96 protein-coding genes (1 of these 96 running past the window's edge) are annotated in these 115,343 nt (G+C 59.9%); 52 read left to right on the top strand and 44 right to left on the bottom strand.

From position 1 onward, the window contains the following. Positions 1-1,202, bottom strand: the 5' portion of a protein-coding gene (locus tag G5182_RS04855) for an NAD(P)/FAD-dependent oxidoreductase (RefSeq protein ID WP_421254230.1). 187 nt of this gene lie to the left of the window's left edge; the window shows 1,202 of its 1,389 coding nt (coding positions 1-1,202); it begins with the start codon at positions 1,200-1,202; the stop codon falls past the left edge of the window. Positions 1,203-1,230: 28 nt separating this feature from the next. Further along, complete coding sequence (locus G5182_RS04850; protein WP_421254229.1) at positions 1,231-2,154, bottom strand: ABC transporter six-transmembrane domain-containing protein; 924 nt, start codon at positions 2,152-2,154, stop codon at positions 1,231-1,233. A 107-nt stretch (positions 2,155-2,261) separates the two neighbouring features. Here G5182_RS04850 and G5182_RS04845 point away from each other — a divergent pair, with 107 nt between their 5' ends. The 3 genes from G5182_RS04845 (at position 2,262) to G5182_RS04835 (ending at position 5,030) form a co-directional block, all read left to right on the top strand. Then, positions 2,262-2,855 carry a TetR/AcrR family transcriptional regulator gene (locus tag G5182_RS04845; protein WP_421254228.1) on the top strand — a complete coding sequence of 198 codons (594 nt, stop codon included), beginning with the start codon at positions 2,262-2,264 and terminating at the stop codon, positions 2,853-2,855. Positions 2,856-2,962: 107 nt separating this feature from the next. After that, entirely contained in the window at positions 2,963-4,189 is a 1,227-nt protein-coding gene (locus G5182_RS04840) for a winged helix-turn-helix domain-containing protein (RefSeq protein WP_421254227.1), read from the top strand. Positions 4,190-4,280: 91 nt separating this feature from the next. Beyond that, the gene (locus tag G5182_RS04835; protein ID WP_227343007.1) at positions 4,281-5,030 is read left to right on the top strand and encodes a substrate-binding periplasmic protein; all 750 of its coding nucleotides are present in this window, start codon (positions 4,281-4,283) and stop codon (positions 5,028-5,030) included. A gap of 122 nt (positions 5,031-5,152) precedes the next feature. On the opposite strand, the gene frdD is transcribed toward G5182_RS04835, so the two are convergent. From frdD to mscM, 7 genes are all read right to left on the bottom strand, one after another. Continuing rightward, the gene (frdD, locus tag G5182_RS04830) at positions 5,153-5,509 is read right to left on the bottom strand and encodes a fumarate reductase subunit FrdD (protein WP_227342095.1); all 357 of its coding nucleotides are present in this window, start codon (positions 5,507-5,509) and stop codon (positions 5,153-5,155) included. Between the two features lie 10 nt (positions 5,510-5,519). Next, on the bottom strand, positions 5,520-5,918 hold the full coding sequence (locus tag G5182_RS04825; RefSeq protein WP_005335058.1) for a hypothetical protein: 399 nt from the start codon (positions 5,916-5,918) through the stop codon (positions 5,520-5,522). 16 nt (positions 5,919-5,934) lie between these two features. After that, positions 5,935-6,669: a succinate dehydrogenase/fumarate reductase iron-sulfur subunit gene (locus G5182_RS04820; protein WP_005335057.1), complete on the bottom strand. Its 735-nt coding sequence runs from the start codon at positions 6,667-6,669 to the stop codon at positions 5,935-5,937. After that, on the bottom strand, positions 6,662-8,446 hold the full coding sequence (gene frdA / locus G5182_RS04815) for a fumarate reductase (quinol) flavoprotein subunit (protein ID WP_005335056.1): 1,785 nt from the start codon (positions 8,444-8,446) through the stop codon (positions 6,662-6,664). The genes G5182_RS04820 and frdA overlap by 8 nt, the downstream gene beginning before the upstream one ends. 509 nt (positions 8,447-8,955) lie before the next feature. Continuing rightward, on the bottom strand, positions 8,956-10,833 hold the full coding sequence (locus G5182_RS04810; protein WP_266134319.1) for a methyl-accepting chemotaxis protein: 1,878 nt from the start codon (positions 10,831-10,833) through the stop codon (positions 8,956-8,958). Positions 10,834-10,991: 158 nt separating this feature from the next. Then, the gene (locus G5182_RS04805) at positions 10,992-11,669 is read right to left on the bottom strand and encodes a glycerophosphodiester phosphodiesterase (protein ID WP_421230607.1); all 678 of its coding nucleotides are present in this window, start codon (positions 11,667-11,669) and stop codon (positions 10,992-10,994) included. A 24-nt stretch (positions 11,670-11,693) separates the two neighbouring features. Beyond that, positions 11,694-14,975, bottom strand: a complete 3,282-nt coding sequence (gene mscM, locus G5182_RS04800; protein WP_421230606.1) for a miniconductance mechanosensitive channel MscM — start codon at positions 14,973-14,975, stop codon at positions 11,694-11,696. A 155-nt stretch (positions 14,976-15,130) separates the two neighbouring features. On the opposite strand from mscM, the gene G5182_RS04795 reads away from it, so the two are divergent. After that, entirely contained in the window at positions 15,131-16,468 is a 1,338-nt protein-coding gene (locus G5182_RS04795; RefSeq protein ID WP_106842912.1) for an MATE family efflux transporter, read from the top strand. Between the two features lie 88 nt (positions 16,469-16,556). Here the strand turns inward: G5182_RS04795 and G5182_RS04790 are convergent, their stop codons facing one another. Beyond that, positions 16,557-17,378 carry a peptidoglycan DD-metalloendopeptidase family protein gene (locus G5182_RS04790; protein WP_421230605.1) on the bottom strand — a complete coding sequence of 274 codons (822 nt, stop codon included), beginning with the start codon at positions 17,376-17,378 and terminating at the stop codon, positions 16,557-16,559. 243 nt (positions 17,379-17,621) lie between these two features. Here G5182_RS04790 and G5182_RS04785 point away from each other — a divergent pair, with 243 nt between their 5' ends. Next, entirely contained in the window at positions 17,622-18,401 is a 780-nt protein-coding gene (locus G5182_RS04785; RefSeq protein ID WP_227342102.1) for a BPSS1780 family membrane protein, read from the top strand. A 68-nt stretch (positions 18,402-18,469) separates the two neighbouring features. Here the strand turns inward: G5182_RS04785 and G5182_RS04780 are convergent, their stop codons facing one another. Further along, positions 18,470-19,369, bottom strand: a complete 900-nt coding sequence (locus G5182_RS04780) for a LysR family transcriptional regulator (protein WP_005362277.1) — start codon at positions 19,367-19,369, stop codon at positions 18,470-18,472. Positions 19,370-19,495: 126 nt separating this feature from the next. Between G5182_RS04780 and G5182_RS04775 the strand changes: the two genes are divergently transcribed. The 4 genes from G5182_RS04775 to oxyR all read left to right on the top strand — a co-directional run bounded on the left by G5182_RS04775 (position 19,496) and on the right by oxyR (position 23,930). Then, entirely contained in the window at positions 19,496-20,356 is an 861-nt protein-coding gene (locus tag G5182_RS04775; protein WP_227343009.1) for a Vmh family MBL fold metallo-hydrolase, read from the top strand. Between the two features lie 75 nt (positions 20,357-20,431). Next, a complete protein-coding gene (locus tag G5182_RS04770) occupies positions 20,432-21,076 on the top strand; it encodes a DsbA family protein (protein WP_227342104.1) in 645 nt (214 codons plus the stop codon). Between the two features lie 171 nt (positions 21,077-21,247). Then, complete coding sequence (locus G5182_RS04765) at positions 21,248-22,888, top strand: methyl-accepting chemotaxis protein (RefSeq protein WP_216978208.1); 1,641 nt, start codon at positions 21,248-21,250, stop codon at positions 22,886-22,888. 142 nt (positions 22,889-23,030) lie between these two features. Beyond that, positions 23,031-23,930 (top strand): DNA-binding transcriptional regulator OxyR, encoded by a 900-nt coding sequence (gene oxyR, locus G5182_RS04760; RefSeq protein ID WP_216953055.1) that lies wholly within the window; start codon positions 23,031-23,033, stop codon positions 23,928-23,930. A gap of 49 nt (positions 23,931-23,979) precedes the next feature. Here the strand turns inward: oxyR and G5182_RS04755 are convergent, their stop codons facing one another. Beyond that, positions 23,980-26,451 (bottom strand): penicillin-binding protein 1A, encoded by a 2,472-nt coding sequence (locus G5182_RS04755; protein WP_216953056.1) that lies wholly within the window; start codon positions 26,449-26,451, stop codon positions 23,980-23,982. Between the two features lie 299 nt (positions 26,452-26,750). Between G5182_RS04755 and tapM the strand changes: the two genes are divergently transcribed. From tapM to G5182_RS04665, 18 genes are all read left to right on the top strand, one after another. After that, positions 26,751-27,812: a PilM family type IVa pilus assembly protein TapM gene (gene tapM, locus G5182_RS04750; RefSeq protein WP_302055918.1), complete on the top strand. Its 1,062-nt coding sequence runs from the start codon at positions 26,751-26,753 to the stop codon at positions 27,810-27,812. Further along, positions 27,800-28,378: a PilN family type IV pilus biogenesis protein TapN gene (gene tapN, locus G5182_RS04745; protein ID WP_216953058.1), complete on the top strand. Its 579-nt coding sequence runs from the start codon at positions 27,800-27,802 to the stop codon at positions 28,376-28,378. Before tapM ends, tapN begins: the two co-directional genes overlap by 13 nt. Continuing rightward, positions 28,375-28,974, top strand: a complete 600-nt coding sequence (gene tapO / locus G5182_RS04740; protein ID WP_216953059.1) for a PilO family type IV pilus biogenesis protein TapO — start codon at positions 28,375-28,377, stop codon at positions 28,972-28,974. The genes tapN and tapO overlap by 4 nt, the downstream gene beginning before the upstream one ends. Next, entirely contained in the window at positions 28,971-29,504 is a 534-nt protein-coding gene (locus tag G5182_RS04735) for a pilus assembly protein PilP (protein WP_216953060.1), read from the top strand. The genes tapO and G5182_RS04735 overlap by 4 nt, the downstream gene beginning before the upstream one ends. Positions 29,505-29,520: 16 nt before the next feature. Then, positions 29,521-31,734, top strand: coding sequence for a type IV pilus secretin PilQ (locus G5182_RS04730; RefSeq protein WP_216953061.1), 2,214 nt, complete (start codon positions 29,521-29,523; stop codon positions 31,732-31,734). Between the two features lie 191 nt (positions 31,735-31,925). After that, entirely contained in the window at positions 31,926-32,444 is a 519-nt protein-coding gene (gene aroK / locus G5182_RS04725; protein WP_005347909.1) for a shikimate kinase AroK, read from the top strand. Between the two features lie 14 nt (positions 32,445-32,458). Further along, on the top strand, positions 32,459-33,541 hold the full coding sequence (gene aroB / locus G5182_RS04720) for a 3-dehydroquinate synthase (protein ID WP_227342105.1): 1,083 nt from the start codon (positions 32,459-32,461) through the stop codon (positions 33,539-33,541). Continuing rightward, positions 33,531-35,111, top strand: coding sequence for an SPOR domain-containing protein (locus G5182_RS04715; RefSeq protein WP_227342107.1), 1,581 nt, complete (start codon positions 33,531-33,533; stop codon positions 35,109-35,111). The genes aroB and G5182_RS04715 overlap by 11 nt, the downstream gene beginning before the upstream one ends. A gap of 70 nt (positions 35,112-35,181) precedes the next feature. Then, complete coding sequence (locus G5182_RS04710; protein ID WP_005335008.1) at positions 35,182-36,054, top strand: Dam family site-specific DNA-(adenine-N6)-methyltransferase; 873 nt, start codon at positions 35,182-35,184, stop codon at positions 36,052-36,054. A gap of 190 nt (positions 36,055-36,244) precedes the next feature. Then, positions 36,245-36,919: a ribulose-phosphate 3-epimerase gene (gene rpe, locus G5182_RS04705; protein ID WP_005335006.1), complete on the top strand. Its 675-nt coding sequence runs from the start codon at positions 36,245-36,247 to the stop codon at positions 36,917-36,919. Further along, positions 36,906-37,574, top strand: a complete 669-nt coding sequence (locus G5182_RS04700) for a phosphoglycolate phosphatase (RefSeq protein ID WP_227342109.1) — start codon at positions 36,906-36,908, stop codon at positions 37,572-37,574. The genes rpe and G5182_RS04700 overlap by 14 nt, the downstream gene beginning before the upstream one ends. A 42-nt stretch (positions 37,575-37,616) precedes the next feature. Continuing rightward, positions 37,617-38,621, top strand: a complete 1,005-nt coding sequence (gene trpS / locus G5182_RS04695; protein WP_219296416.1) for a tryptophan--tRNA ligase — start codon at positions 37,617-37,619, stop codon at positions 38,619-38,621. A gap of 117 nt (positions 38,622-38,738) precedes the next feature. Next, positions 38,739-38,954: a hypothetical protein gene (locus G5182_RS04690; RefSeq protein ID WP_216953064.1), complete on the top strand. Its 216-nt coding sequence runs from the start codon at positions 38,739-38,741 to the stop codon at positions 38,952-38,954. A 21-nt stretch (positions 38,955-38,975) separates the two neighbouring features. Beyond that, positions 38,976-39,557: an aminodeoxychorismate synthase component II gene (locus G5182_RS04685; RefSeq protein WP_216953065.1), complete on the top strand. Its 582-nt coding sequence runs from the start codon at positions 38,976-38,978 to the stop codon at positions 39,555-39,557. 277 nt (positions 39,558-39,834) lie between these two features. Continuing rightward, positions 39,835-41,052, top strand: coding sequence for an aspartate aminotransferase family protein (locus tag G5182_RS04680; RefSeq protein ID WP_216953066.1), 1,218 nt, complete (start codon positions 39,835-39,837; stop codon positions 41,050-41,052). 76 nt (positions 41,053-41,128) lie between these two features. Beyond that, a complete protein-coding gene (astA, locus tag G5182_RS04675; RefSeq protein WP_005334994.1) occupies positions 41,129-42,148 on the top strand; it encodes an arginine N-succinyltransferase in 1,020 nt (339 codons plus the stop codon). Positions 42,149-42,220: 72 nt separating this feature from the next. Continuing rightward, on the top strand, positions 42,221-43,690 hold the full coding sequence (gene astD / locus G5182_RS04670) for a succinylglutamate-semialdehyde dehydrogenase (protein WP_227342111.1): 1,470 nt from the start codon (positions 42,221-42,223) through the stop codon (positions 43,688-43,690). Positions 43,691-43,749: 59 nt separating this feature from the next. Then, the gene (locus G5182_RS04665) at positions 43,750-44,547 is read left to right on the top strand and encodes a DUF1338 domain-containing protein (RefSeq protein ID WP_227342112.1); all 798 of its coding nucleotides are present in this window, start codon (positions 43,750-43,752) and stop codon (positions 44,545-44,547) included. Between the two features lie 92 nt (positions 44,548-44,639). On the opposite strand, the gene G5182_RS04660 is transcribed toward G5182_RS04665, so the two are convergent. Together G5182_RS04660 and G5182_RS04655 are read right to left on the bottom strand one after the other, a co-directional pair. Beyond that, positions 44,640-45,758 (bottom strand): anhydro-N-acetylmuramic acid kinase, encoded by a 1,119-nt coding sequence (locus tag G5182_RS04660; RefSeq protein WP_227342114.1) that lies wholly within the window; start codon positions 45,756-45,758, stop codon positions 44,640-44,642. A 123-nt stretch (positions 45,759-45,881) separates the two neighbouring features. Next, the gene (locus tag G5182_RS04655) at positions 45,882-47,207 is read right to left on the bottom strand and encodes a peptidoglycan DD-metalloendopeptidase family protein (RefSeq protein ID WP_157161227.1); all 1,326 of its coding nucleotides are present in this window, start codon (positions 47,205-47,207) and stop codon (positions 45,882-45,884) included. Positions 47,208-47,316: 109 nt separating this feature from the next. On the opposite strand from G5182_RS04655, the gene tyrS reads away from it, so the two are divergent. Then, the gene (gene tyrS, locus G5182_RS04650) at positions 47,317-48,516 is read left to right on the top strand and encodes a tyrosine--tRNA ligase (RefSeq protein ID WP_005347884.1); all 1,200 of its coding nucleotides are present in this window, start codon (positions 47,317-47,319) and stop codon (positions 48,514-48,516) included. A 42-nt stretch (positions 48,517-48,558) separates the two neighbouring features. Here the strand turns inward: tyrS and G5182_RS04645 are convergent, their stop codons facing one another. Further along, complete coding sequence (locus G5182_RS04645; RefSeq protein ID WP_124929994.1) at positions 48,559-49,494, bottom strand: LysR family transcriptional regulator; 936 nt, start codon at positions 49,492-49,494, stop codon at positions 48,559-48,561. 108 nt (positions 49,495-49,602) lie between these two features. Between G5182_RS04645 and budA the strand changes: the two genes are divergently transcribed. Further along, on the top strand, positions 49,603-50,397 hold the full coding sequence (gene budA, locus G5182_RS04640) for an acetolactate decarboxylase (protein ID WP_227342115.1): 795 nt from the start codon (positions 49,603-49,605) through the stop codon (positions 50,395-50,397). Between the two features lie 18 nt (positions 50,398-50,415). Beyond that, positions 50,416-52,086 carry an acetolactate synthase AlsS gene (gene alsS, locus G5182_RS04635; RefSeq protein WP_227342117.1) on the top strand — a complete coding sequence of 557 codons (1,671 nt, stop codon included), beginning with the start codon at positions 50,416-50,418 and terminating at the stop codon, positions 52,084-52,086. Between the two features lie 114 nt (positions 52,087-52,200). Here the strand turns inward: alsS and G5182_RS04630 are convergent, their stop codons facing one another. Then, positions 52,201-53,613: an MATE family efflux transporter gene (locus tag G5182_RS04630; protein ID WP_076492884.1), complete on the bottom strand. Its 1,413-nt coding sequence runs from the start codon at positions 53,611-53,613 to the stop codon at positions 52,201-52,203. Between the two features lie 73 nt (positions 53,614-53,686). Further along, positions 53,687-54,625: a LysR family transcriptional regulator gene (locus G5182_RS04625; protein ID WP_064338523.1), complete on the bottom strand. Its 939-nt coding sequence runs from the start codon at positions 54,623-54,625 to the stop codon at positions 53,687-53,689. A 498-nt stretch (positions 54,626-55,123) separates the two neighbouring features. Here G5182_RS04625 and G5182_RS04620 point away from each other — a divergent pair, with 498 nt between their 5' ends. Continuing rightward, positions 55,124-56,416: an HAAAP family serine/threonine permease gene (locus G5182_RS04620; protein WP_005338498.1), complete on the top strand. Its 1,293-nt coding sequence runs from the start codon at positions 55,124-55,126 to the stop codon at positions 56,414-56,416. Positions 56,417-56,482: 66 nt separating this feature from the next. Here G5182_RS04620 and G5182_RS04615 read toward each other — a convergent pair whose 3' ends face one another. Then, positions 56,483-57,511 carry an MBL fold metallo-hydrolase gene (locus G5182_RS04615; RefSeq protein WP_216949498.1) on the bottom strand — a complete coding sequence of 343 codons (1,029 nt, stop codon included), beginning with the start codon at positions 57,509-57,511 and terminating at the stop codon, positions 56,483-56,485. A gap of 155 nt (positions 57,512-57,666) precedes the next feature. On the opposite strand from G5182_RS04615, the gene G5182_RS04610 reads away from it, so the two are divergent. The 6 genes from G5182_RS04610 to pdxY all read left to right on the top strand — a co-directional run bounded on the left by G5182_RS04610 (position 57,667) and on the right by pdxY (position 67,121). Beyond that, a complete protein-coding gene (locus G5182_RS04610; RefSeq protein WP_227342119.1) occupies positions 57,667-58,566 on the top strand; it encodes a LysR family transcriptional regulator in 900 nt (299 codons plus the stop codon). Positions 58,567-58,667: 101 nt separating this feature from the next. Next, positions 58,668-59,948: an L-methionine/branched-chain amino acid transporter gene (gene yjeH, locus G5182_RS04605; RefSeq protein WP_158111217.1), complete on the top strand. Its 1,281-nt coding sequence runs from the start codon at positions 58,668-58,670 to the stop codon at positions 59,946-59,948. Between the two features lie 392 nt (positions 59,949-60,340). Further along, a complete protein-coding gene (cadC, locus tag G5182_RS04600; RefSeq protein ID WP_158111218.1) occupies positions 60,341-61,894 on the top strand; it encodes a lysine decarboxylation/transport transcriptional activator CadC in 1,554 nt (517 codons plus the stop codon). A 747-nt stretch (positions 61,895-62,641) separates the two neighbouring features. Continuing rightward, complete coding sequence (cadB, locus tag G5182_RS04595) at positions 62,642-63,976, top strand: cadaverine/lysine antiporter (protein ID WP_005338486.1); 1,335 nt, start codon at positions 62,642-62,644, stop codon at positions 63,974-63,976. 77 nt (positions 63,977-64,053) lie between these two features. Beyond that, positions 64,054-66,186, top strand: coding sequence for a lysine decarboxylase CadA (locus G5182_RS04590; protein ID WP_058059046.1), 2,133 nt, complete (start codon positions 64,054-64,056; stop codon positions 66,184-66,186). 71 nt (positions 66,187-66,257) lie between these two features. Further along, complete coding sequence (gene pdxY / locus G5182_RS04585) at positions 66,258-67,121, top strand: pyridoxal kinase PdxY (protein ID WP_421254226.1); 864 nt, start codon at positions 66,258-66,260, stop codon at positions 67,119-67,121. An 81-nt stretch (positions 67,122-67,202) separates the two neighbouring features. On the opposite strand, the gene G5182_RS04580 is transcribed toward pdxY, so the two are convergent. Then, a complete protein-coding gene (locus G5182_RS04580) occupies positions 67,203-67,640 on the bottom strand; it encodes a PliI family lysozyme inhibitor of I-type lysozyme (RefSeq protein WP_005347855.1) in 438 nt (145 codons plus the stop codon). A gap of 120 nt (positions 67,641-67,760) precedes the next feature. Continuing rightward, positions 67,761-69,794 carry a M13 family metallopeptidase gene (locus tag G5182_RS04575; RefSeq protein ID WP_421254225.1) on the bottom strand — a complete coding sequence of 678 codons (2,034 nt, stop codon included), beginning with the start codon at positions 69,792-69,794 and terminating at the stop codon, positions 67,761-67,763. 180 nt (positions 69,795-69,974) lie between these two features. On the opposite strand from G5182_RS04575, the gene tilS reads away from it, so the two are divergent. Next, positions 69,975-71,333 carry a tRNA lysidine(34) synthetase TilS gene (gene tilS, locus G5182_RS04570; protein ID WP_421230602.1) on the top strand — a complete coding sequence of 453 codons (1,359 nt, stop codon included), beginning with the start codon at positions 69,975-69,977 and terminating at the stop codon, positions 71,331-71,333. Between the two features lie 88 nt (positions 71,334-71,421). Here the strand turns inward: tilS and G5182_RS04565 are convergent, their stop codons facing one another. Next, positions 71,422-72,324, bottom strand: a complete 903-nt coding sequence (locus tag G5182_RS04565) for a GGDEF domain-containing protein (protein WP_064337057.1) — start codon at positions 72,322-72,324, stop codon at positions 71,422-71,424. Between the two features lie 118 nt (positions 72,325-72,442). On the opposite strand from G5182_RS04565, the gene G5182_RS04560 reads away from it, so the two are divergent. Beyond that, positions 72,443-74,395, top strand: a complete 1,953-nt coding sequence (locus G5182_RS04560) for a cation:proton antiporter (protein ID WP_421254224.1) — start codon at positions 72,443-72,445, stop codon at positions 74,393-74,395. Positions 74,396-74,423: 28 nt separating this feature from the next. Here G5182_RS04560 and G5182_RS04555 read toward each other — a convergent pair whose 3' ends face one another. The 4 genes from G5182_RS04555 to G5182_RS04540 all read right to left on the bottom strand — a co-directional run bounded on the left by G5182_RS04555 (position 74,424) and on the right by G5182_RS04540 (position 77,996). Continuing rightward, complete coding sequence (locus G5182_RS04555) at positions 74,424-75,569, bottom strand: patatin-like phospholipase family protein (RefSeq protein WP_005347843.1); 1,146 nt, start codon at positions 75,567-75,569, stop codon at positions 74,424-74,426. A gap of 111 nt (positions 75,570-75,680) precedes the next feature. Next, positions 75,681-76,559, bottom strand: coding sequence for an alpha/beta hydrolase (locus G5182_RS04550; protein WP_227342127.1), 879 nt, complete (start codon positions 76,557-76,559; stop codon positions 75,681-75,683). An 82-nt stretch (positions 76,560-76,641) separates the two neighbouring features. Further along, positions 76,642-77,238, bottom strand: coding sequence for a TetR/AcrR family transcriptional regulator (locus G5182_RS04545; RefSeq protein ID WP_227342129.1), 597 nt, complete (start codon positions 77,236-77,238; stop codon positions 76,642-76,644). 113 nt (positions 77,239-77,351) lie between these two features. Continuing rightward, complete coding sequence (locus tag G5182_RS04540; protein ID WP_005347836.1) at positions 77,352-77,996, bottom strand: response regulator; 645 nt, start codon at positions 77,994-77,996, stop codon at positions 77,352-77,354. 170 nt (positions 77,997-78,166) lie between these two features. Here G5182_RS04540 and G5182_RS04535 point away from each other — a divergent pair, with 170 nt between their 5' ends. After that, positions 78,167-78,793 (top strand): glutathione S-transferase, encoded by a 627-nt coding sequence (locus tag G5182_RS04535; RefSeq protein ID WP_227342130.1) that lies wholly within the window; start codon positions 78,167-78,169, stop codon positions 78,791-78,793. Between the two features lie 75 nt (positions 78,794-78,868). Here the strand turns inward: G5182_RS04535 and G5182_RS04530 are convergent, their stop codons facing one another. From G5182_RS04530 to G5182_RS04510, 5 genes are all read right to left on the bottom strand, one after another. Beyond that, positions 78,869-80,980: an alpha-amylase gene (locus G5182_RS04530; protein WP_227342132.1), complete on the bottom strand. Its 2,112-nt coding sequence runs from the start codon at positions 80,978-80,980 to the stop codon at positions 78,869-78,871. Positions 80,981-81,208: 228 nt separating this feature from the next. Further along, positions 81,209-82,375, bottom strand: coding sequence for a hypothetical protein (locus tag G5182_RS04525; RefSeq protein WP_005338464.1), 1,167 nt, complete (start codon positions 82,373-82,375; stop codon positions 81,209-81,211). Further along, the gene (locus tag G5182_RS04520; protein WP_005338463.1) at positions 82,375-82,746 is read right to left on the bottom strand and encodes a GtrA family protein; all 372 of its coding nucleotides are present in this window, start codon (positions 82,744-82,746) and stop codon (positions 82,375-82,377) included. Before G5182_RS04520 ends, G5182_RS04525 begins: the two co-directional genes overlap by 1 nt. Further along, entirely contained in the window at positions 82,743-83,762 is a 1,020-nt protein-coding gene (locus tag G5182_RS04515) for a glycosyltransferase family 2 protein (RefSeq protein ID WP_058056731.1), read from the bottom strand. The genes G5182_RS04520 and G5182_RS04515 overlap by 4 nt, the downstream gene beginning before the upstream one ends. Before the next feature lie 55 nt (positions 83,763-83,817). Next, complete coding sequence (locus G5182_RS04510; RefSeq protein WP_041202288.1) at positions 83,818-84,363, bottom strand: hypothetical protein; 546 nt, start codon at positions 84,361-84,363, stop codon at positions 83,818-83,820. Positions 84,364-84,679: 316 nt separating this feature from the next. Between G5182_RS04510 and G5182_RS04505 the strand changes: the two genes are divergently transcribed. The 4 genes from G5182_RS04505 (at position 84,680) to G5182_RS04490 (ending at position 88,028) form a co-directional block, all read left to right on the top strand. Beyond that, positions 84,680-85,444 (top strand): substrate-binding periplasmic protein, encoded by a 765-nt coding sequence (locus G5182_RS04505; protein ID WP_227342133.1) that lies wholly within the window; start codon positions 84,680-84,682, stop codon positions 85,442-85,444. A gap of 92 nt (positions 85,445-85,536) precedes the next feature. Beyond that, a complete protein-coding gene (locus G5182_RS04500; RefSeq protein ID WP_040066667.1) occupies positions 85,537-87,021 on the top strand; it encodes a L,D-transpeptidase family protein in 1,485 nt (494 codons plus the stop codon). Positions 87,022-87,183: 162 nt separating this feature from the next. Further along, on the top strand, positions 87,184-87,729 hold the full coding sequence (locus tag G5182_RS04495; RefSeq protein WP_005338458.1) for a DUF882 domain-containing protein: 546 nt from the start codon (positions 87,184-87,186) through the stop codon (positions 87,727-87,729). 47 nt (positions 87,730-87,776) lie between these two features. Further along, positions 87,777-88,028: a lipoprotein gene (locus G5182_RS04490; RefSeq protein WP_005338457.1), complete on the top strand. Its 252-nt coding sequence runs from the start codon at positions 87,777-87,779 to the stop codon at positions 88,026-88,028. An 85-nt stretch (positions 88,029-88,113) separates the two neighbouring features. Here the strand turns inward: G5182_RS04490 and G5182_RS04485 are convergent, their stop codons facing one another. Together G5182_RS04485 and cysZ are read right to left on the bottom strand one after the other, a co-directional pair. Then, positions 88,114-88,728 carry a trimeric intracellular cation channel family protein gene (locus G5182_RS04485; RefSeq protein WP_421254223.1) on the bottom strand — a complete coding sequence of 205 codons (615 nt, stop codon included), beginning with the start codon at positions 88,726-88,728 and terminating at the stop codon, positions 88,114-88,116. 146 nt (positions 88,729-88,874) lie between these two features. Continuing rightward, the gene (gene cysZ, locus G5182_RS04480) at positions 88,875-89,639 is read right to left on the bottom strand and encodes a sulfate transporter CysZ (RefSeq protein WP_005338455.1); all 765 of its coding nucleotides are present in this window, start codon (positions 89,637-89,639) and stop codon (positions 88,875-88,877) included. 213 nt (positions 89,640-89,852) lie between these two features. On the opposite strand from cysZ, the gene G5182_RS04475 reads away from it, so the two are divergent. From G5182_RS04475 to ligA, 3 genes are all read left to right on the top strand, one after another. Then, positions 89,853-93,227, top strand: coding sequence for an AAA family ATPase (locus G5182_RS04475; RefSeq protein ID WP_227342136.1), 3,375 nt, complete (start codon positions 89,853-89,855; stop codon positions 93,225-93,227). A gap of 15 nt (positions 93,228-93,242) precedes the next feature. Next, on the top strand, positions 93,243-94,412 hold the full coding sequence (gene zipA, locus G5182_RS04470) for a cell division protein ZipA (protein WP_227342138.1): 1,170 nt from the start codon (positions 93,243-93,245) through the stop codon (positions 94,410-94,412). A 99-nt stretch (positions 94,413-94,511) separates the two neighbouring features. Beyond that, positions 94,512-96,524 carry an NAD-dependent DNA ligase LigA gene (gene ligA, locus G5182_RS04465; RefSeq protein ID WP_227342140.1) on the top strand — a complete coding sequence of 671 codons (2,013 nt, stop codon included), beginning with the start codon at positions 94,512-94,514 and terminating at the stop codon, positions 96,522-96,524. Between the two features lie 188 nt (positions 96,525-96,712). On the opposite strand, the gene ygjK is transcribed toward ligA, so the two are convergent. The 4 genes from ygjK to G5182_RS04445 all read right to left on the bottom strand — a co-directional run bounded on the left by ygjK (position 96,713) and on the right by G5182_RS04445 (position 102,190). Then, the gene (gene ygjK, locus G5182_RS04460) at positions 96,713-99,193 is read right to left on the bottom strand and encodes an alpha-glucosidase (protein ID WP_227342141.1); all 2,481 of its coding nucleotides are present in this window, start codon (positions 99,191-99,193) and stop codon (positions 96,713-96,715) included. A 195-nt stretch (positions 99,194-99,388) separates the two neighbouring features. Further along, complete coding sequence (locus tag G5182_RS04455; RefSeq protein ID WP_227342143.1) at positions 99,389-100,189, bottom strand: helix-turn-helix transcriptional regulator; 801 nt, start codon at positions 100,187-100,189, stop codon at positions 99,389-99,391. An 11-nt stretch (positions 100,190-100,200) separates the two neighbouring features. Further along, positions 100,201-100,737 (bottom strand): YbhB/YbcL family Raf kinase inhibitor-like protein, encoded by a 537-nt coding sequence (locus tag G5182_RS04450; RefSeq protein WP_005353872.1) that lies wholly within the window; start codon positions 100,735-100,737, stop codon positions 100,201-100,203. Positions 100,738-100,933: 196 nt separating this feature from the next. After that, a complete protein-coding gene (locus tag G5182_RS04445; RefSeq protein ID WP_005362191.1) occupies positions 100,934-102,190 on the bottom strand; it encodes an adenylosuccinate synthetase in 1,257 nt (418 codons plus the stop codon). Between the two features lie 170 nt (positions 102,191-102,360). On the opposite strand from G5182_RS04445, the gene G5182_RS04440 reads away from it, so the two are divergent. Beyond that, a complete protein-coding gene (locus G5182_RS04440) occupies positions 102,361-103,275 on the top strand; it encodes a LysR family transcriptional regulator (RefSeq protein WP_042658174.1) in 915 nt (304 codons plus the stop codon). A 104-nt stretch (positions 103,276-103,379) separates the two neighbouring features. On the opposite strand, the gene G5182_RS04435 is transcribed toward G5182_RS04440, so the two are convergent. Together G5182_RS04435 and G5182_RS04430 are read right to left on the bottom strand one after the other, a co-directional pair. Beyond that, positions 103,380-104,792, bottom strand: a complete 1,413-nt coding sequence (locus tag G5182_RS04435) for a TAXI family TRAP transporter solute-binding subunit (RefSeq protein ID WP_421254222.1) — start codon at positions 104,790-104,792, stop codon at positions 103,380-103,382. Between the two features lie 81 nt (positions 104,793-104,873). Continuing rightward, positions 104,874-106,019, bottom strand: coding sequence for a MalY/PatB family protein (locus tag G5182_RS04430; RefSeq protein WP_216978249.1), 1,146 nt, complete (start codon positions 106,017-106,019; stop codon positions 104,874-104,876). Positions 106,020-106,201: 182 nt separating this feature from the next. Here G5182_RS04430 and G5182_RS04425 point away from each other — a divergent pair, with 182 nt between their 5' ends. Next, a complete protein-coding gene (locus G5182_RS04425) occupies positions 106,202-107,374 on the top strand; it encodes an MFS transporter (protein WP_005334914.1) in 1,173 nt (390 codons plus the stop codon). A gap of 13 nt (positions 107,375-107,387) precedes the next feature. On the opposite strand, the gene G5182_RS04420 is transcribed toward G5182_RS04425, so the two are convergent. Both G5182_RS04420 and G5182_RS04415 read right to left on the bottom strand, forming a co-directional pair. Then, positions 107,388-108,302, bottom strand: coding sequence for a LysR family transcriptional regulator (locus G5182_RS04420; RefSeq protein WP_421254221.1), 915 nt, complete (start codon positions 108,300-108,302; stop codon positions 107,388-107,390). A 132-nt stretch (positions 108,303-108,434) separates the two neighbouring features. Beyond that, the gene (locus tag G5182_RS04415; protein ID WP_421254220.1) at positions 108,435-109,190 is read right to left on the bottom strand and encodes a YciK family oxidoreductase; all 756 of its coding nucleotides are present in this window, start codon (positions 109,188-109,190) and stop codon (positions 108,435-108,437) included. Between the two features lie 222 nt (positions 109,191-109,412). On the opposite strand from G5182_RS04415, the gene sohB reads away from it, so the two are divergent. Continuing rightward, a complete protein-coding gene (gene sohB, locus G5182_RS04410) occupies positions 109,413-110,420 on the top strand; it encodes a protease SohB (RefSeq protein WP_069554054.1) in 1,008 nt (335 codons plus the stop codon). A 200-nt stretch (positions 110,421-110,620) separates the two neighbouring features. After that, positions 110,621-111,844 carry an MFS transporter gene (locus G5182_RS04405; protein WP_421254219.1) on the top strand — a complete coding sequence of 408 codons (1,224 nt, stop codon included), beginning with the start codon at positions 110,621-110,623 and terminating at the stop codon, positions 111,842-111,844. A 36-nt stretch (positions 111,845-111,880) separates the two neighbouring features. On the opposite strand, the gene G5182_RS04400 is transcribed toward G5182_RS04405, so the two are convergent. Then, positions 111,881-112,234: a DsrE/DsrF/TusD sulfur relay family protein gene (locus tag G5182_RS04400; RefSeq protein WP_043822380.1), complete on the bottom strand. Its 354-nt coding sequence runs from the start codon at positions 112,232-112,234 to the stop codon at positions 111,881-111,883. A 158-nt stretch (positions 112,235-112,392) separates the two neighbouring features. Here G5182_RS04400 and G5182_RS04395 point away from each other — a divergent pair, with 158 nt between their 5' ends. Further along, positions 112,393-112,788, top strand: coding sequence for a DUF1090 domain-containing protein (locus tag G5182_RS04395; protein WP_227342149.1), 396 nt, complete (start codon positions 112,393-112,395; stop codon positions 112,786-112,788). A gap of 168 nt (positions 112,789-112,956) precedes the next feature. Here the strand turns inward: G5182_RS04395 and G5182_RS04390 are convergent, their stop codons facing one another. The 3 genes from G5182_RS04390 to G5182_RS04380 form a co-directional block, all read right to left on the bottom strand. Next, positions 112,957-113,205, bottom strand: coding sequence for a YfhL family 4Fe-4S dicluster ferredoxin (locus G5182_RS04390; RefSeq protein ID WP_005334896.1), 249 nt, complete (start codon positions 113,203-113,205; stop codon positions 112,957-112,959). Position 113,206: 1 nt separating this feature from the next. After that, positions 113,207-114,571: a tRNA 5-hydroxyuridine modification protein YegQ gene (yegQ, locus tag G5182_RS04385; protein WP_216953099.1), complete on the bottom strand. Its 1,365-nt coding sequence runs from the start codon at positions 114,569-114,571 to the stop codon at positions 113,207-113,209. 278 nt (positions 114,572-114,849) lie between these two features. Next, positions 114,850-115,140, bottom strand: coding sequence for a hypothetical protein (locus tag G5182_RS04380; protein ID WP_227342151.1), 291 nt, complete (start codon positions 115,138-115,140; stop codon positions 114,850-114,852). Between the last annotated feature and the right edge of the window lie 203 nt (positions 115,141-115,343).

Raw genomic sequence — 115,343 nt, 5'->3', positions numbered from 1 at the left:
TGGCCGTTGTAGCCGAGGGCGTAGTAGATGTTCTTGTGATCCCCCATTACCCCCACCGCTTCAGTGCTGTCGCCGGTCATGCCGAGCACCCCGTCCCACACCTGTTCAAATTTGATCCCCTTGAGGGCCGGATAGAGGGTCACCAGCTCGGTCATCATCATTTCGCTGACCCGGTTAAGATCGCCCTTGTAGTTGAGGCCGTCGTTGAAGACGTACTCGGCATTGCCGCCACCGATGACGATGCGGTTATCCGGGGTCAATACCAGATGGAACAGGATGTTGCGGGTGTCGTAGTAGGGCACCCGACTCTGCCACTGGATGGCGGCCAGCTGCTTTTTGGTGAGCGGCTCGGTGACGGCGCTCTGGGCGTGCACCGGAAAGACCCGGCCGCTGAAGTAGCCAAGTTTTGAGGTATAGCCGTTGGTCGCCAGCACTATGCTGTCGGCGGTCACCTTGTACTTGTCGGCTACATTCAGCTCGATCTGCTTGCCCTCCTTGATACCCAGCACCGGGCTCTGCTCGTAGATGGTAACGCCCGACTGCTCCACCGCTTTGCGCAGGGCATTGACCAGTTTCATGGCGTGTACCTGACCGCCATTGGGGTCGTAGACCGCCCCCACGTAGCGGTCGGTGCCCAGTTTCTCTTCGGTGGTATCGGCGTTCCAGTACTGGAGCGGGATGCCGAGGCGATTGGCGGTTTTCACATAGTCGCGGTACTCGGCGATATCCTCCTCATCGAGGATCGCCTCCACATAGCCATTGAGCTTGAGGTCGGCCTCGACGCCGGTTGAGGCCACCAGCGCCTGCAGCTTGCGCATGCTGGCGACGGTGAGATCGTAGTGGCGCTTGCTCGCCTCCCCCTCTTCGTAGAGATCCATCACCTCGGAGCCCGGCAGCACCATGCCGCCATTGCGGCCCGAGGCGCCGCTGCCCACCTGCTTGGCCTCGTAGATGGCGATCTTGAGCGACGGGTTAGCCTTGGCCAGATGCCAGGCACTGGAGAGGCCGCTGTAGCCGCCACCTATGATGGCGATATCCACCTTCATGTCTTGCGCCAGCGGGGCACTCTCCTCTGCCGGTTTCTCCTTGAACCAGTAGCTGGTGTTGGGCTCAAAGTCGCTCATCTTGGGGCCGCAGGCGGCGAGGAAAAAACAGCTGATGCACATGGTCAACGCTCGTTGGCAAAGGGGGGGCGGATTCATCTTCTACTCCGGTTACAGATACAAAATGTCAAATCAGTTCATCGGGTTGGGCGGTATTGACCCGGCGACCTATGTCTCTCAGCCGGGCCAGCTGATCGGCAAGACCGGGCCCCTCATCCAGGCTGGTGACAAAGTTCCAGAGGTAGGTCATCACAGCATAGACATGGCCTGCCGAGACCTGGGGCTGGGCCATCAGCATGGTGATGGCCAGCAGGAACAGCAGGGAAGCGCTGATGCCGACCGCCAGAAAAGCGAGTGCCTCCCGATCCGAAATCCTGATGCGCAGCCAGGCCAGCGCGCGGTAGTGACGGGCGAGGTTGGCTGACTGGGCATGGGTGACCAGCTTGACCTCGTGTTCCAGTCGATCGTTGAGGCGCTCATGCAGCAGCTGGTTCTTGCGCGAAAAGCCGGGCAGCAGCAGGCCGAACAGCAGCAATACCCCCATGCAGGCGATGCCGACCCAGAACTCGATCACCATCAGCATCACGGCCGCCCCGACAATGGAGATCAGGCTGGTGGCCAGGATCGGGATATGTTTCTCGAAGAAGTCGACAAACTCCCGCGCCAGGGTGACCCGCGCCACTATGGTGGATTGCCCCTCCTGCTGCTGGCGTTGTGTCAGGATCACCGGCACCGCCAGCGCTGCGTAGATATGGGTGAAGGTGCGGGTATCGACCGCCCGGCGCAGGGCGCCGATGAGCCAGAACAGCAGCACGATGAGGGCGTAGCTCGAGGCCTGCAGCCACTGGCCCTTGACGATGGCGTCGATGGCAAAGCCGGCGAACAGGGGATAGACCACCAGCAGGATGTTTTCGAGGGCCACCAGCGAGAAGGTGCCCGCCAGCTTGAGGGGATTGGCCCGCGCAATCGCCCCCAGCGAACGACCGGCCGAGTGTGGCAACGGCGTGGCCTGCTCGTCGCAACTGGCTGCCGAAGTGGTTGGTGTTGTCATGGGTTATCTCCTAAGATGTCGGAAACGCCAAGTTTGAGCGAGTGCTCAAAGTTTGTTTGAGCGACTGCTCAAAGTCAAGCAGATCGATGGATATCGCAGGAGGTCAGATGGCACGCCCATCAGCAGAACAGCGCAAAGAGATGATCATCGAGGCCGTACTGGCCCTGTTTCGAGAGAAGGGGATGGCGGCATCGTCAACCCGTGATATTGCCGAGCGCACCGGTCTGGCGCGCAGCCACGTCTACCACTACTTCAAGGATTGGAAGGAGCTCTGCCTCTGCGCCGTGGAGCGTTTCACCAGTCAGGAGATAGCCGAGCAGCGGGAGTGGCTGTTGCCGCTGCCAGCCCGCGAAGCGTTGCCGCTCTTTGTGCGGGACAACCTGCCGACCAGTCAGGATGCCTCCTGGGCCATCTATCTGGATGCCTGGAACGAGTCACTGCGCGACCCGGTATTTGCCGAGAGCTACCGCAAAATCATTCTGGCGTGGCGCGAGGTGCTGGAGCAGATCCTGCAAAAGGGGATCGACAGCGGCGAGTTTGTGGCGGGCGATGCCCAGCGACTGGCGCGTCAGATCACCTCCCTCATCAACGGCTATGCCGATGACCTTATTCTGGAGCCGACACCCGAGACGGTAGAGGCCACTTATCAAGAGATCATGCTGGTGGTCAATCAGCTGGTCTTGCCCCCGGCCCACTCATAGCGGCGCAGGCACACAAGGGCGGGGAGGCATGCCAGCGTGGTGCCTCCTCCGGTTTTGTTGGCCATCCGCCGGGCGCGCGATGGTCATATACCAGGGAGCGGTTGTTGATGTCGATTACCCATTTATCACTGCAAGATGCCCGTCATCTGCAACTGGCGGCGCAGGGGCTGCTGGCCCCCCGTCGCAGCAAGGCGACCCCGGCCGATCTGCTGGCCACCATTCGCCGCATGGCGCTGCTGCAGATAGACACCATCTCGGTGGTGGCGCGCAGCCCCTATCTGGTGCTCTTTAGCCGGCTTGGCCAGTACGAACCGCGTTGGTTGGAGCAGCTGCTGGCCGACGGCGAGATCTTCGAATATTGGGCCCACGAGGCCTGCTTTGTGCCCCGCGAGGATTACCGGCTGTTGCGCCATCGGATGCTCGACCCTGCCGCCATGGGCTGGAAGTTTTCGGCCAACTGGCTTGCCACCCATCAGCAGGAGATTGGCCAGCTGATCGAGCGTATTCGCCAGCATGGTCCGGTGCGGGCGGCTGACTTTGAACGCACAACCGGCAAGGGGAACGGCTGGTGGGACTGGAAGCCGGAGAAGCGCCATCTGGAGGTGTTGTTTACCACTGGTCAGCTGATGGTACGGGAGCGGCGCAACTTTCAGCGGGTCTATGATCTCGCCGAACGGGTGCTCCCCGAGTGGAGCGACCAGCGGGATCTGCCGAGCGTCGAGCAGGCCCAACGGGATATGGTGCGCGCCAGCTGCCGGGCGCTGGGGCTGGTCAAAACTGGCTGGGTTGCGGACTACTACCGGCTGCGGCGCGGCAAATATGACGCCCTGCTCCATCAGCTGGCGGACGAGGGGGAACTGCTGCCGGTACGGGTAGACGGGTGGCAGCACGGCGCTTTTGTGCACGCCTCGCTGGCCGATGAGCTGGCAAGGGCGCAGGCGGGCACCCTCAAGGCAACCCATACCACCGCCTTGTCGCCATTCGACCCGCTGGTGTGGGATCGCAAGCGGGCCAGTGAACTGTTCAATTTTGACTATCGCATCGAGTGCTACACCCCTGCCCCCAAGCGCCAATACGGCTACTTCGTGTTGCCCTTGCTCCATCGCGGCAAGCTGGTGGGCAGAATGGATGCCAAGGCTCATCGTCAGCAGGGGATCTTCGAGATCAAGAGCCTCTATCTGGAAGCCGGGGTGAGAGTGACCCGCACGCTTGCACAGGATCTGGCGAAAGCCCTGCAAAAGCTGGCTGACTGGCACCAGACACCGCAGCTCCGTTATGGTGCCATTCCGGCCAATTTGCTGGCGTTGTGGCATGAAAGCGCCCCTGCAAAGTGAGATCTATCCCTTCTGGGCTAAGCTGCAAGAGGGATAAACAGTTCGGGAGCGGGAGATGAAACGAGCAGGAACATGGTGGGCGGGATTGGCGATGGCTATCTTGTCCCCCGCGCTATGGGGGCAAGAGCCGCCAGTGAAGATCTGTCTGGGGGAGGGCAACGAGTGGGCCCCCTTTACCTACTGGGAGCGCAAGGACGGGGTGCCCGATACCAGCCGCCTGACCGGTTCGGCGACGACGCTGGTGCTCGATGCCCTGCAACAGAGCGGGCTCTCGCACCAGATCCGCTATCTGCCTTGGGCGCGGGTGCAGCAGGAGCTGGCGGATTATCACCAGAACGGTCTGTGCGAGCTGACCTGGGATGCCAGCTACAAGCCGGAGCGGGCCGAGTTTGCCTTCTATAGCGTACCCCTCTATTACACCCACCTCGGTTTCTTCTATCTCAAGCGCCGCTACCCCGAACCGCCGGATCTGCAGACGGTCAATCGTTCCCGGGTGTGCGGGGTGATTGGCTACAACTACACCCCCTACGGGCTTGCGCAGGAGCCACGCCGGGTCAAACAGTTGCAGCAGGCGCTCGACATGCTGGAGCGGGATCGCTGCGACTTTCTGCCAAGCGAAATCGAACCTCTGGTGGCAGGCATCAGCCTTGGCATTTACCGCAGCGAGAGCGGGTTGCTCAATCTCGCCCTGCCCAGCCGCAAGGGATTCTATCTGCTAGTGAGCAAGGGCTCCCCCCGCGGTCACCAGCTGGTGAACATCCTCAATCAGTCGCTGGTGGCATTTCAGGAAGGGGGGCATACGGATGAGGTGATGCGCCGCTTCTTGCCACCGATGGAGTAGGTGCTCATCAGGAAATTCAGGTGAAAAGGGCCAGCCTGAGCAATCCGGCTGGCCCTTTTCACCTGTTCAGGAGGATAAAAAAACCGGGCACAGTGCCCGGTTTTCTCAATCAGTCGGTGTGATTACTGGAACAACAGTACCATCAGCAGACCGACGGTAATGGCAGATACCAAGAAGGCAAAGCCATAGAACACATAGTGGTGCAGCTTGGTGGTGTGGATCCCGAGATCATGCAGGCCGTGGTAGATACGATGCATACCGTGCCAGATTGGCAGGGCGATGATCACCAGCAGGATGCAGGCACCCCACCAGGAGCTGGCGAACGCGTGCACGCGGTCATAGCTCATGGTTTCCACGTCCATGATGCCCATGGGCACCAGCAGACCGGTGATGAGGACAATGACCGGCAGCAGCATGGCAACGACCATGCCACCCGCACCAAACAGACCCCAGTAAATTGGTTCGTCAGAACGTCTCATTGTTTTCTCCTCAGGCCACGATGATCAGGACAAGCAGGGACACCACCGCCAGCGCCACATACTGGGCGAGAACGATCGGCTTCTCCGGTACCAGGTCTTCACCACGGAAGATACGCATGGCTTTCGGCGCCAGGGCGAACCAGGTTTTGGCATGGAACAGGCACGCCGCCAGAGCGACGACATGGAACAGGATGGCGATCGGGCTTTGCAGGGATTCCAGCCAGCCGTTGAACGCTTCCTGACCCTGAACCAGGCGCATCAGGCCCCACATCAGCACAACGGCGTAGATGGAGACGAAGATACTGGTGCCTTCACGGATCATGTAACCGGTGTAGAAGGCGTTCTTCAGCCACCAGTCTTTCTTCATTTCGCGGACGTAAGGTTTACGTTTGCTATCAGTGTTGTTCATGGTCTCAATCCTGCTCTCAATCTGGCTTGAACATGGCGATCATGTAGTCCTTGGCGCTTTCGACCTTGCCAAGCTGGATGGCCGCCGCCGGATCGACGCCTTTCGGGCACACTTCGGAGCAGTAGCCCACGAAGGTACAGCCCCAGACGCCTTCGTCCTGGCTGATGATGCGCATACGCTCTTTGGCGCCGGCATCACGGTTGTCGACGTTGTAGCGATAGGCCAGAGCCAGTGCCGCCGGACCGGTGAACTTCTTGTTGATGCCGTACTGCGGGCAGGCCGCGTAGCAGAGACCACAGTTGATGCACTGGGAGAACTGCTTGTACTGCGCCATCTGGGCCGGAGTCTGGATGTACTCGCCATCACACAGGCTGCGCGGCTCGCTCGGGATGATGTACGGCTTGATGCTCTCCAGCTTCTCGATGAAGTCGGACATGTCGACCACCAGATCGCGCTCGATCGGGAAGTTGTTGAGCGGCTCGACGGTCATCTTGCCCGGCAGGTAGTCGCGCAGGAACGCCTTGCAACCCAGCTTGGGCACACCGTTGACCATCATGCCGCAAGAGCCGCAGATCGCCATCCGGCAGGACCAGCGGAAGCTCAGGGTAGAGTCCAGGTGATCCTTGATGTACTGCAGGGCGTCCAGCAGAGACATCTCTCTCTGGTATGGCACCTGGAAGGTTTGCATCCAAGGCTCGTTATCCTGTTCCGGACGGTAGCGCAGGATCTCAATTTCAATCATCTCAGCCATTCTTCTTAGCCTCGTCTTGTTTCTCACCCTCGGAGCCGTACACGCGTTTTGCCGGCTGGGACTTAGTGATCTTCACATCGGAGTAATCGATGGAGGGCGTTTCGCCATTTTTGTAGAACGAGAGCGTGTGCTTGAGGAAGTTCACGTCATCGCGCTCTTCGTAACCATCCAGACGCTGGTGGGAACCGCGGGACTCTTTACGATTGATAGCGGAGTGCGCCATGGCTTCAGCCACGTCCAGCATGTAACCCAGTTCGATGGCGTACAGCAGATCGGTGTTGAAGACAGAGGACTTGTCGTTGATCTTGACCTTCTTGTAACGGGCTTTCAGCTCGTTGATCTTGTCGATGGTGCCCTGCATCAGCTCTTCGGTACGGTAGATACCGACACCGGCTTCCATGGACATGCCCAGTTCGTTGCGGATATCGGCCGGGTTTTCGGTACCGTCTACGTCCATCAGGGAGAGGTGCTGCTTGATGAGCGCCTCGGCCTTGGCGGCCAGCGCTTCGGTGTTGCCATGCTTCTGAGTCTTGGCAAATTCACCGGCCTGCTCACCTGCCAGCTTGCCGAATACCACGATCTCGGACAGGGAGTTGGAACCCAGACGGTTCGCACCGTGCAGACCGACGGAGGCACATTCGCCCGCGGCGTAGAGGCCGGGCAGACGGGTGGCACACTTGTTGTCAGTCTCGATACCACCCATGGTGTAGTGGGCAGTCGGACGTACCGGGATAGGCTCTTTGGCCGGATCCACGTTGACGTAGGCTTTGGCCAGTTCGCAGATGAACGGCAGACGCTCTTTCAGGTACTTCTCGCCAAGGTGACGCAGGTCGAGGTGAACCACATCGCCCATCGGGCCCTGAATGACGCGGCCTTTCTGCTGCTCTTGCCAGAATGCCTGGGAAACACGGTCGCGCGGACCCAGCTCCATGTATTTGCTCTTCGGCTGGCCGATCGGGGTTTCCGGGCCCAAGCCGTAGTCTTGCAGGTAGCGGTAGCCATCCTTGTTCAACAGGACGCCACCCTCACCACGACAACCTTCGGTCATCAGGATGCCGGTGCCCGGCAGACCGGTCGGGTGATACTGGACGAATTCCATATCACGCAGCGGTACGCCGTGACGGTAGGCCAGTGCCATGCCGTCGCCGGTGACGATGCCACCGTTGGTGTTGTAGCGATAGACACGGCCAGCGCCGCCGGTTGCCACGATCACGGATTTGGCCTGGATGAAGCGGGTGATACCGTTCTGGATGTCGAAGGTCAGTACGCCCTGGACACGGCCGTCGTCCACGATCAGATCAAGGCAGAAATGCTCGTCGAAGCGCTTGATGCTCGGGTACTTGACGGAGGTCTGGAACAGGGTGTGCAGAATATGGAAACCGGACTTGTCTGCGGCGAACCAGGTACGCGGAACCTTCATGCCACCAAACGGACGCACGTTGGCTTTGCCATCCGGCTTGCGGCTCCAGGGGCAACCCCAGTGCTCCAGCTGGATCATCTCTTTGGTCGCGTTGTTGACGAAGTATTCCACTACGTCCTGCTCGCACAGCCAGTCACCACCGGAGACGGTGTCGTTGAAGTGGTTTTCGAGGGAGTCGTCATCACGGACGACACCGGCGGCGCCGCCTTCGGCAGCAACCGTGTGGCTGCGCATCGGGTAAACCTTGGAAATCAGGGCGATGTCCAGGTCTGGCTGTGATTCGGCTATAGCGATAGCGGCGCGTAAGCCGGTACCGCCAGCACCGATGATGGCCACATCGGTCTTGATAATATCCACATCTGCCTCCTTAGGGATAGATTTGCTGGGCACGATTTTGCTCTATGAAAAAAATTCAGGCTTGATGCAAGTCAAACTGCTAGGTTTTATTCCCTTTTTATTGGTTATTTTTCTATAAAACACCCAAATCCCTGGATGAAAATGTCGTTATTATCGTCATTTTTTGGTGTTACTGAGCAGTTGAACACCTAGCTACGAGTACTTTAACTTCTGGATTGTACGTAGTTTTCTTTCAATAAAATGCGAATCACCTCTCTTTTTAGGTACTCGCGAAAAAAATTTTAAGTTTTTTATTGTAATTTTTTAATGAGAATTATTGGCATTTACTTGTTCGGATAGAAATAGTTAATCCGAAATGCTGCGGTGACCACGGCGGTGATCTGATAATCCCAGACGAATCACAAGGATTTCAAGGCGGGGTATTTGGCGGGTAATGTGAGATTACTCACTGAAAATTAAGCGCTATTTAGAAAAATAAAAGGGGCCTGTACGGCCCCTTTTGCTCATGCTCAAATGCGGAACATGCCGACCTGATTGCTCAGTTCACCCGAAATATTTTTAAGTTGTTCAGAGAGATGGCGTGAGCTGTCTGCATCCACTGCCAGTTCGTCCGAGACATCTTTCACCGCCTGAATGTTGCGGCTGACCTCGTCGGTCACCGCTCGTTGCTCTTCCGCCGCGCTGGATATCTGGGTCGCCATGTCGGAGATCTGATTGATGGAGGAGGTGATCTGTTCCAGCGCCTGGGTGGCGTTGTTGGCATCATCCACGCTGTTCTGGGCCAGCAGCTGTCCTTCATGCATGGTGCTGACTGCCCCCTGGGTATTGCGCTGCAGGGTCTCGATCATGCTGCGGATCTCGACGGTGGAGCTATGGGTACGCTGTGACAGCACCCGCACTTCGTCTGCCACCACAGCGAAACCCCGGCCCTGTTCGCCTGCACGGGCTGCTTCGATAGCTGCGTTGAGTGCCAGCAGGTTGGTCTGTTCGGCGATGCCCTGAATGGTGGAGAGGATGGTGTTGATCTCCTGAGCGTTTTTCTCCAGTTCCTGAATGATGTTGGAGGCCTGTTCCACCTGGGTGGCCAGATCGGTGATGGAGCGCTGGTTGCGGGCGATCACCTGCTTGCCATGTTCGCAACTGCTGCTAGAAGAGCGGGCTGCTTCGGCGGTCTGTTCGGCGTTGCTTGCCACTTCAACGGCTGTGGCCGACATCTCGTGTACTGCAGTAGCGATCTGGGAGATTTCGTTTTGCTGACGTGCCAGCCCCTGATTCGCCTTCTCCGCCATGCTGTGGGAGGATTTGGCCTGCTGATTAAGCTGGGTCGAGGAGTTGGAGATATCCTGCACCATCACATGGATCCGGTCGATGAAGGTGTTGACGTGCTTGGCAACCGCGCCCACCTCGTCTTCCCGCTCGATCTTGATGCGGCGGGTCAGATCACCGTTGCCGCGTGAGAGATCGGCAATCGCTTCGCCCAGGGTTTTCAGGGGTGCCAGTGAACCATTGATGGCGACATAGGAGAAGCCAGCCACGATCAGTATGGTGATAAGCCCCTGGATGAGGGAGGAGGTGACCATGCTGCGCACCGACTGATAGGCGGTCTCCTCATCCACCATCATGCCGTAATACCAGTTGGTATTGGGGATTGCGTTGAAGTCAAAGACCTCTTTCTTGCCACTGATCACCAGCTCGTTGATCATGCCGTCATGGGCGATCTGGTTGATGTAAGAAGCGGTCAATTCAGGGGCCAGTGCGGTGGCAGACTTGAGACTCAACGAGGCATCCGGGTGGGCGATGATGGTGCCATTACTGTCTACCAGAATGGCGTAGGTGCCCTCGGTAGTGACTGCCAGAATATCCGAGATAAGGGCGCTGATGGATACGTCACCGGCGATGACGCCCTGAGTGTTGCCGCGCTGGAACGGCTCGGCAATGGTGACAATCAGTTGTCCGGTAGAGATATCCGCATAAGGGGCAGTAATGACCAGTTTGCCAGCTGCCATCGCATCCTTGTACCAGGGGCGTTGACGGGGGTCATAACCGGCAGGGAGGTTGGTGGGCTTGCTCTGGATCATCTTGCCATCGGCAGTACCGGCATAGACCAGGTCGAATCCACCTGCATTCATGGATTGGGCCAGATGGCTGATGGGTTCATCCTCTTTGGTGAAAGCCTCCTTGGTGGTGCTGACGATGGCGATACGGGAGTCAACCCAGCGGGAGATCCCCTTGACGTTGGCCATGGAGCTTTCGTCGATGATATTCCAGACCAGCCGCTGGGTTTCGCTGCGCAGTTGCGAGGTGTTGTACCAGACCTGTATCCCGGTGATCACCAGAATGATGACCCCGATAGCCAGGACCAGCTTGTTTTTAATCGATAAGTTCATAGTTACATCCTTGTGAGCGTCAGTCTGAGTGTGTGGAAACTGGTTATTGTTATGTGCCTGTTCTTATCGGCTGAAGTTGAACTCTTTGTATCCCGATCAGCTATTTAAAGTTAGTGCCTAAATCAGAGCTTATCCATATGTGTATCCTTGTCAGGTGGCTACAGGAAACGATCTGGACGATTGGTGAAGATTCCATCGACCCCCATGCTGGCTAGTTTTTCATAATCTTCATGATAATCAACGGTATAAACTAGAACCCTTAATCCGCGTTGATGTGCATCTTCCACCAGTATCCGGTCGACAAAATCCACGTCGCAGTTAAGTGACCAGGCCCCCAGCTCATCAGCAAACAGCGCCAGGTTGAGTGGCAGATTGGCGGTCAGGGCGCCGAGGCGGATATCGGGCCGCAAGGCGGCAAATCGGGCCAGCTCCGGGTGATGGAAGGACGAAACCACCCACTGGCCGGGAGTAAAGCCCAGCTCGGCCTCTGCCCGTCGGGTCAGGGCTGCCACCGCATCGGCGGTATGAGCCCCCTTGAGCTCGATGTGCAACTCGCAGCGTCCGGCTATGATCTCCATCACCTGCCAGAGGGTCGGGATCACCTCTCCTTCACCGGCATCAAGCTGCTCCAGATAGGAGCGGGATTGCTCGGTCAGTACCCCCTTGCCATTGGTGCAGCGCTCCAGCCGCCGGTCGTGGAAGACCCACAACTCGCCATCGGCCGCCTGCACGTCGATCTCGATGGCTGATGCTCCCAGCTCCAGCGCTTTGGCCATCGCCTTGAGAGTGTTTTCGGGGGCCAGACCGCTGGCGCCACGATGGGCAATAATCTGCATGTTCTGCTCCTTTTACCTCGCGGATCAGCCGCGGCTCAGGTGAATGTCGATCTGTTGATGGGGCAGAGTAAGTCCCTGCTGCTGCATCTTCTCCAGCACCAGCGAGTGAACCTCGTGAGTGATGGGCATCCGGTGATCCATGTTGTTGACGTAGAGGCGGATCTCGTAGATCAGCGCCGAGTCGGTGAATTCGATCAGGAATACTTCCGGACTGGGGGTCTCCAGTACCAGAGTAGAGGCATGGATCGCCTCCTCAAGAATACGTTGCACCAGTTTCGGATCACGGGTCAGACCGATCCGGATCCGCAGTTTGACCCGGGTTATCGCATCGGAGAGCGACCAGTTGATGAACTGCTCGGTGATAAAGGCCTTGTTGGGCACGATGATCTCCTTGCGATCCCAATCCACTATGGTGGTCGCCCGGGTTTTGATCTTGGTTACGGTGCCGGTGAGATCGCGAATGGTCACAGTGTCACCGAGCCGGATTGGTTTCTCGAACAGGATGATGAGGCCGGAAACAAAGTTGGCGAAGATCTCCTGCAGGCCGAAACCCAGCCCTACCGAGAGGGCGGCCACCAGCCACTGGGTCTTCGACCAGTCGATACCGAGCATGGAGAAACCGGTGAGGGCGCCAACGAGGATCACCAGATACTTGCTGATCGTGGTGAGTGCAAAGCCGGTTCCGGGAGAGAGGCTGAGGTGCTGAAGCAGGGTCAGCTCCATCAGCCCCGGCAGGTTGCGGGCGGTCACCACGGTCAGGATGAAGACGAAGGCGGTCAGCATCAGATCCTGCAGGGTGATGGCGGAGAGCTGCTCGATGCCACCAATCTTGCTGCTCACCTGCCATACCTCGATATTGCTGAGGAAGCTGAACGCCGAGTTGAGATCCGACCATTGCACTACCACCAGCATGGTGAAGCCGAGCATCAGCAGGGTGCGCACCAGCCCCAGCGACTGGGCGCTGATGGTGTCGAGGTCCAGCTCAGTCTCTTCCACCACATCGGGGATCTCCGAACTTAGCTCCTCCTGATTGTCGTCACGGCCGCGCTGGGCCAGCATCTCGGCCCGCTTGCTCTTGGCACGCTCGAAGGCAAGGCGGCGGCGCTGGATCAGCATCCAGCGTCTGGCCAGATAGTAGATCAGCAGGCAACCCAGCCCCATCAGCAGGCTCAGCTCCAGCTGGCGCAGCAGGGTGCGCGAGGTATAGAAGTAGCCAAACAGGGCGCCGATCACCGCCAGCAGCGGCGCCAGCATCAGGCTGTTCCAGATGAAGTGGTGCAGCAGATGGGGCTTGGTCATGTCGGTCTGGCCCCAGGTGAGCGGCAGCCGCTCCCGGTTGAGGCGGGCAAAGAACAGCAGCAGCCAGAGTGCACCGATCATGAAGGCCATCCGGCCGAGGGAGTCGTAGAAGGCGTGCTCCTGATAGCTGTTGGCCATCCCCTGCACAAAGAAACTCGGGATCAGCACCAGCAGCAGGGTGCGAAACTGCCCCCATACCTTTTGCACCTGTTCCCGGGGCCAGCGGAAGTGGTGGATCAAAATCCCCCGCTCCAGCGTCAGATGGCGGGCCATCACCAGTGCCAGCAGCAGAAACCAGATCTCGCCAAGGCCGCGTGCTACCGCCACCGCAAACGGGTATTGCCAGGCCCCTTCGAGCAGGCCGCGCACCATCAGCACCATGGCGGGCAAGGGGAGGGCGGCAAGCAGGGAGCGCAGCAGCAAGCGGCTGGTGAGGCTGAATTTGTCCTGGGTCACCTTGCCGATCCGCGGCGCAATATGGTCGCAATAGAGGCTCAGGTGACGGGCCAGCTTGAACCAGCTCCAGGCCAGCACCAGCAGACCAATACCGGCTAGCGTGAGGCTCAGCGGGCTGTTCTCGGCGATGGCATAGGGCAGTTGCAACCAGTTGTCCGGGTTGAAGGCCAGGGTCAGCGCGGCAGGAATACCGAGCATCACCTGTGGGGTAAAGGGGCGCACATCCGGCATCCAGAACAGGTGGCTGGCGCTTATTTCGCGGATCTCGTCGATCTTGCTGTTCTGGCGGCTGTATAGAAGCTTGAGACGAGTCTGCTCCTGAATGAGGGTGTCTGAGGCGTCGTTGAGCCGGGTCAGCAGTTGGCGCCGGGCCTTGAGCAGGTTGTCGAGCACCGCTTGCTGTGGCCGATCGAGCGTCACCTCCTCTTCGGCCATCAGCTTGTCGCGCAACTGGCGGGTATCCTTGAGCCCATCCTGCTCGCTCTCGTACTGGTACTTGGCCATGCGGGCGCTGACGATGGCGGACTCCAGCTTGTCGAGGGGGAACTGGGGAGGCAGATCGGAGAGTTTGCTGCGCAGGTTCTCGCCGTAGGCATTACTGATCTGCAGCCACTCCAGCTGTTCGCGCACCGAGTTGACCAGCTCATTCAGCTCAAACAGATTTTTGTCGACGCTGCGCTGCTCATCCTGCACCCGCTCAATCTGATCTTCCAGTGTGCCGAGCTGGATGGAGAGCGCCTGATTCTGCTGTTGTTGCTCCAGCAGCAGCGGCATGTCGGTGGTGAGCTGTTTGCGCAGCCGTTCGCTCTCCTCCAGCGCCTGCTCGGTCTTCTCCCGCCGCAGTTGGTTCTGCTGGGTCAGCAGGCTGGCTTGCCACTCATCCTCGTCGGCGATGGCCAGATTGAGCTCCTGCAGTTTCAGCTTGCCGAGATCGTTGCGCTGCTGGGCAGAGAGCTGCTCCAGCTCCAGCATCTGGATCCGGTCGGAGAGGCTCTGCTCTTTCATTCTGGTCAGCAGCAGCTGTGCCTCCTGCTGGCGATCCGATTCGCTGCTGAAGCTCAGTCGCTCCAGCTGGCTGCGGGTCAGTTGCAGCTGTTTGCGCAGATCATCCACCCGCAGGTGATACTCCTGCCCGGTACTCTCTAGCTGGTTGAGGCTATCCATCACCCCCTGCCGCTCCTTGCGCAGGTTGAGCTGGCGGTTGCTGCTCAGGCCTATGGCCTGGCGCAGCGCCTCCTCCTTGAGGCTCGCCAGCGGCGGGCGAGCGGCGGGCTGATAGTTGTGCAGGCTCTCCTTGAGCCGTGCCGACTCCTTGGGGTAATCGATAAGGATCTGCTGATAGGCTTTGCTCTGCTCCCGGTAACGCTCGGCCTCTCTGGCAAATTGCAGCGCCTGCTGGTAGCTCTCCCGCAGCTTCTGGTTTTCCGGGGTATCGCTCTTGGGCACGCTCTGCAACAGGGATTCGGCCTGGGCAATGGCATCGTCGGCGCGCACGGCTGGCGGCAACAAGATAAGGGAGAGCAGCAAGAGGGTGAGCAGGCGTTGCAACATGAGGCTCGTTTCCGTTCAGAAGAGGTGGCCCTAGCCTAAAACAGGGCAGGGAGGCGGGTAAAGCAGTCTATATTAATGATTCATAACACAAATAACAGGAAGTCGTGCTGCCGTTTCGCTATGATCCCGGCCGCTTTCTCTCCACCGAGTCGAATATGTCAGCTGTTGATCTGGGCACAGCCCCGCTATCTCGCCTTTTCTGGCGTTACGTAACCCCGACCGTGGCGGCCATGCTGATCACCGGCATCTATGTCACCATCGATGGCATCTTCGTTGGCCATGTGCTGGGTCAGGATGGCATGGCCGGTTTGATGCTGGCTTATCCCATCTGCGCCGTGCTCTATGCGGTGGGGGCGCTGATCGGCATGGGGGCCTCGTCGCTGGTCTCCTTCTATCTGGGGCAGGGCAACCCGGCCAAAGCCCGCCATATCGTCGGAAATGCGCTGGTGATGGTGTTGCTGGCCTCGGCACTGCTCAGTTTTATCGGGATCCGCTATGGCGAGCCCATGCTGGCCTGGATGGGGGCGGAGGGGGAGATCTTCACCGCCGGGCTCTCCTACCTGCAGGCCTACGCCTGGCTTGGCGTCTTTGCGGTGCTGTCGATGGCGTTCAGCTCGCTGCTGCGCAACGATGGGCGCCCCGGATTTGTCACCCTCATCATGGTAGTCGGGGGGCTGCTCAACGTGCTGCTCGACTATCTGTTGATGGTGGTGTTTCCGTTCGGACTGGCCGGGGTGGCGACGGCCACCATGCTCTCCCAGGCAGTGACGGGCCTTGCTTGCCTGTGGCACTTCTTCACACCGCGTAGCCAGCTGCGGATAAGTTGGGACACCTTGCGCCCCGATCTGCGGCTGATGGGCGAGACGGTGCGCCTCGGGGTCTCCAGTTTTCTGATGTACCTCTATCTCTCGGTAGTGCTGGCGCTGCACAACAAGGCGTTGCTGGCGGTCGGCACTTCGCTGCATGTGGCGGCCTACGGGGTGATCAGTTACACCGAGGCCTTCTTCTATCTGGTGTTCGAGGGGATCGCCATGGGTATCCAGCCCATCGCCAGCTTCAACGCAGGAGCCGGTCACTGGCGGCGGGTGCTGCGGATCCGCAACCTGGCACTCGGAGTGACGTTGGGGATCGCCCTGTGCGCCATGTTCCCGCTTTATCTGTGGCCGGAGGCGGCGGTCTATCTGTTTGCCGGCGACAACGCCACCCTGCTGCCGGTGGCGAGCCTCGGGATCTGGCTCTACTTCTGGGGGCTGCCGATGGAGGGCTTGCTGCTGGTGGGGGCCACCTACTTCCAGGCCATCAATCGGGCTCGCATCGCCTCCCTGCTCACTGGTGGCAAGCTGGTGCTGATCGGCGGTTTCTTGTGGGGATTCTCGACCCTGTGGGGCGTGCCCGGGGTCTGGCTGGCATTGCCAACGTGCAGCTCATTGCTGGTGTTGGTGATGTGGCGGGCGATGCGTCGGGAGTCCGGCGCCCACGCGCTGGCCGGATAGGTAATCAGGTTCGACGTGCAGATAGCAGACAGGCAGCCATGGGCTGCCTGTTTTGTTAGAGGATGTTTTGTTAACGGGCTCTGCCGATTCAGGGCTTGAAGGCACCGATAAAGATGGCGGGATCGACCCGGGTGTCGTTGAGGCTGACGTTCCAGTGCATATGGGGGCCGGTAGCGCGGCCGGTCGAACCGACTCGCCCGACGATGCCGCCACGCGGCAGGCTCTGGCCGAGCTTCACATCGATCTTCGACATGTGGCAGAACATGCTGATGAGCCCCTGACCGTGGTCGACAAAGACGGTATTGCCATTGAAGAAGTAGTTGCCGATCAGGATCACCTTGCCGGCGGCGGGGGACTTGATCGGGGTGCCGGCGTCCACGGCGAAGTCGAGGCCGGAGTGGGGATTGCGCTCCTCGCCATTGAAGAAACGACGCAGGCCAAACGGGCTGGAGAGGGGGCCGTTGACCGGCTTGTCGAACATCAGGTTGCTCGGCTGGTTGGGGCTGAAGGTCTGGTAAGCCCGGGTCTGCTCCGCCAGCTCTCGGTTGATGCGGGTCATATCCTCGGCGAGCGGATTGACCTGACGGCTGTTCTTGAGCTTGATGTGCTGCTCGCGGTAGTGCTTGGGGGTCACGGTGAAGCCGAGAGTACGGCCATCACCTGTGGTCAGTTGCTGGGCGCCGGGCGTGCTTTTCAGAGAGATGCCGACGATGGCGATCCACTGGTTGTCTTCGCGCACTACCAGCACGGGCTTGTCGTGATAGCGGGCCGTGGGGGCAGTGGGTGACGCGCCAAGAGGGATCACCGCAACGCCACCTGGTACCGGATGGTTGAGCAGGCGACTGATAAAACCCTCGGCCAAGGCCGACTGGCTGGCCAGTAACAACAACAGACAACACACAACTCTCATGACGATACCACTCGATGTTAAAGCGCCCGGGATGGCGGGATGACAACCCCCTGTCCGGCATTCGTCGATCACTAAAGGGTGATCACGGCACGCTGGCCACGACAGGCGCGGCTGATGCCCCTTTTGTGCATAGTTGCGTCAGGTTTTATGTCGTGCTCGGGTTGCTTCGCCATTGAGTCGCCCCCGCCCTGGCTCTAGAATCGGCTTCCGGCACTTATGCCACCGACACTCCGAGGAGACGATATGAACGGATTACCCCCTTTGCGCACCACACCGGCCCGATACACGACAGGTCGTGGCTGGCTCTGGGTTCGCAGCGGGTTCGATATCTTCAACAAGGGGATGGGGATCAGCGTAGCCATGGTGCTGGTCTGGTTTATGGTGGGCATGCTGCTGGAGCAACTGCCGGCGGGGGGCCTTATCTCCCAGCTGCTCTACATGGTGTGGGGCGCGGGTTGGGTGGCGGTCGCCGCTCGGGGTTATCGGGGGGAGCCGCTGCAGTTTGCCGATCTCTTCGCCGGTTTTCGCCACAAGTTGACCCCGCTGATGCTCGGCGGTCTGCTGGTGTTGCTGCTGTTCAGCCTGGTTGGTCTCGTCTGTCTCGGTCTGCTCTCCGTGTGGGGGCTGCTCCCGCTGTTGACGCAGGATCCCGAGAGCATGGTGGTCTCTGCCAGCCAGTTGCAACAACTGCTGCTGGTGTTGCTGGTGGGAATGCTGCTCATCATTCCCGTGCTGATGGGGGTCACCTTTGCTCCTGCGCTGATCTACCACCACGATATCGGCATCATCCAGGCGGTGCGTCTGAGCTTCTTCGGCTGCTGGCGCAATATGTGGCCCTTCTTCTGGTGGGGGCTGCTCTCAGCCATGTTGCTGCTGTTTGGCGCGGCGCTGCTGCTGGTGGGTCTGCTGGTGGTGATCCCGGCGCTCAACTACTCCATCTATGTGGCTTATCGGGATATTTTCCTGGACGAGAGTGCGCAGCAGGAAGCGCCTCACTCAGAACCATTCGGATTTGAAGCCTGATCAAGGGATCGGAATGAAGAAGGGGCACGCAGCGGCCCCTTCTCTTCATGGTCGGGTTTGAGGTGTGCTTACTCCTGCCAGATGGGATCCGCCGCCATGCGGGCTAGCAGAAAATCGAGGAAGCTGCGCAGCAGTGGCGACATCTGTTTGCGGGTAGCATACACCCCGTAGACCCCGAGGCGCTTGGGCTGCCAGTCGGTCAGCAGGGGCACCAGTTCTCCGCGCTCCAGATAGGGTTGGGCCGAGTAGCGTGGCTGCAGGCTGATCCCTGCGCCTTCCAGCGTTGCTTCCAGCAGCAGGTTGGAGATATTGGCGCTCAGGTTACCGCTGACCGGCACTGACTCGGGACCGTCCGGTCCATTAAACTCCCACAGGCTCTTGCCGAAGTAGGTGTAGGTGAGGCAGTTGTGCAGCGCCAAATCCTGCACCTTGTGTGGCATCGGATGACGGGCCAGATAGGCCGGGCTGGCACAGACTACCGAGTGGCAGGTGCCGAGACGGCGCGCCACCAGATTGGGGTCGAGGTCGTTGGTGATGCGCACCGCCAGATCGATCCGCTCCTCTACCAGATTGACGGTTCTGTCGAGCAGCAGAATGTCGATGGCCGTCCCCGGGTATTGCGCCAGATAGTCGTTGGCAGCCCCGACCAGCAGCGCTTCTGACAGGGAGTAGCTGCTGGTGATCCGCAGTTGTCCCTTGGGGGCGTCATCTCCCTTCACGGCGATCTGCTCCATTTCTTCGCCGAGGGCCAGCATGGCGCGGGCCCGGTTCAGCGCTTCCTCTCCCGGCCCGGTCAGGCTCAGACGACGGGTGGTGCGGTGCAGCAGGCGAGCGCCCATCCAGCTCTCCAGCTCGGCCAGATAGCGTGACACCATGGCGCGCGACATATCCAGTTTCTCTCCGGCGCCGCTCAGGCTCCCCTGTTCGACTACGCTGACGAAGACCCGCAATGCGGTCAGTCGATCCATGTATGGCTCTCTATATGTTCGATAAGTGCAACAGTGATGTGCTTTTTATGCTGTATTTGCACCTTATGTGATCCAATACACTCTGTCCATCAAATGAACCCCCGAATACTTAATGAGGAATAGATGATGAACAACACCCTGATCCGCAACCTGACTCTGGCGACCACCCTGCTGAGTGGCGCCGCACTGGCAGCCCCCCTGAGCGTGACCGTCTATAACCCTGGCGAGAAGGCGATCTTCCCGGTCTCCTCCTCACTGGTGACCGGTGACAAAGAGGCCATCCTGATCGATGCCCAGTTCGACGTACAAAATGGTCAGGCGCTGGTCGACATGATCAAGAAGAGCGGCAAGAAGCTGACCACTGTCTATATCAGTGCCGGTGACCCCGACTTCTACTTCGGTCTGGAGCCGGTCATGGCTGCGTTCCCGGATGTCAAGGTGCTGGCCGACCAGCATGTGGTTGACCACATCAACCAGACCAAGGATGCCAAGCTGAACTACTGGAGCCCGATCCTCGGCAAGGGGGCACCGAAGAGCCTGACCGTGCCGCAAGTGATGACGGCCAGTCACCTGACGCTGGATGGCGAGAAGATTGAAATCAAAGAGATGAACACCCCGAATGCCTACCTCTGGGCCCCTTCCATCAAGACTGCTTTTGGTGGTGTGCCGGTTTACCACGGGGTGCATGTCTGGATGGCCGACAGCCAGACCAAAGCGGCCCGCAGCAACTGGGTCAAGGCGCTGGACAACCTGCTGGCCCTGAAACCCGAACGTGTAGTACCGGGCCACTTCCTGGGCACTGCGCCCAAAGGCACTGCTGCTGTGACCTTTACCCGTGACTATGTAGAGCGTTTCGAGCTGGAGCTGGCCAAGGCAAAAAATTCCGGCGAGCTGATTGAGGCCCTGAAGAAGGCCTATCCGGCACTGCCGGTTGACGATGGTCTGGCCATCGGTGCCAAGGTCAATACCGGCGAGATGAAGTGGTAAGCCACTGAGCCTGCTCTCCCTGTGTTTTTTTACCGGGCCTCAGGGCCCGGTTTTTTATCCGAGATTGAAGCGAGAATGAAGATGAGCGAACCACAAACCATCCTCCATTATGTCTATGACCCGCTCTGTGGCTGGTGCTACGGTGCCGCCCCCCTGTTGCAGGCGGCAGCCACCATTGACGGGCTCGAGATCGAGCTGCATGCGGGCGGTCTCTGGCTGGGTAGTCGCCGTCAGCCGATGGGCGAGGCATTGCGTGATTATGTGCGCCCCCATGATCAGCGGATCGAAGCGCTGACCGGTCAGCATTTTGGCGAGCGCTACTTCAACGAACTGCTGCTGCGGGAAGGGGCTCTGCTGGACTCCGAGCCGCCGATCCGCGCGGTCTTGGCCGTCACGACATTGGGGGGCGATGGGCTGGCCATGTTGCACCGGATCCAACAATCCCACTATAGGGAAGGGAGCTGGATTGGTGAGCCGGCGTTTCTTGCCAGGCTGGCGGCAGAGCAGGGGATTGCAGCGGAGGCATTCCAGCAAGCTTATCTGCAGGCCCCCTTGCTGCAACATCTGGCAGATAGCCAGGGCTGGATGAAATGGCTGGGTGGTCAGGGTTATCCTACCCTTGGGCTGATGCACAAGGGGCGGGTCACGCCTGTACGGGTTGCCGATTTTATGGGGGAGCCGGATGCTCTGAGCACGCATCTGCTGGCTCTAATGACATGATGGCTGTTATTTGAACACGAGACCGCTTCAGGAAAGGTGTCCAGGGCCGATAGGCAAACAATCACAGAAACGGTATGAAATCCTTCTGTTTTCCGGGTGCAGGCTATGCTCTATATGACCATTCCCGGTGGATGTTGCGGGAGTGAAGACTCATTTCAAGGAAGCCCTTATATGTTCAAAAACATGTCCATCGGCCAGAAACTGAGTGCCGGATTTGCCATCCTGGCCTTGTTGGTACTGGGCTTGGCCTGGTTTTCAATCAGCCAGCTGGCAAAGCTCTATGGTGATACCGAAACCATCACGGGTAATTTACTGCCTTCTACTCGTCTGGCGAGCCAGATGCATGTTGCCGTGCTGGATGCGCGTCGTTCAGAGTTGGCCCAGGTCATCGGTGGCCTGAACAAGGATGAGCAAGAGGTAAGCGATCGCACCCTGACCTTCAATAAGGCCAAGCAGGAATTTGAGCAAGCAGCCCAAAAATATGGTGCTTTACCTTTCACTACTGGTGAAGAGAAGCAGGTTTATGAGCAGGTGGTTGCGGCGGGGGCCAAGTATTTTTCGGTACATGACCAGCTGTTAAATGCCTTTGCTGCTGGCGATCTGGATAAAGTCAGAAGTCTGCGCAAAAACGAGACTCGTGCCGCATTGGAAGAGGTTGGTGCCAAGTCATATCGTTTGCGGGAGATCAATAACGAGATTGCCGATGAGATGGTGAAAGACATTGCGGCCATGTATAGCAATGCCAGAACCATGAGCATTATTGTCAGCCTGGTGACGCTGGCTTTTGTGGTGGTGATTGCCTGGCTGTTGACCGCCCAGATCCGCAATCCGGTGATGGCCCTGCTGGAGCAGACCCGCCGTGTCTCCTCCGGTGATCTTACCTCCCGCATCGATATGCAACAGTTCAACAATGATGAACTGGGGACTCTTGCCAAAGGGTTTGGCGAGATGCAGACCAATTTGCGTACCCTGGTCAGTGAAGTCTCGGGCTCAGTGGTGCAACTGAGTTCGGCCACCGAAGAGATGAGCTCGGTAGCAAGGCAGTCAGCGGCCAACATGAGTGCCCAGCAGCATGAACTTAATCAGCTGGCAACCGCGATGAACGAGATGCAGGCTACGGTTCAGGAGGTTTCTCGCAACACTAGCGATGCCGCCAGTGCCGCCACCTCGGCCAGCGAAACCGCAGAGATTGGGGCCAAGACTGTTAATGACTCTATTTTGCGCATCGAGCGGGTAGCGGGGGCCATCGAGAGCACTGCAGTGGTGATCCGCCAACTGGGCGATGATAGCCGCAATATCGGCATGGTGCTGGAGGTGATCCGCGGCATTGCCGAACAGACCAATCTGCTGGCATTGAACGCGGCGATTGAAGCGGCCCGGGCCGGTGAGCAGGGACGGGGTTTTGCGGTGGTGGCTGATGAGGTGCGTACTCTGGCCAAACGAACCCAGGACTCCACCTCCCAGATCAATACCATCATTGCCGAGTTGCAGCAGCGTGCCGAACAGGCGGGCAGTACCATGCAACAGAGTCAGGAGCTGATGAACACCACGGTAGCTACCGCTCGGGAAGCGGGCGAGTCCATTTCCCAGATCAGTGGCTCGGTCAGCAGCATCTCCCACATGAACATCCAGATTGCGACAGCCACCGAAGAGCAGGGGGCGGTGAGTGAGGAGCTCAACCGCAACGTGGTCAATATCAGCCACGCCTCCGAAGAGGTGGCTGCCGGTGCCACCCAGATGGCTCAAGCTTGCAATGAGTTGAACCATCTGGCCAGCCAGTTGCAGGATATGGTGCGCCGTTTCAGGGTGTAATCCCTTGTCGAGTCAAACAGCCCGATTGCCGCGAGGTGATCGGGCTGTGTTATTTCCGAGGGCCAGAGCGAGCCGATGACTTGTTCCGCCGGGTGATATTGTGCATGCTGATGGCCCATTTTCCAGGCAGGACTCTTGCTGTATGAATCTTCGCGATCTCGAATATCTGGTGGCGCTGGATGAGGAAAAACATTTTCGCAAAGCCGCTGAACGCTGCTTTGTCAGTCAACCCACCCTGAGCGGCCAGCTGCGCAAGCTGGAGGATGAACTCGGGGTCATTTTGATCGAACGTACCTCGCGCAAGGTGCTGTTTACCCCGGCTGGCGATGCCATGGCCCATCAGGCTCGTCGGGTGCTCAAGGAGGTGCGCGAGCTCAAGAGCATCGGTCAGCACTTCTCCGAGCCGATGTCCGGGGAGATCCATATCGGTTTTATTCCGACCGTGGGCCCCTACCTGTTGCCCCGCATTATCCAGACCCTGCGTGAGCATTTTCCCCAGCTGGAGTTCTATCTCTATGAGGAGCAGACCCAAACCCTGCTCAAACGGCTGGAAGAGGGGGAGCTGGATTGCGTCATTCTGGCCGAGATGCCGGGGATGGAGGGGTTTGGTTCAATCCAGCTCTACCACGAGCCGATGTGGTTGGCTGTGCCTTGCCATCACCCCGAAGCACAGGCCAGACAGGTGCCACTCGGCAATCTCAAGGGCAAGAAATTGCTGATGCTGGCCGATGGCCACTGTTTGCGGGAGCAGGCGATGGGATTCTGTTTCGCCGGCGGGATAGGTGAGGATCAACGCTTCAAGGGGACCAGTCTCGAGACGCTGCGCAACATGGTGGCCGCCGGTAGCGGCATGACCCTGGTGCCAAAGCTGGCCGTACCCGCCGATCATGATGAGGGAGGTGTGAGCTATCGTCCTGTGGTTGACCCTGTGCCGGGTCGTACCATCTCGCTGCTCTATCGCCACTACTCGGTACGTCGCCCCTGTTTCAACGAGCTGGCCGCCTCGATTGCCACGCTGATGAGCAAGCAGTTGGCCCAATAAAAAAACCGGCAGCCAAGGCTGCCGGTTTTGCTTCTGCCGCGAGAGCAGCTTAGAAGATATCGTCGGTTGAGACAGGCCCTTCCACATCGGGGTTGTCACCACCATAGACCTGATTGCCGTCCGAACTGGGCGCGGCGTAACGGGTCGGCTCGGTCCCTTCCTTGAAGTATTCGTCGGTTCCGCCACTGGTCGCCAGCAGTCCGGTTTCGCTGTCAATCTTCACCGTCATGATCCCTTCGGGAACCGGCATCTTGTGCTCCGGCAGCTTTTTGAGGGCGACTTTCATGAAGTCGATCCAGATAGGCTGTGCAGCGCCACCACCAAACTCGGCACGGCCAAGGCCACGCTGGTGGTTGTCAAAACCGATCCAGGAAGTAGCTACGATGTCCGGGGTATAGCCGGAGAACCAGGCATCCCGCGATTCGTTGGTGGTACCGGTTTTGCCGGAGATATCGTGACGTTTCAGGTCACGGGCTGCACGCCAGCCGGTACCACGCCAGCCGTTGCCACCCCAGATGGCTGTGCTCAAGGTGTCGGTGATCAGGAACGCGCTCTGGGCACTGATGGTATGCGGGGCGATGGTTGGCGCGAGAGGGGTCTGCGTGCCATCTTGTGCTGCGCCATCAACAGTTGGCTCCGGCAGTGTGCTCTGCTCGGACGCCGTCTGCTGTTCGCAATTGTTGCAGGCAATGGCAGGATTGGCCTGATAGAGGGTGTTCTCCAGGCTGTCGGTGACTTTGTCGATGAAGTATGGGGTCACCAGGAAGCCACCGTTGGCCAGTACCGAGTAACCACGCACCACCTCGAGGGGGGTAAATTCGGCTGCGCCCAGCGCCAGTGACTCATGGGGCGAGATGAAGTCGCGGGGGAAGCCAAAGCGTGTCAGACCGTCGATATAGGTATCCAGACCGATGGCGCGCATCAGTCGAACCGACATCACGTTCTTGGACTTGGCCAAACCCAGACGCAGCGGGGTGGGGCCATCATAAACGGCCGGGGAGTTCTTGGGCTGCCACATGGGCCCTTTTGACGGATCCCACTGGTTGATTGGCGCATCGTTGATGAGCGACGCCAGGGTATAGCCGTGCTCCAGCGCGGTCGCATAGAGGAAAGGCTTGATATTTGAACCGATCTGGCGACGCGCCTGATCGACCCGGTTGAATTTGGATAGTTCGAAGCTGAAGCCGCCAACTACTGCTTCCAGCGCGCCATTTTTCGGGTTCATGGCAACCAGCGCGGCGTTGACGTCCGGGATTTGGGCCAGCAGCAATTCTTCGCCCTCTTCCCGCACCCAGATCTGGGCGCCGACTTTCAGTACATCGCGTGCCGATTTCGGGGCATAGCTTTGGCGGTCGTCGGTAATAAAGGAGCGAGCCCATTTAATGCCGTTCCAGCCCAGCTCTGCTTCCTTGCCATTTTTAAGTACCAGTGTGGCGCTACGGTCACCGAGCTTGGTCACGACTGCCGCCATCAGCGGATCATAAGTGGGTTGCTTGCCAAGGTGGGCCACGATCTGCTCGTAATCCCAAGCTGTTTCGCCTGCCTTCCACAACTGGGCCGTCGGGCCACGATAGCCGTGACGCATATCGTAGGCAAAGACGCCATCCAGCAGAGCCTGTCTGGCGGCCCTTTGGCGTTCGGCAGAGACGGTAGTGTAGACGTGCAGGCCCATGGTGTAGGCATCTTCACCAAACTGCTCTACCATCTTCTGGCGTACCATTTCACCCAGATAGGGAGCGTGCAGGGTCACTTCGGCGCCGTGAAAACGGGCCTTGATCGGCATTTTGGACGCTTCGTCAAACTGGGCCTGGGTGATCTTGCCGGTCTCCAGCATCCGACCAAGCACAACGTTGCGGCGCGCAAAGGCGCGCTCGGGGGATCGGATGGGGTTGAGCATGGAGGGGGCTTTGGGCAGACCGGCAATGATGGCGATCTCGTCCAGCCCCAGATCCTTGACCTCTTTACCAAAATAAACCTGAGCCGCAGCACCGATCCCGAAGGAGCGATAACCGAGAGGGATCTTGTTGAGGTACAGTTCGAGGATCTCGTCTTTTGAGAGATTCTGCTCGATCCGCCAGGCCAGGAAGACCTCCTTTATCTTGCGGATGATGGTTTTCTCATTGCTCAGGAAGAAGTTGCGTGCAACCTGCTGGGTAATGGTGCTGGCACCCTGACGGGCATGACCTGATACGGCCCAGACGGAGGCGGCGCGAATGATGCCGATGGGGTCAATGCCGGGGTGCTCGTAGAAGCGGGCATCTTCGGTTGCCAGTACGGCATCGATCATTGGTTGGGGGATTTCATCCAAGCGCAACGGAATGCGACGGATTTCGCCATATTGGGCGATCAATTCCCCATCTCGGCTGTAGACCCTCATCGGGGTTGCCAGTTTGACATCACGCAGTGCGGTGACATCGGGCAGTTGGGGTTTGATATAGAAGTAGATACCGATGAGGCTGGCAACACCCAGCACAGCACCCAGCATCATGACAATAAACAGGCGAACGAGCCATTTCAGCATGGAAGAACTACCAATCGTCTTAAATTTAGCCAACGGGCGCAGAGTATAGCCCTTTTGCCATCTGGAATTCGAGGTTTTCCTGTGGCAAGTCACCCATCGACAGGATGCGAGAGGTTAGCACTACAGTGAGCAATAACCAAGGTGCCTCCCTTTATCTCAAGAAAGCGAGGTGGGTCACTTTTCGGTATAAACTTTATGACATTGATAGTTAGAGCATTTAGGATGGATCAAGCTCTCATCTGATTAGAGTGTCCTACACTCAATTCAGGTATAAAACCCAATAACGCATGGATGTGTATATGTTTGGGCTATTTAATAAGGGATCCCTCCTCCCCCTGGTGGGCATTGATTTCGGTAGCCAGACCATCAAGGCCGTTACCCTCACTGGTCGTCCCGGCAAGCTGCATATTGAATCTGTTGCCGAGGTCGCCACCCCGAAAGGTACGCTGGTTGATTACCAGCTACAGGATATCGAGCGGGTCAGCCCATCTTTGAAAACCCTCAAGCGCCTTATCTCTGGCCACAGCGATTATGCCGCGACAGCGGTGACTGGTTCCAATGTGATCACCAAGGTCATCCAGATTGATGCTCGCCTTGGTGACAAGGAGCTGGAGAGTCAGGTGCAGCTGGAGGCCGAACAGATAATTCCCTTTCCCCTCGATGAAGTCAGCCTCGATTTTGAGGTGCTGGACACCAGCGCCAGTGAAGATCGTCAGGATGTCCTGTTGAGCGCAGCCCGTACTGAGAGCGTCAATGGCCGGGTCAGCGCTCTCGCTGAGGCTGGCATTGCCGTCAAGGTAGTGGATGTGGGAGCCCATGCCTTGGGGCGGGCCGTTGTGGCCTGTTTGCCCGAGTTGCAGGAGAGTGAGCGACCGATCGGGGTGATCGACATTGGCGCCAGTGCCATGACCTTCGCAGCCTTGGTCAAGGGAGAGGTGATCTACTCGCGCTTGCAGAATTTCGGCGGTGATCAATATAGCCAGGCGCTCTCCTCTTTTTATGGCATGACCCTCGATGAAGCTGAGCAAGCCAAGACCAAAGGCACCTTGCCTGTTGACCATGAGTTGGACGTGTTGATGCCACATATCAACTCGCTGTTGCAACAGGTGCGGCGCAATATCCAGCTGTTTTGCAGCTCGTCAGGTTATCGTGATATAGCCAAACTGGTGTTGACCGGGGGAGGCAGCTTGCTACCTGGCTTGTTGGTACAGGTAAAAGAGGAAGCCAATTGCGAGGTGTTTCATCCGGATTTGTTCGCCCTGTTTGGCAAACCGAAAGGAGAGGTTGATCTGGTACATGGCGCTAAATATATGACGGCATTCGGGTTGGCTCTGAGGAGTTTTACACCATGTCAAATATAAACCTTCTCCCCTGGCGCGAGGCTCGTGCTCAGCGGCAAAAGAAACAGTTTGGTGCCCTGCTCGGGCTTTTCGTGTTGGTCACTGTCGCACTGAGCCTCTTTGCCAACTGGCTGGTCGAGCGTCAGATTGCCGCCCAGCAGCAGCGTAATCAGCGTCTGGTTCAGGAGATGACCATCCTGGATGCACAACTGGGAGAAATCCGCCTGCTTAAAGAACGTCGCAAGGAGCTGATCGATCGGATGCAACTCATTGAACATCTTCAAATGCGTCGAAATGTGCCCGTTCGTCTTTTCAACCAGTTGCCCTCTCTGGTACCCAATGGGGTTTACCTCAATACCCTCTCGTTGCAGAACAATATTATCGATGTCAACGGCAAGACAGAAGCTTATGGTCGAGTGGCCAGCATGATGCGTCGAATCGATGGTTCCGGCTGGCTGGGACAGTCGAAAATAAGCACCATTTTTGCAGCGGAGGTCGCGCCGGTATCGTTGAGTCAATTCTCGATGATGTTCCTGATTGCCAATAATACCGCGGCTGCCGGGGATATGGCCAAGGAGAGCAAATGAACCTTCAGCAACTCAACGAGCTTGATCTGAATGACATCGCGAGCTGGCCAAAATGGGCGAAAGCTGTCTTTATCCTGCTGTGCTGTGTGTTGACTGGTGGCGCTATTTATTACTACGTGATTGCCAATTCCTTAGGCAATCTGACCAAAGAGAGCGCCAGAGAGACGGAGCTGAAAGGCCAGTTTGAAAGCAAGGCGATGCTGGCAGCCAATTTGGGCGCCTACAAGGCACAAATGATCCAGCTCGAGCAACTGGTCGATACCCAGCTCAAGCAGTTGCCCAATACCCATGAGGTCGCCGGTTTGCTGGACGATATCAGTTTTATTGCCACCGATAATGGCTTGAAACTCAATCGCATCAACTGGGAACCGGAGGTCAAGCACGAGTTTTCTACCGAATTGCCCATGCGGATCGAGGTAGTAGGTAATTATCATCAGATCGGCAAGTTTACGGCAGATATGGCAGCCCTGCCTCGTATCGTCATACTCGACTCCTTTACCTTGAGTCAGAGCAAGGATGAGGGAGACCTGATTGCTATGTCGATGCTGGCCAAAACCTACAAGTACAACGGTAAAACAGTGGAGCAGAAACAATGAGACGCATCTGCTGGTTGTTACCTGCCCTCTTGCTGACGGCCTGTGGTGGTCAGGAGGAGATGGATTCCTATATTGCCGAAACAAAGGCAAGACCCCCTGTACCTATTGAACCCTTACCCCAGTTGAAGCCGTTTTCCCCCATGCACTATCAACAACGCGATCTGCGTAGTCCCTTCATGATGCCGCAACCAGAAGCAAGTGTCGGGCGCGCGAATAGTGCCCAGGTGAAGCCTGATTGCGCACAGGTTATGATGGACAGAGAAAAAGAGGTATTGGAAAACTACTCTCTCGCCAGCTTGTCAATGCACGGCTCCTTGGGAAAGGCCGGGCAGTTGTGGGCCCTGATCAGCACACCTGATGGAAAATCAATACGGGTCGGGCTCAACCAGTATATGGGGCTCGATCAGGGTAGAGTCATCAAGATTACTCCTACGGCAGTGGATTTACTGGAAACCATTCCGGACGGGAAGGGGTGCTGGGTAACAAGAGAAACCCAGTTGGCGATGGCCAATATGCAAGAAAAACAATAATCAGGGACGAACAGCAATGAGAACAACCATAGACAGTGTAACAAAAGTGGCTTTGCTGTTTTGCGCCAGTGCCTTTGGTCAGGCGTGGGCAGTGGCAACCTTGCAAGAGATAAAAGTTAATCCATTGCTGGCAGACCAGTTGCAACTGGAGCTCAGCTTCAGCGAGCCTGTGAGTGGCTTTACCGATCGTCTCTCCTATCAACCTAACCAGCTCCTGTTGCATGTCCCCGGTGCTGTGGGCGCACTCAAGGTGAACCCGCTGCCTATTCAGCGTCAGGGAGTAGACAACATCAAGGTGGAAGGGAAGGGGGCAGGCCTTGATATCAAGATCGCTCTCGATCAGCTGGCTCCCTATCAGGTGCAGCAACAGGGTAATAAATTGCTGGTTTCCCTTGGTGAAGGGACCTCATCAGCTCTGATTAATGGCGAAAGCGCCCTGATTGCACCTGCCGCAACGGCTTCCTCAGCCATGGTGGCCACTCCAGCTCCTTCGGCACTGCTCAATTCTCAGGTTGTTGCCAAGTCAATGCCTGTTGCACCGGTAACCCCTCCTGTTGCGACGCCTGCTGCCAGCAAACCACTGCTCGGCAGCTATCAGAACAGTGGCGGTGGAGCCTATTTCAACTCGGTGACCGGGGTGGATTTTCGTCGTGGCAAGGATGGTCAGGGGGAGTTTCTGGTCACACTTGACAACAGCTCCGCTGCCGTCGATGTGAGCAGCCGCGGTCAAACTGTGCTGGCCAAGTTTCATGGTACTCGCGTGCCTGATGGTTTGCTTAATCTGATCAATGTACAGGATTTTGCGACACCGGTCTCTCAGGTTGAGGTGTCCCGGCAGGGCAACGATACCCTGTTTGAGCTGTCGGTTAATGGCCAGTTTGATTACCGTTACGATCAGGCTAATAAACTTTTCATTATCGAAGTGAAAAAACGCACGGCGGCATCTGCGTCTTCAAAGCAGTATCAGGGCAAGCCCATCTCATTGAACTTCCAGGATATCCCGGTTAGAACCGTGTTGCAGCTTATCGCTGACTTCAACAACCTCAATCTGGTTACTACCGATTCTGTGGCAGGCAATCTGACACTACGTCTGGATGGCGTGCCCTGGGAGCAGGCGCTCGACATCATTTTAAAAGTGCGCGGTCTGGATAAGCGGCTAGATAACAACATCCTGCTGGTTGCTCCGGCTGAAGAGATTGCAGCACGGGAGAAACAGCAGTTGGAGAGCCGGAATCAGGTGGCTGATTTGGCCCAGTTATATACCGAATATATGCAGATCAACTATGCAAAAGCATCCGAAGTGGCTGCTCTGCTCTCATCCGAGAGTACCAAGTTGCTATCGCCACGTGGCGCGGTGAGTGTGGATGAACGGACCAACGTGCTGGTTGTGAAGGATACGGCTGAGGTTATCAGCAGTATCAAGCGGATGCTGGATATTCTGGATATCCCGGTCAAGCAGGTGGTGATCGAAGCGCGTATGGTGACCATCGATGACGGTTTCGATGAAGCGCTCGGGGTACGTTGGGGAGTGACCAAGAACGATGGTCACGGCAACAGCACTTCAGGCTCTATTGAAGGGAATGATTCGTCCGGTAATAACGACGGTAGTTCAACGATTACCAGACCCTCGGTCGATAATCGGATGAACGTCAATCTGCCGGTGACCAATGCTGCCGGTACCTTGGCATTCCAGGTTGCCCGTCTGGCCGATGGAACCCTGCTTGACCTTGAATTGTCTGCGCTGGAAAAAGAGAGCAAGGCCGAGATTATCGCCAGTCCGCGGGTGACCACTGCGAACCAGAAACCGGCGTTGATCGAACAGGGTACCGAGATCCCCTATGTGGAGTCCTCTTCCAGTGGTGCAACCTCGGTCACCTTCAAGAAGGCGGTACTGAGCTTGAAAGTCACGCCGCAGATCACCCCTGACAACCGGGTGATCCTCGACCTGACCGTGACCCAGGATACCAAGGGCGAAACCGTACCGACCGGTACCGGTGATGCAGTCTCCATCAACGCCCAGTCCATCACGACGCAGGTACTGGTTAACAATGGCGAGACACTGGTGCTGGGCGGCATCTATCAGCAGACTATCAAAAGCGATGTGACCAAGGTGCCCTTGCTGGGTGATATCCCCGGATTGGGCGCCCTGTTCCGCAAGACCACCAGCGAGAACAAAAAGCGTGAACTGCTTATTTTCGTGACCCCCAAGATAGTCACCGACGCCTTCTGAAGGCTTTACATGTGAAGGTAAAACACATATAACCTTACGCCCCAATGAGGCTGGGGCGTAAGGGCTGCGGTTGCCAGTCCCGATATCTATTGAGATAATCCCCCTCCTGATCCATCGCAAGATAAGGTTCATAGGTACCCCGATCCAGTATTTATCGGGGTCGTACAGTTTGTAATTACTAACGAAAAAACATGGCTGAGAAACGCAATATTTTCCTGATAGGTCCCATGGGTGCGGGCAAGAGCACCATAGGTAGACATCTGGCAGAACAACTGCATATGGAGTTTTTCGACTCAGATCATGAGATTGAGCGCCGCAGTGGTGCTGATATCGGCTGGGTGTTTGATGTTGAAGGCGAAGAGGGTTTCCGTATTCGCGAAGAGAAGGTGATCAGCGAATTGTCTGAGCAGCAGGGTATCGTGCTGGCAACCGGTGGTGGAGCCATCAAGAGCCGGGAAACCCGCAACAAGTTGTCTGCTCGTGGCATCGTGGTCTACCTCGAAACCACCATTGAAAAGCAGTTGGCGCGTACACAGCGAGACAAACGCCGTCCTCTGCTACAGACTGAAGAGCCGCCGCGTGAGGTGCTTGAGCGTCTGGCACAAGAGCGCAACGCCCTGTATGAAGAAGTGGCTGACTTTGTTATCCAGACAGATGATCAAAGCGCAAAGATCGTTGCCAATCAGATTGTGAAGCTGATCGGTATGTAATCAAGAGGACGTCCATGGAACGGTTGAAGGTTGAACTGGGTGAGCGCAGCTATCCCATCGAGATAGCTGCCGGTTTGCTACAGCACTCCGAGGTGCTGGCAGCAAGCATCAAGGGCAGGCGGGTGATGATAGTGACCAATACGGTCGTCGCCCCGCTCTATCTTGAGAAAGTGACTTCCCTGCTGGCGGATTTTCAGGTGGAACACCTTGTTCTGCCCGACGGCGAGGCGTACAAGAACCTGGCGACCTTTGAGCAGATCATGTCTGCTCTGCTTGAAACCAACCATGGGCGCGATACGACACTGATCGCTCTGGGGGGCGGCGTGATCGGGGATGTGGTGGGCTTTGCGGCAGCAAGCTATCAACGTGGCATTCCTTTTATCCAGATCCCGACCACTCTGCTCTCCCAGGTTGACTCCTCTGTTGGCGGTAAAACCGCGGTCAACCACCTCCTCGGCAAGAACATGATTGGGGCTTTTTATCAGCCCAAACAAGTTGTTATCGATACCGAATGTCTGAGTACCTTGCCAGCCCGCGAATTTGCCGCAGGGATGGCCGAGGTGATCAAGTACGGCATCATTTGGGATGCTGATTTCTTCAGTTGGCTGGAGCAGAACATGGTGCGTCTGCAACAGCTGGAACCTGCCGCGCTGGCCTACGCCATCAAACGCTGCTGCGAGATCAAAGCCGATGTGGTCGGTCAGGATGAGACCGAGCACGGCGTCCGTGCGCTGCTCAATCTGGGCCACACCTTTGGTCATGCCATCGAGGCCGAGCAGGGGTATGGCAACTGGCTGCACGGTGAAGCAGTGTCCGCCGGCACCATGCTGGCTGCCTGGACTGCGCAGGCACGTGGCGATATGAGCGAAGCGGACGTTGCGCGAGTGCGCGCCCTGCTGCTGGCCGCCAATCTGCCCATTCATGCGCCTGCCGAGATGGATTTCGCCGCCTTTATTCGCCATATGCGCCGTGACAAGAAGGTGCTGGAAGGCAAGCTGCGTCTGGTGTTGCCGGTTGGCATCGGCCATGCGCAGGTGGTGGGGGATGTGTCCGATGCCGAGTTGCTGGCGGTGATCGAGTCTGGTCGTGACGAATAAACTGCTAAAACTTCCTTCCCAGCGGCAGCTGGTTGACCGGCTGCTGCATCTGATTGAATTCAATCACCCTTTCATTTTTCTCTCCGGTAAACCCGGTTGTGGTCGCGGTACCCTGTGCGAATCCCTGCTCGGCGTGTTGCCGGAAAAAGTGCGGGTGGTAAGCCTGATTGGTACGCCTGCCATGAAGATGGTGGATGTGCGCCAGCTGTTGCTGCCACAGGTGGTGGCGCGCCCGCTGTTCAATCCACAGGATGCGCTGGCGGAGAGCTTCTTTCGCATGCTGGAGGGGAGCAAGCCTGCCACCCTGTTGCTACTGATAGAGCGGGCCGACCAGTTGCCGGCCGACCTGCTGGGAGAGTTGTGGGCGATCATCCGTCATAACGATACCCTGGCGGCGCCCCATCAGCTGGCCATTATCGTCTCGGGCAGTGACGTCTGGTGTCGTACCCAACGGCCGCAGCTCAAAGGGCGAGCCATGCCAGCCCTTGAGCTGGAAGTGCCGCCACTGAGCCCGCCGGAGCAGCGCATCTTCTTGTATGAAAAAGCCAAAGAGCTCAAGATCCCGGCGACCCTCTTGCCCAAGCCGCAAGTGGAGGAGATCCTGAAAACGGCGAACGGACATCCGTCCACCATCATGCAGTTACTGGAGGATATCATGACCGACAGAAGGCCCAAGAAGCGTCAGGCGGAGTTGCCCGTCAAGAAGATTGCCACCGCTATCGCGCTGGTCGCTGGCGGCCTGCTGGCGTTGAGCTACCTGCTGCCTGCGCTGTTTGACAATGAAAGCAAACCGGCGCTGCAGGGTCCGGCGCAGAACACGGCATTGCCGATCCCGGTAGCGGGAGGCGATCCCCTCACCGCAGGCGGTTCGAATACCGATGCCGCTGCACAAGGCGCGCAAAACCGCGATGCAGCCAACAATCCCAACGGGGTAGTGAAAGATTGGCAGCCGGAGGCGAAAGTGCTTCCCAAATCGGTGGAGAGCGAAACCGTGACCACCGAATCAACCAATTACGAAGGGCGTCGGGTGGTGATCTCTGACGAGGTCGTGCAAAAGCTGATGACCGAACCCAAGGTGAGCGGCGCTCTGCCTACTGACGTGGTGGACGAGCTGACCGGCAAGAACCCGAGTGGCACAGCCCCCAGTGGTGCAATCGCAACCACGGTGCCAGCCAGTACCTCCAAAGTACTGAATCCGGCGACAACCGCAACGCCTGCTGCTACCACCAAAACAGCCAGCAACGAGCCGGTTGCCGCGCCAGCACCCAAAGTGGCCCTGACACCGGTCGCCACCTTGAACAAGAAGCCGCGCAACCACTACAGCGTTCAGCTGATGGGGGCGAGCAACACCAAGGCGGTGGATCAATTTGTCGCCGAGCATAGTCTGGCGGGCAAGGTATGGGTCTATCAGACCAAATTCCGTGGCAGTCCCTGGTATGTGGTGCTGCAAGGAGATTATGCCGGTCTGACCCAGGCCAAGAGTGCCATTCGCAAGCTTCCGCCAGCCTTGCTGAAAGGCCAGCCCTGGCCCAAGTCGTTTGCACAGGTACAAAAAGAGCTGAAGCAATAGCCTTGATACCGGATAAGGGGGTAGAATCGTCCCCCTTTTTGGGTCTTGCCTTCTTACACACCGGATTTCCATGAAAAAAACACGCGCTTTTTTAAAATGGGCCGGGGGAAAATACTCCCTGGTTGAAGAGATTGCCGAGCGCCTGCCGGCCGGGCGTGTGTTGCTGGAGCCCTTCGTCGGGGCCGGGTCTGTGTTTCTCAACACCGACTACGACGCGTATGTGCTCAACGACATCAATCCGGATCTGATCTGCCTGTACAACCACCTCAAGCTGACGCCGGACAGTTTCATTGCCGAGGCGCGCAAGCTGTTTGTGGCAGAGCACAACCACAAGGCGGCCTATTATCGGCTGCGTACCCAGTTCAATCAGACCGAGACCACCTTCGAGCGGGCACTCTTGTTCCTGTTTCTCAACCGTCACGGTTTCAACGGACTGTGCCGCTACAACAAGAAGGGCGGCTTCAACGTGCCGTTCGGTTCCTACAAGAAGCCCTATTTCCCGGAAAAAGAGCTGTGGGCCTTTGCCGAAAAGGCGCAGAAGGCGACCTTTATCTGCGAGAGCTACGCCGACGCCATCAAGCGTGCCGAAGAGGATTGGGTTATCTATTGTGATCCACCCTATGCGCCGCTCTCCACTACGGCGAGCTTCACCACCTATGCCTCCGGCGGGTTTACCCTGGATGATCAGGCGATCCTGGCGCGACTGGCCCGTCACACAGCCGCTCACAAAGGGGTGCCGGTGCTGATCAGCAACCATGATATCGAGCTGACTCGTGAGCTTTATCGCGGTGCCCGCCTCGACGAGATCCTGGTCAAGCGCACCATCAGTCGCAACGGCGGCACCCGCAACAAGGTGGCCGAGTTGCTGGCGCTCTATCCCCCCGGAATCGAACCTGAGCAGGGTTACTATCCCAGCGACAGTGAACTGCTGCCGCTGACGTAACAGACCATGCGGCGCCCAGGGGCGCCGTTTTTTTATGGGCGCGCCTAGGCCCGTGCCGATGCCCCAAAACCTAGGTGGCTGGGGGAGGGGAGGCGATTGCCCCATTTACCCCGCATTCGAGTCGTTTTCGCCCGCCTTTTACGTTAAAATTGCGCCGCTTTTTCTCCCTGGCTGCCAATGGATGATGCTGATGAAAGACTTTCTGATTGCCCCCTCGATCCTCTCTGCCGATTTTGCCCGTCTGGGTGACGATGTAGCCAAGGTACTGGCTGCAGGTGCCGACGTGGTTCACTTCGACGTGATGGACAACCACTATGTCCCCAACCTGACCATTGGCCCCATGGTCTGTCAGGCGCTGCGTGACTACGGTATCGAGGCCCCCATCGACGTGCACCTGATGGTCAAGCCGGTGGATCGCATCATTCCCGATTTTGCCAAGGCCGGTGCTTCCCTCATCACCTTCCATCCGGAAGCGTCCGATCACGTTGATCGCTCTTTGGGCCTGATCAAGGAGATGGGCTGCCAGGCGGGTCTGGTTCTGAATCCTGCTACCTCGCTCTCCTGCCTCGAGTATGTGATGGACAAGCTGGATGTGATCCTGCTGATGTCGGTCAACCCGGGCTTCGGTGGCCAGAGCTTTATCCCCGGCACCCTCGACAAGCTGCGTCAGGTGCGTCGTCTGATCGACGAGAGCGGCCGCGATATCCGCCTCGAGATCGATGGCGGGGTGAAGGTCGACAATATCCGTGAAATCGCCGAAGCGGGCGCCGACATGTTTGTCGCCGGCTCTGCCATTTTCAGCCAGCCTGACTACAAGGCGGTGATCGACAAGATGCGTGCGGAGCTGGCTCATGTCACACGCTGAGCGCGCATTTGATTTGGTGCTGTTCGATCTGGACGGCACCCTGATTGACAGTGCCGCCCAGCTGGCGCTGGCAGTCAATCTGACTCTGGCAGACCTCGGTCTGGCACAGGCTGATGAAGTTGTGATCCGTACCTGGGTCGGCAATGGTGCCGACAAGCTGATCCAGCGGGCGCTCGCCTATCGCGAGGCTGACCCCGAGCTGTTTGCCAAGGCCAGACCGATCTTTTTCCAGCACTACAACGCCTGCCTGCTGCAAGGGCTGGCTATGTATGACGGGGTTGCCCAGAGTCTGCGTCGCCTGCAAACCCTGGGTTACAAGCAGGCGATCGTCACCAACAAGCCGAGTGATTTCGTGGCACCCATCCTCGATGCCCTTGGCATCAGCGATTGTTTCGAACTTTGGCTTGGCGGCAACTGCGTGCCAGTCAAGAAGCCGAGCCCGGAGCCATTGCTGCACGCTTGCCAGGAGTTGGGGGTGAGCCCGGCTCGCACTCTAATGGTGGGCGACTCCGAAAATGACGTGCTGGCGGCCAAGGCGGCCGGCATGAAGGTGGTGGGCCTGACCTACGGTTACAACTATGGCCGCCCCATTGCCGACTCCCATCCAGACTGGGTATTCGAGCAGTTTGCCCAGCTCGATGCACTTTTGGTCTAATAGCGCAGCTGGGCTGGCTGAATAACAAGGATTAACACTCTCATGACTAAACCAATCGTATTGAGCGGGGCGCAACCCTCCGGTCAGCTGACCATCGGCAACTACATGGGGGCCCTGCGTCAGTGGGTCAACATGCAGGATGAGTTCGACTGCCTCTACTGCATCGTCGACCTGCACGCCATCACCACTCGTCAGGACCCGGCTGCCCTGCGCAAGGCTTGTCTGGACGCAGCCGCCCTCTATCTAGCGGTCGGTATCGATCCCAAGAAGAGCACTGTCTTCATCCAGTCTCACGTGCCGCAGCACGCCGAGCTGGGCTGGATCCTCAACTGCTATACCCAGATGGGTGAGTTGTCGCGCATGACCCAGTTCAAGGACAAGTCCGCCCGTTTCGAGAACAACGTCAACGTCGGCCTGTTCGGTTATCCGGTGCTGATGGCAGCCGATATCCTGCTCTATCAGGCCAATCAGGTGCCGGTCGGCAACGACCAGAAGCAGCATCTGGAGCTGACCCGCGACATCTGTACCCGTTTCAACAACCTCTATGGTGAAGTGTTCACCATGCCGGAGCCCTTCATTCCGACCGAAGGGGCGCGGGTGATGAGCCTGCAGGATCCGACCAAGAAGATGTCCAAGTCGGATGACAACGAGGCCAACTTCATCGGCCTGCTGGAAGATCCCAAGCAGATCGTCAAGAAGATCAAGCGTGCGGTGACTGACTCCGACGAGCCGGCGGTGGTGCGTTTCGACCCGGAAAACAAACCGGGTGTCTCCAACCTGCTGACCCTGATGTCCGGCGTGACTGGCCGCTCCATCCCCGAGCTGGAGCAGCACTTCGAAGGCAAGATGTATGGTCACCTCAAGACCGAGACCGCCGAAGCCGTGGTTGCGCTGCTGGAACCGATCCAGGTTCGTTTCCACGAGTTGCGTCAGGATGAGGCCCATCTGATTGCGATTCTTGCCGAAGGGGCACAAAAGGCGCGTGAAAGAGCTGAAAAAACCCTGACCAGCGTATATGATGTAGTCGGCTTCGTTCCTCGAGCCTGACATACTGGGAAGGTGTAGTAGAAGAGAGCTGGGTATTTGCCTGGCTTTCTTTATTTTCCCACGTTGTATTTTGTTTAATTCTTTATTTCAACCCGGGTTATATCCCCAAGAGTACGCATGTCTGTTCAACCAAATATTTCGATTGAAGAGCTGAGTGATAAAGGTCACTGGCTGCGCAAGTTCCGCAAGGCGAAAAACCTCAATACCCTGCAATTGATGGTCTCCAATGCCATCGATAAACATCACAAGACTGCTGCCATCGCTGCAGCCATCTATCTGGCCGAGTGTCAGCGTGAACGGGAAATGGAACAGGGTCGTTATCTCGATCGTTAATTCTCCACTGTTGGTTATCTCATGCTGTTGTTGATCGATAACTACGACTCTTTTACCTGGAATCTGGTGCAATATTTCGGCGCCCTGGGACAAGAGGTTGTGGTCAAGCGCAATGATGAACTGACGCTTGATGCCATAGCGCAGCTCTCCCCCCGTTTTCTGGTGATCTCTCCCGGTCCTTGTACACCCAATGAGGCGGGGATCTCTCTCGATGCCATCAGCCACTTCGCCGGCAAGCTACCCATTCTTGGCGTCTGCCTTGGCCACCAGTCGCTGGCGCAGGCGTTTGGTGCCCGCGTGGTTCGCGCGCGTCAGGTGATGCATGGCAAGACCTCCCTGATTCGCCATCGCGGCGAAGGGGTATTCTACGGTCTAAAGGATCCCTTGCGGGTGACCCGTTATCACTCACTGGTGGTGGAGCGCGACACGCTGCCCGACTGCTTCGAGGTCACCGCCTGGAGCGAGCATGCCGATGGCTCGTTTGACGAAATCATGGGATTACGCCATAAGACACTTCCTGTCGAGGGTGTTCAGTTCCATCCGGAGAGTATTTTGAGCGAACAGGGCCATTTGCTGCTGGCCAATTTTCTGTCCTGTTCATAAAAATTTGTGATCACCTTCTCAAGTTTGAAAGAAGGTAAAAAATATTTCTCTGACACTTTATTCAGCCCCCTTCCAGCCCAAATTATCTCTTGCCAAGCCCCCCTGAGTCGTTATGCAATGCGGCTGCCTAAAATCTCAAGGTCAATCGAACATTGTTCCTCATAGGTCGTCTTGTTACAGACTTTTTACTTTATTTCTGTGATAATCCCGTCACGTTTACACGGATTTAACTTTTAGGCGGTGGATTATTCTGTCGCCGAATCTGAAGGAGAGCTATATGTCAGAGTTGTTGGCAGTGACACGTGAAGTGTTTGATGAAGTGATGGTTCCCAACTATGCGCCAGCCAAGATCATCCCGGTGCGTGGTGAAGGGTCACGTGTCTGGGATCAGGAGGGGCGCGAGTATGTCGACTTCGCCGGTGGTATCGCCGTTAACGGCCTGGGTCACTGTCATCCCAAGCTGGTCGAGGCTCTGAAAACCCAGGGCGAGAAGCTGTGGCACCTCTCCAACGTAATGACCAACGAACCGGCCCTGCGTCTGGCCAAGAAGCTGGTCGCGGCCACCTTTGCCGACAAGGTCTACTTTTGCAACTCCGGCGCCGAAGCGAATGAAGCTGCCCTCAAGTTGGCTCGCCGCTACGCCATCGAGAAGTTTGGCGAGCAGAAGACCCAGATCATCGCCTTCAATCAGGGCTTCCACGGTCGTACCTTCTTTACCGTCAGCGTCGGTGGCCAGGCTGCCTACTCCGATGGCTTCGGTCCCAAGCCCGGTGACATTACCCATGTTCCCTACAACGATCTGGCGGCACTAGCCGAGGTGATCTCCGACAACACCTGCGCCGTGGTGATGGAGCCGCTGCAAGGGGAGGGTGGCATCATTCGTCCTACCGACGAGTTTGCCAAAGGGGTGCGCGAGCTGTGCGACAAACACAATGCCCTGCTGGTGTATGACGAAGTGCAGTCAGGGGTCGGCCGGACCGGTGATCTCTATGCCTATATGGGGCTCGGCGTCACGCCGGACATCCTCACCAGCGCCAAGGCGCTGGGGGGCGGTTTCCCCATCGGCGCCATGCTGACCACCGACGAAATCGCTTCTTATCTGAAAGTGGGCACTCACGGCTCTACCTACGGCGGTAACCCGCTGGCCTGTGCGGTCGCCGAGGCAGTGATCGACGTGATCAATACTCCCGAGGTACTGGACGGGGTCAAGCGGCGCGAACAGCTGTTCCGCGATGGGCTTGAGGCGATCAACGCCAAATACCACTGCTTTAGCGAAGTGCGTGGCAAGGGGCTGCTGCTGGGTGCCGCTCTGAGCGAGGACTTCAAGGGGCGTTCCCGCGACTTCCTGCTGGCCTCTATCGATCAGGGGCTGATGGCACTGGTTGCCGGTACCAACGTGGTTCGTTTTGCCCCTTCACTGGTGATCCCGGAAGCGGACATCAAGGAAGGGTTGGCCCGCTTCGAGAAGGCGGTTGCCCAGGTGGTCAACGCCTGATTCCAAATTGAGGTGGGGAGCTCTCCCGGCAGGAGCCGGGCCCCCACCTGTCGTCAATGAAAGGGAGTTGTCATTTATGTTGGTTATCCGTCCCATCGAGCAAAAAGATTTTGCCGGGCTCAAGACCTGCGCCATCGAGTCCGGCACCGGCATGACCTCGTTGCCCGTCAACGATGAGTTGCTGCAGCGCAAGATCGATGCTTCTACCCAGACTTTTTCCGACAAGCCCGCCGGCAAGGGGGACTGCCTCTACTTCTTCGTGGCTGAGGATCTGGAGACCGGCGAGATGGTCGGCACCTGTGCCATCGATGCCGCGGTTGGCCTCTCCCAGCCGTTTTACAACTACCACATCGGCAAAGTGGTGCACTCTTCTCCCAAGCTCGGCATCTACAACGTCGTTGAAACCCTGACTCTCTCCAACGACTACACCGGCAACTCCGAGCTCTGCACCCTGTTCTTGCGCGAATGTGCCCGCGAAGGGCTCAACGGCCGCCTGCTCTCCAAGCACCGCTTTCTGTTTATGGCCGAGCACCCCGAGCTGTTTGACGAGACCGTCTTCGCCGAAATGCGCGGCGTCTCCGATGCCAACGGTCACAGCCCCTTCTACGAGTGGCTGCAAACCCACTTCTTCTCGATGGATTTTCCCACCGTCGACTATCTGACCGGCATCGGCAAGAAGCGTTTTATCGCCGAACTGATGCCCAAGTACCCCATCTACGTCAATTTGCTGAGCAAAGAGGCGCGGGCCGTCATTGGTCAGACCCACGAGAAGACTCGCCCGGCCATCAAGATGCTGCAGGACGAGGGCTTCGTGAACCGTGGCTACGTCGATATTTTCGATGCGGGCCCCACCGTCGAGTGCGACGTGAAGAATATCCGCAGCGTGCGCCGCAGCAAGAAACTGCGGGTGCTGGTGGGCGAGCCCATCGGTGGCAAGACCCACCTTATCTGCAACAGCCGTTTCGAGCATTACCGCGCCTGCTACGGCAATATCCGGGTCGATCTCGACAAGCACGAAGCCATCATCCCGCCCAAGATGGCGGCGGCACTCAAGGTACAGGATGGCGACATGGTGCGGGTGGTCGACCTCGACTGAGACAAACAGGACAAGCAAACCGATTATCAGGCAGGCAGCCGAGGCTGCCTGCCAGCGACAGGGAGTGAATGGATGAGCCAGTTAGTGCAATTTATCGACGGTCAGTGGCTTGCCGGTGAAGGCAAGCCGTTCGAGTCAACCGATCCGGCCAAGAACGAGGTGATCTGGCAGGGGGCTGCCGCCAGTGCGGCGCAAGTGGATGCTGCCGTCAAGGCGGCCCGTGCCGCCTTCTACCACTGGGCGGATTTGAGCCTTGAAGATCGTCTGGCCATAGTGCGCCGTTATGCCGACCTGCTCGGCGAGCAGAAAGAGGCGCTGGCCCTGACCATCGCCCGCGAAACCGGCAAACCGCTGTGGGAGACCCGCACTGAAGTAGCCGCCATGCAGGGCAAGATTGCCATCTCCATTCGTGCCCACGACGAGCGCACCGGCACCGTTGAAAATGCCATGCCGGGCGCCAAAGCGTTTGTCCGTCACAAGCCCCACGGCGTGGTGGCTGTGTTCGGCCCCTACAACTTCCCGGGCCATCTGCCCAACGGCCATATAGTCCCGGCCCTGATCGCGGGTAACGCCGTGGTGTTCAAACCCTCCGAGCTGACCCCCATGGTGGCCGAGGCCATGGTCAAGGTGTGGCAGCAGGCCGGATTGCCCAAGGGGGTGCTCAATCTGGTGCAAGGGGAGGTCGAGACCGGCAAGGCGCTGGCGGGCAATCCCGATATCGACGGCCTCTTCTTTACCGGCTCCTCCCGCACCGGCCATTTCCTCCATCAACAGTTTGCCGGCCAGCCGGGCAAAATTCTGGCGCTGGAGATGGGCGGTAACAACCCGCTGATCGTGAAAGATGTGAGCGACATCGACGGCGCCGTCCATGCCATCGTCCAGTCGGCATTTATCACCTCGGGTCAACGTTGCACCTGTTCCCGCCGTCTGTTTGTCGAGCGCGGTGAGCGGGGCGATGCCCTGGTCAATCGACTGATCGAGGTGGTCAGCCAGATCAAGGTCGGCCTCTACGACGCTGCCGAGCAGCCGTTCATGGGCTCGATGATTAGCGAGAAGGCAGCACTGGGCATGGTCGAGGCGCAAGCCAACCTGCAGCGCCTCGGTGGCGAGAGCCTGCTTACCCTCAAGCACCTGGAAGCGGGCACAGGCTTTGTCTCCCCGGGTATTATCGACGTGACCTCAGTGAGCGAGCTGCCTGACGAAGAGTACTTCGGCCCGCTGCTGCAACTCATTCGTTACGATGATTTCGATGCTGCCATCGATCAGGGCAACGCCACCCGCTACGGTCTCTCGGCCGGTCTGCTGGGGGATAAGGAGGCGGACTGGCACCACTTCTTCAAGCGGATCCGCGCCGGTATCGTCAACTGGAACAAGCCCATCACCGGCGCCTCCAGTGCCGCGCCGTTTGGTGGCATCGGCGCCTCCGGCAACCACAGAGCAAGCGCCTACTACGCTGCTGACTACTGTGCGTATCCGGTTGCCTCTGTCGAAGACAGCAAAGCCGCGATGCCGGATCAACTGTCGCCCGGCCTGCGCTTCTAATAACGACACGGGGCATCCAGCGGTGCCCCCATCTGTACCCGCAATCAAAGGAAAGAGAGATGCAAAAGGATATCGACACCCTGTTCAGCCATCTGTGGGACAACTACATCAAGGTGACCCCGAGCGCCCTCAAGGTGCACACCCTGCTGGGTGGCGGCGAGCCCATCGTCAACGATCACGTGGCGTTTCGTACCTACAACCTGCCCAAGCTGGGGCTGGAGAAGCTGGCCGCCCACTTTCTCGCGCTCGGTTACGAGCAGAAGGGCGAGTACGTCTTCAAGGCCAAGAAGCTCTACGCCAAGCACTTCGAGCATCAGGATCCGGACGCTCCCAAGGTGTTTATCAGTGAGCTGAAGGTGGAAGAGCTCTCTTCGGCTGCCCAGGCCATCATCCACAAGCTGGCCAATCAGGTGCCTGATCATCTGACCGATACCCCGGCATTTCTCTACACCGGCGCCCCCTGGCAGGTCTCCTATGCCGATTATCAGACTCTGCTGGCGGAGAGCGAGTATGCGGCCTGGATGGCAGCCTGGGGTTATCGTGCCAACCACTTCACGGTCAATATCAACAAGTTGAAGGATTTCGACACCATCCATCAGGTCAATGCGGCGCTGAAGGCGGCGGGTTTTGTGCTCAACAGCGTGGGTGGCGAGGTGAAAGGGGATCCGCAGGTGATGCTGGAGCAATCCTCCACCATGGCGGACAAAGCAGAGGTGCCGTTCAGCGATGGGGTGCGTACCATCCCGAGCTGCTTCTACGAGTTCGCCCTGCGCTACCCGCAGATAGATGGCGTGCTCTATCCGGGCTTTGTCGAAGCGTCCGCCGACAAAATTTTTGAGTCCACCAATGCCATGTAACAACGGGTGTTGGCCAAAGTGCCACTGTTCATGATGTGACATGACGACAGCCCCATATCGGGGCTGTCGTCATTTGCATATCTGGGGGATATCTAGGGTGCGGGGTAGAGAGCACCCAACACAGCCGGACGGCTGGCGCCGGTGACGGCGGGCAGGTTGCCGGGTTTGTGCTTGATAAAGCGCTCCGCCAGCCAGGCAAAGGCTGCGCCTTCCATCCAGTCGGGCGCAATGCCCAGTTCGGCGGTGCTGGCGATGCGCCATGCAGGCAGCAGGCTGGCCAACTCCTTCAGCAAGGGGGCGTTATGGGCACCGCCGCCGCAGACAAACAGCTCGGCTTTCGGCTGGCTGGCACCGACTGATTCGGGCCGGGCGGGCAGTTGGCGGGCGATGCTGTGGCAGGTGAGCGCCTGCAGGGTGCGCTGCACATCCACGGGGGCGTATGAAGTGCCTGCCAGCTCCCCATCGAGCCAATCGAGGGTAAACATCTCCCGTCCGGTGCTCTTGGGGGAGGGGGCGGCAAAGTAGGGGTGAGCCAGCAGTTTCTCCAGCAGGGCAGGGATGGGCTTGCCGCTGGCGGCCCATTTGCCACCGGCGTCATAGTTGCCGCCGTGGGGCTGATGGCGGCGATACCAGCCATCGAGCAGGGTGTTGGCCGGGCCGGTATCAAAACCATATACCCCGCCCGGATTGCCCGGCAGCACCGAGATATTGGCGATGCCGCCGAGGTTCAGTACCACTCGCAGGGCGCCGGGTTTGGCAAACAGCGCCTGATGGAAGGCGGGCACCAGCGGCGCCCCCTGACCACCGAGGGCCATATCCATGGTGCGAAAATCGGCGATAACGTCGATGCCGGTTAGCGCCGCTAGCAGGGCGGCGTTGCCGATCTGCAGGGTGAAGCCAAGCTGGGGGCGGTGGCGGATGGTCTGGCCGTGGCTGCCGATGGCGCGAATATCGGCGGGCGTGAGGCCCGTCTTGGCCAGCAGGGCGTGGGTGGCGGCGGCAAATTCGCGCGCCACCAGATTGTCGGCCACCCCCATGCGATCGATCTCGTTGTCGCTAGGGGTACAGAGCTCATGCAGCTCGTGGGCGGTGGGCCAGGGGTGGCTGAGGGCCGCCTCGACCCGCAGTTGATCCCCGTCGATCACCACCAGCACGGCGTCAATACCGTCCATGCTGGTGCCTGACATCAATCCGATATAGCGTTCAGCCATTGGCTCTCCTCACTCGCTGGTCGGGATAGTCCGCTTCCCGACACCGATGCAGCATGGCGCCGAGCCATGCGCAGGCAAAATAAAAAGGGCTGGCGGGGCTGCTACCCCGCCAGCCCTGATGGCTTAGTTGCCGCGGCTATCCCGCTTGTTCTGGGCCAGCTGCAGCTCGGGGCTGTCGAGCTTGGCCAGTTGCGGCATCGCCAGCTTTTTGAAGTTGGCCAGCTCGCGTCCGCTCAGGGTCTCTGCCTGCGGCAGGGTGAGGGTGCGCGGGTTCTTGTGAATGCCGCCCACCACGAATTCGTAGTGCAGGTGCGGGCCGGTGACGCGGCCGGTGCCACCCAGAGTGCCGATGGTCTGCCCCTGCTTCACCCGCTGTCCCTTGTTGACGGTGCGTTTGGAGAGGTGCAGGTACTTGGTCACATAGTTGCCGGCATGCTTGATAAAGACGTAGTTGCCGTTGAACTGGTTGTAGCCCGCCGCCACCACGTTGCCGGAGCCCGCCGCCATGATGGGGGTGCCCACCGGCGCCACATAGTCGATGCCGTTGTGGGGGCGGATCTTGCCGGTCACCGGATGGAGGCGGCGCGGGTTGAAGTTGGAGCTGATGTATTTGAAGTTGACCGGCGCACGCAGGAAGCTCTTGCGCATGGCTTTGCCTTCCGGGGTGTAGTAGTTGCCATCTTCATTGAGCACGGCGCGGTAGGCAGTGCCCTGGTTGACGAACTCGGCGGCCAGAATATCGCCGGAGGCGACCCGCTCGTCGTCGCGGAACTTGTCTTCATAGACCACCCGGAAGCTGTCCCCCGGCTGCAAGTCCTGGGCAAAGTCGATGTCCCAGCCGAAGATGGCGGCCAAGTCCATGATCTGATCTTCGGTCATCCCCGCATCCACCGCCGCGCCCCAGAAGCTGGAGCGGATCTCCCCCTTGCTCACCTGTTCGCGGGTGTCGAGGGCGATCTTGACGTTGCGGGCGACAAAGGTCTCCTCCTTGCGGCTCACCTTGAGCGCCTGCTCCAGACTGTGGGGGTAATAGAGGCTGTGCAGCTCGCCGTTCTCGGTGAGCGTGAAGGTGAGCTCCTGCCCCGGTTGCAGCATCCGCAGGGGATCGCTGCCCTCGAGCTGGTCGATCAGGTGCAGATCAGTGGTGCTCAGGCCAATGCGCTGGAAGATCACCCCCATGTTGTCGCCACGGCGCACCTTCACCTGCTTGGTGATATAGCGCGGCTTGGGCGGGGTAACGGGCTGGGCGGCCTCGGCTGGCAGCTCGTTGTTTAGCGCGTTGTCGTTGGCCGGTTCCCGCAGGGCAATTTCGTTGCCGTTTTCATCGACCCGTGTTGCTACTGCCTGTTCGCTGGGCCAGGCCGCCAGCATCATGATCATGATGCTCAAGATCAGCACCATCTTGCGGTGCCAGTGGGGGAGTGCGTTGAAGGCGTGCCAAATAACCATGAGAAGCAGATGAAGTCGGGCAGAATGGACGGATTTTACAGCCTTTCCAATTGGCCCGCCATTCCAGTAATATGTTTGGCCCTGTGGAATCGTGATGGAGAGTCAAAAAATGTCCCAGCTCGAGGTGGCGCTAGCCGAGATCAAGCGCGGAGCGGAAGAAATTCTGGTTGAAGAAGAACTTGTCGCCAAGTTGAAGGAAGGGCGCCCGCTGCGCATCAAGTTGGGTATGGACCCGACTGCCCCTGACATTCACCTGGGTCATACCGTGATCCTCAACAAGCTGAAGACCTTCCAGGATCTGGGCCATGAAGTGATCCTGCTGATCGGTGACTTCACTGCCATGGTGGGTGACCCCTCCGGCAAGAACGCCACCCGTCCGCCGCTCTCCGAAGAGGCCATCAAGCACAACGCCCTCACCTATGCCGAGCAGGCGTTCAAGATCCTCGACCCGGCCAAGACTCGCATCGAGTACAACTCGACCTGGCTGAGCGAGCTGGGTGCGACCGGCATGATCAAGCTGGCGGCCAAGCAGACCGTGGCACGCATGATGGAGCGCGACGACTTCAAAAAGCGCTACACCGGCGGCCAATCCATCGCGATTCACGAATTCCTCTATCCGCTGCTGCAAGGCTATGACTCGGTCGCGCTGAAGGCGGACGTTGAGCTCGGCGGTACCGACCAGAAGTTCAACCTGCTGATGGGCCGCGAGCTGCAAAAAGATGCCGGCATGGCGACCCAGTGCGTGCTGATGATGCCGCTGCTGGTGGGTCTGGATGGCGTCAAGAAGATGTCCAAATCCGCAGGCAACTACATCGGCGTTCACGACGCTCCGGGCGAGATGTTCGGCAAGATCATGTCCATCACCGACGATCTGATGTGGAACTACTACGAGCTGCTCTCCTTCCGTCCGCTGGCTGAAATCGAAGAGTTCAAGGCAGGCATCGCTGCCGGTACTCTCAACCCGCGCGACGTGAAGATCTGGCTGGCCAAAGAGATCATCGCCCGTTATCACGATGAAGCGGCGGCCGAAGCTGCCCACGAAGATTTCACCCAGCGTTTCTCCAAGAACGCCATTCCGGACGAGATGCCGGAAATCGAGCTGGCACTGGAAGGTGAAGGTCTGGCCATTGCCAACCTGCTGAAAGAGGCCGATCTGGTGGCCACCACCTCCGAAGCGCTGCGGATGATCAAGCAGGGGGCGGTCAAGGTGGATGGCGAGAAGCTGGAAGATGGCAAGGCACTCATCGGTGCCGGTACCGCCGTCTATCAGGTCGGCAAGCGCAAGTTTGCCCGGGTGACTGTCAAATAAGCAGCACCGTCAAATAAGCCGTCGCATCAGGCAAGCTGGTCATCAAACCGGTTCAAGCTTGTTTAACAGGGCCTCCTTCGGGAGGCCTTGTCGTATCTGGGCAGCACGGATCTGGGCGATAAAGTGCCGCAGCACGGCACTACCTGGGTGAGGCCGTGTCGCCAGACTGATGCTGGTCATCATGCCGTTGCCCTCAATGGGGTGATAACTGACCCCGAGCGGGCGCAGCGCCGCCACCGAGCTGGGCACCAGAGTTACGCCAAAGCCCGCCTGCACCATGCCGACGGTGGAGATCACCTGCGGGCATTCGGGCCCCAGTATCGGCTCGAAGCCCGCCTCCCGGCAGAGACCTACGATGCCGTCATAGAGCCCGGGCCCGATGGCGTGGGGAAACAGAATAAAACTCTCGTCCTTCAGGCTGGCCAGTGGCAAGGGGCCAGGCTTGGCTTTGGGGTGGCTGGTGGGCAGGGCGATCAGCAGCGGCTCCTGCTCGATAAGGTGATGGGCAAAGCCCTCGCTACCCCGGCAGGGCAGCCGCAAGATGGCGGCGTCCAGCCGATCGTTGCGTAGCGCCTCCACCAGTGCCGGCATGGTGCCCTCCTGCGGGCTGAGGGCCACCTCGGGGTAGCGCTCCCGATAGTCGTGCAGCAGGGTCAGCACCGCGGGATGGAGCACGGTGGAACCGGCAAAGCCGATCCGCAGTGCCCCCTGCTCGCCCCGGGCAATCCGCTTTACCTTCAGTTTTGCCGCATCGGCCAGCGCCAGGATCTGCGCCGCATCCCGATAGAGGCTCTCGCCCGCCTCGGTCAGCTCGACACTGCGGGTCAAACGGCGCAGCAGCGGGGTGCCCAAGGTCTCCTCCAGCTTGCGGATCTGCTGGCTCAGCGGCGGCTGGGCCATGTTGAGTGATTCGGCTGCGCGGGTGAAATTCTGCTTTTCAACAACGGCCATGAAGTAGCGGAGCGTACGAAGTTCCATATCGATTGAGTCTCAAAGTCATGGGATCAGCGTATTGGTGTTGAAATGTGAACCAAGTCACCATTGGATCCGAACGCTAACAGGATTCACGGTGGAGGTGAAACCCGAATGGAACATATTGCAACATCTGACAGTGCCGGGTGCAGCTGTGCCCTCGAAGTGAGCCAGCAGTTTTCTCGCTGGCGCAGGCAGCATGACGGTGGCGAGATCTACCAGAGTTCCCTGATGAGCGCCCTGCTGGCGGGGGTCTACGAAGGGGAGACCACCATGAGCGAGCTGTTGCGCCACGGCGACTTTGGCCTCGGCACCTTCAATCACCTCGATGGTGAGCTGATCGCCTTCGAGCGCCAGATCCACCAGTTGCGCTCCGATGGCTCGGCTCGGCCCGCCCGCGCCGATCAGAAGACCCCCTTTGCGGTGATGACCCATTTTCGCCCCTGTCTGGAGCGTCGTTTCGATCACCCCCTGAGCCGTGACGAGATCCACCAGTGGGTGGATCGGCTGGTGGGCTCCGACAACGTCTTCGTCGCCCTGCGCCTCGACGGCCAGTTTGAAACGGCCAAGGTTCGTACCGTGCCGCGTCAGGAGCCCCCCTATCGCCCCATGCTGGAGGCCATCGAGCAGCAGCCGCTGTTCCGCTTTGCCGCGGTAGCGGGGACTCTGGTGGGCTTTCGCTGCCCGCCGTTCGTGCAGGGGGTCAATGTGGCGGGCTTTCACGAACACATGATCACCGCCGATCGCAAGGGGGGCGGCCATCTGCTCGACTACACCATGGCCCACGGCACCCTGCGACTTTCGGTGGTGCGTCACCTCAATCTGGCCCTGCCATCGGATCCCGCTTTCCGGCAGGCCGACCTCACCCCCGCCGATCTCGATCGCGCCATTCAAGCCGCCGAAGGCTAATAGACAAGGAGCAATAACATGGAAAACAGACAGTGGAAGTGCGGTGCCGAGCTGGTGGTTCGTCATCTGGAGGCGCAAGGGGTCAAGCAGGTGTTCGGTATTCCTGGTGCCAAGATTGACCGGGTGTTCGATGCGCTGGAGGATTCCCCCATCGAGACCATAGTGGTGCGCCACGAGGCGAATGCCGCCTTTATGGCGGCCGCCGTGGGGCGCCTGACCGGCAAGGCGGGGGTGGCGCTGGTCACCTCGGGCCCCGGCTGCTCCAACCTCATTACCGGGTTGGCGACTGCCACCTCGGAGGGAGACCCCATGGTGGCGCTGGGCGGTGCAGTGCGCCGTGCCGATGGCCTCAAGCTCACTCATCAGAGCATGGATACGGTCAACCTCTGCCGTCCGGTCACCAAGTTCAGCGCCCAGGTCAACAGCGGGGCGGCGATCTCGGAAGTGATGGCCAACGCTTTTCGCGCCGCCGAGCTGGGACGGCCGGGGGCGGCGTTTGTCAGCCTGCCGATGGATATCATCAACAAGCCGGTGAAGGGCAATGTGCTGGTGCCTCGGGAAGTGCCGGAGCCGGGCTGTGCCGATGAACAGAATATGGAGCAGGCATTGACCCTGCTGCGCAACGCCCAGAATCCAGTGGTGCTGCTCGGCCTGATGGCGAGTCGGCCGGAGAATGCCGAGGCAGTGCGCGCCTTCCTCGACAAGGTGCGGCTGCCGGTGACCGGTACCTATCAGGCTGCCGGGGTGGTGGACAGCTGCCACTTCGATGACTTTGCCGGACGGGTGGGGCTCTTCAACAACCAGCCGGGGGATCAACTGCTGGCAGGGGCCGACCTGGTGATCTGCATCGGCTACAGCCCCATCGAGTACGACCCCGTGCTGTGGAATGGCGACCGGGAGCGGCGCATCCTCCATATCGACGTGCTGCCTGCCGATATCGACAGCAGCTACTGCCCGACCGCCGAGCTGGTGGGGTCGATCCGCGCCAACCTGTTGCAGCTGACCCGCATCATGGGCAATCCGAAAATCCGCCCCCCCGAGGTGGATCGGCTGCTGCAAGGGGTACGTCAGCAGCGGCTGCGACTGGCGATGCGGGCCGATGATATGCACGGCAATCCGGTTCACCCCTTGCGTATCGTGCGCGAGCTGCAGGATCTGGTGCGCGACGACATGACCCTCTGCGTCGACATGGGCAGCTTCCATATCTGGATTGCCCGCTACCTCTACAGCTTCCGCGCCCGTCAGGTGCTGATCTCCAACGGTCAGCAGACCATGGGGGTGGCACTGCCGTGGGCCATCGGCGCGGCGCTGGTAAGGCCGGGTGAGAGGGTGATCTCGGTATCGGGGGATGGCAGCTTTATGCAGTCGAGCATGGAGCTGGAGACGGCGGTGCGGCTCAAGAGCAATATCGTCCACATCATCTGGGTCGATAACGGCTACAACATGGTGGCGATGCAGGAGCAGCAGAAGTATTGTCGCACCTCTGGCGTCTCTTTTGGCCCCATCGACTTCAAACGCTATGCCGAATCGTTCGGGGCGGCCGGGTTTGCGGTGCGCTCGGCCGACGAGCTGCGCGCCACCCTGCGGGCCGCGCTGGCGGTGGAGGGGCCTGCTGTGGTGGCCATTCCGGTGGATTACTCCGACAACCCGGGGCTGATGGCCCAGCTCAGGCCAGAAGTATTGGCATAGTGTGGGCAGCAGTGCTGGCCTGAATCCTCGAGTAAGGGCAGGCAGACCCGCCCATATAGCAGAAACCGGCATCAGGGGATGCCGGTTTTTTATTGTTTTGCGGGATGGGTGGTCTTAACGGGCCAGCTGGACGGCGGCGCGTGCGCGGGCCGGTTGCGGGCGACGCTTGTTTTTTGGCGCGCAGGCCATCTTCAGGCGCAGCCACTCGCGCCACAGCAGCCAGCAGAGCGGCAGGGTGAGCAGCAGCACGGTCGCGGGCTGGGCCATCAGCACCCCATCACGACCCCACAGTTGTGGCAGCAGGAAGATGAGCGGCAGCAGCAACACGGTTTTGGCGATGGAGATGACCAGCGCCTGACGGGTACGCGCCATGGATTGCAGCAGCACTATGCCGAACATGATGATCCCCTCCAGCGGAATGGCGCCGAGGTTGAGGGTCAGGCTGCTGATGGCAGCGGCCAGCAGTTCGGGATCCTTGTCGCCGGTATAGAGCATGGCGACCTGTCCCGGCAGCAGCTGGATGGTGAGCCACACCAGCATGCCGTAGATAAAGGTGAACTTGAGCCCCATCTCCATGAGGTACTTGAGGTTGCGGTGGCGCTTGGCCCCCGCCGCTTTGCTGATGAGCGGCTGAATGCCGAACGCCAGCCCCTGCAGGATGACGATAAAGACCGCCTCGGTGTAACCGGCAACGGTAAAACCCGCCAGATCCTTCACATTGCCATACACCATCAGCTGGCTGTTGTGCAGCATCAGCAGCAGGCCGAGGTTGAACTGGGCAATCAGGCTCGGCAGGCCGGTAAAGAGCAGGTGCGGCATGGCGGGGAGGTTGGGCACCAGATCCCGCCAGCTGAGGCGCAGCCGCGCCCAGGGGGTAAAGAAGTAGCCAAGGCCGATCAGGCTCACCGCACCCTCTGCCATCAGGGTGGCTTGCGCAGTCCCGATCAATCCCAGCCCCAGCCGACCCACCATGATGTAGTTGAGGATGATATTGAGCACGGCGCCGCTGCTCACCAGCACCATGGCCAGTTTCGGGCGGCCATCGTTGCGCAGCAGATAGGGCACCGCCAGATTGCTGGCCAGCAGCAGGGTACCGCCGCCAATCCAGGTTAGGTAGTCGCTTGCCTGTTTCCAGGTCTCGGTGCCCTGTTCAATCCCCAGCCCCAGCAGGATATCGGTGTGGGTGTAATAGAGCAGCACCGGCGCAACGCCCCCGAGTCCGGCCAGCAGCCAGAGGGCGTTGACCAGCGCCTGACGGGCCAGCTTGTCGTTTTTCGCCCCTTGCTGGAAGGAGATGGCAGTGGCGGCCCCCATGCTGATCATGGCGGCCAGACCAATCAGCACCATGATGACCGGATAGACCAGGTTGATCCCGGCGAGGCCAGCGGCACCGACATAGTGGCCGACGAAGATGCCGTCGATGAGGTAGTAGGCCCCCGAGACCAGCATGGCAAGAATGGAGGGGAGGGCGTAAGCCCAGAAGCGACGGGTCATGGCCCGTTGCCGCAGTGTTAAATAGGCAGACATATCTGTTCTCTCGGGGAGTTCGATTATCGAACAGCTAGTCTAGATTAATACTTATTTGGTGATAATCAGGGTTTCACTTGATGAATTGCTGAGTATTACTCATTAATCCGGGGTTTTGGTAGTGGGCCTTGAGCATGTCGATCAGGATGCGCAGGCCGCTGCCCAGTTGATGCCGACTGGGATAGAAGAGGTAGAAGCCGGCAAAGGTGGGGCACCAGGGCTCCAGCACGGTGAGCAGTTTCCCTTCCGCGACTTTTTGGCTCACCTCCTCTTCCAGACAGTAGGCGAGCCCCAACCCAGCCTCGGCGGCGCCCAGATAGAGGGCCGGGGTGCTGGTGGTGAGCGGCCCGGTTACTTCGATCTCCAGCATGGTGCCGTCGGCGGCAAAGGCCCAGCGATAGTGATGGTGCGGAGTGAGGCGATAGCCGATGCAGGCGTGGCGGCTCAGCTCGCTCGGGTGCTCCGGCGTACCGTGCTCCGCCAGATAGGCCGGGGAGCCCACCACCAGATAACGCTGGGGCGGGCCGAGGGGGATGCCGATCATCTCCTTGGGCAGCAGATCGCCATAAAAGAGCGCGGCATCGTAACCATCTTCAATCAGCCGGGGCATCAGCTCCTGCTCCACCACCTCCACCTGCATCCGCGGATAACGGGCCAGATAGTCGATCAGCACAGGTGCCAGCAGGCTGTCGATGGCGCCGCGGGGGGCGCAGAGTTTGAGTCGACCCACCGGTTCATCGCTGTTGCGGGCTAGCTCGCAAAGCGCCTCTTCAAGAGTATTGAGGGTGGGGAGCAGCTGCTTGAGCAGCCGCTGGCCCGCTTCGGTCGGTACCACGGCGCGGGTGCTGCGGTTGAGCAGCCGCACCCCCAGACGGGCTTCCAGCCCCTTCAGGCTATGGCTGAGGGCGGAGGCGGAGACCCCGAGTTCGAGGGCGGCCTTGCTGAAACTGCGGTGACGGGCGACGGCGGCAAATACCGCCAGTTCGGCGAGATCGGTACGGGTAATGGTCATCATCAATCAACAAAAAGGCGTGAGTCACAAGGGTACGCCAAGGCCGTGCTGCACACAATCCGCGCTAAACGGGTGGCTTGTTGCAAATATGTAGCTGCTCGCAGGCCATTGATTCCAGTGAAACTAAGTTGAATTGTTAAAAAAAACTCACAATAAGGCGCTTTGAGTGTGATCTTGGTCGTCCGAAAGGCGACCAAAATCAAACTTTGGTTGATTAATTCAAAAAAACGCTGTGATTAATAAGGGCATTTAATTAAAGTCAGCCCATCAAGAGTGGCGCACGTTAATCGGTTGTTAAGTGAGACGGGCGCCGACCCTCAGGGTCAAAATCTCGCACTGTTGTTTGTTGCAATCCTGTTGTCACAAGGAGTGATGGCCAGGTTGCCGGGGGGCGAGAGGTTAATATCAAGGACGGACAGCAGGCGTTCCAGGGAGATGGAACCGGGCCAAGGCCCGACCAAACAAGAATCCCATTTTCCTAGATGACAGGAACAACGTATGTCTGACATGAATATTGCAGCTGATGGTCGTTTAGCCAGCAACACCTCCCGCGGCGTCAACAAGGCCGATGTGGTCTGGATGCTGGGTCTGTACGGTACCGCGATCGGTGCCGGTGTGCTCTTCCTGCCAATCAACGCCGGTGTAGGTGGTCTGTGGCCGCTGGTTGCCATGTTGATCCTGGCGCTGCCGCTGACTTTCTTTGCTCACCGTGGTCTGACCCGCTTCGTGCTGTCCGGCTCTACTCGTGATGGCGACATCACTGAAGTAGTAGAAGAGCACTTCGGCAAGACCGCAGGCAAATTCATCACCCTGCTCTACTTCTTTGCCATCTACCCGATCGTGCTGATGTATTCAGTCGCCATTACCAACACCGTCGAGAGCGTGATTGTTCACCAGCTGGGCATGTCTGCACCTCCCCGTGCCGTTCTGTCACTGGCCCTGATCCTCGGTCTGATGGCGGTTGTTCGTCTGGGCGGCCAGGTTATCGTCAAAGCGATGAGCGTGCTGGTATTCCCGTTCGTGCTCACCCTGATGGGTCTGGCGTTCTACCTGATCCCGCACTGGAACGGTGCCATCATCACTGAAGCTCCGGCCCTGTCCGACGCCTTCAACGGTGATTTCATCAAGACCCTGTGGCTGGCTATCCCGGTAATGGTGTTCTCCTTCAACCACTCCCCGATCATCTCCTCCTTCGCGGTGGACAACAAAGGTCGTTACGGTGAAGGTGCCGAGAAGAAGTGCAGCAACATCCTGCTGGGCGCCCACGTCATGATGGTGATGACCGTTATGTTCTTCGTATTCAGCTGCGTACTGAGCCTCTCCCCGGCTGACCTGGCTGCTGCCAAAGAACAGAACATCTCCATCCTGTCCTACCTGGCCAACCACTTCGATAACCCGGTTATCGGTACTGTGGCTCCGCTGATCGCCATGGTTGCCATCAGCAAATCCTTCCTGGGTCACTACCTGGGTGCGCAAGAGGGCATGAACGGCCTGATGGCCAAGGCGCTGCGCGAGAAGGGCAAGAACGTTGACACCAAGCAACTGAACAAAGTCACTGCCGTGTTCATGATCCTGACTACCTGGGCCATCGCCACCATCAACCCGAGCATCCTCGGCATGATTGAAGACCTGGGCGGCCCGATCATCGCAATGCTGCTGTTCCTGATGCCGATGTACGCCATCACCAAGGTTCCGGCCATGCGCAAATACGCTGGCAACATCAGCAACGGTTTCGTGACCATCATCGGCCTGATCGCCATGTCCGGTATCATCTACAAGCTGATTGCCTGATAACGTCGGTTACCAAGTTGAATGAAGAAGCCGCCTCGCAAGAGGCGGCTTTTTTATGGCCGGGATTCAGGATTGGGCATTGTCGATATTCTCCGACTGCCAGAGGGCGTAGCCCTTGCCGGAGGCCGTGGTGGGCAGATCAATCTGCATCAGGTCGTTGCCGATGACAAAGGGGCCCGAGTAGCGGGCACGCAGATCCTGCGCCAGATCTTTGACCCTGATCTTGCCGTTGAGGCCGATATGGCTGAACACGGTCAGCGCCGGTTTGGCTTCGTTCATTACCCGGGCCGCCTGCTCGGGGGAGGCGAGGTGACCGGCGATCGCCTTGTAGCCGGGGTTGGCCTTCATCTGCTCGGCAGAGGTCATGGAGACGCAGTGCACCAGCAGATCGGCCCCTTTGGCCTGCTTCACCACTTCGGGGCTGTAGCGGGTATCGCCGGAGAGCACCACGCTGTGGCCGTGATAGTCGATGCGATAGCCGAATGACGGCTTGATGTTGACCCCGTGGTCGTTGTCAAAGGCGGTTACCTTGACCCCGTCATGGTTGTAGACCACCCCGGCGGTGACCTCGTGGCTGTTGATCTCCACCCCGTCCAGAGGCGTTCCCTCATCCTTGACCCGGGTCGCGATGTCGGTGGCGTAGGCCTGCTGCAAGCCACGGGCGAGAGCTGTGGTGCCTTTGGGGCCGTAGAGTTCCATCGGCGCGTGGCGCTGGCCATAGGCCGGTTGTAGCCAGCCGGTCAGCCAGAGATCCGCCAGCCCGTTGGTGTGGTCTGAGTGAAAGTGGGTAAGGAAGAAGGCGTTGACCCGGCCGATGGGGATATGCAGCTGCCACAGGCGAGTGGCGGAGTTGCGGCCAAAATCGAACACCAGCTTCTGGTTGCCCGCCTCGACCAGAGTGCTGTAGCCGCCCCGGCTGATCTGGGGCACCGGAGTGCCGGTGCCGAGCAGGCTGACCCGAAAGATATCGGGCCGGGCTTGAGTTGCTGAGGCAGGGGCATGGTCGTGGTTGCTAATAAAGCTGCTCTCGGCAGCCTGACTGGCGCCGCTCGCCAGTAGACCGACCAGCAGGGCGGCCAGATAGGTGCTTTTCATGGGAATTTATCCTGTGGGGGAGGGATGGCATCACTGTATTGGTAACTAAAAGTTGAATAAATTGGCTAAAATCCATTTCTTACTAAACTTTTGGTTGTGAATCAGGGCCCTGGTCGCGGGCCAAACGGCCTTGAAACGGGCAAAAAGGAGGGGTTGTGGACCGATTGACCAGCATGCGTATCTTCATCCGGGTGGTGGATCTCGGCTCCTACAGCGCGGTGGCGAGCGAAGAGGGGATCAGCGCCCAGATGGTGGGCAAGCATGTGCTGGGACTGGAGCAGTGGCTGGGGGGCAAGCTGTTTCACAAGACCACCCGCCAGCAGACCCTGACAGAGCTGGGCCAGCTTTTTCTCGCTCGCTGCCAGCGGGTACTGGAGGAGCTGGCACTGACCGAGTCGCTCACCCAGAACCTGCTGGCCGAGCCGGCCGGACGGCTGCGCATCGCCGCTCCCCTCAGCTTTGGCCACCACCGGCTGGTGCCGCTGCTGCCCGCTTTTCTCGACCGCTACCCCAAGCTGGATCTGGATCTGCAGCTCACCCCCCGCTGGGTCGATCTGGTGGAGGAGGGATTCGATGCCGCCATTCGCACCCTGCGCCCGCAGGATGAGGCATTCATTGCCCGTCCGCTGCTGACCCAGCACTACCGTCTCTGCGCGGCCCCCGACTACCTCAATCGCCACGGCGTACCCCGTCATCCGGCCGATCTCGCTCGCCACCAGTGCCTGCACGGCAACTGGGGGGAGCACGAGCGCTGGCAGTTTGTCGGGGGCGATGGTCAGAGCGAGGAGGTGCGGGTAGCCTCGCGCCTGCGCATCAATCACTGGCCAGCCTTGTTGACGGCTGCGCTCTCGGGGGCTGGCATCACCTTGCAGCCCGCCGAACAGGTGCGTGAGCATATCGCTGCGGGGCGTCTGCTGCCGCTGCTTGGTCGCTATCAGAGCCCGGCCAAGACCCTCTACTTCATCTATCCGGCGGCGCGGCGGCAGGTGCTCAAGATCACCCTGCTGGGGGATTTTCTGGCCGAATCTCTGCAAGCTGAGTCCGAGCCTGAATAAAAGGCTGCATATTTTCGCCGCCACGCTTAACCATCGTGCTTAACAAAGGGGCGGAGCAGGCCTAACATGGCGGGATGTTTTTCTAGTCGGGACAAAAGGATATGTCTGGGTTGAAAAAGGATCTCGGGCTCTGGCAGGGGATGGGGCTGCTCGCCACCTCGCTGCTCGGCACCGGGATCTTCGTGGTACCGGCGACTGCCGCCTCGCTGGCGGGCGGGGCCTCGCTCTGGGCCTGGTTGCTGCTGATTGCGCTGGTGCTGCCCATCGCCTTTACCTTCGCTCGCCTCGGCCGTCGCTATCCCCATGCGGGCGGCGCGCCGCACCTGATTGGCCTCGCCTTTGGCAACGGCGCCGAGCGCTTCTCCGCCTTCCTGTTTCTGGCTGTGCTGCCGGTGGGGCTGCCTGCCGCCCTGATGATTGCCGCCGGCTTCTGGCATGCCCTGTTCGAGATGGGGGAGTGGACCCTCTGGGCCATCCAGCTGCTGACCCTGCTCGGGGTATTCCTGCTGGGGCTGCGCGGGGCGCGCTCCTCCGGCAATCTGCAACTGCTGATTGCGCTCGCCATTTTGGGGCTCACCCTGCTGATCTGGTTCAAGGGGGAGGTGAGCTGGCGCGATGCGGCACGGCCGCTGCCGAGCGCGGATGAGTGGCCTCCTATGGCCACTGCGCTGGCGGTGATGTTCTGGTGTTTCGTCGGGCTGGAAGCCTTCGCCCATATGGGTGAGGAGTTCAAGCGGCCGGAGCGGGACTACCCCATCGCCCTGCTCGGCGGGGTGCTGCTGGCGGGGCTTATCTACTGGGTGCACTCGCTGGTGGTGCTCAAATATGGCCTCTACGGCGATGAGGCGAAAAACGCCACCGCCATCCCCTCCCTGCTGGCGCTGCTGTTCGGCCCCACCGCCAAGTGGCTGGTGGCGGTGCTCGGCTACCTCTCCTGTTTTGCCAGCATCAACATCTACATTCAGGGTTTTGCCCGGCTGATCTGGAGCATGGCGCGGGAAGGCAAGTTGCCCCCCTCGCTGGCCGTGCTCACCGCGCGCGGCGCGCCGCTGCGGGCGCTCGGTCTGGTGCTTGCCATCTGCCTGCTCTGCATCACCCTCATCATCTGGTTGCGACTGCCGCTCGATGAGCTGATCCGCTACGCCAACGGCAACTTCGTGCTGGTCTACCTGCTCTGCATGGCGGCGGGCTGGCGTCTGCTTGGCGGGGTGGGCAAGGGGCTGGCGGGGGTGAGCGTGCTGCTCTGTGCTCTGGTGCTGGTGGCGCTCGCCACTCAGGTGCTCTATGCGGTGGTGCTGAGTCTTGGCTACGGCGGCTTCTCGTTGTGGCGGCGTCATCTGCGCCGCAGTCGTCAGCAGGATGCGCTCCCGCTGGCGAAGTAACGTCTCCCCGATGGTCGAAGAAATGAGAAAGCCCTGATGTTCAGGGCTTTTTGATTGCGGCATATGGGATGTTCATATGAATACCAGTTGGCACGCTATTTGCTGAAAAGTGCGGTGTCGGATCAACTCAACGGCGATTTATAGCCAAAAAAAGTGGGATCCAGCTCCCGTTTTGCTTAAAGTGATCCCTTCCGATCCCGGTGGTCGGAATGCCCGCAAGGATGCCCTTCAGACGTAAACAGGATGGCCTGGCCAGACTGACTCTCAGAGATGTGATTGCTTCGGTTCTCTTTTTATCTGTCACCTGTGGTGATAGCGCCTTGTTCCGTTCAGTCAGCCCGGGTTTTGCGTCTCTCTCATCGTGCATTGTCACCATCTGCAGCGAGTGAATCATGAGCGAATCGGTTTTTGAGATCCACGACTGGACCCTGAGCGTTGACGACAACATGTTGTGTCGCCCCGACCGCGAGGTCTACCTCGAACCCAGACTGGTCAATCTGTTGCGGTTTCTTGCCCATAATGCCGGCACCGTGTTTGGCCGCGATGCCCTGATCAACGAGGTGTGGGATGGCGCCGAGGTGACCGATCAGGTTGTGACCCAGTCCATCTTCGAACTGCGCAAGATCCTCAAAGATGGTCGCACCGATGCGACCGACTATATCGTCACCGTACCCAAGCGCGGCTACAAGCTGGTGGCACCGGTGCGGCCGCTGCAGGTGGTTTCCGTGGTGATGGCGGACGAGCAACCCGTGCCCGCGGTCAATACCGCTCTCTCCGACAACCCGACGCTCTCCGATCTGAGCCCGCCCGCGGCTGATCAAGATGATGATGCACAGCCCAATGTCGCCCCTTTTCCCGCCGGGCCCCTGACCCGCGCCATCTCCACCCATGCCAAGGATGCTCGCAGCCGCTGGAAGATGGTGAGTTTCGATATCTTCGTTGCCATCGTGCTGATCGCTATTGTCAGCATGCTCAGCTACCAGCACACCAGTCCCCAGGTGCATGCCATGCTGGATCCCAATCTGCTGGTGTTCCGCTTCCACTCCGGCATGGATGACAACAACGAGAACGTGCGCCTCGCCGATGGCATTACCCGAGCCCTGATGGGGGAGGTGGCGGTGGCTACGCCGCTGCGGGTGCAGTACGGTGCCACCACTCTGATGGGGGGCATCATGCCTGGCAAGGAGCTGAGTGTGCGGGTCACCCGCCAGCCGCGCGGCACCTATCTCGATCTGGAGTATCGCAATATCAACACCAACCGGGTGCTGTTCAGCCATCAGTACCAGCTCAGTCGCCACAGTGTGCACGGCGTGTTGCAGGCGAGCAGCCAGGATCTGCTGCGCGCCCTCGACCAACCCGATGCCGAGCCGGGGATGGGCTGGCCGACCGATGATGCCTCCCTGATGGCGATGATGGAGGCGCAGTACTACATCAACAGCCGGGATCCGGTCGCCCTCAAGCGCGGCATCGATCTACTGGAGCAGGCGCTGATTGCCCATCCGGATCAGCCGCTGCTGTTGGCGGAGCGCTATCTGGCGGGCGAGGCGCTGGCCACCCTGGCGGGCAAATCCGAGAGCGAGCGGTTGCAGGGGATTGGCACCCATCTCGCCAGCGTGGTGCAAAACAGCGGCGCCCTGCCAGCCCGGGTGTGGGAGGCGTTGACCCTGCAGGCGATCCTCAACGGCCAGCAACAGCAGGCCAACTATCTGCTGGAGAAGGCGGCGAGTCGCGGCCGCTCGGTGCTCTATTACATACTGCAGGGCAAGCTGGCGGAGCTGGACGGTCGTCCCGAGGCGGCGGGGGATGCCTACAGTCAGGCCTTCCTGATGGAGGCGACCGAGCAGACCTATCTGCTCTGCCAGCAGCTCGGTTTCTACAGCAATATGGAGAGCCTCACTCCGGCTCTGTTCAATGCGCTGGGCCAGAGCAAGGTGAAGCTCTTCTAACACCGCAGTGTTGGTTTTCCCCCGGTCGGCGCGGTTGCCGACCTCATCCACAGGCTGCCTTCGGGCGGCCTGTGCGGTTTCTGCTTGTCTCAATCCTGCTTCTTTGCCACTGGGGATAGTCGCTCTGGTGCGGCCCGATTTATCCCCCGCAGCTCCCCACTTGCCTTTGTCTTGCCCGCGGCATTCGCGGCACTCGCGTTTGTTCGGCTTCACGCCGCGCACACAGCTTGTGACATCTGCTCATGGTTGGCGGCGGGATAAGCTGTCCGTCACGACCCATTTCTCATTGCTGACCGGTTATCGCCGTTGTGCTTTACCTCTGAGTTTGGATTGTGATGAGCCGAGCGAAGGGGAAAGCAGGAGGTGAGCGGCCACTCAGGGTGATGGTCAGCTGGGCGTTCGGATGGTTACAAGGGGAGGGGGCGCAATGGGAGCTGCTTTATCCCGGGTTTATCTGGCCAAAAATATCAAGACGGCGAGATAAGGGGGTTATCAAGGGGCAAGAATGGGGCAGAAGGATATCAAGGTTTTATCAAGACGGCTGTGTAATGTGATGTCAATGTACTGTTTTTAAATGGTTTTTATCAAAAGTGACGAGGCGGCGAAAAAAGTTGTCTCATATTTTTATCCGTTAGCTGGTCTTTATGTTTTCCGGGGATGAGAGGCCTAGTCTGTGCCCATTCTTTGGCGGGGCGTTCCGCCAAATGTGTATGTGACGACCCGACCTTTTATAGAACCGGAGATCTTATGTCCCTCGATACGAGCAAGAAGATTGGCCTTATCGCCTGTACAGGTGTGGTGGCCGGCAACATGATGGGGAGTGGCATCGCGCTGCTGCCTTCGGCACTGGCCACCATCGGCTCCATCTCTGTCTTTAGCTGGGCAATCTGTCTGGTAGGCGCCATGGGCCTCGCCTTCGTCTTCGCCCGCCTTGCTACCAAGAACCCGCAAGAGGGTGGCCCCATTGCTTACGCTGGCGAGATCTCTCCGGTGTTCGGTTTCCAGACCGGTGTGCTTTATTACCACGCCAACTGGATCGGTAACCTGGCAATCGCCATTACCGGCGTCTCCTACCTCTCGGTCTTCTTCCCCATTCTCAATAGCCCAATTCCGGCCGCCGCAGCCACCATCGCTGCCGTCTGGATCTTCACCTTCGTCAACCTGCTTGGCGGTAGCTGGGTGAGCCGACTCTGTACCCTGGGTCTGGTGCTGATCCTGCTGCCGGTTGTCGGTACTGCGGTGATGGGCTGGGGTCATTTTGATGCCACTGTCTACAGCCAGAACTGGAATACCACCAGCGGCAGCGATCTGCATGCGGTCATCAGCGCCGTGCTGATCTGCCTCTGGTCCTTCGTCGGTGTTGAATCTGCCGCCGTCTCTTCCGGCATGGTGAAGAACCCCAAGCGCACCGTACCGCTCGCTACCATGCTGGGTACCGGTATCGCGGGTGTTATCTACATCCTCTCTACCCAGGTGATCAGCGGCATGTTCCCGGCCGGTGAAGTGGCTGCTTCCGGCGCCCCGTTTGCCATGGCCTCTTCCGCCATCTTCGGTAGCTGGTCTGCACCATTCGTCTCTGCCTTCACCGCCCTGGCCTGCTTCACCTCGCTCGGTTCCTGGATGATGCTGGTGGGCGAGGCGGGCAAGCGTGCCGCCAACGACGGCAACTTCCCGAAAATCTACGGTGAAGTGGACAAGAACGGCGTGGCCAAGAAGGGTCTGATCCTGGGCTCCCTCAAGATGACTGCCCTGATGGTTGGCCTGACCGCCTTCACATCCCAGTCCGCCCACGCTGCCGATCTCTTCAACGTGCTGACCACAGATGCGGTGCTGCTGACCATGCTGCCCTACTTCTACTCCAGCATTAACCTGATCCGCTTTGAGGGCATGACCTCCCGCAGCATCGGCGCCATGATCTTCTCCGGTGTGGCCTGTGTCTTCTGTCTGGTGGCCCTGATGGGTGCCAAGGGTTCCAACCTTACCGCTACCTTCGTGGTGTCGCTCATCATCCTGATGTTCTACGCCAAAAAACAGGGTCTGCGTCAGCACGACGCCCTGCTGAGCGAACAGCCCAGCAACTAATTCCCCCTTTTATCTTCCGAGCGCTCTTCACTCACCATCCCTGATGGAGAGCGCCCCTTTACGTGTGGAGCATTACGATGAATATCATTGCCATCCTCAACCACCTGGGCGTTTTCTTTAAAGAAGAACCCATTCGCCAGCTGCAAGCCTCCCTCGAGCGCAAGGGTTTCGAGGTTGTTTATCCGGTCGATGTGGCCGACCTGCTGAAACTGATCGAGAAGAACCCCCGCGTTTGCGGCGCCATCTTCGATTGGGACAAATACTCTCTGGGCCTGTGCAAGGAGATCCACGATCGCAACGAGAAGCTGCCGATCTTCGCCTTTGCCAACGACCAGTCCACTCTGGACATTCACCTGACCGACCTGCGTCTGAACGTGCACTTCTTCGAGTACCGTCTTGGCATGGCCGATGACATCGCCCTCAAGATGGGTCAGGCCACTCAGGAGTATCAGGACGCCATCCTGCCGCCGTTCACCAAGGCACTGTTCAAGTATGTAGAAGAGGGTAAATACACCTTCTGTACTCCGGGTCACATGGGCGGTACCGCCTTCCAGATGAGCCCGGCCGGCAGCATCTTCTATGACTTCTACGGCCCGAACGCGTTCAAGGCTGACGTATCCATCTCCATGCCGGAGCTGGGCTCCCTGCTGGATCACTCAGGTCCGCACAAGGAAGCCGAAGAGTACATCGCCCGTACCTTCAACGCCGATCGCTCCTACATCGTTACCAACGGCACCTCCACTGCCAACAAGATCGTCGGCATGTACTCAGCGCCGGCCGGCAGCACTGTGCTGGTTGACCGCAACTGCCACAAGTCGCTCACTCACCTGATGATGATGAACGACGTGACGCCGATCTACTTCCGTCCGACCCGCAACGCCTACGGCATTCTGGGTGGTATCCCGCAGAGCGAATTCAGCCGCGACACCATCGCTGCCAAGGTCGCCGCGACACCGGGTGCCCAGGCTCCCCGTTACGCCGTGGTCACCAACTCCACCTATGATGGCCTGCTCTACAACACCGGCTTCATCAAGGAGGCGCTGGACACTCCTTACATCCACTTCGACAGTGCCTGGGTGCCTTACACCAACTTCAGCCCGATCTATGAAGGCAAGTGCGGCATGAGCGGCGAAGCGATGCCGGGCAAGGTGTTCTACGAAACCCAGTCCACCCACAAGCTGCTGGCGGCCTTCTCCCAGGCCTCGATGATCCACATCAAGGGTGACGTGGAGGAAGAGACCTTCAACGAAGCCTTCATGATGCACACCTCCACCTCGCCGCAGTACGGCATCGTGGCCTCTACCGAGATCTCTGCTGCCATGATGCGTGGCAACACCGGCAAGCGTCTGATCAAGGACTCCATCGATCGCGCCATCTCCTTCCGCAAAGAGATCAAGCGTCTGCGTGATCAGAGCGAAGGCTGGTTCTTCGACGTATGGCAGCCGGACAACATCGACACCGTCGAGTGCTGGAAGCTGGATCCGAAAGATGACTGGCACGGCTTCAAGGACATCGATGACAACCACATGTACCTGGATCCGATCAAGGTCACTCTGCTGACACCGGGTATGGGCCGTGACGGCCAGCTGCTGGAGAAGGGCATCCCTGCCTCTCTGGTCTCCAAGTTCCTGGACGAGCGCGGCATCGTGGTCGAGAAGACCGGCCCCTACAACATGCTGTTCCTCTTCTCCATCGGTATCGATCAGTCCAAGGCGATGCAGCTGCTGCGTGCCCTGACCGAGTTCAAGCGTGGTTACGATCTGAACTTGACCATCAAGAGCATCCTGCCGAGCCTCTATCGTGAAGACCCGAGCTTCTACGAAGGGATGCGCATCCAGGAGCTGGCGCAGCGCATTCACGAGCTGACCAGCAAGTACCGTCTGCCGGAGCTGATGTTCAAGGCGTTCGACGTACTGCCGGAGATGAAGATGACTCCGCACGCCGCATGGCAGCAAGAGCTGGCCGGCAACGTGGTGGAAGTGCCGCTGCGTGACATGGTTGACCGCATCAGCGCCAACATGATCCTGCCGTACCCGCCGGGAGTACCGCTGGTTCTGCCGGGCGAGATGGTGACCCAGGATTCTCTGCCGGTGCTCGAGTTCCTCGAGATGCTGTGCGAGATCGGCGCCCACTACCCGGGCTTCGAGACCGACATCCACGGCCTCTATCGTCAGGCCGATGGCAGCTACACCGTCAAGGTGCTGCGTTAATCACAGTGACAACAACGGGCCGCAAGGCCCGTTTTTCCCTCCGGAATTTCTCTTTTCTTGCGTGAGTCATCATGAAGCGAGTGCTCTCCATTCAATCCCATGTGGTCTTTGGCTGTGCCGGCAACAGTGCCGCCGTCTTTCCCATGCGTCGCCTCGGCATCGAGGTGTGGCCGATGAACACGGTGCAGTTCTCCAACCACACCCAGTACAGTGAGGGGTGGCAGGGGATGGTGATGCCGGCGGGCCATATCGCCCAGCTGGTGGATGGGCTGGCGGAGATTGGCGTGCTGGCCCAGTGCGATGCGCTGCTCAGCGGCTATCTCGGCTCGGCCGAGCAGGGGGAGGAGATCCTGGCAGCGGTGGCCCGGCTCAAGGCGTGCAATCCCGGTGCCCTCTACTTCTGCGATCCCGTGATGGGTCATCCGGACAAGGGGTGCATAGTGGCGCCCGGCGTCACCGACTTTTTCCGGGGGCGGGCCTTGCCCCGCGCCGACCTGCTGGCCCCCAACCTGCTGGAGCTGGAGCAGCTGACCGGTCGCGATATCGGCAATGTCTCACAGGCGCTGGCGGCGTGCCAGCAGCTGCGCGAGCAGGGGGTCAAGATGGTGCTGGTGAAACATCTGGGCAAGGCCGGCTTTGCCATGGATCGCTTCGAGATGCTGCTGGTGTGCGAGGAGGGGGCGTTTCACCTCTCCCGCCCGCTCTACCCCTTTGCCCGCCACCCCATCGGGGTCGGGGATCTGCTAAGCGCCACCATGCTGGCCAATCTGCTGGCCGGTTTCACACCGGTGGTGGCGTTCGAGCGCACCAACGCCAGTGTCGATGCGGTGCTGGCTCGTACCTGGCTGACGGGGGCCTACGAGCTGCAACTGGTGGCGGCCCAGCACGAGATGGCGCTACCGCTGGTGCGCACAAAGGCCACTCGCCTTGAGTAGAGGCGTCGCCGATTCTGGATACAAAAAAGCCCTGCTGGTCAGGGCTTTTTCTATTTCTGAAGCACGGGGGGCTGTCGCGCCTTAATCCTTGGGATCCTTGAGCGCCTCGATCACATCCTCCTTGGGCCCGAGTCCCTCGACATGGTTGAAGGTGTCGAGCCCCTCCTGCGCACTGATGGTAAAGGCGTCGGCGCTCAGGTAGCTGCCGCTGCCGGCGCTCTCCATGATGACCACCAGCTCGGGCTGCTTGTCACCGTTGAGATCCAGCAATTTCAGCTCCTTGATGGAGCCATCGCGCGGCAGCACCTTGCCGTCGATGAACTGATCCAGCGGGAACTGGGGATTGGCGCCGGAGTAGAGGCGCACATCGTAGCTGCCGATGGAGGCGGGTTCACCGCGTCCTTCAGCCACCGTGATCACCTGACCGGAGGGGAGTGTCAGCTGTTTGAAGAAGCTCTCCGCTGCCTGGCCGGTCAAGGGCAGAGTGAGCAGACCGAGTGTCATCAGCAAGGTTTTCATAGGCGTTACCCTTGTTACTGCGGTGAGCGGCAGGGCCGTTCACTGACGTCAACGTATGGAGATGGGGCGGTGCCGACACATGGCATCCGCCCCTCTGTTATGCCTCACAAGAGGCGTGCATTACCAGATCTTCACCCGTTTCTGGGGTGGCAGATAGAGCTTGTCCCCCGGCTGGATGTTGAATGCCTCGTAGAAGGCGGGAATGTTAGGCACCACGCCGTTGACCCGGTACTCGGGCGGCGAGTGGGGGTCGGAGCGCAGCAACATCTGCATCAGTTCGGGACGATACATCCCTTTCCACACCTGCGCCCAGCCGAGGAAGAAGCGCTGCTCGCCGGTAAAGCCGTCCAGCACCGGCGCCTCCTTGCCATCCAGCGACAGCTCGTAGGCCTTGTGGGCGATGGTGAGGCCGCCCAGATCGCCGATGTTCTCGCCCAGGGTGAACTGACCGTTGACGAACTGACCGTTGATGGGCTCGAAGCGGTTGTACTGGGCCACCAGCCGGCTGGTGCGGAAGCGGAACTCCTTGAGATCCTGCGGTGTCCACCAGTCGCGCATCATGCCGTCGCCGTCGGATTTGGCCCCCTGATCATCAAAACCGTGGCCCATCTCGTGGCCGATCACCCCGCCGATGGCGCCGTAGTTGACTGCGTCATCCGCTGTCATGTCGAAGAAGGGGGGCTGCAAAATGGCCGCCGGGAAGACGATCTCGTTGTTGCTCGGGTTGTAGTAGGCGTTCACCGTCTGCGGCGACATGTGCCACTCGTCCCGATCGACCGGCTTGCCGAGGCGAGCCAGATTGTCGGCATATTCGAAGGCCTGCGAGCGCTGCAGGTTGCCCACCAGATCATCCGGTTTGATGGCGATGGCGCTGTAATCCTTCCACTTGTCGGGGTAGCCGATCTTGGGGCGGAACTTGGCCAGCTTCTCGAGGGCCTGCGCCTTGGTCTCGGGCGACATCCAGTCGAGCTCCTTGATGCTCTGGCCGTAGGCGGTGCGCAGGTTCTCCACCAGCTGCTCCATTCGCTCCTTGGCCGCAGGCGGGAAGTAGCGGGCCACATAGAGCTGGCCGACCGCTTCACCCAGATGATCGTTCAGCACCCCGAGCGCCCGCTCCCAGCTGGCGCGCTGCTTGGGCGTGCCGCTCAATGTGGTGCCGTAGAAGGCAAAGTTGGCGCGGTCGGTCTCGCTGTCGAGATAGGGGGCGTAGTCGGTCAACAGTTGCCACTTGAGGTAGGCCTGCCAGTCGGCGATGGGGGTCTGGGCCATCACCTGATCCAGCGCGCTAAGATAGGTCGGCTGACCGATAATGAGCTCCGGCTGGGAAGCAATGCCCGCGGCGTTCAGATAGGCCTGCCAGTCGAGGTGGGGGGCGAGCCGTGCCAGTTCGCTGGCGGGGCGCTTGTTGTAGTTCTTCTCCCGATCTCGCAGGGCGACGTTGTCCCACTGGATGGTGGCGAGCCGGGTTTCGAGGGCCAGAATCCGTTTGGCCTTGCCGCTCGGGTCAGATTCCCCGAGGCGGCTCAGCATGGCGGCGATATGCTGCTGGTACTTCTGGCGCAGGGCCTGACTGTCGGGATCCTGCTTGAGGTAGTAGTCCCGATCCGGCAGCCCCAATCCCCCCTGATAGAGGTAGACCGCATAGCGGTCGGGAGACTTGGCATCGGCGTCGATCCAGATGCCAAACGGCGCGCCGCCGCCCATGCGGCCACTTTGGGCAAAGGCGCGGGCCAGCGCGGCCTGATCACCGATCCGGTCGATATCGGCCAGCGCCGGTGCCAGCGGGGTGAGCCCCTTGGCGTCACGGCTAGCCTGATCCAGATAGCTGGCGTAGAGATCGCGGATCTGCTGGGTCGGCGTGCCGGTGGCGGCCTCCTGCTTGGCCAGCCCCTCGACCAGCACCCGCACATCGGCGAGGGATTTGTCCCGCAGCATGTAGAAGGCGCCATCGGCTGGGCGATCGTCGGGGATCTTGGCGGTGGCGAGCCACTTGCCATTGACGTAGCGGAAGAAGTCATCGCCGGGTTTGACCCGGGTGTCCATATTGGCCAGCGCCAGCCCGGAGTGTTTGGGGGAGTCTTGCGGTGCTTGACTGCAGCCAGCCAGCAGTGCCAGTCCAATCAGGCCGGCCAGTAAGCTTTTCTTATTGTTCATCTTGTTTGATTCCAATTCGGGTTGTTTGCTTCCCTGCCCATCTTCCTTGCTCCAACCGGTTGTGCGACCGCCTTGCGGCCAGCCTGGTGGAGAGGGCGGGCGAGCCTCACTCTAGCAGCAGGGTTGCAGCTTGATAAGCCCGACTCTGCTAAGATCGGCCGGTCCGTTTTGGGGAAGCCTATGATTTCTCATCTTTATTCTCGCTTTTGTCTGACTATGCCAGCGCCGGAAGGTTCCACCGGTCTGCTGGTGGCCTTCAGTGGCGGCCTCGACTCCACCCTGCTGCTGGTGCTGGCTGCGCAGTATGCTCGCGAGCACAGCCTGTCACTTCGCGCCCTGCACGTGCACCACGGCCTCAGTCCCCATGCCGATGAGTGGGTCGCTCATTGTGAAGCCGTGTGTCAGCAATTGGCGGTGGAGCTGCTGGTCGAGCGAGTGACTCTGGCCCGTGGCAATGGCGAGAGTCTGGAGGCGCAAGCCCGCACCGCCCGTTACCAGCGGCTGACCGCCCGGATGCGGGAGGGGGAGTGGCTGCTCACCGCCCACCATCAGGACGATCAGCTGGAGACCCTGCTGCTGGCCCTCAAGCGCGGCGCTGGTCTGCGTGGACTGGCGGGGATCCTGCCAAGCCAGCCCTTTGCCGGTGGCCTGTTGCTGCGTCCGCTGCTCGATATGAGTCGCGCCGAGCTGGCCGAGGCGGCGGCGAGCCTCCCCTTTGGCTGGGTGGAGGATGAGAGCAATCAGGATGTGAGCTATGACCGCAACTTTTTACGCCAGACGCTTATCCCCCAGCTCAAGGCGCGTTGGCCCGCCATGGCCCAGACCGCGGCGCGCAGCATGGCCCTGTGCGCCGAGCAGGAGGCGCTGCTGGACGAACTGGCAGAGAGTGACTGGCAGCTGGCGGGCGAGGAGGAGGCGCTCCATATCGGCCCGCTGCACGCCCTTTCACCCACCCGGCGCAACAACCTGCTGCGCTACTGGATCCGCCGTCAGGGGGGGGAGATGCCATCCCGTGAGCAGCTTGCCCGGCTCTGGCAGGAGGTAGCGCTGGCGCGCGGCGATGCCAATCCCCAGCTCAACTGGGGGCGCCAGAGCTGCCGCCGTTTTCAGGAGCGACTCTATCTGGTGAGCCCTGATCTGCAACCTTGCCATCAGGTGTTGCCGGTCACAGTGGGTGAGCCGCTGACCCTGCCGGACGGGTTGGGTGAGCTGGTGGTACGCATGGCGGAGCACGGCGAGGATCTGCTGCGTTCCCCCCGAGCGGATGAGCCTCTCTCGGTGCGTTTTCAGGTGGCGCCCGGGATCCCCCTCAAACCGGTGGGGCGAAGCGGCAGTCGGCGGATGAAGAAGCTGCTGCAGGAGTATGGCGTGCCTTCGTGGCAGCGAGGGCGCATTCCCATCCTCTACTATGGCGAGCAGGTGGCGGCGGTGGTGGGGCTCTTTGTCTGCGACGGTTATATGGCACAGAGTGCCGGGCTGGTTTGCCACTGGCAGGGAAACGGTGCCGCCCCCATCCTGCCCGAGCAGGATCTTGCCTGAGGTGATCTCGGTGTGAGGGAGGCTTAGCCCAAAAAAAGAAGCTCCGGTCACATGGCGCGCATGTGCCGGAGCAAAGAAGAGTTCGGGATTATTCGTTAGGGCTGGCCTTGCCTGCTTTCTTGCGGGCGTAGAGGTGACTGTCGGCCGCCTCGTAGAGGCTCGGCACATCGACCCCGGATTGCCAGCTGGCGGCGCCAAGGCTGCATCCGACCGAGAAGGTGCTGAGCTCCTTGTTGGTCATCAGCATGTGCTGCAGTCGCAGCCAGACCGGGCGCCACGCCTCGGGTTCGGCCGGTTGCAGCAGCAGGGCAAATTCATCTCCCCCGAGCCGGAAGGCTTGATCCGTGCTGCGAATGCACCCCTTGAGCAGCTGGGCGAAGCGACTCAGCACCAGATCCCCCACCGGATGACCCCAGGTATCATTGATCTGCTTGAAGCGATCGAGATCCAGCAGCACCAGCACCAGACCGTGGGGCTCGCGGCTGTGCTGTTCGATGGCGCGACCGATGGCCTCGTCAAAGTAGGAGCGGTTGCCAAGGCCGGTCAGGTGATCGAGCCGGACCAGCTGATCCAGTTTTTCCAGCCGCAGATAGAGGGGCAGCAGCAGGCAGAGCAGCTGATGGTATTGCATCAGTACCCGTTGCTGGCTGCCGCTCAGCGGATGTTCCAGCTCGTAGTGGAGCTGGCCGAGCAGCTGGCCGTGCTGGCCGCGCAGTTCGAACGGATAGTTGTGCAGGTTGAGGGTGGCCAGCGGCGGGTGCTGGATCAGCACATGGGGCTGGCCACAATCGAGGTAGAGACTGTGGATCCTGACAATTCTTGCCGCACGATCGGCAAAAGTTGTCAGCAGACCGCCGAGATCGCTCTGCCCCAACAACTGCTCGAGCAACTGGTTGCGTTCAACGCTGGGCAACGGCGTGAGCCGCTCCATCTGGCGAACCCACTGCTCGATGCCATGGCTAAAGCCATTAAGTGACGACGTATTTTCCATGGTCTTCCACCTGTAACACCTGACTACTGTCTCCTCCCTGCAATTGGCATGCCCAATATATCTTTCCTGCCCGCCAGATCGGCTGACTAAGCTTAAGTCGATAAAAGGAGAGGAAAATTTGTACACCGACCTGTTGATCCTGCTGTTCGCCGCCGTCCTGCTGGTGGCAACTTTCCGGCGCCTCGGCTTGCCGGTCATCCTTGCCTACCTGATTGCCGGCGTCTTGCTCGGCCCCCACGGGCTGGCGGTGATCACCGGTCAGTCGATCATGCAGACCATTGCCGAGCTCGGGATCGTCTTTCTGATGTTTTCGCTGGGGCTGGAGTTTTCCCTGCCGAAATTACTGGCGATGCGCCGGTTGGTACTGGGGGTCGGGATGTTGCAGGTGCTGCTCACGTCACTGCTCTTTTTCGCCATCGGCTGGTGGTGGGGGCTGGGTCTGGCCCAGTCGCTGGTGGTGGCGGGGACGTTGGCGCTCTCCTCCACGGCTGTGGTGATCAAGCAGCTCGGCGAGCAGAAGCAGCTCCATACCCGCCGCGCCCAGCTGGGGGTGAGCGTGCTGCTGTTTCAGGATCTGGCGGTGGTGCCCCTGCTGGTGATGATCCCGATCCTCGCCCAGCCGGAAGTGCAGGGGAGTGCGCTGGCCGCCGAGATCGCCTGGGCCACCCTCAAGGGGCTGTTTGCTCTATTCACCCTGTTGGCGGTGGGCAAGTGGTTGCTGCCGTTGTTGTTTCACGAGGTGGCGCGAGCCCGCTCCGACGAGTTGTTCGTGCTGAGTGCCCTGCTGGTGGCGCTGCTGGCTGCCTACATGACCCATTCGCTGGGGCTGTCGATGGCGCTGGGGGCATTTCTAGCGGGGATGATGCTGGGGGAGTCCCACTACCGTCATCAGCTTGAGGTAGACATCAAGCCCTTTCGCGACGTGTTGATGGGGCTCTTTTTTATCACTATCGGCATGGCCATGGAGTGGGAGCTGGTGGCGCGGGCTTGGTGGCAGGTACTGATCTGCGTGGTGGTGCTGGTGCTGTGCAAATCCCTGCTGGTGCTGCTGGCCGGGCGGCTGATGGGGGAGCGAAAGCGTGACAGCATGGCCGCCGGCATCATGCTCAGTCAGGTGGGGGAGTTCGGCTTCGTGTTGCTGGCGCTGGCGCTCCACCACGGCTTGCTGGATCAGCAACTGGTCTCCCTGCTGATCGGCATCGGCATCATCTCCATCGCCATGACCCCCTGGCTGGTGACCCAGGCCCATTCGCTGGCCCGCAGCCTGACCGATCCGGCGCTGCTGACCCGCTCCGAGGTGGCCCAGTCGGGCCTGAGCAAAAACCAGCATGTCATCATTGCCGGGTTTGGCCGGGCGGGGCAGACCTGCGCCCGCTTCCTCAAAATCGAAGAGATCCCCTTTCTGGCCCTCGATCTCGACCCCGAGCGGGTGAGCGAGGCCAAGCTGGCGGGGGAGCAGGTGGCCTTCGGCGATGCCAGCCGCCGCGATATTCTGCTGGCCGCCGGGCTGTTGCGGGCGCGGCTGGTGATCATCACCTTCGATGATCGTAAGCGGGTGGAGGCGATGCTGGCACTGATCCGCGAATTGGCGGGGGATCTCAAAGTGCTGGTGCGTACCCGGGATGACAGTTTTCTGGAGCAGTACAAGCAGGCGGGGGCCTTCGAGGTGATCCCCGAATCCCAGGAGGGGGCCCTGATGCTGGTCTCCCACCTGCTGCTCAATTGCGATATCCCCATCGGTCGGGTGATCCGCCGGATGGAGCTGGAGCGCAGCAGTCAGTATCGCTTTCTGCACGGCTTCTACTGGGGGGATCAGAGCGCCAGCAATCTGGAAGCGGATCAGCTGCTTGAACGTCTCCACCCGCTGTTTCTGCACGATCAGGCGTGGGCGGTAGGCCGTGAAGTGCGTGAGCTGCCGCTCGATGAGGTGCGGATCAAGGAGGTGCAGCGCGGCGATCAAAGTCTGGAACCCAGACCCGAGCTGGTGCTGGCAGCTGGCGATCGGCTGATCCTGTTTGGTACCGTGGTGGCGATGGAACAGGCGGAGCAGCGTTTGCTGGAGGGGCGCTGAGTCCCCTTGCACTCATCGGTTACCCCCTTTACTCCCGCTCTTTTGGTAGCCCTTCGATATCGAGGAAGGCGACGACCCGCTCCCGCTCCCTCAGGGTGTCCTGATAGCCCAGCTTGATCAGCTGCTGACAATAACCCGGATAGAACATCAAAAAGCTGGCCAGACTGCTGGTCTCATCCCCCTTCACACCCAGCACCCGCAACAGGCGGCGCAACTTTAGCGGCAGTTTGCGCAGGTAGGCCAGTGCGATGGTGTCGAGATCCTGACTCGGTTTCAGCACGCAGGTCTCCACCCGCTTCAGCTTGAGGCGATTGCGCTCCCGCTCAGGGATAAGATCCAGAGTCTGGTTGATGCGCCATAGCCGCTCCAGATCGGAGTTGAGGGTGTCGGTAAAGACCGTATCGAGCAGATGGCTGGCAATATTGGAGCTGGTGAGATGGCCGTGATGATGGGTCGGTGCCGAGTGGGCTGGCGGATCCAGGGTGATCAGCAGGATCCGCTCCGCCCCCAGATGGATGGCGGGGCTGAGCGGGCTCAGCTGGTGGATGGAACCGTCGCCGTAGAACTTCTCGCCGATCCGGGTGGCCGGAAAGACAAAGGGCAACGCCGAGGAGGCGAGCAGGTGCTCCGATGTAAGCACGGTGCGTACACCGCGCCGTCTGGCCCGCTCCCAAGGATGGTGGTCGGCTCGCCCCTGAAAGAAGGTGGTGGAGAGGCCGTCATCGTAATCCGACGCCGTGATGGCCAGCGCCTCCAGACTGCCGTAGAGGATGTTGTCATCGATGCGGTGATAGTCGATGAGCTGGTCCAGCAGGCGGTGCAGCGGCGCGTTGTCAAAGAGGTGAAAGGCGTGGTTGGTGTGGGGATTGATCAGCCCCGCCGACCCCTCGTACATCAACCGCCACAGCAGGCGCCCGGGGTGAAAATCGAAGATGTGGTGAGTCTCGAAGCGGCGCCAGACCCACTCCAGCTTGCGTACCCCCAGATGGAAACAGGAGGCGTAGCAGGCGAGCGCGGTGACATTGATGGCCCCCGCCGAAGTGCCACACAGGATGGGAAAAGGGATGCCGAGATTGCGCGGGTAGAGCTCCGCAATCGCCTTGAGGGCACCGACCTGATAGGCGGCGCGAGCACCGCCACCGGTGAGCAACAACGCTGTATTGGGTCTGGCCATATGCTGGCGCCTTATTGTGTCCTGACAAGAATGTTCCCACTGACAAGTTAACTATAAGGCGCTGTATCAAATATAAAAACGGGCGCTCGCCCGTTTTTTCATGGCCCCATGTCAAAGGGCGCGGTGAGGATTTTCCGGCCGCGCCAGCTGATCGAAGGCGGCGAATACCGGAGCGCTGGCGAGGATGCGACCGTGGCCCAGTCCCCGGGTGCTCACCAGCCGGGTATGACCATCCTGACTGGCCCGCAAGGAATCGCCGTGCGGGGCAAATCTGTCCTCCTCGTCGTGCACGATCATCGCCGCGCCGCTGCGACTGGCGAGTCGGCCCAGCGGATCGACCGTGCTCAAGGGGTGCTGGTACTCCTGCTCAATCTCCTTGACCACCGCATCGAACAGCCGGATGGAGTAGCCGGAGCGTGCCACCATGCCGTAGAGCTGGGGCACATAGTCGAGCACCGGCGAAATCAACAGCAGCGGCAGGGTATCGATACCCGGCTGACGGCTGGAGAGGATGACGGCGCCCCCCATGCTGTGGGCGATGATCCCGTGCAGTGGGCCTGCTTCGCTGGCCAGCCTGGTTGCCAGCTCGTCGAAGGCACGTACGAAGCGGGGCAGGTGGCCTGTGTTGCCTGCGCTCTGGCCGTGGGCCGGATGATCGTAGGCAATGGCGGTGAAACCCTGCGCGGCGATATGGCTCATCAGCGGATAGAACTGGCTGGCGCTGCCGGACCAGCCGTGCATCAGCAGCCACAGTGGTCCCTGACCGAGCCGATAGCTCATCAATACCCCTTCGCTGGTATGGACGGCCTGCTTCACCAGACCGGCAGTTTCGTGGCCACCCCGCTGGTTGCGCTGGGGGGTGAGCAGCAACTTGCTAGCGGTACGCTTGGCATGGGTGGGGGCGAGTCTGTGGTGCAACCGGGTGCCTATCCCCAGCAGCCATTTGCTCGGGCTGAAGCGGCGGGTGTTGAAGTAGATCTTGCTGCTCATGGTCATCCTGTGGTTTTTATGTGCGAACGGTCGTGCTTTTTTATCGGTTTTTAAAAAGTCGTGTTGAACGGATGCCAAAACATCAGCGCCAGCTGCTCAGCAGAGCGTCCACCTCGGGCCAGAAGTGGTGGGCCGGATCCTGACACAGTTCGAGATCGTTGAACACCTGATCCGCCAGATAGAGGCCATAGAGGCGATAAACGGCGCGCCAGGGATCCATCTCCTGTCGCCACTCGCCTGCGGCCTGACCCTGTACCACCTGACGGGCCAGATAGTCGAGCCAGAAGCGCACCAGTTGCCGGGCGGCTTGCTGCACGGGGCTCTTTTGCTCATGGCCATCCTGCACCGAGGTCCAGGCGTCGAGGAACATGCAGCGTCCGGCAAAGCAGTGGTTCCACGCCTGCCAGGCGCGCAGCAGGGCGATCAGCTTGTCGTGCTGGCTCTGGTGCTCCTGCTGACGTACCGGCTGGATCACCCGCAGCCGAAACACCTCGGCGGCGTACTCCAGCACGGCGATCTGCAGATTGTCTCGGGATTGAAAGTGGCCAAACAGGCCGCTTTTGGACATCTCGCAGGCGCTGGCCAGCGAGCCGATGGTCAGGCTCTCCAGCCCTTGCTGGCTCGCTTGCTCAAAGGCTGTCTGCAAAATGTTTTCCCGGGTCAGGCGCCCTTTGCTCATCACTCTCTCCTCGTTGGCGCTGGCAGCATAAAGTACGATCGTGCTAATTGTCGAGCAACAAATAGCCAGCATGGCTGGCTATGTCGTCTCGCACGTGTCGCTATGCGCGGGGGTCAGTTCTCCTTGATATCGAGCTGTTGCAGGGCGATAACCGCCTGAGTGCGGTTTTTGACGCCCAGTTTTCTGAAGATGGCGGTGATATGGGCCTTGATGGTGGCTTCAGAGACGTTGAGCTCCCAGGCGATCTGTTTGTTGAGGCTGCCATCGCGCAGCATGATCAGCACTTTGTATTGCTGGGGGGTGAGGCTAGCCAGCTTGCTGGCGAAATCGGGGCCATCTTCCGATTCGGGATGGAGCGAGATGCCTTCCGGCACCCAGTTATCCCCCCCGATCACCGTATTGAGGGCATTGACCAGCTCCTTCATCGGCACCGATTTGGGAATGAAGCCGAGCGCCCCGAGCCGCAACACCTGCTGGATGATGGCCGCATCTTCCGAGGCGGAGACCACCACTATGGGCAGGTCGGGATATTGGCCGCGCAGGTGGGCCAGCCCCTCGAAGCCATTGGCTCCCGGCATCTTGAGATCGAGCAGCAACAGGTCGACCTCGGGGTGCTCGCCGAGCAGGCTGGTCAGGCTGTCGATGGAGTCCGCTTCCAGCAATTGGGCGTCGTTGATGGCCATGTGCACCGCTTGGTATAGGGCGCCCCGAAACAGGGGGTGGTCATCTGCGATGACGATGGTAAATTGGCTGTCCATATTTCGGTTAATGGCTCACATTGTTGCTAACTGATTGTTTTGAAAAATCAAACTAGCATCGCTCACCAAGAGGGTCAAACCCGCCGGTGCGCAAATGTGAAGCGACCATCGGATGTTTTGCCATCAGGGCAGATCGGCCGGTCGCAGGCAACTCATGCAGGAGGCAACAGATGGGATCCTTGGTATTGGCGGTGGGCACCGGCTCCACCTGGGCGATGCGGGCGGCACTGGTGCTCGCCATGAGCGGGCTGACGTGGCAGGAGCAGGTGTTCGATCTGGAGGATGCCAAGTCGCTGGCGCGGCTCAAGCGGTTGGCACCGGCCGGTCTGGTGCCCTGGCTCGAACACGATGGCGTGCGGGTTCACGACTCGCTGGCCATTGCCGAATATGTTCACGAGCTCTGTCCCGACCGCCAGCTCTATCCCGTTTCGCTGGCCGAGCGGGCACTGGCTCGCAGCCTCTGCGCCGAGTTGCACGCCGGATTTCGGCAGATCCGTTCTCTGCTCCCCTTCTTTCTTGGGGCGCCAACCCGTATCGATCCGCCGGTGGAGGCGGTCGGTGAGCTGGCCCGTTTGCAGGAGATCTGGTCGCAGGCGCGGGGCCCCTTCTACTTTGGCGAGGCGGGCATTGTCGATGCCTTCTATGCGGTGATGGCCTATCGGCTGGCCAGCTACGGCATCCTGTTGCCCGGTCAGGCCGGAGCCTATCAGCAGGCGCTGCTGGCCTGGCCCCTGTGGCAAGATATGTTGGTCAAGGCGCGCTTGCAGTGGCCGGTGGCGGCGCGCCAGTCACAGTGAACCTTGGCAGATAGATAAACGAGAGAGGGGAGCCAGTGGCTCCCCTCTCTGTTGCTGGTGAATGTGGCTCAAGAGTTACTTCTGCCGACCGGCAAAGACCACCACCACCTTGTCATCCCCCTTCTCCCGCACGAAGGCGTAGGGGGCATCCGAGAGTTTCTGGTGACTGCCTGCCGCAATGGCCGGATGGGCGGCGCGGAACTGGCCCAGTTGCTGCCAGTGCTTGACCAGCTCAGCCTTGTCTCCGCTGGCCAGCTCCTGCCAGTTCATGTCCGAGCGCAAGCCTTGATCGAACACTCCGCCATCCTTGGCCAGCCCGCGACCGGACTCGTCGCCGTAGTAGAGCTGGATGCCGCCTGGCAGCAGCATAAAGCTGTTGGCGACCCGGCGCTGTAGCGGCACATCCTGATAGTCGCCAAAGAACTGCTTGGTGTCGTGGGAGCTGATGTAGCTCAACACGTTGAACTCGGGATCCTGATTGATGCGGCTGGCGTAGCTGGCATAGGTGGGCTCGGCGCTGGCCATGCACTGGGCCTGGGGCAGGGCAAACTCGCGCTGATAGTCGAAGTTGATCAGTGAATCGAAACCGTTCTGATACCAGAAATCCTTGGCGACCCCGTGATCCCACACCTCGCCCACCATGTAGAAGGGCTGATCGTCGAGGGCCTTGCCCGGGTTGTTGGTCTTCCACTCCTTGAGTGCAGCGGTGCCCGCCTGCTTGAGCTTGGCCCACACCTCGGGCTCCAGATGCTTGACGGTGTCGGCGCGGAAGCCGTCGATGCCAAAGCGGCGCACCCAGTCGGTGTGCCAGGCGATCAGATAGTCGCTCACGGTAGCATCGGGCAGCACCTTGGCGAGGGTGTCTTTTTTCGCGGCCAGCAACGGCGGCAGCCCTACCGGTTTGGCCGATTCGGTCAGAAAGTCCGGCAGCCCCGCCACCGAGCCGGTGACATCGTCGGTGCCGGGCTGCGGGTAGCCGGGCAGACCGGCGCGCACCCAGTCACCGCTCCACCACTTGTTCCACGCGGGTGATTGATAGTCGATGAACTGGTTGTAGCCATGCCAGTTGAGGCCGCCGCTCGGTCGCCACTGGTTCCAGACGGTCGGCAGTTTGCCGCTGTTCTGGGTGAGATCGGTGAGCCCCAGATCTTGCAGATCGGCGAGGGTGGCGTAACCGGCGTGATTCATCACCACGTCGAGGATGATCCGCATGCCGCGCTTGTGGGCCTCGTCCACCAGGGTTTTCAGGCTCTCTTCATCGCCGTAGTTGGGGTCGATTTTGGTGAAGTCGAGCGCCCAGTAGCCGTGGTAGGCGTAGAAAGGAAAATTGCCCTGCTCGCCACCGCCGATAAAGCCGTGCACCTGCTCCACCATGGGGGTGATCCAGATGGCGTTCATGCCGAGGCTCTTGATGTAGTCGAGCTTCTCGGTCAGCCCCTTGAAGTCGCCGCCGTGCCAGGTGGCCACCTCATCCTGTCCATCCTTCTGGCGGCCGAAGCTGTGGTCGTTGGCGGGGTCGCCGTTGTGGAAGCGATCGGTCAGCAGGAAATAGACGCTCGCCTGATCCCAGCTGAACGGTGCTGGCTTGGCTGCCTTGACCGGCTCGAGCAGCAGCAGGCCGCCGCTCTCTTTGCTCGGGCTCAGGGTCAGCTTGCCCTGTTTGACCACCGCCTCCTGTTTCGAGTAGGCATCCCTCAGTCGGGTACCCTCGGGCCAAACCCCTTTCAGGGATACCGTGACCGGGCCGCCATCCCAGCTGATGCAGGGCTCTTGTGGTGGCTGTCGTTTGAATTCGCTCTTCTTGGTCGCCCGCAGCACCTTGAGGCTGGGGGTATCCGGGTTGAAGGTGAACTGATACTCCCCGGCCAGCATCACCCGCAGGGTAAAGCTCTGATCCTTGCTGCATTTGTCCATGGGCTGGGCGGTGCCGAAGGGGAGCGGCTTGCTCTCGCTCGGGCCAAAGCTGGTACCGCAACTGTTGTCTGCGTCGCTGATGCGGATCTGGTGGCTCCCCTTGGCAAGAGGGTGAGTCAGCTCCACCGTGCCCTTGTCCAGCGCGATCGGGGCCGCCACCGGTTGACCATCTACATAGAGGCGAACCTCGGGGGCAGCTATCGCCTGTTGGATGAACAGAGGGGCGGCCAGCAGGGCGAGCCAGAGAGGGGATAAGTGATGAGCACGACGCATAAGCCATTCCTTGAGCAGGGCAGTTCGGACAAGGGCCCATTCTAGGAGCAGCAAAGCGCGCCTTGGATCGGCAAAATGCCGATTTGTGACATCAGTTCAAATGGTTACGTTTTCAAGCCGAGGAAAGTGTGACGGAGAGGAGAGAGACGCTCTGTCGATAAAAATAGCGGCCATAAAAAAATGCCGGTCAGGTGACCGGCATTTGGTGTGTCAGGCATCGTCGTCACATCAGACGGTGAAGAACTTGAAGTTGACGAAGGCCACCGCGATGAAGGAGGCAACCATGCCGCTGATGCAGAGCACCGCCGGGCGGATGGCGGGCCAGCGATGGGTCAGCAGAATGATGGCCAGCAGGGTCGGGTAGAGCCCGAACATGTAGCGTGGCATGGCGTTGAGGCCGGTCATCAGCGGAATGGTGCAGCAGATGAACATCAGGGTCGCTTCCGCCCAGCGCTTCTGGCTAAACAGGTAACCGTTCAGGCACCAGCCGAAGATCACCATGATGGAGAGGTAAGCCTTGCGGCCGCCCAGCTCGAAACCGCTCAGCCACCAGTCCAGCGGGCTGTCCATGTAGCGACCCCAGGCCACCTGAATGTGCTTGAAGGCGAAGGCATCGCCGGTCAGGTGATAGAGGTAGACCATGTAGGCAAACAGGCCAAACGGGATCATCCAGAGGGTGAAGACCACCTTGAAGGCGCGCTCGGTAAAGCGGAAAAATTCCCGCCAGCCGTAGGCCTGCAGCGCCAGGATCAGCACCGGGAAGACCATCATCACCCCCAGGTTGCGGGTGGCGGAGATACAGACCCCCAGCACGGCCACCATCAGCCACTGCTCCCGATAGGCGAACAGGAACATCCCCAGCATCAGCGCCATAAAGGTCGACTCGGTATAACCGGAGACGAAGTAGGCTGAGAAGGGGGAGAAGGCGAGCAGCCAGACGCCGAAGCGGGCGGTATCGTCCCCCAGCTTGAGCTGACGCAACACCAGCAGCATCAGCGGCAGGCTGGCGAAGAAAGAGATATTGGTAACAATAATGAGGCCGATCAGGCTCTCGACATTGAACAGGTTGGAGATGGCACCGGAGACCATCGGATAGAGCGGCATAAAGGCCCAGTTGGCCGCATTGCCCTTGCTCAGCCAGCGCGGGTAGAGGTCGTAGCCGTTTTCGATGATGCGCTGGAACCAGACGCAGTCGAACTGGCAATAGGCCTGCAGCGGGCCGATGTCGGGGGAACCATAGAGCTGGACACCGAAGTAGCCCATGCCATACAGCGCCACCCGGCTCAGCATGAAGGCGGCGATGATCATCAGCCAGTCACGGCCGCTGATGCGCAGTGACGGGCGATAGGGGAGTGCAGCCCCGGTTAGCGGGGCAGTATTGGTCATATCATTCATCAGGCAAAAACCCAGACGCGAGAGAGAACGTAAGTGAGGACGGTAACGGTCAGGGTGGCGATGACCACCGGCAGCAGACCGGAGAGCCCCGCAAACAGCAGGCCGCTCAGGATCAGGTTACGCACCGCCAGCGAGAAGAGGGCGACCAGCAGAAACTTGCTGGCGGCTCCCTGCTTCTGGAAGGTAATGTAGCGGTGACCAAAGAAGGAGAACCAGAATGCGATGGCAAAAGCCAGCGTGGTAACCAGGTGCTCCGAGATGGTGGGCCAGGTATGAAACAGTGCGATGGAGGTGCCAAGGTCGACGAGAGTAGCCCCCCCGCCGACAAAACCGAAACGTACCAGCCGCCAGAATTCCTCGCGGGAGATCATTGAGGCGCCTGCTCCTGCTGCTCTTGCGGGTTGCTGTCAGCGCTCTGCGGTTTGGCCGCATCCTGCTTGGCATACTGGCCATAGACCCCTTCAATGAGGTAGACCGGGCGCTGTTTCACTTCCACGAACATGCGGCCGATGTACTCGCCGATGATGCCGAGCGACAGCAGCTGGATACCGCCGAGGAACAGCACTACGGACATCAGGGAGGCGTAACCGGGCACGTCGATGCCGAAGAAGATCACCTGGGTGATGATTTTCAGGATATAGAGGAAGGCGACCAGCGAGACGCTGACCCCCACATAGCTCCAGACCCGCAGCGGCCAGCTGGAGAAGCTGAGCAGACCGTCGAGGGCGAAGTTCCACAGTTTCCAGTAGTTGAACTTGGTTTCACCGGCGTGACGGGCCGGGCGCTCGTAGGGGACGCCAACGGCACGGAAACCGGCCCAGGCAAACAGACCCTTCATAAAGCGGTTGCGCTCTGGCAGCAGCTTGATCGCCTCGACCACTCGACGGTCGATCAGGCGGAAGTCACCTGCGTTCTCCGGCAGCTTGGTGCTGGTGGAGAGGGCGTTGAAGAAGCGGTAGAAGCCACCGGCAGTCAGGCGCTTCATCGGGGTATCGGCGCTGCGATCGACGCGGATGCCGTAGACGGTGTCATAGTCACCGGTCTGCCACAGTTTGACGAACTCCAGGATCAGGGCGGGCGGGTCTTGCAGATCCACGTCCATCGGCACGATGGCATCCCCTTTGGCCTGATGCAGACCGGCGGTCAGGGCCGCTTCTTTACCGAAGTTGCGTGCCAGGTTGACCAGGGTCACGCGCGGGTCACGGGCGATGGCCTGCTCGACCACTTCACGGGTGCGGTCACGACTGCCATCGTTGACGAATACAATTTCAAGCTGGTCTTTCAGCGGGGCCAGTTCGTTGTCTATCGCGTTGATGAAGGCATCGATGCTCTCTTCCTCGTTGTAAACGGGAACGACCAGAGAGAGTCGAAAATCTGGATGCGACATAAGAACGTCCTTATTTGGGATAGTTGTTTTTATAAAATGGTATTCGGGGCAAGGATCACTGGGCTACGGTCAAACGTACCGACTGCACATTGATGGGAGTAGGTGCCGAGAGCGCCAGAAAATTGGGGCGCTTGGGATCTGCCGTGAGTGAGTCGCCGGGCAGACTGAGGCGGATTTCGTTGATGCCCGCTTTGGCCAGTTTCACCGTGGTGGTGAAGTCGTGACCCAGCGCCACTTTCAACAGGGCACCGGCTTCCGGGCTGTTGATGCGGGCCTGTACGGTAAGCTGATCCGGATTGGCCGCCTGCTTGGGCAGCACAAAGTAGAGACCGCCCTGACCGCTGAGCAGGGTACCTTCGTCGCTCGGCTTCTTGGCCCAGCCTTCGCTGGAGAGGAAGCGGCTCGGCTTGGTCAGATTGAGCTCGTTACCCGGCTGATAGGTCATGCTGGAGTTGTGTTCCCAGAAGCGGGTTTTGCCTTCCAGATAATAGAGTTTGTAGGCCAGGCTCACGTTGGGGTGAGCAGCCAGATAGAGGGTGTAAAGATAAAAACCGCTTAACGCCAGAATGGCAGTCAAAAAACCGAACTTTTTGTACGTCATATCACTCTCTATGCCTGACAGAATGGGTAGGCCGATGTCGCGCATATGCTAATCCAATTGCAAAAAAAGCATAGTGGATCACAAAAAAATATTTGGTCACATATTAACCCCTTTTTACCCCTGTTCCAAACGTTGCTGTTTCCCGGTTAAACAGGTCTCGCGGGGTGCAGGTTGCCAGTGGCGCTCCGGCGGAGCAATTGGCAAATAGACGTGCTTTGCTGCGTCATTTTCTAGCGGATGCGATAGTCATCTGGCCTCTATCGCCATTTTGCAGGGGGCGATTTATGATGACTCACTTATTCGTCAAGGATGACATATGAAGTGGATCTCTTGCTGTCTGTTGCTTGGATTATGGGCGCCAATGGCATTGGCCAAGGCCCTGTGTCCCGAGCCTATTCAGGTCGGTTACGATAACTGGCCCCCCTACCATTATTACGAAGCCGACTCACCGCAAGAGGTGCGCGGTTATGCAGCCGAGGTGCTGACGGCTGTGCTCACTTCCATGCACTGCAAGGTCAACTATGTGGAGCTGCCCTGGAAGCGGGTACTTCACGAAATGGAGTATGGCGAGATAGACATGGCGATGGAGGCGAATATCAACGATGAGCGCGCTCGTTATGCCTGGTTTTCCGACGCCTACAACCCGGGGCGCACCTTGCTGTGGATCCGCAAAGGCAGCCGCTATCCCGAACAGGATCTGGCGAGCTGGCTGGCCAGTGGTTACTCCCTCGGCGTTACCAAAGAGTACTTCTATGGTGAGGAAGTGATGTCGCTGCTCGCTCGCTATGCCAAACAGGTGAGTGCGGTGAGCGACCAGCAAAATTATGAGAAGCTGGCCCGCGGGCGGATCGACGGTTTTCTCGGTGACATGCTGGCTACCCCCAGCGCCCTTAACAAGGAGGGGATGAGCGGTCTGTTCACCAGTCACCCCATGGTGGTATCTGAATCGCCAAGCTTCTTTATGTTGGGCAAGCGCAGCTTTTCGCCGCAGTTCTTGCAACAATTTAATCAGGCGTTGGCGCGGTTCAAGGAGACAGATGCGTATGACATTATCTGGCAGCGTTATGCCCCCGGGCGCTAGCAAAGTATTGGCCGTTCACGCATCATGAGCGGCCTGAGCATCGGGTCTGCTTGTCAGGCCCGACAGAGTGAACAAACCGTTTTGAGGTACCCATGGGGATGAAGTATTGGCTGGCCCTTGCCAATCTGGTGTGGCTGGGATGTTTGCCCGCTGGCGCGGTACATGCGACCGAAGCACAAGTCGTGGTGGCGGCCAGTGAAACCGGACATGACTGGTATCAGGGCAGTCAGGCCGAACAGGCCCGTGTCGAGCTGGAGCAGCAGTTGCAAGAGGCTGTGCTTGCCCAGCTGCATCCCGATTTTTTCACGCTGTGGAAGCGCCTGCAGGCCACCCCTGCAGACAAGCGTGGTGCCATCTATGACGACATTTTTGCCAAGCTCAGTCGTTTCCAGCACGCCTGGCGGGGGATGGATCTGGTCTCTCGCGAGCAGATGAAGACCCTTAAGCTCGATTTGAACCGCCCTGTGGTGACCCAACCCAGCGATGATGACCTGCTCACCCAGGTGAAATCCCTGCGCCCCCAGGTGGCGGAATACGAGGCGGTGCGGGCCAAGGTGCACAAACTGCTGGCGATGCCGATGGCCAGCAAGTGGCCAACCCTCGATATGCCGACCCTGCGTGCCGGAGAGAGCTCCGCCGAGCTCGGCCAAATCCGCGCCATGCTCAACGAGCTGGGCGACAGCGCCCCGAGCCATGGTGATCAGATTTACGATGGTGATACCGAGCAGGCCATCAAGCAGTTCCAGCGTCGTCACGGTCTCACCGCGGACGGCATTATCGGTCGTCAGACCCGCTCCTGGCTCAATACCGGCCCGCAAGTGCGCGCCAGCCTGCTGCTGCGTAACCTGTGGCGTCGCGATCTGGTGGATCAACTCGCCGGTGGCCGCTACGTGCTGGTCAATATTCCCGACTACCGCCTGAGCGTGGTGGAGTCCGGCAACGAGGTGTTTACCAGCCGGGTCATCGTCGGTAAGGAGCAGCGGGCCACCCCCATTCTGGCCAGCGAAATTCGGTCCATCGTGCTCAACCCCTCCTGGCATGTGCCGCGCTCCATCCTGAGCAAGGACATCCTGCCCAAGCTGGGTCGCGATCCCGCCTATCTGAGTCGCGAGCAGTTCGAGGTGATCGACAGCGAGGGCAATCCGGTCCAGTTCACCGAAGAGGGGTGGCATCAGGCGCTGGCTGCCGGTTTCCCCTATCGCCTGCGGCAAAAGCCGGGGGATCACAATGCCCTGGGGCGCTACAAGTTCTACCTGCCCAATAATGACGCCATCTATCTTCACTCCACCCCGCGCAAGGCGCTGTTCGAACAGGGGGCGCGCGCCTTCAGTTCGGGCTGCATCCGGGTGGAACATGCGGACGATCTGGCCGAACTGTTGCTGGCAGATTCCCGCTATCAGCCGGACAAGGTGGCCAATATCCTCAAGGAGAGCCAGACCAAATGGTTGCCGCTCACCACGCCGATCCCGGTCTTTACCGTCTACTGGAGCAGCTGGATCGACGAAAATGGTCGCCAGCAACTGCGCAACGACATCTACGGATTTGATCGGGTCAGCTTCCAGAGCCGCCTGCTGTGATCCCTGCCACAGAGTGAAAAGCCCGGCCTGTGCCGGGCTTTTCTATGGGCGATTGCGGTTTGACAGGGCCCCCCGCCGGAGGGTAGTTTCAAGCGCCTGTATGACATTCACTCATTGAGATTATCCACCTTTTCGCTTGAATCTGCGATGGACGAACCCCTTATGCTGGAACAAGAGATAAGTCGACGTCGCCTGTTGCTGGGAGCCGGTTGCCTGCTGGGCAGCTCGCTGATCTCCTTCCCTGCACTGGCCAGCCGCAGTACCACCGGGCGTGAACTCAGTTTCTTCAATCTCAATACCGGCGAGCGGGTGCGCGCCAGCTATTGGGAGAACGGCCACTATCTGAGCGACGGGTTGGCCGAGCTCAACCACATCTTCCGCGATTACCGGCGCAATGAAGTGTTCAACATCGACAAGAAGCTGTTTGATCAGCTGTTCCTGTTGCAGCACAAGCTGGGTCGGCGCAGCGAAATCCAGCTGATCTCCGGCTATCGCGCCCCGGCAACCAATCGTCAGAAGCGCCACAAGAGCCGCGGCGTGGCCAAGCACAGCTACCACACCCTGGGGCAGGCGGTGGATGTGCGGATCCCCGGCGTACAGCTGGCCCATCTGCGCAAGGCGGCGCTCCAGCTCAAGGTGGGTGGGGTTGGTTACTATCCCCGTGATAACTTCGTTCACCTCGATACCGGCCCGGTGCGCAGCTGGTAAAGGGGTTGGCAAACTGCCAAGCTCTTCCCACCAGAGAGGAGATTGCGATGAAAAAGATAGTGATTGGCGGCCTGATCGCCCTGTTGTTGACCGGTTGCAGCAAGCTCAACCGTGAAAATTACGACCAGTTGAAGATGGGGATGAGTTACGCCGAGGCCAGCACCATTCTGGGCAAGGCGGAGCGTTGTGATGACGCCTTGGGCACCACCAGCTGCCTCTGGGGCGGAGAAGGGAAGAATATCAAGATCCGCTTTATCGCCGACAAGGCGACCTTCTTCAGCTCTGAAGGGATTAACTGAGTCGCAGACCGTCCATGAAAAAAGCGCCGCTCGGGCGCTTTTTTGTTGCTCGCAATCCAACCCGCTTCGCCAGAAGCTGGCGTACTCAGTGGGTCGCGTACTGGTAGTTGAAGGTGGGCAGACCCCACTTGAAGCGTACCGCCAGCAGCCGCAGTACAAAGCCGATCCCGATGGAACCGAACGCGGCCCAGTTGGTCGGCAAGCCCTGATCCAGCGCCAGACAGTAGAGGGCTGCGGTGATCAGCGAAATGGCTGCATAGAGCTCGCGACGAAACACCAGCGGAATTCGCTGACAGAGCAGATCCCGCAGCACACCGCCAAAGACCCCGGTCACCACCGCCATGATGCAGGCAATACCGGCGCCGTGGCCCATATCCAGCGCCCGGGCCGCACCGAAGATGGAGAAGACCACCAGTCCCAGGGCATCAAGGGCCATGAACAGCTTGCCGAGGTAGCGCATCAGGGGGGCGGAGACCACAGCCGCCATCGCGGCTGCGGCAACCAGCAGCACGTATTCCGGATGCTCAATCCAGAGCAGCGGATAGTGGCCCAGCAGCACATCGCGGATGGTGCCACCACCGATGGCCGTCGCCGAGGCGATGATCACCACACCAAACAGATCCATCCGTCGCCGACCCGCGGCCAGCGCGCCGGTCATCCCTTCGGCCACCAGGCCCACCAAGAAGAGTGCATGTAACATGAGATATCCCAGGGAACGAGAAAGGCCAGAATCCTACCAACTCGTGTCATATCGGACAAGCTATCGAATGCATGCATTAATTTAATTCATGCTAAATACGAAAAAGGCACCGTTTCGGGTGCCTTTTTCTAATCAATGTTCAAGGGTTAGCGCCCCAACTGCTCTTGCCGGTAGTGATCGACCCACATGGCGGTGGCACCACAGATGGCGACTGGCATCACGAAGAGGTTCACCACCGGAATGGCAGAGAAGAGGGTCACCAAAGCGCCGAAGCTGAGGCACTTGCCGCGGCGCTGCTTCAAGGCGTCACGCATGGTGATGAAGTCGATCTTGTGGTTGTCGAACGGATAATCCACATACTGGATCGCCATCATCCAGGCACTGAACAGGAACCAGAGCACAGGCGCCAGGGTCTGGCCCACCACAGGGATCAGAAACAGGATCAGGCAGCCGATGGCCTTGGGCAGGTAATACTTCAGCTTGGTCCATTCGCGGCCGAAGGTGCGTGGCACATCCTTGACGATATCCAGCATGCCGCTGTCATTGGCGGGCTGACCGGTGAGGATCTGCTCCACCTTCTCCGCCAGCAAACCGTTGAAGGGAGCGGCTACCCAGTTGGCAACCGAGCTGAAGATAAAGGAGAAGACCACCAGTATGGTGATGAGGGCGATGGGCCACAGCAGGTAGTCCAGCCAGTCGAGCCAGGCGGGGATCTGCTGATGAAGCCAGGCGAACAGGCCGTCCAGTTGCAGCAGCAGGGCATAGAAGGCCCCGGCAAACAGCACGAAGTTGACCAGCAGGGGGATCAGCACAAAGGTGCGGATGCCCGGTTGGCGAATGAGGGAAAAACCGCGCAGAAAGTAGTCTGCACCGCTGATTGAATCTTTGACCATATGGGGTGATTGGCTCATGTGAGCTCCATCTATGCATGGGAGAACTGCCAGCATATTACAAACAAGCCTTTGATTTGGTAAAGTCGCCGACTATTCCTTATTTCGTGCCGTGGCGACCAAAAATCGGGCATGAATGGGGATGATGCTTGCATATTACAAACAAAGCCGGGTCTGGATTTGGTAAAGTCACCTGCCCGCATCCTCTTTATTTAGCCACTGATACAGGTCGCCATGCGTCTGAAACTGATCAAACTCGCCGGCTTCAAGTCGTTCGTCGAGCCGACCCGCATCGAACTGTCGGCAGACATGACCGCCGTGGTGGGCCCTAACGGCTGTGGCAAATCCAACGTCATCGACGCGGTGCGCTGGGTGCTGGGGGAGAGTTCCGCTCGCCATCTGCGCGGTGAGAACATGACCGATGTCATCTTCAACGGCTCTATCAATCGCAGTGCGCACGGGCGCGCCTCGGTCGAGCTGGTGTTCGACAATCCCCACAACCGGGTGCCCGGCGAGTTCGGTCGCTTTACCGAGATCTCGGTGCGCCGCGAAGTGCTGCGCGACGGCTCCAACCACTATCAGATCAACGGCCAGAAGTGCCGCCGCAAGGATGTGACCGACCTCTTCCTCGGCACCGGTCTTGGCCCCCGCAGCTACGCCATCATCGAACAGGGCACCGTCAGCCGACTGGTGGAGTCGCGTCCGGCCGATCTCAAGCTCTTTATGGAAGAGGCCGCCGGGGTCTCCCGCTACAAGGAGCGGCGCCGCGAGACCGAGCAGCGCATTCGCCACACTCAGGAAAATCTGGAGCGCCTCGGTGATATTCGTGGCGAGCTGGGTTCGCGCCTTGACCACCTCAAAGCCCAGGCCGAAACGGCCGAGCGCTACAAACAGCTCAAGAGTCGTTCGCGCGCAGCTCGCGCCGAGCTGATTGGCTCCGAGTTGTGGGCGCTGGAGACGCGCCTTGGCGATGCCAAAACCGAACTGGCGCAGGCCGAGCAGGCGCTGGCGGCGCTCGATGCAAAGCGCACCGCCGATGAGGGGCACCACGTCACCCTGTCGGTCGCCAGACAAGAGGCGCAAGCCGAGCAGGCGAGCCGTCAGCAACAGATTTTTCTCGGCGGGCAGGCCATCGCCCGTCTCGAGCAACAGCAACTGCACCAGAGTGAACTGGGGCGCGACTGGCAGGCCCGTGCAGAGGCGCTGGGCGAGCGGATCGCCACTCGCAAGGCGCAGCTGGCCAGCCAGCAGGATCAACTGACCGAAGGGGTATTGCGCGCCGAGCAGGAGAGCGCCCGGCTGGAGCAGTGTGAGCAGTTGCTCGCTGAGCAGCAGGAGGCCCGTCAGCACGCCAGCGAGCAGCTGGAGCAGGCCCGCCTGCGCCAGCAGCAGTGGCAACAACAGTTGGCCGGGTTGCAGGGCCAGCTGAACCAGACCCGTACCCGGTTGGGTGGCCTGCAGGAGCTGCAAGCCAAGACCCGGCTGGCCCGCCTCAAACTGGAAGATGAACGCGCGGGCCCCCTCGGCGCTGAGGCCGATGACCTGCAACCGGCCCTCGATGCCCTGAGTGGTGAGCTGGAGCTGACGCGGGCGGCCAATGGCGAGCTGACCGAGCAGCTGGCACAGGCGGTCGACGCCCATGAACAACTCAAGCAGCAGCATGGCCAGCAGTTGAGCCTGCAACGGGAGCTGGAGGCGCGGCTGGCGACCCTGGATCAGATCCTCGGGGAGCAGATGGAGGGTGCAACCCTGGCCGACCGGTTGCAGGTTGCCCCCGAGTGGGCACCGGCGCTCGACAAGGTGCTGGGTCGCTGGCTCACCGCAATGCCGGCGGACGAGTGCAATCTGGCGCAAGAGGGGCTCTGGATTGGCCCGGCGCAACCGGCGGTTGCCGGTACGCTGGCGGCGCAACTGGGCGGCGAGCACATTCCCGCCTTCCTCAACGCCATCTGGCTGGTGGAGAGCCGGGAGGCCGCATTGATCCGCCAGCCAAGCCTTGCGGCCGGTGAGTCGGTACTGACTCCTGCTGGCGACTGGCTGGGGCCAAACTGGGCCGATTTGGGACAGGGCGCGGCGCTCGGCACCATGGCGCTGCTGGGTGAGCGTGAGCGGTTGCATACCGAGCAGGAGAAGGTTGCCGCTGGGCTGGCACAGCTGAGCGAGCAACTTGTGGCTGCCGATGCCCGGCGTGCCCAGCTTGCCAGTGCGCAGGAGTTGTCGCAGCGAACCTTGCGCGAGCAAGAGCAGAAATGGCAACAACTGCGCGAAGCCTGGAGTCTGCAACAGGGTCAGCGGCAGGAGCGGTTGCAGCGGCTCGGTCAGCTCGGCGAAGAGCTGATCCGGCTCGATCAGGAGCAGGCCGAAGAGGCAGAGCGACTGGCCAGCGCCCGTGAACAACTGGAACTCGATGAGGCACTCCTTGCCGAGTTGCAGGTGCAGGGGGAGCCGCTGAAGCAAGGGTTGCAGCTCGCTCAGGAGCTGCTGACCCGCTGCGAGCGGGCGGTCGACGAGGCCCGTGCGCGCCGCGAGCAGCAACAAGCGGCCTGCCAGCGTTTGCAACTGGAGTTGGGCAATCTGCGCCAACTCATAACCCTGGGCGAAGAGGAGTTGGCGAGGCTTGGGCTGGAGCTGGCCGGGCTGAAAGGGCCGGATAGCGAGGCAGTGCCGGATCTGGCGCCCCTGCTGGCCGAGCAGCGCAATCTTGAGGCGCAGCAGCTCGCCTGCCATCAACGGCTTGCGGAGCTGGAGCGCCAGCTCGGTGAGCTGGAGCAGGCCAGAAGTGCCGATCACAAGCAGTTGGTGACGTTGCAAGAGAAGCTGGCAACCCTGCGTCTTGAGCGCGAACGCAACCTCACCCGTCGACAGGGGCTGCACGAGCAGTTTGAAGAGCTGGGGGTTCGACTGGTGGATCTCGATCAGGCGGTGTTGATCGCCGCTGATCGTGGCAAGCTGCGGCAGGAGATCCAGACTCTGGAGGCGCAAGTGGAGGCGCTCGGCGCCATCAACCTGGCGGCGCTGGAGGAGTACGAAGAGGCGAAAACCCGGGCAACCTATCTTGAAAATCAGTGCCAGGATCTCGAGCAAGCGCTGGAAACCTTGAGCCAAGCCATTAAAAGAATTGATAAAGAGACACAAATACGGTTCCGGGACACTTTCGATAAGGTCAACGAAGATTTAAAATCCCTGTTTCCGAAAGTGTTCGGTGGGGGCAGTGCCTGGCTTGAGCTTACCTCCGATGATCTTTTGGAGGCCGGAGTGAGCATCATGGCGAGACCTCCGGGTAAGAAGAATGCTACCATTGCCCTGCTTTCCGGGGGGGAGAAGGCGTTAACCGCGCTTGCGCTGGTTTTTGCCATCTTCAGACTCAACCCAGCACCTTTTTGTCTGCTGGATGAGGTGGATGCACCGCTCGATGAAGTGAACGTCGGTCGCTTCTGTTCTCTTGTCAAAGAGATGTCGAGCACAGTACAGTTCGTTTACATCAGTCATAATAAGGTCTCCATGGAGATGGCTGAGCAGCTGGTTGGCGTCACGATGCAAGAGCCCGGGGTTTCTCGCATTGTGTCGGTCGATATCGGTGAAGCCGTCGCTTTGGCTGAGCAAAACTAGAAAGAGAAGCAGCTAATGCAGGAATTGCGTTACATCTTGGTTGCCCTGGGCGGTATTGCTATTGCGGCATTGCTCATTCACGGGTTGTGGAGCAACAAAAAGAATCGTCAGGCACCGATCAAAGAGAAACCGATTGGACGGATGGACTCCAAGTCGCGGGATCGTGATAACGACGCCTTCGACAGCGATGGCATCGGCCAGGTACGCGTGGTCAGTGGTGGCCGTCGTGCCGAGCCCAAGCTGCGCAGTGAAGAGAGCCGCCAGCCGGAACTCGGTCGTCGCCCTGCCGTCCCCGCCTTTGATGATGAAGATGACGAGGACGATCTGCCGCCGCCCGTAGTGCGCAAGCCTGCTGCCCGCCCGGTTCCGCCACCTCCTGTCTATGAAGAGGAGGAAGCGTTCGACGAACCGCTGCCCGAGGAGATCGACGAGGCGCCTGCCGCGCCGGTGCGCAAACCTGCTCAGGTCAATCGTCGTACCCCGGTCTACCGTTCCCGTCCCCAGCGCGAGCCCATGATGCAGTCGCTGGATGACGAGCCGCTGGTCGAGCCCGCCTATGCGACCGCCCCGACTTTTGGTGCCCGTGCAGAGACAGTCCGTACCGCCGACACCGTTCGTGCCGAACCGGTGCGTGCTCCCGAGCCGGAATATCAGCCGCAGCCCCGTCATGTGGCTCCCGAGCCTGTTTATGAAGAGCCGGCCTATGTGGCACCTGCTCCTGTGGTGGAAGAGCCGCGCATGGCCCCCCAGCCGGTCGAGAAGATCTGGCAGGATGTCTATGTCATCAACCTGATGGGCCGTCCGGGTCACGACTTGCAAGGTGCGACCCTGCTCTCATCCCTGATGGCGCTGGGCTTCAAGTTTGGCGAGATGGATATTTTCCACCGTCACGAAGATGCCAACGGCAAGGGTGAAGTGCTCTTCTCCATGATCAACATGGTCAAGCCGGGTACCTTCAACCCGTACCGGATGGAGCAGTTCACCACGCCGGGTGTCTCCCTGTTCATGCAACTGCCGCTGCGCAGCAATGCCGCGTTTGCCTTCGAGGACATGCTGCAGGCTGCCGATCAGCTGGCCAGCGATCTCGATGCCATGCTGACAGATATGGATCGCAGCCCGCTGAGCGACGAGACCATTGCCCGTTACCGTCACGAGCTGGCTGCCTACGAGGCCAGTCGCGACTAATACGCCATGCGGGTCGAGTGAAGAAAAAGTGCGGTACCCTGGTACCGCATTTTTGTTTCTACCCCGGCCGTATGTTCAATCACACTTCGAGACTTTTTCATGAGCGACACCCTCTCCCGCCACCGTCAATTGTGTGAACTGCTTACCGAATATGGTCACCAGTACTATATGCTGGATAACCCCACAGTGCCGGATGCCGAATACGACCGTCTGATGCGCGAATTGATCGCTCTGGAGGCTGACCACCCCGAGCTGAAAACCCCGGCTTCGCCGAGTGTGCGGGTCGGCGGTCAGCCGCTGACCGCCTTCAAACAGGTGCGCCACGAGATCCCCATGCTGAGTCTGGATAACGTCTTTAGCAGCGAAGAGTTGCAGGCGTTCGAACAACGGATGAGCGATCGCCTCAAGCGTGACGTGCGTTTCACCTTCTGCTGCGAGCCCAAGCTCGATGGTCTGGCAGTGAGCCTGCTCTATGTAAATGGTCAGCTGGTGCAGGCGGCCACCCGGGGCGATGGCGCCACCGGTGAGGAGATCACCGAGAACGTGCGTACCATCAAGGCCATTCCGCTCGCATTGCGGGGCTCTGGCTGGCCAGAGCGGCTGGAGGTGCGTGGCGAAGTCTTTATGCCCAAGGCCGGTTTCGAGGCGATGAACGCCAAGGCGCTGGCAGCGGGCGAGAAGGTATTCGTCAACCCGCGCAACGCCGCCGCCGGCAGCCTGCGTCAACTCGATTCACGCATCACCGCCAGCCGTCCCCTGAGCTTTTACGCTTACGGTGTCGGTGTTGGCGGCGAGCTGCTCGGTGACTCTCACTTTGGTCGCCTCAATCAGCTCAAGGAGTGGGGGCTGCCGCTCAGTCCCGAGGTGAAGCTCAAAGAGGGGGCCGCCGGTTGTCAGTCGTTCCACGACGACATTCTGGCCCGCCGTGGCGAGCTCCCTTACGAGATCGATGGCGTGGTCTACAAGGTGGATGCCATCGCCCTGCAAGAGGAGCTGGGCTTTGTGGCCCGCGCCCCGCGCTGGGCGACCGCCCACAAGTTCCCGGCGCAGGAAGAGATGACAGAGCTTGAGAACGTCGAGTTTCAGGTCGGCCGCACCGGCGCCGTGACCCCGGTCGCCAAGCTTAAACCTGTGTTTGTTGGCGGCGTGACCGTCTCCAACGCCACCTTGCACAATGCTGACGAGATTGAGCGCCTCGGCGTGATGATTGGCGATACCGTGATCGTGCGCCGGGCGGGGGATGTGATCCCGCAGATCGTCGCCGTGGTGGAGGCGAAACGCCCTGTTGATGCGCGCGAAATTCTATTCCCGACCGAGTGTCCGGTCTGTGGCTCTGCGGTCGAGCGGTTGGAAGGGGAAGCGGTTGCCCGCTGCTCCGGTGGCCTGTTCTGCGAGGCTCAGTGCAAGGAGGCGATCAAGCACTTCGCCGCCCGTCGCGCCATGGATGTGGACGGCCTTGGCGACAAGATTGTCGAGCAGCTGGTAGACAAGGGACTGGTGAAGACTCCCGCCGATCTGTTTAGCCTCAACGCCATCCAGCTGGCCGGTCTTGAGCGGATGGGGCAAAAATCGGCCCTCAATCTGGTAGCCGCAATCGATGCTGCGCGCAGTACCACCTTGCCGCGCTTCCTGTTTGCTCTGGGGATCCGTGAAGTGGGGGAGGCGACTGCGCTCAACCTTGCCAACCACTTCCTCACCCTGGATGCCCTGCGCGCGGCCTCGGTGGAGCAACTGCTCGAAGTGGCCGATGTGGGTGATGTGGTGGCCAAGCATGTCTACTACTTCCTGCGTCAGCCCCACAACGTGGAGGTGCTGGAAGCCTTGCTGGCTGCCGGCATCCACTGGCCGGCCATCGAGAAGAAAGAGGCCGCGGAGCAACCCTTTGCCGGCAAGACCTTCGTGCTGACCGGCACCCTGACCACCTTGTCGCGCAACGACGCCAAGGCGGCATTGCAGGCGCTGGGGGCCAAGGTGGCGGGCTCTGTATCTGCCAAGACCGATGTGCTGGTCGCGGGGGAAGCGGCCGGTTCCAAGCTGGCCAAGGCACAGGAGCTCGGTATCACCATCTGGACCGAAGAGGAGCTGCAACAGGCGTTGCAAGGCCAGAGCTGAGTTCGTCTCTCTGATAAAAAAACAACCCGGCATTCGTGCCGGGTTGTTTTTTATTCCCCCGCTATCACCATTTTTTGCGGGGGAGCAGCAAGCACCTGAGCAATATTTCCCGAGCGCTCAGTTTGCTCAATCAGTATGGCAACACTCTACAAGGCCACCTGATGCATCAAGCCATCCTCTCTCGAGGCTTATTCCTGTGGCTTGAGGAAGTTGCGATAGAGCATATAGAGGTGGGCCGAGCTCCAGCTGAAGTTGCTGGCTCCCTGCATGGCGCCGGTCTCCGGATTGTAGTTTTCGCGGATGGGGCCGCTGCCCGCCAAGCCCTCGGCGTTGTTGAACAGCTTGTTGACCAGAGCCTCGGCATCGCTGCGATAGCCGTAGTTCTCCAGCCCCTTCACCCCGAAGTAGAACTGATCGAGCCATACCCGGCCTCGCCAGTAGATATTGGGGTCGTAGGCCGGGTTGGTCAGCGCGGCTGTGCCCAGCGGGATCCTGGTGTTGAACTCCTGGGCGTTGAGCATCACCTCGCGCACCCGCGCCGCTTTCTCCTTGTCGGCGACCTCAGCCCAGAGCGGGCTCCACCCTTCCGGGCCACGGCCGCGGGCGGTCAGCAATTTGCCGACGCAGCCGTTGCCGTCAGCAACATCCCCCTGAGCAATCTGGCGATCGTAATAGAAGCCTGATGCCTCATCGAACATGCAGCTGTTGATGTAACCAGCCAGCTGGGTCGCGCCATCGCGGTAGCGGCTCGCGTCGTCCGGCTTGTCAAGCAGGTCGGCCATGTCTGCCAGAATGCGTTTCTCCTTGGCCAGGAAGGCGTTGAGCTCTACCGACTCCTGATCGATGGAGAAGCCGATCAAATCGCCATTGTCCTGATGGTTTTCAAAGAAGGCGACGTTCCAGTCCTGACGTGCCTTGGCCAAATCTCCGCCATAAGTCTTGTCGGCATAGCGTTGCAGCTGGCCCGGTTCGATAAAGCCGAAGCGGGCGGCGTTGTCCATGCCGGACTCCCAACCGGCGCCGTGCTGGGCACCGATATCCATGTCGCTGTAACCGCCCACGTTCAACACCTGTTGATAGAGCGGCATACCGGCGCAGGCATACCAGCCATCCCCCTCACTGGTACAGCTGGAGAGATCCAGCCCGGCGGGAATACCGTTGGAGTACTGCACCTTGAAGGTGATATTGCCGTACTCGTCATTGTGCTCCACATGCTTGGTGGCGCCATATTCGATGATGCCGTTGCGGTTGTTGTCCCGCGCGCGGTACCACCAGTCGTGGTAGGCCTGCAGCTTGGGATACATCTCGGCGATAAAGGCCTTGTCCTTGGTGGCGCTGTAGATTTCCCAGATGGCCCAGGCGGAGAGGGGCGGCTTGGTATCGCGCTCGTTCCAGTTGCCGCCATCGCCACCGCGATCCGCCAGCTTGTTGTAGAAGACGGCGTCGATCACCATGCCCGCATCCTGCGGTCGTACCGGATCATCCGGCTGTACCTGATAGTCATACATGGCGCGCACGTTGTTCTTGGCCACCTCCGGGTTGAAGTGTGCCATGGCATAGGCGTGCTTCCAGCTGTCCCAAGCCCAGACGCCGTCGAACCAGCGGGCGGTATTGGAGGGGGTTACCCCATCGTGGAGGATGGCGCCAGCCGGGGATCGCCAGTTGCCATTGAGGGTCTCCATCGCCTTGACGGCGATGCGACGCTCCGACTCGGGGATACCCTGATTGGAGAGACCCTTGGCAAGGTAGCCCTCCCAGCGGCGGATGGAGTCGGCAAAATAGCTGGCCGGGTCAGCCAGCAGGGCCTGACGGCTCTGTTGATGGCGGCTGTCGTCATCTGCGGAGTGGAGATAGCTCTGCAGGGTGTAGATATCCTGGCTCCCCTTGGCGGCCAGGGTAATGCTGGCGTCACTTTGGTAGCCCAGTGTCTTCTGGTCGAGGGTGGTGCGGCTTGGCAGGGTGCGGTCGATGCGATAGCGGGCGCTGCCGCTCTGCATGATGTTCCAAGTGCTGCGCAGTTTGCCGAACTGGAATTCGATTCCTTTGTCGCTCTCGCTGATGGTGCGAGTCCAGCCTGGATATTTGCTGGCAATCGTATCCTTGGCATCCCATTGATTGAGCAACTCGCCCTGCCAGTTGAGGTTGAGGGTGAGCGGTGCATCGGTCTGATTGATGAGTCGGGCGCGGATAAGAGCGGTGCGGGCATCGCCATAACGCAGCTCCAGCTCCAGCGTAAAGGGCTCTAACTCGAAGCGTTGCACCAGTGCGCCCGGAATCGCGTACACCTCCTGCTTGCGGGCGCTGGTGAGCGGGAACGGGCGCCCGCTCGCATCGCTCAGGGTGAGCTTGTCCAGCTCGCTGGCAAAGAAGAGGCTGTACTCCTCCGAGATGACCATGGGGCCGGTAAAGCCCCCCCACTCCTTGTCGTTGGCAGGCAGCAGGAAACCGTGCCAGGCCCCCAGATCGAGCAGCGGGTTGTATTTGAGGTTGGAGTAGCTGTCAAAGTCGCGGAATTGGGTCGGTGTTCCCCGACGGTCGATCACGTCCTTGTACTGGATGGCCTGCTCCGGTTTGGCGACTGTGCTGCTCTCTGTCTGGTTATCGTTGCAGGCGGTCAGTCCGAACAGGGCGGTGCCGAGGGCTACCGAGAGTAAAGTTTTACGAAACATTGCTCGCTCCAATTCCGTTTATGTAGGTTAAAAGGAAGATTTTTTACGCTTGTTTTTAGTGAAAAGGTGTTCGGTAGCCATTGTACGGCAGGGAAAAAGGGAGCGTTGGCGCGAGATCACACTCTGAAGAGGCGGCAATGTGAGCGGGATCACCGGGTTACATCAGGTTACATAGAATGGTCTTTAAGTAATATTTTACTTTTCGTTGCTCGCCAATCTGGCAGGACAGGTGTGCAGGTATTGGTGGGGCGTCAGGCCGAACTCCTGTTTGAAGCGGGCGGCAAAGCGGCTGGGGGAGTCATAACCGCAGGCGAGGGCGACCTCCAGCGGGGTCAGGCCCTGTTGCAACAGATTGAGGGCGTGGCTCATGCGTACCTGAGCCAGCAACTGGCGAAAGCTGCGACCTTCGGCGGCCAGCTTGCGCACCATGGAGGCGCGGCTCATGGAGAAGTGGGGGGCCACCGCCTCCAGGGTGTGGTCGATGCCGGGTTCCACCGCCAGGTATCGGGCCAGCCGCTCTGCGAGGGTCATGGTGCTGGCGGGAAAGAGCAACCCGAGGGCGTTGGCAGCCCGCAGCTCTGCATAGAAGCTGCGCAGCAGCTCGGCTTGGGTTGCTTCGCTCAGTCCCCGTTCGGCCATGGTGCTGATGAGCTCAAAGCAGAAGGCGAGCCCGGGGGTGACCTTGACGGCGGGTTCCTCCAGATCGGCGTGGGAAGGGGCTGACTCGGCCAGCCACTCCTGCGGTGGTGGAGTCAGCAGTGTGATGGCGTGGGAGCGAAATTTGCCCTGCTCCGGCTGATTGACGAAGGTGAGCTGGTGGCCTGCCGGGATCAGCAGCCACCGCTCCCTGTCAAACGACAGACGCCGCTCGCGCCACCATAGTTGCTTGCTCCCCTGGGTGACCCAGATGAGGGTTGGGGCATAGATGAGCACCCGATGCAGGGGCTGCTGGCGGATCCCGAGATAGTGGCTCTGTTGCAGCAGGGGAGTGCTCATCCGGTTGGCTCCTAGGGGGTGACGAAGGTGGCGGTCAGGGTGGCTTTGCCGAGCGCCATGCTATTGAGCATGTAGCCTACCATAGCGGGCGGGGTATCAGCCTTCACCTCGAGATCATGGGGCAGGGCCCAGGCGGTGAACTGATAGCGGTGCATGCCGTGACCAGCGGGCGGGCAGGGGCCGCCGTAACCCTGGCTGCCAAAGTCGGTGCGGATCTCCAATCCCTGCTTGAGCTTGCCGGAGGCATTGCTGGCCAGCTCGCTCTGGGTGGCAGGCAGGTTCACCACCAGCCAGTGCCACCAACCGCTGCCGGTGGGGGCATCGGGGTCATAGGCGGTGATGGCAACACTCTTGGTGCCTGCCGGCAGATCTTGCCAACTCAGCTGGGGCGAGTGGTTGTCGCCGCTGCAGCCAAAGCCGTTGAAGCTGAACTGTTTGTCCATCAACTGGCCTTCGTGAATGTCCGTGCTCTTCAGGGTCATGGCAAAGGCTGGCATGGCCGTCAGGCAGAGCAGTGGCAACAGGGCACTCTGTTTGAGCAATTTCATCGGGTGACTCCTCGTGTGGTAACGGGTTCACTTTAGCGAGGGTGGGACAGGATTTTGTTGCAGAACGACTCAAGGTGAGGTCGATTGGTGAGTTAATTGAGCCTTTTGGTGGTTTCATGGCAAGAAGGTAAACGGCAGCCATAAAAAAACCGGCATCAGGGATGCCGGTTTTTTGTTTGACGATAAGAGGTGCGGCTTAGCGCAGGATCATCTCGTCACGGCCCGGGCCGACGGAAACCATCGGAACCGGTACGCCGAGCAGCTCTTCGATACGCAGCACGTACTGCTGGGCCGCTTTGGGCAGCTCTTCGAAAGTGCGGCAGCCGGTGATGTCTTCGCTCCAGCTTTCCATCTGCTCGTAAACCGGCTTCAGGGCAGCGGTTTGCGGCCAAATCGGGTTCTCGGTGTGGGCACCTTCGTAGGCCACGCAGATCTTCAGATCCGGCAGACCGGTCAGGCAGTCCAGCTTGGTCAGAGCCACTTCGGTGGCGGCTTGCAGCTCGACACCGTTCTTGGTGGCGACGGCGTCGAAGTAACCGACATCACGGGGACGGCCAGTGGTAGCGCCGAACTCATTGGTGATCTTGCGGAACTCGTCCTGGTTCTCCATGGCGGTCAGCAGGGTGCCGGTACCGACAGAGGAGCTGAATGCCTTGGCCACAGCGATGACGCGCTCCGGACGCAGACCCGGCAGACCGCCACCGATACCGGCGTAGGCGCCGGATACGTGGGAGGAGGTCACCCAGGGGTATTCGCCGTAGATCAGGTCACGGCCAGCGCCCAGCTGGGCTTCGAACAGCAGGGTCTTGCCTTCAGCCTGCAGCGCTTTGAGCGGCATGCTGACGTTGCACACTGCGTCGATCCAGGGTGCAGAGACTTCCAGCAGCCAGTCGGCCATCTCCTGGGCAGTCTGGGTGAATTCGAAGGAGGGGTAGATAGCCTTCATCTGCGGCAGTTTCCAGTCCAGCATGAACTGGATGCGCTCGACCAGCACGTCCGGCTGTTTCAGCCAGCCAACCAGGATTGCTTTCTTCATCACGCGATCGCCGTAGGCAGGGGCGATGCCCTGACGGGTGGAGCCATAGGCGCCGTCACCCAGACGTTGCTCTTCCAGGGTATCTTCCAGTGCGTGCAGCGGCAGGCAGAGAGTTGCGCGGTCAGAGATGGCCAGCTTCGGAGTCACGCCGGAGGCTTTGACTTCCTCGAGCTCGACGGTCAGTTTCTCGGGGCTGATCACCATGCCCGGGCCGAGGACAACCAGGCAATCCGGGTTGAATACGCCACTCGGAACCTGGTGCAGCTTGAAGGTGCCAAGGTCGTTGACCACGGTGTGGCCAGCGTTGTTGCCGCCCTGGAAGCGAATGCTGGCGCCAGCTTGACCTGCCAGATAATCCACGATGCGGCCTTTGCCTTCATCACCCCAGTTAGCACCTACGACTACGATAGACGACATGACTCTTTCTCCTAAGACGTTAGGCGTCCATCCTAGGAGCCTGATGCGGATTAGAAAAATTAATTATCTTTATAATTCCGATAAGAGAACCATATAATTATGGCCAATTTAGCGGCAAACCGTCCGATTTTGCCTGGCAAGCCCCGCACATTGCGGGTTGAGGGACTCTTATGCTGGATATTCACTGGTTGCAAACCTTTGTCACCCTGGCCCGATTGCAACATTTTGGCCAGACAGCCACCGAGCTGCACATGACCCAGCCCAATGTCAGCCTGCATATCAAGCGGCTGGAGCAGGCGACCCGGGTGCGGCTGATCGAGCGCAGCCCGTTTCGCCTGACGCAGGCGGGGGAGCGGCTGCTGCAAAGCGCCGAGCGCACCATTGCCGAGTTGCAGCTCTGCCAGTCCGATCTCAATGCCCTCAACCAGCTGAGTCAGGGGACGCTGGCCATCGCCGCCAGCGACATCATCTCCCGCCTGCTGCTGATCCAGCCGTTCCAGCGCTTCAAACGGGAGTTTCCCGGCATCGACCTCACTCTGTTCAACACCACTTCGGATCAGGCCGCCGAGCTGGTCAAGGCGGGCAAGGCGGATCTGGGTTTTGTCATGGCGCAAAAGCGCAGCGAACCGCTCTTCTATACCGAGCTGCAACAGGTGACCTGGTGCGCGCTGGGCCACGGCCTTGCCCGCTGGCAGGCGCGGGCGGTGGCGGGGGAGAGCGATCCCCTCGACGAGCCGACCCTGATCCTGCTCGGTCACGACACCCGTACTCGGGCGCTGATCGACCCGTCCCTGCCGCTGCTGGCCTTGCCCCCCTGCCGCATCATGGAGGTGGGCAGCGTGGACGCCCAGCTGGATTGGGCCGAGGCGGGCTTTGGTGTCGCCATCGTGCCGGACTTTTCCCTGCATCCGCGACTCAACCTCACCGCGCCGGTCACCAGCCTCGGCGACTTTCCCGGTACCAGTCTGGGCTACGTAGTGCGCCAGAATCAGGTGTTGTCGCGGGCCATCAAGCAGTTGCTGCACTGGGTGGAGGAGGAGATCCAGAAGCCCAACCCCTATCTGACCCGGGTGATAGAGCCATAGCTGTACGGCAAGGTGAATAGGCCAATCGACTGCGCCACTATCGAACGCATATCAATAATCAGGGCAGCCGAGGCTGCCCTGATGCGTTTGTGGGTGCTGACCACTCAGTGCTGCGGCGGTGTGGCTGCACTGGTGGCAGGGGAGGGAAGTATATCGGTTTTATCCTGCGGTGGGGTTTCGTCAGCAACCGCGCTGCTGGCAGGCTGGGTTGCCTGCTCTTGCTGCGAAGTTGCCGCAGAGGCGCTCTGTGGCAACTGAGTCGAAACGGCAGCCGATGGTGATGGAACCGTTGACGCTGCGGCAGAGGCAGCCACTCTTTCCCCCTCGGTGGTCGGCGTAGCAGTGAGTTCGGGGGTGACCTCGAGCGCCTCTTCGGGCAAGGGATTAACCTCTGTTGCTTCTGTTGCCACTGCGGCACTGCTGGTGGCGGTCGCGTCAGAGGGCGCAGTCGCCCCGTCGGCGGCACTCACCGGCCCTGTCGTGGGCGCCGCCTCCGAGGCCGATGGCGCTGGTGCTAACGGCTCCGGCATCAGCTGTTCCGCGGTTAACTTCTCGGGGGTCAGTGGCAAGGGGGCTGGCGGTTGATCCGACATCCCCGCATGGAGGGGTAGCTCGGTTTGCGCCTGCAACTGCTCGGGGGTCACCTTGCTCAGGGCAGGATGCAGCCGACTGAACTGTTTGACCCGGGCCAGCAGGGTATCGCGCACGGTTCGGACGATGGGGTCCGGCAGGCTGGCCAGCGCCACCAGTTCGGCACTCATCCCGATGTTGTTGATAGCTGTAGTCTGCCCCGGATAGAGGTTGGCGGCGATGCGGCTGCGCTGGTAGTAGGGGTGCTGCTTGAGCAGCGTGTCGATCTGCTCCCCTTCGATGGGGATGAGGCGCACCTTGCAGCGGTTGATCAGGTCGCCGACCGCCAGACTGGGGTGACCGGCTACCACAAAAGCGGCATCCAGCGAGCCATCGCACAGCCCTTCCAGCGGTTCGCTGTCCGATTTGAGCTGATAGGCAGCAAACTGCCCGGGTTGCCATCCCATGGCTGCCATCAGGGCCTGGCTGGTGATCTGCTCACCGGCGCCCTTGTTGCCCGGATAGACCCGCTTCCCTTCGATATCTGCCAGGGTGGTGATGCCGCTATTGGGGGCGGCCAGCAGGGCCAACGACTCCTGATAGAGGCGAAACAGGCTGCGCAGCTCATTGTTGGCCCCCTGCCCACTGAAGGGGCCGGTGCCGTGCAGAGCGTGGTGCAACACATCGGACTGCACCAGCGCCAGCTGTACGTCCCCCTTGTCGAGTGCCTTGAGGTTGGCCATCGAGCCACGGGTGCTCTGCACGGTGCAGCTGTCCCCATGCAGGGCATGGCCGGCATTGAGCACCCGGCAGATGGCGCCACCGGTCGGGTAGTAGACCCCATTGAGCGGGCCCGTTCCGATAGTCAGCGCCTGGCTGCCAAAGGGGAGCAGCGCAGAGAGTGCACAGAGTGGGAGCAGAAGGTGATGCAAGATCCGTAGAGACATAATTGACCGTTGACTGAGTTGACCGCTGGCTGATGACACAGGGAAAAAGGGATGGGGCTTGCCCATCCCGTTGCTGGCTGATCAGGGCTTGTTGTGGTTGAGGATTGCCCGCTCAATCCGCGCCAGCGCGTCGGTCAGCCGTGCTCTGGTGCAGCCGAAGTTGAGCCGCACGAACTGACCGTCGCCAAACTGGGCGCCGGGGGAGAGACCAACGCCGGCCTGCTCGAAGAAGGCGATGGGATCAGCAAGGCCAAGGGCGCTCACATCAATCCAGGCCAGATACGTCGCCTGATGGTTGGCCAGCTTGACGCCGGGCCAGCGGGCAACCGCCTGCTGGATCAGGGCCAGATTGGCTGCCAGATAGTCGAGTTGCTCGGTCAGCCACTGTTCGCCACCCTCATAGGCCGCTTCGGCGGCGACAAAGCCCAGCAGGTTGACGTCGGCGCTGATGCCGCGCATCGCCTGTTGCAGCCTGAAGCGCAGACGGGCGTTGGGGATAATGGCGAAGGAGCAGCAGAGACCGGCGATATTGAAGGTCTTGCTCGGGGCCATCATCACCGCGCAGCGCTCGGCTGCTTGTGCACTGATGGCGCCGTAGGGAATGTGGCGGGCGTTTTTATCCAGCAGCAGATCGCAGTGGATTTCATCGGAGCAGATCACCAGATTGTGGCGCGCAGCGATGGCATCGATGGCCAGCAGCTCGTCACGGGTGAAGATGGTGCCGCCCGGGTTGTGGGGGTTGCAGAGCAGCAGCAGATCTGCGGCGGGAGCCTGACGCTCCAGCTCTTCAAGATCCAGCACCCAACGACCGGCTTCCTCAATCATCGGCACGGTGAGCAGGGGGCGATCATTGAAGCCCGGTGCCTGCAGGAAGGGGTAGTAGACCGGCTTGGGAGTGATGATACCGCGGCCATGCTGGCTCCACGCCTTGCAGGCGAGGTTAAGCCCCGGCACCACGCCGGGCAGGAACACCAGCCATTCGGGCTCGATGGTCCAGCCATAGCGGGTCGCCATCCGTTCGATAATGAGTTCGATCAGGCGCGGCGAGGGGCGTGAATAGCCGAAAATGCCGTGGGCGACCCGTTTGGTCAACGCCTCGATCACGGACGGAGGGGAGACAAAGTCGGTATCGGCAACCCACATGGGCAGCACATCCTGACCCTTGTACTTGTCCCATTTCAGGCTCATGGTGCCACTGCGGTCTACTTCCTGATCAAAATCAAACATGCGAACTCCTTGTGCTGGCAGGATGGGCTTTCACTCTACGGGGTCGCGGCCTCCCTCGCAAGGCGCACACCTGCTTATGCCATCCTTGAGCCCGCTCTTGATAGTGACATAAGATAGGCGCCGAATTTTCATACGGCTGCCGCCCGTTAGCCCGTATCGTCCTTCCAATCAGTGGTAACCCTATGAGCTTGTCGATAGCGGCGGTCAAACGCCCGGACCCCGTCTCTCTTTCGTTTCTTGCCGTGACCTTTATGACCGGCGTCGCGGTGGCATTGCAGGTGCCTACCTTAAGTCTGTTTCTGGCCGAGGAGGTGCAGGTGCGCCCCTTTCTGGTCGGGCTCTTCTATACCATCAATGCTGTGGTGGGCATTCTGGTCAGCCAGTGGCTGGGCCACCGCTCCGACAACAAGGGGGATCGCAAGCGACTGATCCTGCGCTGCTGCTTTGCCGGGGTGGCGCTCTCCTTGCTGTTTGCCTGGAACCGCAACTACTGGTTGCTGGCGAGTCTGGGGGTCATGCTGGCTGCGCTGGCGGCCACAGCCAGCCCCCAGTTGTTTGCGCTGGCGCGGGAATACTCCGACAGCCGTAACCGGCGGGCTGACATGTTCAGCTCGGTGATGCGGGCCCAGTTTTCGCTGGCCTGGGTCATAGGCCCGCCCATCGCCTTCGCGCTGGCTATCGGCTACGGTTTTGAGCTGATGTATCTGGCCTCGGCACTGGCCTACCTGCTCTGCGCTCTGGTGGTGTGGCGCTGGCTCCCCTCTCTCCCTTTGCCCAAGATGGCTGAAGAGACAGAGCGGGTCAGCAGCTGGCGGGATCCGGCGGTGCGGGCGCTCTTTATCGCCTCCACCCTGATGTGGACCTGCAACAGCATGTACCTCATCAATATGCCGCTCTACATCACCCGGGAACTGGGGATGGATGAGAAGCTTGCCGGTATCCTGATGGGCACGGCGGCGGCGCTGGAGATCCCCTTCATGCTGCTGGCGGGTTACTACACGGCCCGTTTTGGTAAGCGCCCCATGATGTTGCTGGCGGTGCTGGCTGGCGCGGCCTTTTACACCGGTCTGGTGACTCTCACCGACCAATACGCCCTGATCGCCTTGCAGCTGTTCAACGCCATCTTCATCGGTATCGTGGCGGGGATCGGCATGTCTTACTTTCAGGATCTGATGCCGGGGCGAGCCGGGGTGGCGACCACCCTGTTTGCCAACAGTATCCGCACCGGCTCCATCATGGCAGGGGCCATCGCCGGTGTGGTGGCGGAGGTGTGGAGTTTCCACGGGGTCTTTATGGTGGCGCTGGGATTGGCACTGGTGGCACTGGCCGCCAGCTGGCGGGTGCCCAACGTCTGACGGGGGCTGGCTGTTATTTGTCGTGCCGGGGCTGGGCGTGCGGGAGCGGCGATGACTCGCCCTGATATTCGTTGCGCAGGCAGCGCAGCAGCAGCTCGGTCGCAGGGCCGAGGGATTCGGGGGAGAGGGTCAGCAGGTAGGTATAGAGGTGGCGCTCGTTGCCGCTCTCCAGATCCAGCTGTATGAGTGACCCTTCCGCCAGCTCCCGCTCTACCAGATGGCGCGGCAGCCAGGCATAGCCGAGGCCAAGGCGCAGCATGGCGAGCACTTCGTGGTAGTGGGTCGCCTTCCAGCCGGTGTCATCCGCATCGTTCCAGTCCACCGAGCGGTGAATGGGGGGATGAAGGCTGATCTGGTTGTGGCCGGTCAATACGTCGCTGCGGATGGGCCCCTCCTCTTGCGCCAGCGGATGGCTGGCGGCGCAGAGAGGCAGCAGGCACACCTCGTCCAGCAACAGGCCGGTGCGATCGCCGGGCAGGTGCTCGGAGAGCATCAGATCCCCCGGTTGCAGGGCGTTGAAGTGGCAGTGAATGCGTTCGTGCAGGTTGACCCGGCAACCCCGGCTGCGGGGATAGAAGCTGGCCAAGGCCCGATAGAGGCGATCCCTTGGTTGCAGCGCCGAGACATAGAGGTTGATCTGCGGCTCCCACTGCCGCTCCAGGTTGTTGGCCAGATTCTCCAGCTCTTCCACCTGCTGGCTCAACTGACGGGCCCGCTTGAGGAAGATCTCGCCCGCCGGCGTCAGCACCGCCTTGCGGCCGCGCACCTCCAGCAAGGGCACCCCCAGACTTTGCTGCAACTTTGCAACCGCATGATTGAGGGAGGACTGGCTCTTGTTCAGCGCCTCGGCCGCCTGGGCGTAGCCGCCGCAGTCGACCACCGCCTGAAAGATCCGCCATTGCTCAAACGTGCTCTTGGGACGAAACATAGTTCAACCTGATTGGAGATAGGATGGTCAGTGGTTCGAACAGGGAGCCTGTGCCCCCTATTCAATTTAACCCTTGCCGCACAACACTCTGGGTATTTTATTGATTTATTTGGGCTGGGCCACGCAACTTGTTTATTTTGGCTGAGCCACAAAGGTCTGGCCGGTTTTGCCGCGGCTGTCCGACCCCATCAGGTAGAGGTAGAGCGGCATCAGGTCGGCCGGAGTCTTGAGGTTCATGGGATCTTCCGCCGGGAAGGCGCTGGCGCGCATCTTGGTACGGGTACCGCCCGGGTTTAGGGTATTGACCCGCACACCGGTGTTCTCAAGCTCGTCGGCCAGCACTTCCATCATCCCCTCGATGGCGAACTTGGAGATGGCATAGGTGCCCCAGTAGGCGCGCCCCTTGCGTCCCACGCTGGAGGAGGTGTAGACGATGGAGGCATCGCCCTGCGCCTTGGCTGTCTGGCGCAAGAGCGGCAGCAGCGCTTGGGTCAGCAGGAATTCCGATTTGACGTTGACCTGCATCACCTCGTCCCACTCCTTCTCCTGAATGTGTTCAAACGGAGAGAGGGTGCCAAGCAGACCGGCGTTGAACAGCACGCCGTCGAGGCGGCCAAACTGCTGGGCGAAGGTTTCGGCCATGCCGCGGTAGTAGGCGGCGGTGGCCCCTTTCAGATCCACCGGCACGATGGCGGGCAGCGGATAACCGGCGGCTTCAATCTGGTCATACACGGCTTCGAGTTTGGCGCTGGTGCGGCCGAGCAGGATCACGGTGGCACCGTGAGCGGCGTAGGTGAGGGCGGCTTCGCGGCCGATCCCGTCGCCGGCACCTGTGACCAGAATGACTTTATCCTTGAGCAGATCGCGGGGTGCCTGATAATCGAGCATGACAACTCCTGTTAACAAATTCCGGCCATAAGTGCATGGCAATCGGCGCCAAGTGTACTGATCCGCGCGCCTGTTTGACCAGCCAGCGGCAAGAAAAATGTGAAGAAAATAGAGAGGTTGTGATGCTCTGGTTGGTTTTTCCGGTCACTGGCTGCGATTTTTTGCGCGCCTCCACCAAACTCCCTAGAATGTGACGAAAACCGATCCATTCTGGAGTCCATCGTGACATTTCTGACCGAATATGGCCTGTTTCTGGCCAAGACAGTGACCTTCCTGCTGGCCATCGGCGCCATCATCCTGATGATTGTCAGCACTCGCCAGCCGAAAGCGCGCAAGGGTGAGCTGGTGGTGACCGATCTCTCGAGCGAGCTGGAGCAGGGGCAGTTTGCGCTCAAGAGCGCGCTTGCCAGCAAGGCCGAGCGCAAGGTGCTGGAAAAGCAGCAAAAAGAGGAGCAGAAAAAGCGCGCCAAGGCCGGTGATGAGCGCAGTCGCCTGTTCGTGCTCGATTTTAACGGCAGCATGGATGCCAAAGAGGTGGCCTCCCTGCGCGAAGAGGTGAGCGCGGTGATTGGCGTCGCCCAGCCCGGCGACGAAGTGCTGCTGCGACTCGAATCCGGTGGCGGCGTGGTGCATGGCTATGGCTTGGCCGCTTCCCAGTTGCAGCGACTGCGCGATCGTGACATCAAGCTCACCGTGGCGATTGACAAGGTGGCGGCGAGCGGCGGCTACATGATGGCTTGCGTGGCGGACAAGATCCTGGCAGCCCCCTTTGCCATCGTCGGCTCCATCGGGGTGATCGCCCAGATGCCGAACTTCAACAAGTTGTTGAAAAAGCATGACATCGAGTTCGAGATGCACACCGCCGGGCAGTACAAGCGCACTATCACCATGTTCGGCGAGAACGACGATCTGGGGCGCGAGAAGTTTCGCGAGGAGCTGGCGGCGATCCACGAGCGCTTCAAGGCCTTTGTGGCCGAACACCGCCCGCAACTCGATATCGATCAGGTCACAACCGGTGAGCACTGGCTGGCAAGTCAGGCCAAGGGGCTGGGGTTGGTGGATACCCTCTGCACCAGCGATGACTATCTGCTGGCGCAGGCCAGCCACCACAAGGTGATCGGCATCAGCTATCGCAAGCCAAAAAGCCTGACCCAGAAGCTGGGGCAGCAGGGCGCGCAGGCGCTCGAGGCAGGACTTGGGCGGCTGTGGCAGCAGAGCCCCTGGCGCTAAGCCTGGCCCTCTGGCGTTAGCCAGAGGGAAATCCCGCGATAAAAAGGCCAGCCGATGCCCATCGGCTGGCCTTTTTGCATCCGGTTGCACCTTGTTGGTGAGCGAGGGTTGTTTCCATTGAGGCCCTCTGTTACAACTGAATGCTTTCCCCGGTTATGACAGGATCTTGTGGTAAGAGCTGCGGGGCATGGAGCATAGCGATGTCATGGAGCACCTTCAGGCAATTTACCCCGCTGGTCTGGATCGTCATTCTGGGTACCTTCATGGTGCGTACCAGCTACTACATGGTGTGGCCCTTCCTCTCCATTCTGCTCTATCGGGAGTATGACCTTTCGGCCACCTTCATCGGCCTGTTGCTGGGTGGCTCAATGGCCCTCTCTACCCTGGTCAGTTTTTACGGCGGCTGGCTCTCTGATCGCTTCGGGCGGCGCAGCATACTGCTGGCCGGTTGTCTGGTGGCGATGCTATGTTTCGGTCTGCTCGGTTTTTCGCACGAGGTGTTCTGGCTCGGGATCGGGGTGATGGGCAGCGGCCTCTCGTCGGGGCTCATCGATGCCCCCGGCAAGGCGCTGATGGCCGACAGTCTGGCCTCGGCCAAGGCGCGGGAGCTGGCACTGCACCTGCGCTATTTTCTGCTTAATCTGGGGGCCGCGCAGGGGCCGCTGCTCGGGGTGACCCTCGGGATCAACGCCCAGCAGGAGACCTTCCTGTTTCTGGTGGTGAGCTATCTGCTGCTGGCGCTGGCCTTTGGCTGGGGATTTCGCCGGGCTGGCAGCACTGACAAGCCGGGTGCGGTTGGCCCCGGACTGCGGGATGCCATCAAGGTGTTGCTGGCGGATCGCGCCTTCCTGCTGCTGGTGATGGCCAATCTCCTGATGGTGCTGGTCTACTCCCAGTTTCACTCGCCGCTGGTGCAATACCTGACCCGGGCTGGTATGCCGCAGGTGGCCGAGCTGGTTGCCCTGCTGGTGGCGACCAATGCCCTGACCGTGGTGCTGTTACAGTTTCCGCTGCTGCGGTTGTTGTCACGCTGGCCGGTGCGGGTACGGCTTCATATCGGCATGGCGCTCTTTCTGGCGGCCCAGCTGCTCTTCGCGCTGGGGGACCCGCTGGTGCGCAGCCACTGGTTTGGTGCCGTGCTGCTGCTCAGTATCGGCGAGACCATCCTGTTCCCCCTGCTCAACGTGCTGATCGACCAGATGGCCCCCACCCACCTCAAGGGGAGCTACTTTGGTGCCAGCGCACTGGCCGGGTTGGGAGGGGCTGCTGGCGCCCTGCTGGGAGGCTGGATCCTCGAGCAGTGGAGCGGGCAGTTGCTCTATGTGTTGATGGCGCTGCTTTGTGTGGCGATTTTTGCGCTTTATGAAGCTGGCGCCCGACATCATGGTCGGCGAAGTGCCCGGCAGGAGTCGGTGATAGGCTAACCGGGCTGACTTCGCCGCTGGCCAGCCCCTTATGGTTCAGAAGGTCAGCACCTTGTCGGCCGCCAGGGTCCATTGGGCCAGCATCGGCAGGGTGCCGACCTCAATGCCCTCGATCAGCGGCAGGGCGGTGATGCCACGGGCATCGGTGCAGGTCTTGCACAGGCGAATGGTGACGCCTTGCGCCAGCAGGATCTCCAGCATCTGGCGCAGGTTGTATCCCTCGGCCGGTGCCTGACCGGCCAGCGCTGCACTCACCGCATCGGACATCAGGAACAGCTTGAGGCTGGCACCCCCCTGTTCGTTGAGGGCGATAGCGAGACGCAGGGCGTTGAACAGGGATTCGCTGCCATAGGGGGCCCCGTTGGCAATGACCACAATTTGTTGACTCATAACAGACTCCCGATTGAAAAGAGCGCCATTGTAGAACCAACAGGGTGCCAATTGCGTGATGTTGCACAACTTCTGTCGCACCTTTTTCCCGCTTGCTTGACCCTGCTGTCGATCGAGGTTTTTATGGTCAGCTCGCAAACAAGACCGGATGAATCGAGATGTGGAAAGTATTGGGAGCCGGCTTGCTGCTGTTGGCGGGTCAGGCCTTTGGCAGTGAGGCGGTCGGTTGCAAGGCCCGTCTGCAGGCCGTCAATGACCAGCTGGTGTTTGCCAAAGCACACAACAATGCCGGGCAGATTGCCGGGCTCGAACAGGCAGCGCGCAATATCAAGGCCAACTGTACTGATGAAGGTCTGCTCAAGGAGCAGAAAGAGCGGGTTAACAAACTGCGCGGCGAGGTGGACGAGCGCCTGCTCGAGCTGCAGGAGGCGAGAGTCAGTGGCAAGCCGGACAAGATTGCCGACAAGCAGAGCAAATTGGAGCAGGCACAGACCGACTTGCTGACGGCGCAGCGGGAACTGGATGAATTGCACCGGTTGGTAAACAAAAAATAGCCATCATGGAGATGAGGACGGGATCAAAAAAGGCCGGGATTTCCCGGCCTTGTTGCATTTACTGTCGGTGCATCTGTACAAACTTCTTCATCAGCAGCGCTGCGGTTTCATCATATGGACGGGCTCCCGGAGGATGCAGCCTGTGAGTTGTTGATGCTGATACCGAGGTTACTGCCGATGCATCCGCACAAACTTTTCCATCAGCTGATCTTCGGTTTCCACATGAGCGGGATCCCAGATGATGCAGTCGATAGGGCAGACACTGATACAGGTCGGCTTCTCATAGTGACCGACGCACTCGGTGCAGCGACTGGGGTCGATCTCGTAAATCTCCTCACCCAGGCTGATGGCCTGGTTCGGACACTCGGGATCACACATGTCACAGTTGATGCACTTGTCGGTGATGAGCAGTGCCATCTCAGGCGGCCGAGTGGGGCTGACGGGTATCCTGACGCTCACCGAGGTTGCGCAGCAGGATGCCGTAGTTCACGTCCACTTCCTTCGGCACCGGCACATAGACTACGTGGCCGTTGCCCGGTGCGGTGTCGATCAGCTCGCCCTTGCGGTTCTGCATCTGCTCCAGATTGAAGCTGAGGTTGCCCTGCGGGGTCATCAGCTCCAGGCTGTTGCCCACCAGGAACTTGTTCTTTACCTCGACCTCGACCATGTCACCGTTGCGACCGGTGATCTCGCCGACGAACTGCTGGGTGTCGGAGACGGAGTAGCCGTAGTCGTAGTTCTGGTATTCGCTGTGGTTGTGACGGCGCAGGAAGCCCTCGGTATAGCCGCGGTGGGCCAGATTTTCGAGGGTGCCCATCAGGCTGCGGTCGAACGGACGGCCTGCAACCGCATCGTCGATGGCCTTGCGATAGACCTGGGCGGTACGGGCGCAGTAATAGAAAGACTTGGTGCGCCCTTCGATTTTCAGCGAATGGACGCCCATTTTTGTCAGGCGCTCGACGTGTTCGACGGCGCGCAGATCCTTGGAGTTCATGATGTAGGTGCCGTGCTCATCCTCGAACGCGCTCATGTACTCGCCCGGGCGGTTGGACTCCTCCAGCAGCACCAGTGCATCGCTCGGCTTGCCGAGGCCCAGCGTCGGGTCAACTTTCTGCACGGCGATGGGCTCCTGACGGTGGACGATCTGGCCCACATCATCTTCTTTACCTTCGTGAACCTTGTACTCCCAGCGGCAGGAGTTGGTGCAGGTGCCCTGGTTGGGGTCGCGCTTGTTGATATAGCCGGATAGCAGACAGCGGCCGGAGTAGGCCATGCACAGAGCGCCGTGAACGAAGACTTCCAACTCCATCTCCGGCACCTGCATGCGGATCTCCTCGATTTCGTCCAGTGACAGTTCGCGGGAGAGGATGACCCGAGTCAAGCCCATCTGATGCCAGAACTTCACCGTGGCCCAGTTGACCGCGTTGGCCTGCACCGAGAGGTGAATGGGCATATCAGGGAAAGCTTCGCGCATCATCATGATGAGACCGGGGTCTGACATGATCAGCGCATCCGGCTTCATCTCCACCACAGGGCGCATGTCGCGGATAAAGGTCTTGAGCTTGGAGTTGTGGGGCTGGATGTTGGCCACCACATAGAACTGCTTGCCCAGCGCATGGGCTTCGTTGATGCCCAGTTGCAGGTTCTCGTGATCGAATTCGTTGTTGCGTACCCGCAGGCTGTAGCGGGGCTGACCGGCATAGACGGCATCGGCACCATAGGCATAGGCGTAACGCATGTTCTTGAGGGAACCTGCGGGTGAGAGCAATTCTGGTTTAAACATGGCGGACTCTTTATATCTGATTGCAAATCAGGACGATGCCACCTGATGGCATCGTAGTGGTTGAGCTGCGGTGCAAGATGCCTTCCGAGAGGAGGGCTCAATGCAGCGCGACCCGATGACGGCATATCTGGGGTTATCGAAAGAAGATGCGCCGGATATTCGGGGTGCGAGATTGTACTCGCCCCCACGTCATCATGCAATTTGGCAGGAATATCATGCGAATGGAAAATCAGTTTTTGGGTAATCTGTGATGGTGGGTTAGCGATATTTGCCGATGTTCAATTATCCAGTGCGAGTTGAAAATCGGGAAACTGTTCGCTCATAAAATTGCGGGGGCTGTGGCCATTGCCTGCGCTGGCCAGCCATTCCCAATCCAGTTTTGGCGAGCCCGCTTTGAAGCGTTGATAGGCAACGCCCTGATGAATGGTCAGAAAGAGGGTCGTGGGGAGTCCCAGCTTGTTGCTGTAGCGCACCATCAGATCGCCCTGATAGTCGTTGCTGATTCTGATTTTGAGTGCCTGCAGTGTCAGACCTGTTGCGTGGCCATGCTCATCCCAGACTTCAAACATGATGTGAACACTCTGATGTTGATGATGCCACGATGAGCAAGGTGGGATGCAATTGCAACTGTCAAATCTGACAAGGGCGGAAAGTGTTAGTGGGCAAGAAAGCGAAAACCCGGCGCAAGGCCGGGCTTTCTGAATGATGGTGGAGGGAGAAGGATTCGAACCTTCGAAGGCAGAGCCGTCAGATTTACAGTCTGATCCCTTTG

It is taken from the genome of Aeromonas sp. 600948 (assembly GCF_049174875.1).
Taxonomy (GTDB): Bacteria; Pseudomonadota; Gammaproteobacteria; order Enterobacterales; family Aeromonadaceae; genus Aeromonas; species Aeromonas veronii_A.
The sequence above is the reverse complement of the archived record's forward strand: the minus strand, read 5'-3'. Positions and strand labels throughout refer to the sequence as shown.

Excerpts from the sequence above, each read along its gene's own strand:
- G5182_RS04850 (WP_421254229.1), bottom strand. The coding sequence starts at position 2,154 with ATGACAACACCAACCACTTCGGCAGCCAGTTGCGACGAGCAGGCCACG.
- G5182_RS04845 (WP_421254228.1), top strand. The coding sequence starts at position 2,262 with ATGGCACGCCCATCAGCAGAACAGCGCAAAGAGATGATCATCGAGGCC.
- G5182_RS04840 (WP_421254227.1), top strand. The coding sequence starts at position 2,963 with ATGTCGATTACCCATTTATCACTGCAAGATGCCCGTCATCTGCAACTG.
- G5182_RS04835 (WP_227343007.1), top strand. The coding sequence starts at position 4,281 with ATGGCTATCTTGTCCCCCGCGCTATGGGGGCAAGAGCCGCCAGTGAAG.
- frdD (WP_227342095.1), bottom strand. The coding sequence starts at position 5,509 with ATGAGACGTTCTGACGAACCAATTTACTGGGGTCTGTTTGGTGCGGGT.
- G5182_RS04825 (WP_005335058.1), bottom strand. The coding sequence starts at position 5,918 with ATGAACAACACTGATAGCAAACGTAAACCTTACGTCCGCGAAATGAAG.
- G5182_RS04820 (WP_005335057.1), bottom strand. The coding sequence starts at position 6,669 with ATGGCTGAGATGATTGAAATTGAGATCCTGCGCTACCGTCCGGAACAG.
- G5182_RS04810 (WP_266134319.1), bottom strand. The coding sequence starts at position 10,833 with ATGAACTTATCGATTAAAAACAAGCTGGTCCTGGCTATCGGGGTCATC.
- G5182_RS04805 (WP_421230607.1), bottom strand. The coding sequence starts at position 11,669 with ATGCAGATTATTGCCCATCGTGGCGCCAGCGGTCTGGCCCCCGAAAAC.
- mscM (WP_421230606.1), bottom strand. The coding sequence starts at position 14,975 with ATGTTGCAACGCCTGCTCACCCTCTTGCTGCTCTCCCTTATCTTGTTG.
- G5182_RS04795 (WP_106842912.1), top strand. The coding sequence starts at position 15,131 with ATGTCAGCTGTTGATCTGGGCACAGCCCCGCTATCTCGCCTTTTCTGG.
- G5182_RS04790 (WP_421230605.1), bottom strand. The coding sequence starts at position 17,378 with ATGAGAGTTGTGTGTTGTCTGTTGTTGTTACTGGCCAGCCAGTCGGCC.
- G5182_RS04785 (WP_227342102.1), top strand. The coding sequence starts at position 17,622 with ATGAACGGATTACCCCCTTTGCGCACCACACCGGCCCGATACACGACA.
- G5182_RS04780 (WP_005362277.1), bottom strand. The coding sequence starts at position 19,369 with ATGGATCGACTGACCGCATTGCGGGTCTTCGTCAGCGTAGTCGAACAG.
- G5182_RS04775 (WP_227343009.1), top strand. The coding sequence starts at position 19,496 with ATGAACAACACCCTGATCCGCAACCTGACTCTGGCGACCACCCTGCTG.
- G5182_RS04770 (WP_227342104.1), top strand. The coding sequence starts at position 20,432 with ATGAAGATGAGCGAACCACAAACCATCCTCCATTATGTCTATGACCCG.
- G5182_RS04765 (WP_216978208.1), top strand. The coding sequence starts at position 21,248 with ATGTTCAAAAACATGTCCATCGGCCAGAAACTGAGTGCCGGATTTGCC.
- oxyR (WP_216953055.1), top strand. The coding sequence starts at position 23,031 with ATGAATCTTCGCGATCTCGAATATCTGGTGGCGCTGGATGAGGAAAAA.
- G5182_RS04755 (WP_216953056.1), bottom strand. The coding sequence starts at position 26,451 with ATGCTGAAATGGCTCGTTCGCCTGTTTATTGTCATGATGCTGGGTGCT.
- tapM (WP_302055918.1), top strand. The coding sequence starts at position 26,751 with ATGTTTGGGCTATTTAATAAGGGATCCCTCCTCCCCCTGGTGGGCATT.
- tapN (WP_216953058.1), top strand. The coding sequence starts at position 27,800 with ATGTCAAATATAAACCTTCTCCCCTGGCGCGAGGCTCGTGCTCAGCGG.
- tapO (WP_216953059.1), top strand. The coding sequence starts at position 28,375 with ATGAACCTTCAGCAACTCAACGAGCTTGATCTGAATGACATCGCGAGC.
- G5182_RS04735 (WP_216953060.1), top strand. The coding sequence starts at position 28,971 with ATGAGACGCATCTGCTGGTTGTTACCTGCCCTCTTGCTGACGGCCTGT.
- G5182_RS04730 (WP_216953061.1), top strand. The coding sequence starts at position 29,521 with ATGAGAACAACCATAGACAGTGTAACAAAAGTGGCTTTGCTGTTTTGC.
- aroK (WP_005347909.1), top strand. The coding sequence starts at position 31,926 with ATGGCTGAGAAACGCAATATTTTCCTGATAGGTCCCATGGGTGCGGGC.
- aroB (WP_227342105.1), top strand. The coding sequence starts at position 32,459 with ATGGAACGGTTGAAGGTTGAACTGGGTGAGCGCAGCTATCCCATCGAG.
- G5182_RS04710 (WP_005335008.1), top strand. The coding sequence starts at position 35,182 with ATGAAAAAAACACGCGCTTTTTTAAAATGGGCCGGGGGAAAATACTCC.
- rpe (WP_005335006.1), top strand. The coding sequence starts at position 36,245 with ATGAAAGACTTTCTGATTGCCCCCTCGATCCTCTCTGCCGATTTTGCC.
- G5182_RS04700 (WP_227342109.1), top strand. The coding sequence starts at position 36,906 with ATGTCACACGCTGAGCGCGCATTTGATTTGGTGCTGTTCGATCTGGAC.
- trpS (WP_219296416.1), top strand. The coding sequence starts at position 37,617 with ATGACTAAACCAATCGTATTGAGCGGGGCGCAACCCTCCGGTCAGCTG.
- G5182_RS04690 (WP_216953064.1), top strand. The coding sequence starts at position 38,739 with ATGTCTGTTCAACCAAATATTTCGATTGAAGAGCTGAGTGATAAAGGT.
- G5182_RS04685 (WP_216953065.1), top strand. The coding sequence starts at position 38,976 with ATGCTGTTGTTGATCGATAACTACGACTCTTTTACCTGGAATCTGGTG.
- G5182_RS04680 (WP_216953066.1), top strand. The coding sequence starts at position 39,835 with ATGTCAGAGTTGTTGGCAGTGACACGTGAAGTGTTTGATGAAGTGATG.
- astA (WP_005334994.1), top strand. The coding sequence starts at position 41,129 with ATGTTGGTTATCCGTCCCATCGAGCAAAAAGATTTTGCCGGGCTCAAG.
- astD (WP_227342111.1), top strand. The coding sequence starts at position 42,221 with ATGAGCCAGTTAGTGCAATTTATCGACGGTCAGTGGCTTGCCGGTGAA.
- G5182_RS04665 (WP_227342112.1), top strand. The coding sequence starts at position 43,750 with ATGCAAAAGGATATCGACACCCTGTTCAGCCATCTGTGGGACAACTAC.
- G5182_RS04660 (WP_227342114.1), bottom strand. The coding sequence starts at position 45,758 with ATGGCTGAACGCTATATCGGATTGATGTCAGGCACCAGCATGGACGGT.
- G5182_RS04655 (WP_157161227.1), bottom strand. The coding sequence starts at position 47,207 with ATGGTTATTTGGCACGCCTTCAACGCACTCCCCCACTGGCACCGCAAG.
- tyrS (WP_005347884.1), top strand. The coding sequence starts at position 47,317 with ATGTCCCAGCTCGAGGTGGCGCTAGCCGAGATCAAGCGCGGAGCGGAA.
- G5182_RS04645 (WP_124929994.1), bottom strand. The coding sequence starts at position 49,494 with ATGGAACTTCGTACGCTCCGCTACTTCATGGCCGTTGTTGAAAAGCAG.
- budA (WP_227342115.1), top strand. The coding sequence starts at position 49,603 with ATGGAACATATTGCAACATCTGACAGTGCCGGGTGCAGCTGTGCCCTC.
- alsS (WP_227342117.1), top strand. The coding sequence starts at position 50,416 with ATGGAAAACAGACAGTGGAAGTGCGGTGCCGAGCTGGTGGTTCGTCAT.
- G5182_RS04630 (WP_076492884.1), bottom strand. The coding sequence starts at position 53,613 with ATGTCTGCCTATTTAACACTGCGGCAACGGGCCATGACCCGTCGCTTC.
- G5182_RS04625 (WP_064338523.1), bottom strand. The coding sequence starts at position 54,625 with ATGACCATTACCCGTACCGATCTCGCCGAACTGGCGGTATTTGCCGCC.
- G5182_RS04620 (WP_005338498.1), top strand. The coding sequence starts at position 55,124 with ATGTCTGACATGAATATTGCAGCTGATGGTCGTTTAGCCAGCAACACC.
- G5182_RS04615 (WP_216949498.1), bottom strand. The coding sequence starts at position 57,511 with ATGAAAAGCACCTATCTGGCCGCCCTGCTGGTCGGTCTACTGGCGAGC.
- yjeH (WP_158111217.1), top strand. The coding sequence starts at position 58,668 with ATGTCTGGGTTGAAAAAGGATCTCGGGCTCTGGCAGGGGATGGGGCTG.
- cadC (WP_158111218.1), top strand. The coding sequence starts at position 60,341 with ATGAGCGAATCGGTTTTTGAGATCCACGACTGGACCCTGAGCGTTGAC.
- cadB (WP_005338486.1), top strand. The coding sequence starts at position 62,642 with ATGTCCCTCGATACGAGCAAGAAGATTGGCCTTATCGCCTGTACAGGT.
- G5182_RS04590 (WP_058059046.1), top strand. The coding sequence starts at position 64,054 with ATGAATATCATTGCCATCCTCAACCACCTGGGCGTTTTCTTTAAAGAA.
- pdxY (WP_421254226.1), top strand. The coding sequence starts at position 66,258 with ATGAAGCGAGTGCTCTCCATTCAATCCCATGTGGTCTTTGGCTGTGCC.
- G5182_RS04580 (WP_005347855.1), bottom strand. The coding sequence starts at position 67,640 with ATGAAAACCTTGCTGATGACACTCGGTCTGCTCACTCTGCCCTTGACC.
- G5182_RS04575 (WP_421254225.1), bottom strand. The coding sequence starts at position 69,794 with ATGAACAATAAGAAAAGCTTACTGGCCGGCCTGATTGGACTGGCACTG.
- tilS (WP_421230602.1), top strand. The coding sequence starts at position 69,975 with ATGATTTCTCATCTTTATTCTCGCTTTTGTCTGACTATGCCAGCGCCG.
- G5182_RS04565 (WP_064337057.1), bottom strand. The coding sequence starts at position 72,324 with ATGGAAAATACGTCGTCACTTAATGGCTTTAGCCATGGCATCGAGCAG.
- G5182_RS04555 (WP_005347843.1), bottom strand. The coding sequence starts at position 75,569 with ATGGCCAGACCCAATACAGCGTTGTTGCTCACCGGTGGCGGTGCTCGC.
- G5182_RS04550 (WP_227342127.1), bottom strand. The coding sequence starts at position 76,559 with ATGAGCAGCAAGATCTACTTCAACACCCGCCGCTTCAGCCCGAGCAAA.
- G5182_RS04545 (WP_227342129.1), bottom strand. The coding sequence starts at position 77,238 with ATGAGCAAAGGGCGCCTGACCCGGGAAAACATTTTGCAGACAGCCTTT.
- G5182_RS04540 (WP_005347836.1), bottom strand. The coding sequence starts at position 77,996 with ATGGACAGCCAATTTACCATCGTCATCGCAGATGACCACCCCCTGTTT.
- G5182_RS04535 (WP_227342130.1), top strand. The coding sequence starts at position 78,167 with ATGGGATCCTTGGTATTGGCGGTGGGCACCGGCTCCACCTGGGCGATG.
- G5182_RS04530 (WP_227342132.1), bottom strand. The coding sequence starts at position 80,980 with ATGCGTCGTGCTCATCACTTATCCCCTCTCTGGCTCGCCCTGCTGGCC.
- G5182_RS04525 (WP_005338464.1), bottom strand. The coding sequence starts at position 82,375 with ATGAATGATATGACCAATACTGCCCCGCTAACCGGGGCTGCACTCCCC.
- G5182_RS04520 (WP_005338463.1), bottom strand. The coding sequence starts at position 82,746 with ATGATCTCCCGCGAGGAATTCTGGCGGCTGGTACGTTTCGGTTTTGTC.
- G5182_RS04515 (WP_058056731.1), bottom strand. The coding sequence starts at position 83,762 with ATGTCGCATCCAGATTTTCGACTCTCTCTGGTCGTTCCCGTTTACAAC.
- G5182_RS04510 (WP_041202288.1), bottom strand. The coding sequence starts at position 84,363 with ATGACGTACAAAAAGTTCGGTTTTTTGACTGCCATTCTGGCGTTAAGC.
- G5182_RS04505 (WP_227342133.1), top strand. The coding sequence starts at position 84,680 with ATGAAGTGGATCTCTTGCTGTCTGTTGCTTGGATTATGGGCGCCAATG.
- G5182_RS04500 (WP_040066667.1), top strand. The coding sequence starts at position 85,537 with ATGGGGATGAAGTATTGGCTGGCCCTTGCCAATCTGGTGTGGCTGGGA.
- G5182_RS04495 (WP_005338458.1), top strand. The coding sequence starts at position 87,184 with ATGCTGGAACAAGAGATAAGTCGACGTCGCCTGTTGCTGGGAGCCGGT.
- G5182_RS04490 (WP_005338457.1), top strand. The coding sequence starts at position 87,777 with ATGAAAAAGATAGTGATTGGCGGCCTGATCGCCCTGTTGTTGACCGGT.
- G5182_RS04485 (WP_421254223.1), bottom strand. The coding sequence starts at position 88,728 with ATGTTACATGCACTCTTCTTGGTGGGCCTGGTGGCCGAAGGGATGACC.
- cysZ (WP_005338455.1), bottom strand. The coding sequence starts at position 89,639 with ATGAGCCAATCACCCCATATGGTCAAAGATTCAATCAGCGGTGCAGAC.
- G5182_RS04475 (WP_227342136.1), top strand. The coding sequence starts at position 89,853 with ATGCGTCTGAAACTGATCAAACTCGCCGGCTTCAAGTCGTTCGTCGAG.
- zipA (WP_227342138.1), top strand. The coding sequence starts at position 93,243 with ATGCAGGAATTGCGTTACATCTTGGTTGCCCTGGGCGGTATTGCTATT.
- ligA (WP_227342140.1), top strand. The coding sequence starts at position 94,512 with ATGAGCGACACCCTCTCCCGCCACCGTCAATTGTGTGAACTGCTTACC.
- ygjK (WP_227342141.1), bottom strand. The coding sequence starts at position 99,193 with ATGTTTCGTAAAACTTTACTCTCGGTAGCCCTCGGCACCGCCCTGTTC.
- G5182_RS04455 (WP_227342143.1), bottom strand. The coding sequence starts at position 100,189 with ATGAGCACTCCCCTGCTGCAACAGAGCCACTATCTCGGGATCCGCCAG.
- G5182_RS04450 (WP_005353872.1), bottom strand. The coding sequence starts at position 100,737 with ATGAAATTGCTCAAACAGAGTGCCCTGTTGCCACTGCTCTGCCTGACG.
- G5182_RS04445 (WP_005362191.1), bottom strand. The coding sequence starts at position 102,190 with ATGTCGTCTATCGTAGTCGTAGGTGCTAACTGGGGTGATGAAGGCAAA.
- G5182_RS04440 (WP_042658174.1), top strand. The coding sequence starts at position 102,361 with ATGCTGGATATTCACTGGTTGCAAACCTTTGTCACCCTGGCCCGATTG.
- G5182_RS04435 (WP_421254222.1), bottom strand. The coding sequence starts at position 104,792 with ATGTCTCTACGGATCTTGCATCACCTTCTGCTCCCACTCTGTGCACTC.
- G5182_RS04430 (WP_216978249.1), bottom strand. The coding sequence starts at position 106,019 with ATGTTTGATTTTGATCAGGAAGTAGACCGCAGTGGCACCATGAGCCTG.
- G5182_RS04425 (WP_005334914.1), top strand. The coding sequence starts at position 106,202 with ATGAGCTTGTCGATAGCGGCGGTCAAACGCCCGGACCCCGTCTCTCTT.
- G5182_RS04420 (WP_421254221.1), bottom strand. The coding sequence starts at position 108,302 with ATGTTTCGTCCCAAGAGCACGTTTGAGCAATGGCGGATCTTTCAGGCG.
- G5182_RS04415 (WP_421254220.1), bottom strand. The coding sequence starts at position 109,190 with ATGCTCGATTATCAGGCACCCCGCGATCTGCTCAAGGATAAAGTCATT.
- G5182_RS04405 (WP_421254219.1), top strand. The coding sequence starts at position 110,621 with ATGTCATGGAGCACCTTCAGGCAATTTACCCCGCTGGTCTGGATCGTC.
- G5182_RS04400 (WP_043822380.1), bottom strand. The coding sequence starts at position 112,234 with ATGAGTCAACAAATTGTGGTCATTGCCAACGGGGCCCCCTATGGCAGC.
- G5182_RS04395 (WP_227342149.1), top strand. The coding sequence starts at position 112,393 with ATGTGGAAAGTATTGGGAGCCGGCTTGCTGCTGTTGGCGGGTCAGGCC.
- G5182_RS04390 (WP_005334896.1), bottom strand. The coding sequence starts at position 113,205 with ATGGCACTGCTCATCACCGACAAGTGCATCAACTGTGACATGTGTGAT.
- yegQ (WP_216953099.1), bottom strand. The coding sequence starts at position 114,571 with ATGTTTAAACCAGAATTGCTCTCACCCGCAGGTTCCCTCAAGAACATG.
- G5182_RS04380 (WP_227342151.1), bottom strand. The coding sequence starts at position 115,140 with ATGTTTGAAGTCTGGGATGAGCATGGCCACGCAACAGGTCTGACACTG.